Here is a 114,485-nt window from a genome sequence, read left to right on the forward strand (position 1 = left end):
GGACGTCGCCCTGTGCCCAGCCCAGGTCGACCGGCTCGGGCTCCACCGCCCACCCGCGGTAGCCGTCGGCGAGCGGTCGGACGCCGAGCACGTTCATCGACAGTGCGGGCACCGCGGTGCTCCAGGCGTGGGCCATGCCGACGTGTCCGCCCCAGGCCAGCGATGTGCCGGGCCGGGGCACGGCCGGCTTCCCGTCGGCACCGGCCTCCTCCCACGGCGTTCCGGGCCCCTTGCGGATCATGTGGTCCCATGCGGTGCGGATCAGCCCGAGCGCTCCGGCGCCGTCCTCGTGGCGGAACCGGCCCAGGCTCTCCTGGGCCATCACATACGGGGAGATGTACCGCGTCATATAGGGGTTGTCGGTGTGCCGGGTGGTGAGCGTGCCGTACGGACCGCTGAGGTGGGTGTTCAGGTACGCGATGGCGCGCCGGGCCCGCGGGCGGTCGAGTACCCCGAAGGCGAGGGCGGCGGCGTTGGCATCGGCGGTGTGGTCGCGGCGCGGGTCGTCGGTGTTGAGCGTCATGGCCCCGGCCGCCGGATCCCACAGCCTGGTGAGGAGCGCGGCCCGGACCCGGTCCGCCCGGCGGTCGAGCGCCGCCGCGGCGCCCCGGTCGCCCGCCACGGAGCGTTCGAGCCGGGCCAGTGAGCGCAGGGCCGCGTAGTAGGCGGCGTTGGTGGTGGCGTCGACGCCGGCGGCCCGGTCCGGGGTGTGCCAGTTCTGGGCGGGCAGCCCGTCGTAGTCGGCGGTCCGGAACAGCCCGCCGTCGGCGTCCGGGGCGTGTTCGCCGAAGAACCGCAGGGCGCGGCGGGCGACGGGCAGCAGCGGCCTCACAAAGGCCCTGTCCCCGGTGAAGCGCAGGTAGTCCGCCACGCTGACGACCCATAGGAGGGTGAAGCTGTCGAGCCTGACCTTCCCGGCCGCGCCCGGCGGTTCGAACCCCGCCGGTGACCCGTCCGGCGGGCCGGGGTCGCCGGGTTCGCATGGCACGTCGATCAGGCTGGTGGCCGGAAGTGTGCCGTCGGGCCGCTGCTGGCAGGCGAACAGGTTGATGGTGTCGCGCAGTACGCGGCGGTACGCGCCGCCCTGCTGGTACGCGGCCAGGGCCACGAGCTGGACGTCGCCCGCGTAGACGGTGCGGTCCCGCTTGGGGCCGTCCATGACGACCCACGGCCGCCCCACGGCGGTACGGCGTCCCCGGGCCGTCGACAGATCCAGGCCGTAGGCGCTCGCGTACCAGGCCCGGTTGAGCACCGGGTCGCTGGAGAGGAAGTGTCCGTCGTACGCGCCGGGGAAGACCGTCTGCCGCACCCGTACGAAGTCCAGAGCGAGCGAACCGGGTCCGTCCAGTGTGATCGCGACGTACCGCTGGGAGCCGCGTAGACCGGGGCTGCGCAGCACGGTGGATCCGCGCGGCGGGGCGTAGACGTCCGCCCGTCCGTCGGGATCGTCGTCGGTGCCCAGGGACCGGCCCCCGTAGAAGAAGCCGTCGGGGTCGGGATCGGCGTCCCCGTCCGGGCCGAGGTACTGGCGCGCCTCCGCGTACGACGCTCTGATCGGCGCGCCCGACGCCCGCCGGATCCCCAACTCGACGTATCCCCCGGCCAGTACGCCGAGGTCGATCACCAGCCGCGCGCCTCGCGGTGCGGTCGTGGTGAGGATCGCCGCCGCGCCGCCCTCCCGTAACGCCCCGTCGGCGCCGGTGACGGTGCCACCGTCTCCCTCGACGGCCACCGATGTGGGCCGCACGAACGTGCCGGGCACGCGCAGCACCTGCTGTCGCCAGGCCGGGTCCATCCCGACCGGCTCCCGGGACAGGGCCACCGCCCGGTCCTGCGGTCCGGCGGCGAGAGTCCCGGAGAGGGTGGCGGCGAGACAGGCGAGGACCATGGTCGAACGAGTCATTCGGTTCAATTTCATTGTTTATGCTGTACGCATACGCTGAGTGGTGGTCAACGTTTGGCGGGGTGATGGCGGATGCAATCCGGCCACAGCGAGGAAACGAGCGCCGTGCGCGGCCTGGAACTGCTCTGGGGCCTGGGCGAGCGCCCCAACCGAGGCCGGCGCCCCGCCTTCACCCTGGAGCAGATCGTGGGCACCGCCGTCGGGATCGCCGACGCACAAGGACTTGCCGCGGTGTCCATGCGCCGGATCGCCGAACGGCTCGGCTGCACCACGATGTCGCTCTACCGGTATGTGCCCGGCAAGGCCGAGCTGCTCGACCTCATGACGGACGCCGTGATGGGCGAAGTCCCGCCGGCCGATGCCGCGCCGGGCGACTGGCGGAGCCGGCTGGAGCTGTCCGCCCGCGCCGACTGGGGCCTCTACCACCGTCATCCCTGGATCCTGCGCCTTCCGGCCGGGCGTCCCGCCCTGGGCCCTCACGGCTTCGCCTGGTACGAGTCCGTCCTGAGGGTGCTCACCGCGACCGGTCTGCCCCCGGCGGCGCTGGTCAACGTGTTCGACACGGTCGACGCCTATGTGCGTGGCGCCGCCCGCGACGCCCTCGACGCGGCCGCCGTCGAGCGCCATTCCGGCCTGACCGACGAGCAGTGGTGGGCCGCCCGCGCCCACTTCTGGGACGCCGTCTTCGTCCCGGCGCGCTATCCGGTGGTGGCGAGCCTCCGCGCCGCGGGTGCCCTGCATCACCCCCGCGACCGTGGCTTCGAGTTCGGTCTCCGGCTCGTGCTGGACAGCATCGAGACGTTCGTCCGGAACCAGCCCAATGGCCGCGACAAAACATCAAGACGTTACGAAACTCCCTGTCCGCAGTGCGGCGCCCCCGTCTCCCGCCCCGCTTCCACCGGCCGCCCACGTACCTACTGCTCCGACGCCTGCCGCCAACGCGCCTACCGCGCCCGCCGGGCCCGCCCGGCGTAGGAAGCCCGGTGCCGAAAGTCCAGCCAGGAGTAGCGAAGCGAGACCGGATCATCTCGATCACCGAAAGCTCCGCGTTCGCTTCTCCGCGCCCGCGGCTACGCTCGTCCGCGTGATGCAGTCGTGGAAAGACCACGTCATCCGTCATCCACTGTGGGGCGCGGTGGAGTTGACGTTCGCATGGCACACCGTGCTGCTGCTCTTCGCCAAGGTCATCCTGCCTCCACTGGCGCCCTCCTGGTACCCGGACCTCGGCGCCACCCTGGTCAACGCCATCTGCGCCGCGGGGGTGTGGCTCGTGTTGTGGCGGTGGGGCCGGCTGCGCGCCTCCGGGGTGGCCACGCTCGGCCGCCCGCGCCGCTGGTGGCTCGCCGCGCCGCTGCTGCTGGTCGCCTGCTCGTACTCCGTGGCCGGCCTCGACGGCGGCGCGACCGTTGTCGTCAGCGGCCTGGTGTCGCTGCTGTGGGTCGGCATCAACGAGGAGATGTACAGCCGGGGACTCGTCCAGCAGGCCCTCGGCCCACTCGGTCCGGTGCGCGCGGCCGTCGGCGTCGCCGTCCTCTTCGGAGCGGGGCACATCCAGAACTTCCTGTTCTTCGGCGACCCGCTCGACGACACTCTGTGGCAGATGCTGTCCGCCGGATTCTTCGGCTTCACCTGCGCCGCACTGCGCTACGCGATCGGCTCGGTCTGGCCGATGGTGGTCGTCCACGGCCTCGACGACTTCTTCCAGATCCGCTCTCCTGGCGCGGCCCCGGACTGGTGGCAGGCGAGCGTATACGCCTTCCATCTGGTGTACGGCCTGTGGCTGCTGCGCCGGTACGGTGCGGGCGGGGCGTACGAGCGCGTATGAATCACCAGGTGAGTGGCCGCACACTCAGGGACGCCGTCGGTGGCGGGCGTACTCGCCGGCCAGGGCCCGGAAGGATTCCTTGGGCTCCCAGTGCCAAGGGGAATCCGGCTCGGCCGGACGGTCCCGGATCACTTTCACCAGGCTGTAGCTGGCCATGTCCAGATCGAGTCGCGGCTCACGGCGGTGTGGGGCGTCGGGCGTGACGAAGGTGTAGGCCATGGCCGCGTACAGATTCATCGACTCGAACACATCGAGCACATCGGTCAGATACGCCGCCTGTGTGTGCTCGCCGCGCACCAGCCCCTTCTTGACCCGTGGCGGCGTCTTGGCGTAGTCGACGACATCCCAGGCCATGCCACCCAGGCGGGGCGCGCCCTCGAAGGTGCAGCAGCCGAACTCGGTGATCGCGAGCGGCTTGCCGTGACGCTGGTAGGTACGCAGCTCCTTGACGTGCCCGGCGCGGTTCGGAAACCAGCCGTAGTAGTCGACGCACACCAGGTCGAACAGGTCCCAGTCCACGTCCTCGTCCTGCGCGGCCCCGTACGACAGCGGCCCGCGGAACACCGAGCGGCCGACGGCGGCGGCCCGCGCGGTGAACCGGCGCAGTCGCCGGGCGGTCTTCACCGGGTCGTAGTCGCCCTTGACCAGGTTCTCGATCCGCTCGGTCGCGGTGGCGCCGGGCACGATCCCGGGGACGAACAGCAGGAACTCACACCCCACGTTGAGATGCACCCGCACACCCTGCCGGCGCAGCCGTTCGGCGAACCGTCCGGTCTCCGCGAGGTGGTCCAGGATGTCCGCGGCGGGCACATCGCCGAGGGTCGGCTCCAGCCAGACACGCAGACCGCTCTCGGCCGCCTCGGCCGCGGTGCGGGTGAGCCGCTCGACGCCATCACCGGTGATCTTCACCGTGTCGGCGTGCAGTTGGCGGCGGATCGCCCGCAGGTCGGCGCGGGTACGAGCCGCGTTCCACGCCGTCGCCGGCGTCTCGCCTTCCCCCACTTCGTAGACGACCCCGCGATAGCGCACCCCGCCCGGCCGGGTGTTCCCCGCCCGCTTCCGATCGGCCGGGGCACGTGTGCTGTCGTGCCACTCCGTCGCGGCGGCGTACCCGGCGGGCAGTGCCGCGCCGACCGCGACGGCCCCCGCGAGCCGCAGCAACCGCGCCCTGCTGACCTGGACCGCACCCATCTCGTTCTCTCCTGTCTTCCGGATGGCAGCAGCCTGCGGGGGCCACCGGGGTCGGCGCCATTCGCCGATGGTCCACAAGGAGGTAGCGGGAGTTGGACCGATGGCCGAGGGATGTCCGGCCGGTTGGCCGATGTGCCGCCCCTCGCGGCCCGCATACCCTCACCGCATGACCAACGGCCTCGACCCCGCCCGCCCGGCCGGGCGCACTTGGCGCGACCGGGCGGTGGACGCTGTCCTCTTCTGCGCGGCCGTCTTCCTCGGCATGGTCGTGCTCGGCGTGGTGAAGGAGCAGGGCGATCTGCCGGGCTGGGCGGCGGAACTGGACCCGCTGCTGGGGCTCGTGGCCTGCTGCGCGCTGTGGTGGCGGCGCGGGTTCCCGCTCGCCGTGGCGCTGATCGGGCTGCCCGCGGTGGCGCTGGCGACCAGCGCTCTGCCCGCCGGTGCGGTGATCGTCACCAACCTCGCGCTCCGTCTGCGCTGGCGGCAGGCGCTGCTGATGCTCGGTGCGTACGTGGTCTGCATGGTGCCCTCCGGTCTGCTGCTGTCGGGAGCGGCCGACGACCTGTGGTTCGACGCCGCGTTCTCGCTGGCCTACCTCCTGGCCGCCTTCGCCTCGGGCAACGCCCTGCGTTCCCGGCGGCTGCTCGTCGAGCGGCTGCGCGTGGACGCCGAGCGGGCCCGGGCCGAACACGAGCGTCGGCTCGCCGACGCCCGCCGCGGTGAACGCCAGGCCATCGCCCGCGAGATGCACGACGTGTTGGCGCACCGCGTCTCCCTGCTCTCGGTGCACGCGGGTGCGCTGGCCTACCGCACCCGGCAGGCGGAGGCGGGCGCCGGTCCCGTGCTGAGCGGCGCCGAGGTCGCCGAGAGCGCCGAGGTGATCCGGGGGAACGCGCACCAGGCCGTGGAGGAGTTGCAGGAGGTGCTGCACCTGCTGCGGGCGGAGGCCGGGGGAGAGCCGGTGTCGCTGCTGCCACGGATCGCGGACATCGACGGCCTGGTCGCGGACGCCCGTGCCACGGGGCAGCCGGTGGACTTCCGCACCGAGCTGACCGCCGACGCGGTCCGCGAGCTGCGGGGGCAAATGCACCGGACCGTCTACCGCGTGGCGCAGGAGGGTCTGACCAACGCCCGCAAGCACGCGCCCGGCACACCCGTCACCGTACGGCTGGCCGGAGGTCCCGGCGGCGGCCTCACCGTGGAGGTCCGCAACGGGCTGCCCGCGGAGGTCCGCAACGGGCTGCCCGCCGCGCCACGTGCCGACGGGGCGGTCCCGGGCACCGGCGCCGGTCTGACCGGGCTCGCCGAACGGGTCCGTCTCGACGGCGGCACCCTCGACCACACCGCCACCGACGGCACCTTCACGCTGCGCGCCCGGCTACCGTGGCCCGCGAGGTGACGCCATGATCCGAGTGCTGCTGGCCGACGACGACCCCCTGGTGCGGACCGGGCTGAAGATGATGCTGCGCGGGGCGGACGGTATCGAGGTCGTGGGGGAGGCGGCGGATGGCGCCGAGGTGGCCGCCGCCGTCCGTGAACACGCGCCCGACGTGGTCCTCATGGACATCCGGATGCCGGTCATGGACGGCCTCGCGGCCACCCGCGAACTCACCCGGCGCGGTGCCCAGGCACCCCAGGTGATCGTGCTGACCACCTTCGACGAGCACGGCCTGGTGCTGGAGGCGATGCGCGCCGGTGCCGCCGGGTACCTCGTCAAACACGCCGTGCCCGAGGAAATCGTCGAGGCGGTACGGCGGGCCGCCCGCGGCGAGCCCGCGCTGTCGCCGTCCGCCGCGCGCGCCCTCATCCGGCACGCGGCGGGCGGACCGGACGACCGCGCCGAACACGCCCGGCAGCGGCTGGCGTCGCTCACCGAACGCGAGCGCGAGGTGGCCGAGGCGGTCGCCGAAGGCCTGTCCAACACCGACATCGGCACCCGCCTGCACCTTTCCCTCGGCACGGTCAAGGCCCACCTCTCCAGCGCCCTGGCCAAACTGGACCTGGACAACCGCGTCCAGCTCGCCCTCCTCACCCACGACGCCCATCCGCGACCCTGACCGTGAAGTTGGCTGTTTCTCTTCTGCCGCGGTCGCTCGCCGGTGAATCACAGCGGGAAACGTCAGTCGTGCTCAAGCCCCGCCGCTTGTATGGGAGTTGTGCCATCGAGATCAAATCACTGCTTTAATTGGGTAGCTGATCTTGAGCCCCGGCCCCTCGGAAAGGCAGCCTTGATGTCCCCGGTCCTCTACTCGTCCCGCTCCCGTTCCGAGGTCCCGTTCGAGGCTGCCGACGCCGGTGTTCTCCGCGTCATGTCCAACTCCCGCACCCCGGTGTTCTGCACCGTGCGCGCGAGTGGACGACGCCGGTACGGCTACTGGCAGCCGTACGACTCCGTCACCAAGAGGGGCGGCTGCTACGTCGCGCTGCCCACCCCCGTATGCGACAGGCTGTACTCCCAGGGGCGGATCACTCTGGGTGAGCCCCTGGTGGATCCGGCCAAGACCACATACCGCGTGTGGCCCGCTCATGGCCCGGTCGCACCGGTACGCATCCCGGCGGCGCCCCTGCCCGCGATGGCGGTGGCACAGGTGCTCGCCGCGTGATGTGTTCTCCGGTCTCCGAGTAGTCGGCGGGTGCTCCTGCTCAGGGACGCGGAGCGGTCTTCGGCCGGTCGGTTTCCGGGTCATGGGGGAAGGAGTGGTGCTCGTGTGCCACCACCCAGCGTCCCTCCTCCTTGCGCAGACCCAGCGTGAGGCGCAGCCGGACCTCAGGCCGATCGGCCAGCTCCTCCTCGGTGCCGCAGCGCAGTAGCGCGAAGGCGAAGGCGGCGTCCTCGCCCGCCGTGATCTCGAGCTCCTCGATCTCGAAGCAGGCGCCCTGTGCCTGCCAGGCGAAGAACGGCGGCCAGACCTCCTGATACGCGGCGAGGCCCCGCACGCCCTGGTACGGCGGCGGCACGTCGAACATCACGATGTCGTCGGTGTGGTCGGCCGTGACCTCGCTCAGGGCGCCTCGCCGCTGTCACGCCGGAGCGCCGGGGGAGCCATGGCTGTGCTCCTCCCCTCCGTCCTTGTACAGACCGGCGCCGGGCAGGGAACTCATCGCGGGTACCGCGACAGGTCGCATCAGACGTAGAAGCGGGACAGACTCCGCACCACCGCCGCGGGCTTCGTGCCGCCTTCCACCTCGATCGTGCCGTCGACGGTGATCTGGACGCCGCCGGGCACGTCCTCGACCGAGGTGAGCCGGGCCGCGAGCCGTATGCGGGATCCGGCCTTCACCGGTGCGGGGAAGCGCACCTTGTCCAGGCCGTAGTTCACCTTGGTGGTCACACCCCGTACGTCCAGCAGTTGGGTGACGAGCGGGATGAACAGGGACAGTGTGAGGTAGCCGTGCGCGATCGGCGCGCCGAAGGGGCCCTGGGCCGCTCGCTCCGGGTCGGTGTGGATCCACTGGTGGTCGTCGGTGGCATCGGCGAAGGTGTCGACGCGGTCCTGGGTGACCTCGATCCACTCGCTGGTGCCGAGGTCCGAGTCGGCGAGCTTCTTCAGTTCGTCCAGGCCGTTGACGGTGATGCTCATGAATCGGCTTCCTGTTCAGGGGTGGGGGTGCCGTAGCGGTCGCGCACCCGGGACTTGAGGAGCTTCCCGGAGGCGGTGCGCGGAAGTTCGTCCGCGACCACCACCGACTTGGGGATCTTGTACTTGGCGAGCCGCCCGGACAGTGATGCCAGCACCTGCTCCGGGTCGAGTCCGGTGCCCGCCGCCGGGACGACGACCGCCCGGGGCACCTCGCCCCATGTGTCGTCCGGGACACCGATCACCGCGCACTCGGCGATGCCCGGGTGGGCGAGCAGGAGGTCCTCGATCTCGGCGGGATAGACGTTCTCGCCGCCGGAGATGATCATGTCCTTGATCCGGTCGACGATGTACACATAACCGTCTTCGTCGACCCGGGCCGCGTCCCCGCTGCGGAACCAGCCGCCCGCGAACGCGGCCTCCGTCTCCTCGGGCAGACCCCAGTAGCCGGACATCACATGCGGTCCGCGCACCACCACTTCGCCGGTCTCGCCGGTGCCGACCGGGGTGAGGTCGGGCCGTACGACCCGTACGTCGCTGAAGAAGTGCGGTACGCCCGCCGAGCCCGCCTTGTCGGCGGCGTGCTCGGCGTCCAGGAAGAGGGTGCCGGGCGCGGCCTCGGTCATGCCGTAGCCCTGGAGGAAGGTGAGCCCGCGCTCCTGGTAGGTGGCGATGAGCGGTGTCGGCACGGGTGATCCGCCGCAGGTGAGGATGCGGAGCGAGGACAGATCGGCGTTCGCCCAGCGAGGATGCCGGGCCACCTGGCCGAACATCGTCGGCACTCCGAACATGAAGGTGATGCGATGCCGTTCGATCAGATCGAGGGTCGTTCCGGGGTCGAAGGCCTCCACCAGGACGCAGGTGCCGCCCTTGAGCAGCACCGGCAGGGTGATCATGTTCAGCCCGGCGGTGTGGAACAGCGGGGCGGACACCAGGGCGCGCTCGTCGGCGTACAGGTCGTGGTCGACCAGCACATTGACGGCGTTCCAGATGATGTTGGAGTGGGTGAGCATCGCGCCCTTGGGACGGCCGGTCGTCCCCGAGGTGTACATGATGAGGCAGGTGTCGTCGGGGGAGACCGGTTCGTCGATCGGCTCGGTCGGCGCCGCTGCCAGGGTCTGTTCGTACGCGTCGCCGATCTCGACGCGGATCCGTACATCGGTGCCGGCCGGCAGTCCGCCGACGAGTCCGGCGTGTGCGGCGCCGTGGATGAGGGCCTTGGCGCCGGAGTCGGCGAGCTGGTAGGCGATCTCGGGGCCGGTGAGCCGGGTGTTGAGGGGGACGAAGACGGCGCCGAGGAGGCCGGCGGCGAACAGGGTCTCCAGATAGGCGGGGTGGTTGGGGCCGAGATGGGCGATGCGGTCGCCACGCCTGATGCCCCGGGCGCGCAGGGCATGGGCGAGGCGGGTGGTGCGGGTGTGCAGGGTGCGGTAGTCGATCGACCGCTCGCCGTGGATCAGGGCCGTGCGGTGCGGGGTCTTACGGGCCCGGCGTGCGGGCCACGACCCCAGTCCCTCGTTGCGCATCCGACACCCCTTACGGTTTCGTCAGCCCGAGCAGCCGGGCCGCGTTCTCCTTGAGGATCTTCGGCTTGACCGCCTCCTTGATGGAGAGCTTGTCGAAGTCGGCCAGCCATCGGTCCGGGGTGAGCACCGGGAAGTCCGAACCGAACAGGACCTTGTCCTTCAGCAGCGTGTTGGCGTACTGCACAAGCTGCGGCGGGAAGTACTTCGGCGACCAGCCGGACAGGTCGATATGCACGCCGGGCTTGTGGGTCGCCACCGCCAGTGCCTCGTCCTGCCAGGGGAACGACGGATGCGCCAGGATGATCTTCAGATGCGGGAAGTCGGCGGCCACGTCGTCCACATGGAGCGGGTTGGAATACTTCAGCCGGATGCCGCCCCCGCCGGGCACACCGGCGCCGATGCCGGTCTGGCCGGTGTGGAAGAGAGCGATGGTGCCGGTCTCCTCGATCACCTCGTACAGGCCGTACGCCACCGAGCGGTCGTTGGGGAAGAAGCCCTGGATGCTGGGGTGGAACTTGAAGCCCTTCACGCCGTACTCCTCGACCAGCCGCCGGGCCCGCTTGACGCCCGCCTTCCCCCGGAAGGGGTCGATGGAGGCGAAGGGGATGAGGACGTCCGGGTTGGCGGCGGCGGCCTCGGCGACCTCCTCGTTCGGGACGGGCTCGGTGCCGGTGGCGGATTCGGCGTCCACCGTGAAGATGACGGCGGCCATCCGCCGCTCGCGGTAGTAGGCGGCCGTCTCCTCGAGGGTGGGCTTCCGTTTGCCCTCGACCTTGAAGTAGGCGGAGGAGGCGTCGTGCAGATCGTCGTCCAGGGAGGAGTGGCCCTTGGAGGACACCTCCGCATGGGTGTGGACGTCGATGGCGACCAGATTCCGGAGGTCCATCACGCCTCCGGGGTCTTCGGCGCGGGGATGCCCACCGTCTGCGGCTCGGCGCCGACCGATGTGGACCAGGCGTCGGCGAGGGCCTCGGAGGTCCAGCCGCCGTCGGCGTAGGCGGTCCGGATCTCCTGCGGATGCGACCAGAGCGCCACCTTGTCGCCGCCGATGCCGACGCACTGGCCGGTGATGCCGCGGGCGGCGTCGGAGGCCAGGAAGGGGACGAGGGCGGCGCAGTCCTCCGGGGTGCCGAACCCCTCGCCCTTGCGCAGGAAGTCCGGCAGCGGTTCGCCGTTCCTCAGGGCCTCGACATACGGGGCGAAGGCGGGAATGGTCTCGGTCATCGCGGTGGCGGCGACCGGCACGACCGCGTTGACGGTGATGTTGGCGCGGGACAGTTCCATGGACCAGGTGCGGGCCATGGCGGCGATCCCGGCCTTGGCGGCGGCGTAGTTGGTCTGGCCGAAGTTGCCGCGCTGCCCGGCCGGGGAGCCGACGAGGACGAGTGTGCCGCCTTCGCCCTGCTCGCGCATGCGCACGGCGGCGGCGCGGGCGCAGGTGAAGGTGGCTCGCAGATGGGTGGTGATGACCGCGTCGAAGTCCTCGTCGGTCATCTTCCAGAGCACCTTGTCGCGCAGGATGCCCGCGTTGGTGACCAGGACGTCGAGCCGGCCGAACTCCTCGACGGCACGGCTCACCAGCCGGTCGGCGGCCTCCGCGGAGCCGACCGGGACCACCTCGGCCACGGCGGTGCCACCTGCCTCGGCGATGGACGTGACGGCCTGTTCGGCCACGGCTTCGTCGATGTCGTTGACGACCACGGACGCGCCGTGGGCGGCGAGGGCGTGTGCGTAGGCGAGGCCGAGGCCCCGGCCGCTACCGGTGACGACGGCGGCCTTGCCGGTCAGATCGATGGTGGGCACGAGCGGGTCCCTTCGCATGGGTGCGCCTGTCCGGCGCGGGGTGCGGCGGCGAGATCGAAGCTAAGCGCAATAATTGGTGTCGTCAACAGTTGTTGTCCACCTCGGGTGCGTCATGCTGGACTCTGCACACGAGACCCACCCCTCCGGAGGGAGCCGAGACCGGCGCCCCGGGGCCGAGACCAGGGAGCCCGCCATCGCCCGCCGGCACACCGACACCCCGCCCCCCATCGACGCGGACGAACCGTGGATGCGGGGGCTGCACGCGGACACGGGCTATCTGCTGTACCGCCTCGGTCTGCGCTCCGGCCAGCTGTTCAACACCTTCCTCCAGGAGTCGGGGCTGCGGCTGCGGCACTACGCCGTGCTGCGCTACCTCGCCACCTGTGAGGGCGCTTTGCAGCGAGAACTGAGCGCCCGGCTCGGCTATGACCCGAGCGCGATCGTCGGCCTGGTGGACGACCTGGAGAAACTGGGCTTCGCCGAACGCCGCCCCGCCCCCGACGACCGCCGCAGCCGCATCGTCGTTCTCACCGAGGACGGGCGTGCGTTCCTCCGCGACACGGATCAGGCGGGCCGGCGGGTGACCGACGAACTGCTCACCCCGCTCGCCCCCGCCGAACGGGAGACGCTGCACACGCTCCTGGTGCGCGTCGCGGGGAACGGGCTCACCTGACGCCCCACTCGGGGGACGCCCGGCGACCACCGCCGGTCAACGCGACACCACCCGGCCCACGTTCCACCTCGGCACACGCCGCGACCGAGGTGGCGTCAGTCGGTGCGAGCGGGGATGCGGAGGTTCACTTCGTAGCCGCCGACGGCCGTGGGCCCGGACTCGAAGGTGCCGCCCAGGAGTTCGGCCCGTTCCCTGAGGCCGACCAGGCCCTGCTGGGAACCGGGAAGAGGCAGCGAGGGGCGGGTGGGTGGGGTGTTGGTGACGGTTATGCCGAAGGTGTCGCCGTCGTCGGCTCGCCAGAGCCGCACGGTCGCGGAGGCGCCCGGTGCGTGCTTTCGGACGTTGGTGAGGGCTTCCTGGACTGTGCGATAGGCGGTGCGCTGTGCGGTGGTATTGACCTCCGGTGGGAGTTCGCCGGTCAGTTCGGCCCGGATGCCGCTGGTCGTGACCAGCTTGTGCAGATCGGCGAGGGTGGGTTGAGGGGTGAGCTCGGTGGCCCGGCCCCCGGAGGCCCGCAGCAATGTGACCATGTGGCGCAATTCGTCGAGGGTGTCGACGCTGAGGGAACGGATGGTGCGGGCGCCCGCCTTGAACTCGGGGTCGGTGGCCGCTACTTGGAGGGCGCCGGCCTGTACGGCGATCAGGCTGACCTGATGGGAGACGACGTCGTGCATCTCGCGGGCGAGCTGGGCGCGTTCGCGGGCGAGGACGGCCTGGGAGTGCAGGAGGCGTTCGTGCTCGCGCGCTTCCTCGATCTCGACGAGTCGGCGGGCAAGGTCCCGGCGGGCCTGGACAAGCTGCCCCAGCAGGACGGGGGAGGCGGCGGTGGCGAGTGTGTAGAAGAAGTAGACCAGGGTCCATGCGCGGTCGTGTGCGGAGAGGTCGTCCAGCGGCCAGGGGACGGCGGAGGCGAGGGCGAACATGATGGCGCACACGATGAGCGGACGGCGGTCGCGGGAGCGCTCGGCCAGCGTGAACAGGGCGGCGAACGGGGCGAACACGATGTCCAGCATGAGGCTGGCGGGGAGGGTGAGCAGGAACACCGGGAGCGGGAAGCGCCGTCGCACGGCGAGCGCGGCGCAGGCGAGCGCGGCCAGGGCCTGTGCGACGCGGCTCGCGTCCTCCAGACTCAGCAGGACGTCCACGACGGCGACCGCGACGGCCACGGCGTCGACGACCGGATCGGGGATCCGCCCCCACCGTGCCCCGCGCGCGGTCATCGCCCGGACCCCGGGCGTCGCTGCCCTTCGCCGAGCAGTCCCGCCCGTTGCGCGAGCAGCGCCGCCTGCACTCTGCTGCCGACCCGCAGCTTGGTGAGGATCGCGCTGACGTAGTCCTTGACAGTGCTCGCGCTGAGGTGGATCCGCGTACCGATCTCGGTGTTGGACAACCCCTCCGCGATCAGCCTGAGCACCTCGCGCTCGCGCTCGGTGAGCCTGCTGAGGCGGGCGGCCTCCTCGTCGTCGACGGCCGTGGCGGCGGGGTGGCTCTGCCAGAAGGCGCGGGACGCCTTCGGTGACAGCACGACCCCGCCCGCCGCCAGAGTGCGGACGAGCTGGGCGAGTTGGTCGGGCTCGGTGTCCTTGAGCAGGAATCCGGCCGCGCCCGAACGCAGCGCGGTGAGGATGTACTCGTCGGTGTCGAAGGTCGTCAGCATCGCCACCACCGGCGGTTCCGGAAGGGCGCGCAGCTTCCGCAGCACGGTCAGCCCGTCCACGTCCGGCATCCGGATGTCGAGGAGCACGACGCCCGGGGCTGTCCGCAGTACGGTGTCGACTGCCTCCGCGCCGGCTGTGGTCGCGACGACCTCGATGTCGTCGGCCGCGCTCAGAATGAGTTTGAAACCGGAGCGCACCAGCGCCTCGTCGTCCACCACCATGACCCGGATCACGTGCGTCCCGTCTCGCCGTCCCTGCGTGTACGGCTCGGGCCGCACGTCGATGTCGATTGTCACCGTTGCGACCGTAGATCGGGACACCCGGACCGAGGAGGAACGGAGGGACATTCCCGCCAGTCGGGGGGAGGGCCCCAGCCGGATGGGGGGAGCCCGGGGCTCGTGGACGGGGTGGCGGCGACCACCGCCGTAGGGCCCCTGCCCGGCAGGGCCTTACCCGCCGGGTGGCGGGGCAGCGCCGGACTGTCGTCGGATACCCCGGGCCAGGGCTGATCTCCAGCCTGGAGAACATGACCCATAACGCACCCGATACGGCGCTCACGGCGCCGGTCAGCGCTCCGTCCGGGACCGCGGGGAACGCCCCGTCCAGGGCTCCCGGGACCGGACGTGTCCCGGTCGGTCGCCTGATCGGCGTGGACCTGGCCCGGGGCCTCGCTGTCTTCGGCATGTACGCGGCCCACATCGGCCCCGACCCGTCCCAGGGCGGTGTCACCGGGTACGTCATGGAACTGGCGCACGGCCGTGCCTCCGCGCTCTTCGCGTTGCTGGCCGGCTTCTCGGTCATGCTGATCACCGGCCGCCGTGCCCCGAAGACGGGCCGGGCGGGCCGTCAGGCGGTCGCCAAGGTGGTGATCCGCGCGCTCGTCCTGCTGGTGCTGGGCACCGCGCTCACCATGCGCGGCACACCGGTCGAGGTGATCCTCGCCTTCTACGGTCTGTACTTCCTGCTCGTCCTGCCGCTGTACCGGCTCAGCGCCGGCCTGCTGGCGATCATCGCCGCGGCCGGTGCCCTGGTGCTGCCGCAGGTGCTGTACGTCATCCAGCGCGCGCTGCCCGCGGGCGCCGCCGACGGCGTCTGGGCCTGGCCCGCGGACGCCGACGGCATCGTCTCGCTGCTGTTCACAGGCAGCTACCCGGCCCTGACCTGGATCCCCTTCGTCATCGCCGGGATGGCCGTGGCCCGCCTCGACCTGGCCGCCACCGTCGTCCGTACCCGCCTCGCGATCACCGGAGTCGGCCTCGCCGTGCTCGGTTACGGCGGCTCCTGGCTGGCCCTGCGCCTGGTCCCCGGCGCCCTGTCGAAGCTGAGCGCCGGCGGCTGGGGCGACGGGGGATCGGCCGCGTCCGCGTGGTGGTCCGACACCTGGGGTTACCCCGACGGCAGTACCCCGGCCGGGCTTCTGGTGGCGTCACCGCACAGTGAGTCGACCCTCTCGATCCTGGCCAACACCGGCGTGGCGATCGCGGTCCTGGCGGCCTGCCTCGTCGCGGTCGACGCCTTCCCGCGCTTCCACGGCTTCGCCCGCCCGGCCATCGCGGTCGGAACGATGTCCCTGACCGCGTATGTCTTCCACATCGTCGGCATCCACTTCCTCGGCATCGAGGAACTGCCCGGCTCCCCGCCGCACGTCCTTCTCGGATTCCTCGTCGCCGCTACCGTGTTCGCGACGCTCTGGTCCCGCTTTTTCCGGCGCGGGCCGCTGGAGTGGCTGCTCGGCAAGGCCACAAAGGTCGCGGAACGAGTGCGGTGAGCGGCCCGCACGACATTCCCTCGTGGGCGAGCCCGGGGCCTCGGCCTCCGAGGAGGACTGGCCCAGGCGGCCACGACGACCCCACCGCCGCGCATATGGCGGTCCGCCCCGCCCTGGCCGCGGTCTGCGAACTCAGAGCTGTTCGTCGGGGAGACCGGGCGCCGCGCTGACGACGGCGTGCACGACTCCGGCGACGAGCTGCCGGTTGAGGGGGGCGGCGTCGAAGCGGCTGTGCATGGGCCAGCCCTCGATCAGGGCGTCGAGGGCCCGCGCCACTCCGGGAGTGAAGTGCGGGGCGAGACTCTCCCGGCTGCGCGCCAGCCAGGAGCGGGTGGTCGCGGCCACCGCGGTGTTGTGGTTGGCGTAGGCGTACATCTCGAAGATGAGCGTCATGTCGCGGTCGGTGGCGTAGGCCGGCCCGCAGATCAGCTCGACCACGGCTGCCTCGGCCTCGGCCGGCGACCCGGCGCTGTGCACGGTGCGGCGGTAGAGCTGGGACATCGTGTCGGCGAGGCGGGCGAACGCCAGCGCCAGCAGATCGTCCATGCCGTCGAAGTAGTACGTCAGCGAGCCCAGAGGGACGCCGGCCCGTGAAGCGATCTTGCGATGGGTCGTCCTGTGAACGCCGCCTTCGGCGATGACGTGGAGGGCGGCATCGAGAATCCGGTCCCTGCGCCCGGGGTCGTTCGGGATCTCACGCCGTGTGCCGCTCACGCCCCCAATGTGTCACAAGGCGCCCCCATCAAGTGTGTACGATCGTACAGACTCATGTGTCCGGTCATCTACTGGAGGCATTCCCGTGACCGTCAGCCTCGGCCGACGTCGGACCGCCGTGTTCGCCCTGTTCTTCCTGCCCGGCCTGGCCATGGCGTCCTGGGTGACGCGCACCCCCGACGTGCGCGACCTGCTCGGAGCCTCCACCGGACGCATGGGCCTGATCCTGTTCGGACTCTCGGTCGGATCCATGGCCGGCATCCTGTGCTCGGGCCCGCTGGTGGTCCGCTGGGGCGCCCGGCCACTCATCGCGGCCGGAACGCTGGCGACCGCCGCGGGGGCCGGCGTCATCGGCCTGGGGGCGGCGGCGGGCGCGGACGCGGTCGTGGCCCTCGGGCTCGGACTCATCGGCCTCGGGATGGGCGGCGGCGAGGTGGCCCTCAACATCGAAGGGGCGGAGGTGGAACGGCTGCTCGGCCGTTCCACCCTCCCCGCGATGCACGGCTTCTACAGCTTTGGCACGGTGGTCGGCGCGGTCGGCGGCATGATTCTGACCGCCATCTCGTTCCCCGTCCTGTGGCATCTCGCCATCGTCACCGTCGTGGTACTGGCCGTACTGGTGCCGGTGATCCGATACGTTCCCGCCGGGGTGGGCCGACGAACCGGCAACGCCAACGGCACCCAGGCGCAGGCCTCCGCGCGCCCCGCGGTGTGGAGGGAGCCGAGACTGCTGCTCATCGGTGGCATCATCCTCGCCCTCGCCATGGCCGAGGGAACGGCGAACGACTGGCTGCCACTGGTCATGGTCGACGGCCATGGCTTCGACCCCGCGCTCGGATCGGCCGTGTACGCGGTCTTCGCGGCCTCGATGACCGTCGGCCGCTTCGTGGGCGGCCGGTTCGTCGACCGCTATGGACGCGCGGCCGCCCTGTGCGCCAGCGCGGTCATCGGCGCCGTCGGCATCGCACTCGTGATCCTTGTCGACAATCAGGCCGTCGCGGCGGCAGCCGCCGTCCTGTGGGGCATCGGCGCGTCCCTGGGCTTTCCCGTCGCGCTCTCCGCGGCCGGCGACTCCGGCGACAACTCCACCGCACGGGTCTCCCTCGCCGCCACCCTCGGCTACGTCGCCTTCCTCGTTGGACCGCCCTCGCTCGGCCATCTCGGCGAGCAGTTCGGACTCCGCAACGCACTGTCGCTGGTCCTGATACTCGTGGTGGCCGCGTCCTTCGTCACGCCTGCCGCCCGCACGGCCCACCCCGCACCCACCCCGTGAGCCGTACGGCGGCCCGTCCTCTTGGACGGACGTGGACTGCGGCAGCCCGCACCAGCGGTGAGCGCGCCCCCCGCCCGGCGCCGTGGAGCGTCTCAGGCCGCCGGTTGAGTGAAGCGGATGCGGTTGCCGAACGGGTCGCGCAGGCCGCAGTCGATTCCGTACGGGCGCTCAGTGGGTTCCTCGGTGAACTCCACGCCTTGCGCCAGCAGCGTCTCGTAGGTCTTGCGGCAGTCGGGGGTGGTCAGGATGAGCCAGCCGCCCATCACACCCTTGGTCACCAGGTCACGGACCTGCTCTGCCGTCTCCTCCGACATTGCCGGGGCGCCCGGCTTCTCCAGCAGGATCTGCCGCTCGGGGTGACCGGGCACGCTGACGGCGAGCCAGCGCATGAAGCCCAAGTTGACGTCCGCGGCGACCTCCAGGCCGAGCTTGCCGACGTAGAAGTCGAGGGCCTCGTCCTGGTCGAGGACGTAAATCTGCGAATGTGTGATGGCGTTGAACATGGGACTCACGCTACCGAGCGGGCCGGAGGAAAACTTATCCGAAACTGCTCAGTCGGCGGACGGGTGGCGCCGGGACGGTACGGATGCGGCCGACGGTCAGGAGCTCGGTCGCGTCCACGCCATCGTGAAACACGTCGGCACGCCCGTGGCCACCGCTTCCTTGCGGTAGGCGCGTGGTGACCGGCCGACGATGTCGCGGAACGTGCGGCTGAAGGTGCCCGGGCTGCCGAAGCCGACGTCGAAGCAGATGTCCGTCACGCCGCGGTCGGTCTCCCGCAGCAGGAACATCGCTCGCTCCACACGGCGGCGCTGCAGGTAGCGGTGCGGTGTTTCACCGAATGTGGCCCGGAAGGTACGCGTGAAGTGCGCCTCGGACACGTGCGCGATACGGGCCAGGGCCGGGACGTCCAGGGGGCGCGCGTAGTCGCGGTCCATCGCGTCCCGGGCCCGGAGCATGCGGCGGTTGGTCTCTTCTGCGGCGCGGCTCACGGTGTCATCACATCACGGTCCACCGACACCGACAGTTCGGTATCGCCGTCCTACGGGGGCTCTGCCAGGTAGTCTCAATGATTGATACCGAGTTTCACCTGTGGAGGCTGTATGACCTCGCCCGCCACCACCACATCCGCTCTCGGGCCGGGTTCCGGGGCCCTGGATCGCGGTCTGGCCATGCTCGATCACCTGGCCGTGGTCCGTACCTGCTCCACGCAGGATCTTGCCGCGGCGCTCGGGCTGAGCCGCAGTACCGCCTACCGGCTGGTCGACCGGCTGGTCGCGGGCGGCTGGCTCGCCGTGGAGCAGGGGAGCGGGCTGCTGCGGCTCGGTCCTTCGGCCACGCGGCTGGCCTCCGCGGCGGTGAGCTCGACGGATCTGACCGCCACGGCGATGCCGGTCATCTCCCGGCTGATGCGGGAGACCCGGGAGACGGCAAGCCTCGCGGTGCCGAACGGCGTGAACATGGTGTTCGTGCACCGTGAGCGCGGCCCGCGCCCGGTGGCGGTGACGAGCGAGCTGGGTGCGGGGCGGCCGCTGCACTGCACGTCGCTGGGGCGGGCCTATCTGGCGGCTCTCCCGCAGCAGGCGATGGAGGAGAAGCTGGGGGAGCTCGTGGCTTCGGACGACTCGCCGGTCGACGAGGACTCGCTCGGTCCGCTGAGGAAGATCCTTCAGGAGACGCGGGAGCGCGGCTGGTCGGAGGACCGGCGTGAGTTCGATGAGTCCAGTTGCTGCTGCGGGGCCGCTGTCCACGATCACACCGGTTTGCCCGTCGCGGCGATCAGCGTCGCCGGAGTGGCGGAGCGCATGGAACGGATCTTGAGTGACGTCGGTCCGCTGGTGGCCGAGGCGGCCGCCGAGATTTCAGCGGGCCTCGGCTACGTGCGGCGCTGAGCGGGGCGACGCTCTGCGCGACGTTCACGGAATTTCCTGGCCGGTGCGGTGGGGTCAGTCTTCGGTGACGTCGTATTCGGCGTCGGGATGGGGCCGCGCGACGGGTGGCTTGAGGTGGAAGCCGTTGGCGGCGTAGTCGTAGCCCTCCAAGGTCACCTCGGACCGCCCGTCGGGTGCCGACGCGTAGAAGGCGCGGATCTCGGTGATCAAGCCCGTCCCGGGGTCGAAGCGGTACCACTCGTCACCCCGGAGGTAACCGCCGGACCTGGTCTTCCAGTGGGTCCACTCGATGACGGCCTGGAGCGTCTCGGGCTCGGCGATGAGGCGTTCGACGGACCAGGCGGAGCCGATGGTGAGGGTGAGCCGGCGCCAGTTCTCGCCGATCGTGGTGTTGCCGATCCACGGTCCCGCCAGGCCGGGCGGGAAGTAGTGGACGGCGTCGGGGGTGAACTGGGCGGCCATCTTGGCCACATCGGCCTCATTGCAGCCGTCGAAGTAGGTGCGGATCGTGGTCTCCATCCGGGCGCGCTTCATGGCGTGGGGGAGATCGGCGAAGGAGCTCATACACGGGCCTCCGGGTTCTGTCGTTCCTGGTGGGCGGACTTCCACGCTTCGTATGCCCGCAGCGTCCCGGCGCTGGGCGGGTAGGTGCCCCACAGCGGCTCCCCGTCCCGCACCCGCTGGTGCAGCCATGCCTCCAGCCGCTCCTGTTCGACGGAGGGCTGGGCTATCTCGGCGGCGAGGGCCCGGGGCACGACGATGACCCCGTCGCGGTCGCCCACGAGGATGTCTCCGGGGTAGACCGCGACATCCGCGCAGGCGATGGGCGCGTTGAGGTCGGCCACGTGGAAGGCGGCCGGCCTGGTGGTGGCCGTGATGGCACGTGCGTAGGCCGGAAAGCCGAGTGCGGCGATCGCGGCGCCGTCCCGGAACGCCCCGTCGGTGACGAAGCCGGCCGCTCCGCGCTTCATGGCCCGGGTCAGGAGCATGTCGCCGGCCGACGCCGCCGATGTGTCGTTGCGGCTGTCGACGACGAGCACCTGGCGGGGCCCGACGCTCTCGACCGCCTCCCACTGAAGGACGTTTCCGGTCCGGTAGGGGTCGCCCATCGGGTCGATGTCCTCGCGGGAGGGGATGAAGCGCATGGTGAACGCCTCTCCCACGAACCCGCGGAAGCCATCGCCGACGGGGGAGAGCCCCACGAGGAACGGCTGCCGGATCCCGCGCTTGTACAGCTGGGTCGCGAGGGTGGCGGTGCTCACCCGGCCGAGTTGCTCGAAGACGGCGCCGTCCAGGGGCACCGAGGCGTCTGGGGACACCTGATCGTCCTTTCTGACCTCCGTGGCACATCCCCCCGTCTGACGGGAGTGGCCATGGCGTCGCGACTGGTGTGCCGGAACGCTAACACCGCACCTCGCTGAAATCCCAGTGGGAGAAACAGATTCTCAATGGCTGGGAAGTGGGAGGCGTGGGCTCCGTTGTTCCGAGTCCTTGACACCCCTCCAGGGCGACCCTACGTTGTGCTTCCTACTGGTCGGCACGTCATCCCATTCATTGGGACTGTCCTCTTCCTGAGGCATCGACCAGATCCTGTCAATGTCGACGGAAGAAACGGCCGCACCATGACATCCCATCCCGGAGGCGCCGATTCCGGCAGCGCCGCGCCACCATCCGCAAAAGCGACACCGCTCTCCGGAGCCGTCGCCAAGATAATGCGCCGAGTCACCCCGCTGTTCGCCGTCATGATGATGTGCAATCAGCTCAATCGTTCCAATATCGGCTATGCCGAATCACATCTCGAAGCCGACCTCGGAATAGGCGCCACGGCCTACGGCCTCGGCGCTGGGCTCTTCTTCATCGCCTACTTCCTCTTCGAAGTCCCGAGCAATGCGCTGATGAAGCGGTTCGGCCCCAAGATATGGCTGTCCAGGATCTGTGTGAGCTGGGGCGTCGTCTCGGCCTGCATGCTGTTCGCCCAGGGCCCCATCAGCTTCTACGTACTGCGGTTCCTCCTCGGCGTGGCCGAAGCCGGCTTCGTACCCGCCGTCCTGTACTACCTGGCGAGGTGGCTGCCCAACGATTACCGGGGCAGGGCCAACGCGCGGTACGCCGTCGGCGCGCTCGTCGCGTTCTCCGTCTCGGGCCCCCTGTCGGGCCCGCTGCTGCGGATGGACGGCACCTTCGGGCTCCGGGGCTGGCAGTGGATGTTCCTGGTCGAGGGCGTCATGTCGGTCGCCATCGGCGTCGTCGCCTTCTTCCGCCTCGACTCCCGGATCGAGGACGCGCGCTGGCTCACCGCCGACGAGAAGCGCGAGCTCACGGCGGCCATCGAGGCGGAGGACGCGGAGCATCCGAACCCGGACGGCGATGACCGCCGGTCCATGTGGGCCGTACTGCGCGACCCCAAGATCCTGCTGTTCGTCTTCGTCTACTTCTCGGTCCAGATGTCAATCTACGCCAACACCTTCTGGCTGCCGTCGATCGTCCGGGACATCAAGGGCACCAACGACATCACCGTGGGCCTGCTCTCCTCCGTGCCCTGGCTCTTCGCCATGGTCGCGATGTTCCTGCTCGCCCGGATCGGGGACCGTACCAACCGGCGCAAGCCACTGCTCATCGGGGCCCTCGTCGCCGCGGCCGCCGGGTCCTACCTCGCCGCCGTGACCTCCCCCTGGCTCGCCCTGGCGATGCTCACGGTCGCCGCCATGGGCTTCAAGAGCATCAGCCCGATCTTCTGGCCCATCGTCCAGCGCACGGTCCATCCGATGGTGATCGGCGTCGCCATCGCCATCATCAACTCGATAGCGAATCTGGGCGGTTTCGTCGCGCCTTACGGGTTCGGGATCGTCAAAGACCGGACGGGCAGTACGCAATGGGGACTCATCGGTCTGGCCGTCTTCTCTCTCATCGCCGCGCTGGCCTCCTGTCTCATCCGGGAAAACGATGACCGCGACTCGGGCCTGTCCCGGAAAAGGGAATCCGGAAAGGCCGCGCCCGGCCGGTATCCGGCGGCCGGCGAGATATCCGCCAAGACGATCTGAACCATTGGTCCGGGAGGGCCCCAGCCATGCGACTGAGCACCATCGTCCACAACGGCAGCCGCACACTCATCACGGCCGAAGGGCCCGGCGCCCCATGGCAGCTCGTCCCCGGCCACCTCCGTCTGGAGGACGCCATAGCCGGCGCACCCATCCCCGAAGGCGGCGAACCGGTCCCCGAGGGCGAGGCCGTACCCGCACTGCCCCACCGGCCGGGCACGATCTTCGGCATCGGCCTCAACTACCGCGACACCATCGCCGAGATGGGATGGCCGCGTCCCGATGTCCCGTATCTGTTCACCAAGCTCTCCTCCAGCGCCATCGGCACCGGTGAGCCCATCCTCCTCGACCCCGCGGTCACCCGCCGCGTCGACTGGGAGACCGAACTCGCCGTCGTCATCGGCTCCGAGGCCCGCGACATCCCCGAGGAGCGGGCGCTCGACGCCGTCTTCGGCTACACCGTCGCCAACGATGTGTCGGCCCGCGACCTCCAGGCCGACGACGGTCAGTGGGTACGCGGCAAGGGACTCGACACCTTCTGCCCGCTCGGGCCCGTCGTCGTCACGGCGGACGAGATCAAGGACCCGCAGCGGCTCGCGGTGCGGACGTGGGTCAACGGGGAGAAGGTGCAGGACGGCACTACCGCCGACATGCTTTTCGGCGTCCGCTCGCTCATCGCCTACCTCAGCCGCTTCTTCACGCTGCGCCCCGGAGACGTGATCCTCACCGGAACACCCTCGGGATGCGGCGACTTCATGGATCCGCCACGCGCACTGCGGCCCGGGGACGTCGTGGAGTCGGAGGTCGCGGGCATCGGCCGGCTCGTCAACCCGGTGCGCGCACGACGCCATCCGTAACCGCCGTTCACCACCCACCCTCACTCGCTCGCGTTTCGAGTATCAAGGAGCAAGCAATGAGCACTGCCCCCAGCGAAGCGGTCGCCTTCAAGCCCTGGGCGTCCGCGCCGGGCGAGGCCACCACCGACCGCGTCGAGTCGGTCCGCCTCTCCCTCGTCCACCTGCCGCTGCACGCGCCCATCAGCGACGCCAAGGTGCTGACCGGCCGCCAGAAGCCGCTCACCGAGATCGCCTTTCTCTTCGCCGAGATCAGGACCGAGGGCGGCCATGAGGGCCTGGGCTTCAGCTACTCCAAGCGCGCCGGTGGCCCCGCCATCTACGCCCACGCCAAGGAGATCGCCCCCGAGCTGATCGGCGAGGACCCGAACGACATCGGCCGGCTGTGGACCAAGCTGGTGTGGGCCGGAGCCTCCATGGGCCGCAGCGGCGTGGCCGTCCAGGGCATCGCGGCCCTCGACATCGCCCTGTGGGACCTCAAGGCGCGCCGGGCCGGACTGCCCCTGGCCAAGCTGCTGGGCGTCCACCGCGACGCGGTGGACGTCTACAACACCAGTGGCGGCTACCTGTCGATGCCGATCGAGCAGGTGCTGGAGAACATCGACCTTGCCCGGGCCCGCGGCGTCGGCGGCATCAAGCTCAAGGTCGGCTCACCGGACCCGGCCGTCGACCTCAGGCGGGTCGAGGCGGTCCGCGAACACCTCGGCGACGGTGTTCCGCTGATGGTCGACGCCAACCAGCAGTGGGACCGGATCACCGCCACCCGGGTCGGCCGGGTGCTGGAGAAGTTCGACCTCACCTGGATCGAGGAACCTCTCGACGCCTACGACGCCGAGGGGCACGCCGCGCTCGCGGCGACGCTCGACACCCCGGTCGCCACCGGTGAGATGCTCACCAGCGTCGGTGAGCACGCGGCGCTCATCGAGGCGGGCTCCTCCGACTTCGTACAGCCCGACGCGCCACGGGTGGGCGGTATCACCCCGTTCCTGCGGATCTCCGCGCTCGCGGACCACAAGGGCCGGGCCCTGGCACCGCACTTCGTGATGGAGATCCACCTCCATCTGTCCGCCGCCTATCCGCGCACGGCCTGGGTGGAGCACTTCGAGTGGCTGGAGCCGATGTTCAACGAGCGCCTCGAGCTGTGCGACGGCCGCATGGTCATCCCCAACCGGGGTGGCCTCGGTCTCTCCCTCAGCGAGCAGGCCGCCGCGTGGACCAGGGAGTCGGCGGTCTTCGGCAGCGGCCCCCGATGACCGCCGCCATCCGCCCAGGTTCTTCGGCGCCAGGTGTCCGGCGCTCACCCGGAGGGCCGCTGCCCGGATGTCGGGGCGAGGCCGGTGTCGAGCAGCGACTCCGTGCTGGTCTCCGGTGCCCACACCCAGCAGACCAGTCCGCCGACGAGGAGAATCACCACACACCCGATGAGGGCGGTGTTGATGCCGTGGCCGGCCTCGACGACGGGGAGCAGGAAGGTGCTGGCGGCTGATCCGAGCCGGCTGGCGGCCGTCGCGATGCCCACGCCCGAGGCTCGCAGATCGGTGGGGAACAGCTCCGGCGGGTAGACGAACTCCAGGTTCACCGCCGCGGACATGAGGAAGGCGAAGGCGGCGAACAGTCCGATGACGACGATGGCGGACGCGCCCGCGTCGGCGAGCAGGATGAGCACGGTGAGCAGTGCCGCGCCGATGAAGAAGGTTCCCACCAGGAACCGGCGGCGGCTGATGCGGTCGATCAGCACCAGGCCGACGACGGCCCCGATGAGCAGGAACACGTTGTAGAGGGCGCCGGCTCCCATCTTGCTGGTGACGCCGAGGGCCTCCATCACCTGGGAGGAGAAGGTGCCGAGCGCGAAGAAGGGGATGACCTGACAGACGTAGAAGAGCGCGCCCACGGCGGTCCGCCTGCGGTAGGCGGGCCCGAAGAGGGCTGTGAAGCCGCGGTGTCGGCTCAGCGGGGGAGCGGTGGGCGGAAGGACACCCGGGCCGAGGTGGCGGCGGACGACATCGGCGGCTTCGGTGTTCCGCTGATGCCTGGCGAGCCAGAGCGGGGATTCGGGCACTCCCAGGCGGAAGCCGAAGACGAGCAGGGCCGGGACCGCGCTGATGGCGAGCATGTACCGCCAGGCGTTGTCTCCGTGTCCGGTCAGAAGGAAACCGACGAGATACGAGAAGACGTAACCGGCGGCCCAGGCGACGGCCAGCAGGCTCATGAGGCGGCCGCGGAACTTGCGCGGTGAGTGCTCGGTGACGAGGGACTTGCTCACGACATAGTCGGCGCCGAGCACCAGTCCGAGGAGCAGCCGCAGGGTCAGCAGCTGTCCGGGTGTCTGCACGAAGAACTGCAGGAGCGACAGAACGGCGAAGAACAGCATGTCCCAGCCGAAGATCGATCTGCGGCCGATCCGGTCCGCTACCGGGCCCACGGCGATGGCACCGACGAACAGGCCGGTCAGGGTCGCCGCGCCCAGCGCACCGGTCCACAGCGGAGTGAGACCGAGGGTGTCGCCCGCCGAGGCGATGACGATGCCGATGATGCCGAGGATGAACCCGTCGCTGAACTGGCCACCCGTGCCGGCGACGGCGATCCTGATGTGGAAACGGGTGAGCGGGGCGTCGTCGTAGGCGATGGACGCGGGCTGGGTGGGGGAGACGGGCGTGGTCATCGTGCCGTTCCTCCGTCGCTTCCGCCCGCTCGCAGTTCAGCGGTGGCCGACTCATAGCCGCGGGTCGCCGACATCTCGACCCACCGGTCGAGCGCCCCGGCGAGGTTGCGCTCGCGGTGGGGGCCGTTCCAGGCCAGGCCCAGGACGCAGCGCTCGGTGAAGGTCGTGGCGGCCGCGGCCAGGTCGTCGAAGATGTTGCTCAGGGCGTCGAGGATCACCGGTTCCATGACGTTGAGTTCGAGTTCGCCGGCGGCGACGGCGCATTCAACGGTGTGGGCGCTTCCCCTGACGCGATAGCTGAGCTGCATCACATACTCCGGTATCACCGGATTGACCTTGGCCGGCATGATGGAGGATCCGGCCTGGACCGCCGGAATCGTCAACTCGCCGAACCCGCCCCGCGGCCCGGAGGACAGCAGCCGGACATCGGCGGCGATCTTCGCTGTGGTGATCGCCGCCCGCGCGCCCGCCGACGCGATGTGGGCGTAGGGATCGAAATGCGCGAGGCTGTCGTAGGGGTTCTCGGACGCGCTGATGGGAAGCCCTGTGAGCCGTGCCAGTTCCTCGGCGCAGCGTGCCGCGAAATGGGCGGGCGCGCCGATCCCGGTACCCACCGCGGTCGCTCCGATCGGAACGGTGGTCAGGGCATGGGTGGCCGCCTCGAGAATGCCGGCGGTGCGGCGGACGGCCGCCGCCTGTGCCCGGTGGGTGTCACCGGCGGTCAGGGTGACCGCGTCCTGGAGACAGGTACGGCCCAGGCGGCGGGTCGTGTCGAACTCGGCCGCCTTCGACTCCAAGGCGTCCGCGAGCCGGGTCAGAGCGGCCACGGGCGCGTCGACCTGGCTCAGCAGTGCGAGCGCCATGGCGGTCGGATAGGTGTCGTTGGTGGACTGGGACGCGTTCACATGGTCATTGGGATGGACCGTGGCTCCGGCCAGCTCACCGGCGCGTGCCGCGATCACCTCATTGACGTTCATGTTGGCGGTGGTGCCGCCGCCACCGTGCACCAGCGCGGTGGGGAATTGCCCGGCGTGCTCGCCGTCGAGGATCTCCTGGCACGCCTTGGCGATGGCGTCGCAGCGCTGTTCGTCCAGCACACCAAGAGCCTGGTTGGCGCGCGCCGCGGCCAGCTTCACCTGGGCGTACCCGCGCACCAGGGGCGGGAAGTCGCCGAACGTGCGGCCACGGGGCGGGAAGTTGTCCATGGCCAGCTCGGTCTGCGCTCCGTACAGGGGCGCCCACGTCGAATCCGGATGGATGCCGGTGCTCACAAGCTGCTCCGTTCTTCGGGGAGAGGGTTTCACCACCGCGTCTGCGGTGCGCGTCACCCTAGGCACCGATATGCGGGCTGAACAGGGATGATGCTCTCTCAGCAACAGCCTTGTGGCATCTTGGCTGGTGGGATAGAAAAGTGACGGCAGCGTGTTGCTGTGGCAACAACTAGAGGAAGGTGGCGAGCATGGACTCGGCAGCCGAACGCGTAGCCGCACTCCTGCTGGCCTTCGGGCGTCGCGGCACCACCGGGGACCACTCCGTCAGCGACCTCGCCAGAGCCGTCGGCCGTGAGCGCAGCCAGGTCTCCCGTATGCTCCAGGCCCTCAGCCGAGGCGGTCTCGTCGAGCAGGACAGCCACACCAAGCACTACCGGCTGAGCTGGAACATGCTGGTCCTGGCCGCCGGAGCCGGAGACAGCCCGCTGCTGCGGGCGGCCAGACCCGTGCTGCGCGCGCTCGTCGCACGCACCGGCGAAGTGGCGCTGCTGTCGGTGCAACGCGGCAACCGGTCACTGACCGTACTGCGCGAAGAGTCGAACCAGTCCCTCCGGGCCGGCGGATGGGTCGGCCGCAGCTCACCTCTGCACTGCACGGCCTCCGGCCGGGCCCTGCTCTTCGACACCGACGACGATCTCGTGGCGGAACTCGTCGCGGAGGACCTGACGACTCCCATGTCGGGACTGTCCGCTCCCCGGACCCTCGAGGAACTTCTCGAACGGCTGCGGATCGAACGCGACCGTGGCTACAGCATGGCGAGTGAAGAGGTCGAGATCGGCCTGACCTCGGTCGGAGTTCCGCTGCGGACACCGGCCGGTGGACTGGTCGGCGTGATCAACGTATCCGGCCCCACATCACGGATGATCAACCGGCTCGATGACGCGGCCCGGCGGCTCCGCGCCGCCGCGACCGCCATCGAGAACACCCTCGGGCGCATGCCGGACGAGAACGGCGGCCGGTCCTCCTGACCGGCCCGGCCCCGTTCCCCTCGGCGTGGCCTGTGCCGAGGTCTTCATGAGGCGCGGGCCACCGCCGCGTCGCTATGGTCTTCTGGGCGTACGCCGCCCTGACGCTCGTCGGTATCGACACCTTGCTCGAGGGTGGTGCCACCGGTCTCCTTGAGGAAACGGAAGACGATCACACCGGAGATGAGTGCGATCGAGGACGCGTAGATGGCGGGGGAGACCAGCAGACCGGTCAGGGAGACCAGCCACGCGGCGACGAAGGGCGCGGTACCGGCGAAGACCGTGTAGGCGAGGTTGTAGCTCATCGAATTACAGCTGTACCGGACCGAGGTGGGGAACAGCTCGGCCGAAAGGGCCGGTACGACACCCGAGACAGGCGCGATGCACAGGCCGAAGATGGTCTGCCCGAGCAGCACGCCGGCGAGGTGCCCGGTCTGCATCAGCAAGAAAGCCGGCACCCCGAGGACGACCAGGGCGACCAGCCCCGTCATGATGACCGGTCGACGGCCGAATCGGTCGGCCGCGCGACCGCCGAGGAGCACCGCGGCGCAGAAGATCACGATGGCCGTGCTGTTCATGAAGAGCGAGGCGTTCCGGCTGAAACCCAGCTCCGTCTCCGTATAGGTGACCATGTAGGAGTTCAGGATGTAGAAAGACGACGCGGTGACCGCGGCGGCGCAGAACACGAGGAGCATCTTGCGCCACTGGGTCCGGAGGCCGGTCAGCAGCGGGTTGCGGGGAGCGACTCCCGCCGCCTTCATCTCGGTGAAGACTTCAGGCTCGGCCAGACGCAACCGTACGTACAGACCGATCAGCCCCAGCGGCGCGCCCAGCAGGAACGGGATGCGCCAGCCCCATGCGGTGAAGGCGTCGTCGTCCAGCAGGACGGAGATCGTCAGGATGACGATGGCGCCCAGGACGGCCGGGATCGCGGAGGACACCGTGACCGCGCTGACGAATGTCGCCCGCTTGCCGCGCGGCGCCGATTCGGCCAGGTAAGAGGTCGCCCCGGCGAACTCGCCGCCGTTGGAAACGCTCTGCAGACATCGGCAGACCAGTAGCAGCACCGGGGACAGCAGCCCCACGCCGGCATAGGTAGGAAGCAGCCCGATCGCGGTCGTGGTCGCCGCCATCAGGAGTATCGCCGAGGTCAGCGCCTTTGTGCGCCCGAACTTGTCGCCGAGGTAGCCGAAGATGAATCCGCCCAGCGGGCGGAACAGGAACCCCAGGGCGAAGACCACGAAGGTGCTCAGCAGCGCGGCCTTGGGGTCGGCCTTGGGGAAGAACTGGCTTGCGATAGTCGGTGCCATCAGACCGTAGATGGCGAAGTCGTAATATTCCGTCAGCGTCCCGACGGTGGCTCCGAAGACCGTACGCCGGTTGGTGGAGCGGCCTGGCGGGGTTGAGGGGATTGCGGTCATTGCTCGTCCTTCTCGTCGCCGAAGCGGTGACTGTGTCCAGGGGTCACGACGACACCGGCGCACGGTCGCGCAGGGCGGCCCTGACCGTGGCGGTGGCGTTCCAGTCGATGGACAGGTCGCTCCCGTTGCCGATGATCACGACGCCGTACGCCTCGCGGGCGTGGCCGATGCTCTCCCACCGCCCGAGCACGTCCTTCAGGACGCGCTCGGGGTCGCGGTCCAGGGGGTCGCCGTAGCCACCACCGGAGCACTCCACACCCCGGACGGCTTGGCCGGTGTTGAGGGTGACGACCGCGTTGTTGGGCAGGAGGGTCTCGCTGCCGTCGGTGTCGATCATCCAGCCGGCGGCCAGGGCGCCGTCCTGCCCGCCGAGTACGCCCCTGGGCGGGACGATCTGCCCGTCGCAGGGATAGATGACCGAGACGCCGTCCTCCTTGGACTCGAAGGCCATGTCGACGGTGCACCCGCCGCGGTGACGTCCCGCGCCGCCGGAGTCGGCCATCATCCGGATGTGCCGATACTGGATCGGCATCTTGAGCTCGTCGATCTCGATGGAGTCCCGGTAGGTCAGGCCTGCCGTACTGGGCACGTTCCAGGTCAGCCAGCCGTCGGCGGTGGCACTGCCGGGCCCGCCGGCCGCGCCCATCAGCAGCTGGTTGACGAACCGCTCGCCGGTGCGTGAGTCGTATCCGGAGACCACCGCGTGCGGAACCCCCATGCCGACCGGGCCCTCAGCGATCCCGTAGCCCTCACCGAGCTGGGCGAAGGCCGCGCCGACGCAGTTGGTCAGCCGGTCCGCGACGTTGGTCGTGGCCACCGAGCAGCTGTGGGGGAACTCCGGGATGCCGACGGCGGCGCCCTTCTTGAGACGGACCTCGACGCGCCGGAACGCGCCGGAGTTCTTGGGCACCTGCCCGCACAGACCGTGGAAGATGCCGCTGTACACGGCGGCCAGCGTGGTGGCCTCGGTGAGGTTGAGCCCGCAGTCGACGTTCGGGGCGTTGTCGGTCAGGTCGACCAGGATCCGTCCGTCCTGCGGGTGGATGTCGATGTCGACCTGGAACTCCAGCCCGTCGGGCAGATAGGGCTGGAACGGGTCGTGTGCACCGGTGTTGTGCAGACGGGCCTCGGGCAGCTCCGCGATGGTCTTGCGCATGAGGTCTTCGGAGTAGTCGAACCAGCCGCGGATGAACCGCTTGACCTGGTCCTTGCCGTACTTCGCGCACAGCTCCCCGAGGCGCCGCTCGGCGATCCGCGCGGCCCCGAGCGAAGCGAGGAAGTCGCCGTGCCACTGCTGTGGGACGCGGATGCGGGCCATGCACATGCGCATGACGTCGTCGATGGTGGTGTAATTCCGCTGCACCTGGACCGCGGGGAAGATCAGTGCCCCTTCCTCGTACACGTCCTTCGCGCCGGCGAAGTAGGTGGTGGGCAGGGAGTTGCCGGTATCGGCCTGATGTGCCTTGGCCACGGCGGTGAACATGTGCTCACCGTCGATGAATACGGGCACGAGCACGGAGTGGTCCGCGGCGTGAGAGTTTCCCCCGTAGGGGTTGTTGTCCAGGTAGGCGTCGCCCTCGGCCAGGTCCGGGTGGGCGGCCAGGATCGCTTCCGCCTGCAGCTGTACGCCGAAGATGTGCACCGGCAGACCTTCCGCGGCGGCCAGCAGCTGGTTGTCGGCCGTGGCGATGGCACACGAGAAGTCGCGCCCGCTGTTGATCACCGCCGAGCGCGCCGAACGCAGCAGGGTGGTGGTCATCTCGCGCACGATGCCGTCCAGGCGGTTGGCCAGGATGGCGGTCAGGATCGGGTCGAACTCGTGGTTGTCCACGGCGAGTGTGCTGTCGTCGGCCACCATCACTCGTCTCCCTCCGGAGTCGTCACATGCAGGATGTAGTTGCCGGACCCGCTGACCTCGGTGGCCATGCCCGGATGGACCACCAATGTGGTGGTCGGCTCCTGGATGATCGCGGGGCCGGGCACGTACTGGCCCGGGCGCAGATCCTGGGGCAGGTACACGGGAGTGTCGGTGAGTCCGGAGGGGCCGAAATAGCAGGCCCGTGTCTTCGAAGGGGCCCCGCTGGTCCGGGCCACGGCCTGGACCTGCGGGTGGCTGGTGCGCAGGTCGGCGGTCAGCCGTGCCTTCCAGCTGATGAACTCCAGGTCCGCGGTGTCGTCCCAGAAGGCGAAGAGGCGTTCGTGCTCGTCGTTGAACGCCTTGCGGAGCTGAGCGATGTCTTCGCCGCCGCGGAACTCGCTCACGGGCACCGGGGTGACGATGTCCCACACCTGGGCCTCGTAGCGCGCCTCGGTGAAGTACTCGATCACATAGTCGTCCTCGGCGAGGCCGACCCGGCCCGCGAAGGCGGCGAGCCTGTCGCGCAGACGCGTCAGCGCCGTGTTGACGCCGACCGTGTCGAAGGCGGACCAGCGGGTGATCAGCGACGCCGACTCCTCCTTGACGATGTCGGCGAAGTGCATGCCCGCCGCGGACAGGGCCCCCGCGGTCTTGGGCAGGATCACCCGGCTGCTGCCCAGCTCGGCGGCGATCCGCATGATGTTGATACCGGCGGCTCCGCCGCCTGCCACGACCGTGCTCTCCTTGGGATCCAGGCCCTGGGAGATGGTCATGTCATAGACCGCCTTGACCATGTGGTCGGTCGCCAGGGTCAGGATCCCCCAGGCCGTCTCCTCGACGCTCCTGCCCAGCCTCTCGGCCACCCGGGCCACGGCCTCGCGGGCCGCGGCGGTGTCCAGGTCCATGCGCCCGCCCAGGAAGTAGTCCGGGTCGAAGAAGCCCAGGACGCACGCGGCGTCCGAGAGAGTGGCCTCGGTGCCGCCGCGCCCGTAGCAGGCGGGACCGGGTTCGGACCCGGCCGACTGGGGACCGACGCGCAGCAGTCCGCCGTCGTCGACCCAGGCGATCGACCCGCCTCCGGAGCCGATCGAGCGGATGTCGACCGAGGAGATGCCGAGCAGGTCTCCTTCCCACTCGCCACCGAGCCACGTCTCGCGGGTGTAGACCAGCCCGGAGTCGTGCGACAGCCCGACGTCGAACGTGGTGCCACCGGTGTCGCACACGATGGTGTCGCCGCCGAAGCCTTCGGCGTTGGAGAAGTTGACGGCCGCTACCGGGGCCATCGCGGGCCCGGACTTGGCGGCGTTGATCGGCGCGTTGATCATCTCCTCGACGGTCATCACGCCGCCGATGCTCGAGGAGACCAGCAGCTGACCGGTGTAGCCGAAGGCCCGCAGGTCCGATTCGAGTTCGCGGAAGTGGTTCTGCATCAGGGGCTTGAGCGAGGCGTCGATGGCGGTCGCCGAGGCCCGCCGGTACTCGCGGACGATCGGTGCGATCCGGTGCGAGAGCGTGTACGGGACGCCCGGGAGGATCTCCTCGACGAGTTCGCCGATGCGCAGCTCATGCGCGGGCTCGACGACCGACCACAGCAGGGACACGGCCACTGCCTCGTAGTTCTCCCGGCGCAGCCGGCGCAGGATGTCCCGCACGGCCTGTTCGTCCAGCGGCTTGGTGATCCGTGCCTCGGAGCTGATCCGCTCAGGGACCTCGAACGTCCTGCGCCGCGGTATGTAGGGGTCGGGGAACTCGGTGGTGTAGTCGAAGACGTCCCGCTTGCCGCCCTCCTTCAGCACCAGGATGTCGGGGAAGCCCTCGGTGGTGAGCAGGGCGGTCTTGGCCACCCGACGGGTCACGATCGCGTTGGTCGCCCGCGTGGTTCCGTAGATGAACAGGTCGGTGTGGGCCAGCAGGGCCTGCGCGGTCGTCCCGAGGCCGTCGGCGATGCCATCGAGGGCTTGGTGCATGCCGTCGAAGACATGCTGGTGGGTGGTGAGCGCCTTGCCGACATAGTGGTTGTTGTCCTCGTCGCGGACGACGACGTCGATGAAGGTGCCGCCGGTGTCGGCGGAGACAGAGAATCGCATGAGTGCCTCTCGGGTGGGCGACGGCGGTATGGGGCCCGCTGCCGCGGGATCTGGCGCGGCGGCGGCCCGGGACGCGGTCAGGAGGTCGTGGACACCGAGCGTCAGCCGGCCGGCGAGCTGGAAACCGCGGTCAGCGCCCGGTCGACGGCGGCCAGAGTCCTGTCCACGTCGTCGTCGGTGTGGGCCGCGGAGACGTACCACAGTCCGGTCTCGCGGGCGTGGACACCGTTGCGGACCATGTGCTCGGAGAAGTCGCGCAGCGGTGCGGTGCGGCCGACGAGCGTGTCCGCGTACGTGCGCAGCGGTGTGGGGGCGTCCCAGTGCAGACGGACCAGCGCACCGGCGCGCAGGGCCTGGAGCGGCGCCCCGTGGCGGGCGGCGAGCCGCTCGATGCCGTCCGCGAGCTGCCCGGTCAGACGGTCGAGACGTGGGTAGAGGGAGTCCTGACCGGCCTCGAGGACATCGAGGGTCGCGTTGGCCGCGACGACCGACAACGCGTTGCCGTTGTACGTTCCGGCGTGCCCGATGGTGTGCTCGGCCACGCGCATCACCTCGGCGCGTCCGGCCACCGCGCTGATCGGGAAGCCGGACCCGAGGGCCTTGGCGAGCACGGTGAGGTCCGGGGTCACACCGGTGCGCTGCTGGGCCCCGCCGGGCGCCAGGCGGAAGCCGGTCACGACCTCGTCGAAGACGAGCAGGCAGCCGTGCCGTTCGCACAGGCGGCGGGCGGTGGCCAGATACCCGTCGTCGGCCCACAGGTTGCCGCCGTTGACCGCTACGGGCTCCATGATGACCGCGGCGACGTCGGCACCATGACGTGCCAGCAGACCGGCCAGGGCCTCCGGGTCGTTCCAGGGGCATACCAGGATCTCGGGGCCGACCACATCGTGGTCCGCGGCGATCACCGGACGCGGTGCCGGGCCGGTTCCGGCGGGGCTGCCCGGCCCGTTGGCGGTCATGGGGTCGATCCACCCGTGGTAGTGGCCCTCGAACTTGACCGTCTTGCGCCGTCCGGTCGCGGCGCGGGCGATCCGCAACGCCGCCTGCACGGCCTCGCTCCCGGTCACGTTGAGCAGGACCCTCTCCGCGCTGGGCACCATCCGGACGATGCGCTCGGCCAGTTCGGCCTCCGCCTCGTGCTGACCGCCGTACAGGACCCCGACGGCGAGCTGCGTGCGTACGGCCTCGACCACCTCGGGCGGCTGGTGCCCGAGCAGCATCGGACCGTATCCGGCGACATAGTCCACGTACTCGTTGCCGTCGATGTCGGTGATCCGGCTGCCCCGCGCACCGGTGAAGGCCAGCGGGGTGGGGCGCAGCACGGCCCGGCGCGAGGAGTTCACCCCGCGCGGGATGACCTGGTGGGCGCGGTGCAGGTACCTTTCCGAGCCGCTGAAGGACTCCGCGTTCACAGGGCGGCTCCGGCGGTCACCTCGCGCAGCGTGGCGTCGTCGTCCCAGGCGGAGATCGGCGGGAAGGCGTCCGCGGCGGTCATCACGTCGATCACGGTGACGGCGGGGGAGCGCAGACCGTCATGGAGCGCACCGGCGAGATCGTCCGCGGAGTCGACCCGGAGACCTCGCGCCCCGCACGCGGTGGCGATGGCCGCGTGATCGATCCGGGTGATGTCGATGGCACTGGTGTGCTCGGCGAACTGGTGCAACTCGGAGTGCTTCTGGTAGCCGAGGATCGCGTTGTTCAGCACGATGACCGTGATGGGCAGGTTCATCCGCACGGCCGTCTCCAGCTCGGACCAGCAGTGTGCGAACCCGCCGTCACCGACCACGGCGACCACGGGGCTGTCCGGGCTCGCCGCCTTGGCGCCGATCGCCATGGGGACTCCCCAGCCGAGCCCGGCCAGGCCGCGAGGGGACAGGAACCGTTGACCGCCGCGCCGGGCGCGCAGGTAGTTGGACATCCAGATGGAGCTGTAGCTCGCGTCGGCGACGACGATCGTCTCCGGCGTCAGCAGGGCATCGAGCTCCCGCATGATCCTCTCGGGCCGGATCGGTGAGCCGTCAGCCGTCGCCCGGGGCTCGATACGCTCCTCGTGCCCGGCCCGGGCCCGCGCGATCCGACCGGTCACCTGGTCGCGGGCCGCCGCGCGGGTGTCGAGCGGGGTGGACTTCAGTTCGTCGACGATCGCGCGCAGGGTGAGCTTGGCGTCGCCGACCAGGCGGAAGGCTTCGTAGTTGCGGCCCACCTCGACCGGGTCCATGTCGATGTGGACGTACGTCGCCGTGGGCGGGAAGAGACGCCAGGCGTCCGTGGCGTTCTCGTTGGTCCGCGTACCCACGAACACGATCAGGTCCGCGTCCTCCACCAGGGGGCGGGCGTCGTGGGTGGCCGAGTAGCTCCCCATGGCGTAGCCGATCACACCGACGGACAGCGGGTCGGTCTCGTCCACCGATCCCTTGCCCATGGGCGTCGTCGCCACTGGCAGCGCCCCGAGGCGCTGGAGCTCGGCCAGCTCGGGCACGGCCCCGGAGACGTGGACGCCGCCCCCGGCGACCACCAGCGGCCGCTCGGCCGTGGCGAGCAGCTCGGCGACGTGTTTGATCTGCTCGGGGCCCGGGAGATACCGGTCCAGAGGGAAGTGGCCGTAGCCGGCGCGGCGTGACGACGCGACCGGGACGGGTTCGGCCAGGACGTCCTTGGGGACCAGCAGGACGACCGGTCCGGGGCGGCCGGACGTCGCTTCGGTGACCGCCGCGTCGACGTAGTCGTCGACCCTGGCGGGGTCGTCGATCCGGTGGATCGCCTTGGTGCACGCGTCGAAGAGTTTCTCATGGTCCAGCTCCTGGAAGGCGTTGCGGTTCCGGGCCGCCCGCGGGACTTCCTGGACGATCGCGATCACGGGCACCGACGCCTTGAGGGCCTCGGCCAGTGGCGGCACGAGCAGGGTCGCGGCCGGGCCGTTCTGAGCGGCCACGACGCCGACCTTGCCGGACACCCGTGCGTATCCGTCGGCCATCGCGCCGCCCGCGTTTTCGGTACGGTATACGATTTGCCGGATCGATTCTTCAGGTGCGGCCAGGAAGAACAGCGACGGCAGACTCTGCCCGAACACATCGCTGACACCGTGCCGCCGCAATGCCGCTGCCAGCCCTCGCGCGACCGTACTTCCCATCTGGGATCTCCTCCATCAACGCTGTTCGGCGATTGTTCATGGAGTGGATCACGCACATTCTCCGGAGGTCCAATAGATGGAATTGCTCTCGCGATAACCGTTGCTTATCGAGGCGATCGGCGGCGACTCCTTTCGATCTGTGTGGAAAAGAGTCAACGCGAAGTGGAAAGTATTGCCCGGTTGGCGCGGACCTCACGGCAGCCAGATGGCACGAAGGCTGTTCAGTGTGTCGTGGAAGCCGGGAAAGGTCTTCTTCACGCAGCCGGGATCGTCCAGGGTGATGCCAGGAGCGCGTAGGCCGGTGATGCTGAAGGCCATGGCGATGCGGTGGTCGCCGCGGCAGGCGAGGTGTGCCGGGCGGGGCCGCGAGGGGTGGATCTCGATCCAGTCCCGGCCGACCCGGACCGGGACCCCGAGGGCGCGCAGGTTCTCGGCACAGGCCTCGAGCCGGTCGCATTCCTTGATCCGGGTGTTGTAGACGTCCTCGATGCGGACCGGGCCGTCGGCGAACGGCGCGATGGCGGCCAGCGTGGGCATGGTGTCGGAGATATCGCGCATGTTCACGGTGACGCCGGCCAGCCGTCCGCCGTCGGCACCGGCGACGGTCACGTGGTCCTCGGCCAGCGTGACGTGTGCTCCCATCCGGGAGAGCACCTGGGCGAAGCGCAGGTCGCCCTGAAGGCTGCCCGAGCCGAGCCCGGGGACGGTGACACGGCGTCCGGTGAGCGCGGCCGCCGCCAGGAAGTAACTGGCGGTGGAGGCGTCCGGCTCGATCGTGTAGTCGGTGGCCAGGTAGGGCTGGGCGGGCACCGTGAAGGTGTCCCCGTCGCGGTGCACACGCACCCCGAAGCACTCCATCATCGTCATGGTGATGTCCACGTACGGTGCGGAGACCAGGTCGCTCACGGTGATGGTGAGCCCTTGCTCGGTGAGCGGGCCGACCAGCAGCAGCGCGGTGAGGAACTGGGAGGACAGTCCGGCGTCCAGGGTGATGTGCCCTCCCCTGATCCCGTCGGCGTGGACGGTCAACGGGTGGTGGCCCTCCCGCTCCCGGTGGACGAGGGAGACGCCGAGGTCGCGCAGTGCTCGGGTGAGCGGGCCGAGCGGGCGGCGGCGCATCTGGGCGGACGCGTCGAAGTGGAAGACGCCGTGGCCGGCGGCGGCCAGCACCGGAAGGAACCGCGCGGTGGTGGCGCCGTCGCGGCAGAAGACCGACGCCTCATCAACCGCCGGTCCCCGCACGCGGCCCTCGACCGCCCATCGGTCCGGCTCGCGCTCCAGCCGGTAGCCGAGCGCGGTGAGTCCCTCGGCGAACCCCGTCGAGTCATCCGAGACCAGGGGTCTGTGCAGCACTGTGGTGCCTTGTGCCGCGGCCGCCAGGAACAGCGCGCGGGCGGTGACGGACTTCGAGCCCGGGACGTCCTGGAACGGGAAGCGACCCTTGTTCAGGGGCGGGGAGGGTTCGTCGTTCATGCCTTTGTGCTGGTCCTTCGCGCGGTCGGGGTCTCGCCGGCCGGGGTTGGCCTCAGGAGGGGTTTGCCAGTTCGACTGGCGATGCGCGCAGGAGACTAGCATGGTCTGGAATATCAATCCCGCTACTCATGGCTACTCTAGATAGTTCATCCTCCGATATTCCGGGCGTGGTTCCTGCGCAACGTCGCCCGGATACGGTTCACTTCGCGGGCCGTCCGCCCGCCCGGCGGCGAGCAGCGTCGCCGCGCCGCTGCCGATTGTGCTCGGCGAACCACGCGCTCCATACCCTCAGGTCCCAGTGCATGACGCCGTTGATCACGCGCGGGGTCGGGTGGCCGTTCTCCTCGCGTTCCCGCCACATCCTGGACAGTGGATTCCGGGTGTAGCCGGTGTGTTCCATGAGGTCGTGGCGGTTGGCGAACTGGCGGCCGTCGATGGTCTCCATCAGCTCCGCTCCGTACCGTGGACTGCTCGGCCAGGTGCACACGTTAGGCAAGGGGGACGGGGGAGAGCATGGGTGCGAGCCCCATAAGGAAGGCGGCCCTTGTGGGGGGTGGGGGAGAAGTTGTCCCCGAAGGCGGGCGCGCGGGTTCCTACTCTCCCGTGGTGTGACGGCCCGCCCCGGCTTCGAGCCTGCGCCGGATTCGGTCGCGCGCCTCGGCGTCACCGGTATCGAGGGTCGTGTCACGTATCGGGTGGGGGCGGCCGGCGGCCATGACGAAGCCGGGCTTGTGGAGGCCGGCGATGTCCTGGGTGGGGTCTCCGTCCACGGCGATCAGGTCGGCGCTCAGACCGGGTGCCAGTCGGCCGGTGACGTCTTTCAGGCCGCAGGCCTCGGCGGCGACGTCGGTCGCGCTGGCGATCACCTGGCGGTGGTTCATCCCGGCGTCGAGGTAGACCTCCAGGCAGTCGGCGTAGCGTTCGAAGTGGACGAGCGGGATGCCGGCGTCGGTGCCGGCGACCACGATGGCGTTCAGGTCGATGAGCTTGCGGAGGTTGCCGATGACGGAGTCCCGCTCGTCCCAAGGACACATGTAGTGTTCGGCGGTGCAGGCGGTATTCATCGCGGGGCTGACGATGACGCCCCGTTCGATGATCATGGCTGCGATGCCGGGGTCGAATTGGGTGCCGGTCTGTGTGACCCAGCCGCAGTGTTCGATGCAGTCGACACCCGCGAGGACGGCCCGTTCGATGCCTTCGACGCCGAGTACGTGCGTGGTCACGGGCAGGCCGTGGGCGTGGGCCTCGGTGACGAGGGCGGTGAGTTCGTCGAGGGAGTAACGGGTCTGGGACGGGTGGCTGCCGGGTGTCATGAACCCGCCTGTGGTCATGACCTTGATCAGGTCCACCCCTTGTTCGGCGTGCTCACGTACCCGTGCCCGTATCTGGTCGACGCCGTCGGCGACGCCGCCCATGGACCAGGCATGGCCGCCTGCCACGGTGATCGGCGCGTTCGCGACCAGCATCCTGGGGGTGGCGTGGGGGAGTGTGGTGAGCCGATCGCGTATCTCGGTTCCCAGGGTGCCGGGTGCCCCGAGGTCGCGGGCGGTGGTGACGCCGGCGTCGAGCAGCCGCTGTGCGTTGCCCACCATCGTCCGGCGCAAGGCGTCCTGGTCCGAGGACATCCCCACGAGCAGACCGCTCGAGGTCGGATCCTGGCACAGGTGCACATGGCAGTCGATGAGTCCGGGCATCAAGGTGGTGTCCCCGAGGTCGGTGACCGTCTCGGCGGTGCTCGCCCAGGCCGGTGCGGAGCCGCCGGGCCCGGCGTAGGCGATCGTGTCGCCTTCGACGCACACCACCGCGTCGTGGATCAGCGGTGCGGAGGACTCGGTCAGAAGTCTGGCAGCCGTGAGGGTGGTACGGGTGGTCACGACTGCCTCCGGTAGTCCTTGATCGCCGCGCACAGGCGGTCGATGTCGTCGCTGGTGTTGTAGTAGTGGAAGGCGACGCGCAGGTTCGATCCGCGCGGTGCGGTGACGATCCGGTGCGTGGCCAGGAAGGCCGCCAAGGTGTCCGGGTCGGTGTCGGCCACCGCGACCTGCGGTCCAGGCCGGGCACCGGGGGCCGGCGGGCTCAGCGTCTCGCCCGCCTCGGTCAGCCGGGCACCGGCTTCGGCGACCAGGTTCTCGACGTGTTCCCACCGGGTGGTCGGGTCGACCTGGTTGAGTGTTTCGATTCCGGCCCGCGCCGCGTACACCGAGGGGACGGCGAGCGTTCCGGATTCGAAGCGGCGGGCCTCCTCGGGGAAATCGAGGCCGGTCGGATCGAAGTCGAACGGGTTGGGGCGTCCGAACCAGCCGGTCATCCGTGGCGGATGCTGGTCCGTGACACCGGACCGGGCGAAGAGCGCGGCGATCCCGGCAAGGCCCAGCATGTACTTCAGCGTGCCGAAGACGAGGTAGTCGCAGTCGATCTCGGCCACGTCGATCGGGACCACGCCGGCTGCCTGATAGGCATCGACCAGCACCCGCGCCCCCACCGCACGCGCGTGTTTGGCGATCTCGTTGACCGGCTGGAGGGATCCGTTCGTGTACAAGGCCAGCGGGACCGACACCAGCCGGGTACTGTCATCGATTTGGGCGCGGTATGCCTCCACCACACCCTGCGTGTGCATCGCCTCCTGACTGACCCACCGCACCTCGCCGGGCCCCGGACGCTGGGCGTGCAGCACCTGACCGACGCTGGGGAACTCCGCCGCCATCGAGACGATCACACCGCCTCCGGCGAAGTCCACCGCGTTGGCCACCTGGAAGGCGCCATGCGAGGCGGAAGGCACGAGCGCGATCTCGCTGGTGGATGCGTTGAGAAAGCCTGCCACCGCGGTGCGTAGCCGCTCCACCTCCACCATCCAGTCACCCCACGGCGCGCCCTGATCACGCAGCGCGTAGGCCATTTCGGCCAGTGCCGTGGTGACACCAGAGGAGATGGCGCCCTGACTGCACGAGGCCAGGTGAGTGGTGTCGACCATGCTGGGGAACTGCGCCCGAAACCGGTCGGAATCCATGAGTCGCCTCCGTGAGCAACGTTCTACAAGTTTCAGCCACAGTGAACACCCGTCAGTGTGACTGCGCAATACCGAAGAGATATCCGCGTCCGAAGGGTTGACGGTGCGGAGCGTGTCACTCACATTGATGCAAGTTCATCTCGGCTGAACACGTAGGCGGCGTTCGGTCAAGCCGAGTCAAGGCCATGTGCTGATCGGAGTAACATGTCTAGACCACCAACCCCCGTGGCCGGGCCCACCCCCCGGCGCTGCTGGCACTGGCTCCTGCTGGCGGTCCCGCCCGTCTGGTGCATCGGCGTGATTCCCCTGGTCAACCGCGTCGACTACGTCCTTGGCTCGATCCCGTTCCTGCTGGTGTGGATGACACTCGGCGTCCTGATCGGATCGGCCGCCCTTGCGGGCGTCTACCTCGTCGACCGCTCCCGCGGCGACGCGGACCGGGTCTAGGAGCGCGACATGGCACTCTTTCTTGCCTTCGTGATCGCGGTCGGCTCCATCGTGTGGGGAGCCGTGGCATCCACCCGCGGCAGGACGATGAACATGCAGGAGTGGTCCGTGGGCGGGCGGCGCTTCGGCACCCTGCTGTTCTGGTTCCTGCTCGTCGGGGAAACGTTCACCACGTCCGCGCTGCTCGGCGCGTCTCAGGGAGTCTTCAGCAACGGCGCGCCCGGCTTCTTCGTCCTCGGCACCGTGGTCCTCAATGCCACGGTCGGCTACTGGATGGTCCCCAAGATCTGGCGCGCGGGTAAGCGGCGTGGGCTGGTGACCATGGCGGACTACTTCACCGCGCGATTCGAGGCGCCGTGGTTCGGCGGCCTGATCGCCGTGTTCGGCATCGTGGTCCTGCTGCTCTACGGTCAGCTGCAGCTGACCGGACTGGGCCTCATCCTGGGCAGCCTGTTCGGTACCGGGGTGCCGACGGTTGCCTACGTCGTGGCCGGCGGTGTCCTGGTGGCCGCGTTCGTCCTGGTCGGAGGCATGCGCAGTGCCGCCTACACGGCGATCGTCAAGGACATTCTCCTGGTCGTGGTCCTGATCGTGATCGCCGTCGGCGCGGCGAAGGCGGCCGGCGTCCACGGTCTGCCGGGCATCTTCGACGGTGTCGAACACGCCCATCCCGCTGCGGCCACTCTCCCGGGAATCCTCGGAGGCGCCGCGACGAACACCTGGTGGTGGATGAGCTTCCTGCTGCTCACTCCGCTGGGCGCCTTCGCCCTGCCCCATGTGTTCCAGGTGTCCTACAGCGCCAAGGACGTGACGACGATCCGCCGAAACCAGGTGATCCAGCCGTTGTACTCGCTGTTCTACGTCCTGATCATCGTCATCGCGTTCGCCGCGCTGCTCGCGCTGCCGAACCTGGCCGACCACCAGGCCAACCAGTCTCTGCTCCTGTTCGTACAGGAGAAGTATCCGGACTGGGTCATCGGGATTCTCGGAGGCGTGGGCATCCTCGTGGCACTCGTGCCCACCGCGGTGCTCATGCTCGCGGCCAGCAGCCTGCTGAGCAGTAACGTGATCGGCGCGGTATCGCCACGGTGGTCGTCGTCGCTGCCGCTGACCCGGTTCGGTGTGATCGTGTTCACCGGCCTGTCGGTGCTCCTGGCCGCCACCAGCAACGACCAGTTGCTCACCGTCATGACCAGCGTATACAGCGCTGTCGGCCAGTTGGCACCCGCGTTGTTCCTGTCCATGATGTGGCGACGGGTCACCGCACAGGGACTGGCCGCCGGTGCCATCTGCGGCGGGTTGATCGTCGGCGTCCCCGACCTGGGCTCAACCGTGCTCCACCTCGTGCCCGCCGGCATGGTCGTCGGCCTGCCCGCTCTCATCATCAACCTCATCGTGACGGTCGCGGTCACCCTGGCTACCGCGCCTCCCTCGGACACCGCGATCGACGTCGGGATCGAAGAAGGGACGCCCACGGACCCGCGAGGAACCAAGGAAGTCGGCCTCGCCGGGTAACCCGAGGGGTTCCCGCCTCGGTCGCGTGTGCCGGGCGCTCCGCCCGAGGCACGCGACCGAGGGCCGTACTGGATAATGATGCCGTGGCCGTGACAAGGATCCGTGAATACCGCACCCTCCGGGGCATGACCGTCCGGGAACTCGCCGACCGCGCCGGGGTGTCCACCGGTCTGATCAGCCAGGTTGAGCGTGGTGTCACCGATCCCAGCCTGGAAACGATGCGACGGATCGCCGAGGCCCTCGACACCCCCTTGTTCAATCTGTTCCAGGACGGGGACCAGCAGACGGTAGCCGTCATCCGCCGCGACGACCGGTACCGGATCTCCTCGCCCCACCACGCCATCACCTACACCCGTGCCTCACCGGGCGGAGCAAGACTGGAAGTCCTCGAAGGATCACTCGAGCCCGGTGCCGTCTCCTCCGACGCCCCCCGATCACACCCCTCGGAGGAGTGCGTCGTCGTCCTGACCGGTCGGCTCACGGTTCAGGTGGGCGACCAGACCCACGTACTGAAGGCCGGAGACAGCTGCCACTTCGACTCCAACATTCCCCACCGCTTTCTCAACGAGAGCAGGAGCACCGTTCGCTTCATGCTCAGCATCACGCCACCCAGCTACTGACTCCCGCGTGGTCATGGTCACCGTCCCGCGGGCGTCAGCAGCCGGGCCACGGAGACCGGAGCGCCGTCGGTGTCCCGGGACTCCTCGGCGAGCAGGGACATCCGTACGGTGGGCCGGCCGCCCTCGGTGCTGACGACGACGAGGTCGGCGCGCAGCCCCGGGACGAGGGCTCCCCGGTCGGCGAGCCCCGCGGTGCGCGCGGCGCCCGAGGTGATGAGCGCCACCGCGGTGTGCAGCGGCACCACCCCGCGCTCCGCCAGGTGCAGGGCGGCGGCGAGCAGCGCGGAGGGCATGTAGTCGCTGGACAGGTTGTCCACCAGACCCTCGCCGATCAGATCCTCGGCGCCGACGTTGCCGCTGTGCGACCCGCCGCGCAGCACGTTGGGGGCACCGGCGACGACCGGCATCCCGGCGTCCTGGGCGGCGCGGGCCGCCTCGCGGGTGGTGGGGAACTCGGCGACGGCGGCGCCCGCGGCCCGTACCCCCGCGAGCTCTTCCGCGCTCTCCACATCGTGGGCGAGCAGCCGTATCCGCCCCGAGCGCGCCTCCTGGCCGAGGTGGGCGAGGGTACGGGTGCGCTGTGGGAGGCTGTCGGCGCGCTCGTCGATGCGGTGGCGAATGAACCGGTCGGCGTCCTCGGCGGACAGGTGTTCCTGCCGCTGGACGATCGCTCGGTACGCCTCCAGGTTCCGGTACTGGCCCTGGCCGGGGGTGTGGTCCTCGTACGAGACCAGTGGCGGCACTCCGGCGGTGTACGGCTGCCCGGCGAGGGCGTCCTTGAGGGCGTCCAGTGCGTCGGCGTCGCGGGCGTCGAGGCGGTGCAGCAGCCGGTGATCGACCAGGCCGACGCCGGACGCGGCCCGTTCCCGTACGGCGGCGGCGAGCGTCAGTGAGCGCTCGATGGTGCGGTCCTTGTCGGCGTTGGTCTGGTAGCTGACCGCGTGGTGCATCGTGGTGACGCCCGCCGCCCGGACTCGTCCCTCGAAGCTCAGGACGGCGAAGCCCGGCTCGAACTCCACGGTGGGACGGGGGCGTTGCTCCTTCTCCAGCGCGTCGCTGTGGGTGTCGATGAGGCCCGGCAGCAGCAGGGAGCCGCCGAGGTCGATGGCTCCGGCGGGGACCGCGCCCGGGATGACGGGGGCGACGTCGGTGATCCGGCCGTCCTCGACGACGAGGAGGGCGTCGTCGACGGTGCGGTCGGGAAGCACGGCGCGGGCGTGAGCGAACACGCAGCGGCTCATCGGGCCACCTCCAGCGGCAGGTTCGGGTCGTGCAGGATGTTCCCGGGGGCGCCGGTGGCCAGCACCCGGCCGCCGCCGAGTACCACCACGCGGGTGGCGAGGCGCTCGATGGCGTCGAGATCGTGGAAGACGGACAGGACGGCGGTGCCGGTCTCCTCCAAGCGGGCGATCAGGTCCAGGACCGCGGCACGGTTGGCCGGATCGAGGGCGGAGACGGGCTCGTCCAGCAGCAGCAACCGGGGCGGCGCGATGGTGCCGGCGGCGATGTTGACGCGTTGCTTCTGCCCGCCGGACAGGACGGTGGCGTGCATGTCCCACAGGCGCTCGGAGATGGCGACCTGCCGTAGCGCGGCGGCGGCGGCATCCCGGGCTTCGGCCCGGGCCATGCCGCGTGCGACGCCGGCCGAGCTGACGATGGAGAGGACCGAGCGGCGCGGCTGGGGGCGCAGGAACTGCGAGACGTACCCGATCTCCTGGCCGCGCAGGTCGGAGGCCTCGGCGTCGGGCAGCGCGGCCACGTCGAGGAGTTCGCCGCCCGCGGTGCGGAACCAGATGTGGCCGGAGCCGGTCAGGTAGGTGCGGTACACGCAGCGCAGCAGGGTGGACTTGCCGGCGCCCGAGGTGCCGGCCAGGGCGACGTGCTCGCCGGGCCGGACATCGAGGTCGACGCCGTGCAGGGCGTCGACGGTCCGGCCGTCGATGGTGTGCAGGGTGAAGTCCTTGCGCAGTCCGCGCACTGACAGGACGGTGTCGTCGGGGACGCCGGGGATATGCGCGGGGGTTCCGGGACGGACGGGGGTCTGTACGGGGGTCACTGTGGTCATCCTCGGGCCGCCGCGACGAGTTGCTGGCTGTAGGGGTGCTGGGGGTCTTCCAGGAGCTGGTCGGTGAGGCCGGACTCGACCACCCGGCCGTGCTTCATCACCAGCACCCTGCGGGTGAGCATGTCGATGACGCCGAAGTCGTGGGAGACGACGACAGCGGCGACCCCGGTCTCCTCCAGCAGCCCGCGCAGCAGGTCGAGCACGCCCGCGGCGACGGAGGCGTCGAGTCCGGTGGTCGGCTCGTCCAGGAGCAGCACCGGCGGGTCGTTGGCGAGGGCCTTGGCGATCTGCACCCGCTGGCGCATGCCGCCGGAGAAGGTGCGGACCATGTCGTCCATGCGGCTGAGCGGGACCTCGACGCGCTCCAGGAGTTCGGACGCGCGCTGCCGGATGCCGTCGTAAGAGCGCCAGCCGACGGCGGTGAGCGGGTCGGCGATGTTGCCGCCGGCGGTCACGTCGAGGTTCAGACCGGCGGCCGGGTCCTGGTAGACGGCGGCGATGTCCTTCAGGCGGAGTCGGCGCCGGGCCGACGGCAGAAGGTCGCACAGATTGACGGCACCGTCGGCGACGGAGCGCAGGGCGATGGCGCCGGCGGTGGCCGTCTCGTCGCCGGCGACGCAGCGCATGACGGTGGACTTGCCGGAGCCGGACTCGCCGATGATGCCGAGGGCTTCGCCGGGTGCCACATCGAAGGAGACGTCCCAGGCCGCCACGACCGCGCCGGTGGCGGGTGAGACGGCGGTGCCGTGCTCCGGTCCGGTGCCGGTCAGGGACGCGGGCGACGGGTCACCGTAGACGCGGCCGAGGCCGGTCACCTTCAGGGCCCAGGGGCGGGGTTGCGGGGTGCGCGTGCTCATGCGGTTTCTTCCTTTTCTCCTGTGGTGCGCCGCAGTGCCGCGCGGGCCAGTGCGACCGGCCGTCCGGCGACGTCGGTGGGGGCGTCGCCGGTACGGCGGCGGGTGCAGAAGTCGGTGTCGGAGCAAGACCAGGTGCCGGGGGCGCCGTTCTCGCCGGGTTCCTCGACGAGGTAGGTGTCGTCCGAGCCGCACAGCCGGCAGGCGGTGCCGGGGGTGTACTCGACCTCGAAGGGGCGGTCATCGAAGGTGAGGGGGACGACACGGGTGTGCGGGGGGACGGCGAACAGCCGCTTCTCGCGGCCGGCCGACAGGATGGTGATCGCGTCGGAGTCGTTCATCTTGGGCACGTCCCAGCGCGGGATGGGGCTGGGCGTCATCACGTACCGGCCTTCGACGAGTACCGGGTAGCCGGCGGCCGCCGTGATCAGTCCGTTGTGGACGATGTCCTCGTAGAGCTGGACCCACATCTTGGCGTAGTCCGCCTCGGCGTGCATACGGCGCTGCTCGTCCATCTCCTGCACGATGCGGAACAACGGCTCGGCGTTGGGCACCTGGAGCACCAGGATCTGCCCGTCGGTGAGCGGCTGTTCGGGGATACGGTGCCGGGACTGGATGATGTCGGCGGCGCGGGTGTCGGTCTCCTCGCTGGAACCGGTGTGCTCGGTGATCAGACGGCGCAGGTTGGAGGCGTTGACGCCGGCGTCCTCGCCCTGGTCGATGACCTTCAGCTGGTGCTCGTCGCAGACCAGCGAGAGGGTTGCCTGCAGGCCGCCGGACCCCCAGCCGCGGGCGACCGGCATCTCCCGGGAGCCGTAGGGGACCTGGTAGCCGGGGATGGCGATCCCGCTGAGCATGGCGCGGCGCAGTTCGCGCTTGGACAGCTCGTCGAAGATGCCGGGACGGGGATCGGGCCCGGCGAGGGCCCGGGCACGGGAGGCGCCGGTGCCGTTGCGGGTCGGGGACAAGGTGTTCATGCGGTCTCTCCCGGGGGGTTGGCGTCCTGGCCGGCGGCCTCGGCGCGGTCCAGCACCGAGCGGTACTCCACGTGGTGCGGCAGCTTCAGGTGCCGCACATAGCCGGTGGAGTCCAGGCCGTCGAGAGTGAGCAGGACGTCGTGGTGGAGCTCGGAGGTGGCGTCGTAGTGGGCCAGCGCCAGGTCGAGACCCGCCATGGCGATGGACTTGCGTTCGTTGTGGCCGAAGCAGATGCCGTAGCCGACGCCGAGATGGTGCTGGGCGGCGGCGCGGGGCACGTTGTAGAAGGACTCGACCTCGCTGACCCGCACCTCGGCGACCGTCACCGGCTTGCCGGTGTGCGGGTGAGCGATGCGCACCGGCAGCGCGCCGTGCCGCAGTTCGCCGGGGATCTCGTGGTCGGGGCGCCAGTCGCAGCCGTACCACCACAGGTGCACCAGCGAACCGGTGTCACCCCGCGCCATGGTCTGCAGCCACGCCGACCGCGGGGCACCGGGCCGTGCCGGGCGCCGGGTGATGTCGTAGGGCTCGGGGTCGTCGGGGCGCTCGGGGAGCGGGGCGACCAGGCCCATCTCGCGGAGGATGGCGAGGACGTTTCCCGGGATGCGCTCGACGGCGACGGGATCGGCCGAGTGCTCGTGCTGGTGGTCGTGCTCGTGCTGGTGGTCGTGATCGTGGTGGGGATGCCCGTCATCGGCGGGAGCCAGGGACTCGTCGGTGACGTGGGCCCGGCCCTCGTCCTCGGGGAGCAGGTCCAGCAGGCGACCGGCGTAGTCCACGGTGCGGCCGAGGATCTGGCCTCCGGGCGGGTTGCGAAAGGCGGAGCTGATCCGGCGCACCACCCGCAGTTCCGAGGTGGCCACCGGGGCGGACACCGCGAGGCGGGGCAGTGCGGCGCGGTGGGCGCGCAGCAGGTGCGCGGCCTCCGTCGGGTCGCCCTCCGCCTGACGCACGGCGCGGGCCGCAAGCTCCGGAGCCCACAGGCCGGCCTCGCCCATCGCCCGGTCCACGGCCAGGTTGAGGCGCTCGGTGAGCTGGTCCAGTTCCAGCCACGCCGGTTCTTCCGCATTGACGGCGGCCGCGGAGGCAGGCGCCGGGGCGGGGGTGATCACAGGCTCTCCTCGGGGTTGGGTGCCTGTAGGGCGCGGAGCCGGTCGACGATCGAGCGGAAGTCCACGTAGTGCGGGAGTTTGAGGTGTTCGAGGTAGCCGGCCAGCTCAGGTCCGTCCAAGGCGGTCAGCACTCGCTGCTCCAGGCGGTTGGTGGTCTTGTCGCGGTGCACCAGCAGATCCAGGCCCGCCATGGCGAGTGCCTTGGCCTCGTTGTCGCCTAGGCACAGTCCGTAGCCGATGTCGAAGCGGCTGCCGTCCGGATGGGGCCGGACGTCGGTTCGGACCGTGCGCGCCTCGCTCACCCGCACGCCCGCGATAGTCACCGGAGAGCCGGTGAAGGGGTGCTCGATGCGCAGCGGCAGGTGGCCGCGGCGCAGTTCGAGGGGTATCTCCGGCTGGGCGTTGCGCGGCGTTTGGGTGACCAGGTACCACAGGTGGGTCAGCGAGCCGGTCTCGGCGCGGGCCATCGCGGTCAGCCGGGCCGAGCGCGGTACGCCGGGGCGGGAGGGTGCCCGGGTGATGTCGAAGGGCTCGGGGTCGGTGGGGTCGCGGCGGTCGGCCAGCAGCCCGGCGGGCGGGCGGCCGACGGGCGGCACGCCCCGGTCCGGTGCGGTGGTGGCGGGCACCCCGGTGGTGGCGGGCCTGCGCGGTGGCGGCGCCGTGGTGCGGGCCGTGTCCTCGTCGGTGAGGTCGAGGATCCGGGGTGTGTAGTCGTCGGTGGCGCCGAGGACCTGGCCGCCCGGCGGATTGCGGTATGCCGGGGCGATTCGGCGCACCGGGCGCAGCGCGGCGGCGGGGACGGGCGAGCTATAGGCAAGCCGGGGCAGGGTGGAGCGGTGGGCCCGCAGCAGCTGCGCGGCCTCCAGCAGGTCGCCGCGTGACTGCCGGATCGCGCGCGCCGCGAGTTCCGGGGCCCACAGTCCCGCCTCGCCCATCACCCGGTCCACGGCCAGGCCCAGCCGTCCGGTGATCTGCTCCAGTTCCAGCCACCGGCTGGCTCCGCCCAACCGGTCCCGGCGGGCGAGGCGCTCGGCGGCGGCGATGGCCTCCTGGCCGCCGCGTACTCCGGAGTACCCCATCTCAGGCCTCCCCCGGGCGCCGTACCCGGGTGGTGCGGGGGAGCCCGGCCACGGAGCCGTCCGCGGCGACGAGGAAGACGTCGATGCCGCAGGGGAACGCCGCGTTGGCCGCCGCGAGCGCCGCCACCGTCTCCGCGGTGAGCCCGCGCACGGCCAGACGCCGCTCGGTGTCCTCCGGAACACCCGGTCCGGTCAGAGCCAGTGCCGTGTCGTCAGGGCCCTGGCCGCCGAGCGCCTCCACCTGGGCGAAGACCCGGGCACCGGTCTCCGGGTCGAGTGGCGTGCCCCGGTTCAGGGCGGCGATGTCCTCTGGGGTGAGCGGGCGCAGCGCGATCAGGGTACGGGCGCCGGACAGCTCCGCGCGCGGCGCGCCGGTCGCGGCGTACACCGCCTCCGCCCAGGCCGCGGAGTCCGGGTCGGGACCGGTGAGAACGTGCACCGGGACCTCGACGTCGATCAGTCCGCAGGCGGCGACGGCGGCGGCCGGCGCCGCGTCGGGGACGGTGAGTCGGCGGATGCGGCCGGGCCGGGCGAGGACGTCGAGCAGCGTGGTGAAGTCACGCTGGGATTGCTGGGACGTGCGGCGCAGGGCGCGGACGCGCTTGGCGTCGGGGGCGCCGGAGGGCGCGCGGTGGGCGGGGGCCAGGGCGGTGCCGGCCGCTCGGTCGATCACGTCAGCTCCTCGAAGACGACGGTGGTGGCGGTGACGTCGGCCCACTCCGCGGCGTCCTGGGAGGCGTGGCGTTCGGCCACGGCCGCGCACAGGGCGTCGATCTCCGCGGTGGCGGGGCCGCCGGCCGCGGCGAGGGCGTCCAGGAGTGCTCCGGAGAGGGTGGCGACCCGGTCGTCGCCGGGCCGCATGCACCAGCCGGGCACCCCGGCGACCTCGACGGAACACTCGGTGACCAGCACTTCACCGAGGTAGAAGCGGGTCTCCTCGACGGGCTCGCGCACCTGGAGGACCACCATGCCGGTCTCCGGGGACTTCAGGACGGTCGGTTCGGGAAGGGCGCCGTCGGCCAGGAGCCGTTCGGCGAGTGGGACGATCTCCTCGTGCGCGGCGGCCGCGAGCAGTTCACAGCGCCGTTCACGAGTCGGTGTCGAAGACACGCGTGTTCTCCTTACTTCCTTGCTGGGTTGCCGCGAACGCGAGGCTTCGCCTCGTGGTCGCGGCCGTAGAGGTGTGGCGTGACGCGGCGGGGCCGGCGGCCTCGGGCCCAGGCGGTCAGTCGAGGTCGTCGAGTTCGACCACGAGGCGCAGACCGTCGGGGCGGGACCATGCCTCGCTGCACATCAGGGGAGCTCCGGTGCGGGAGTCCCGGCTCATGCTCTCCAGCAGCCAGACCGGCCGGTTGCGCTCGGCATCCAGTTCCGCCGCCACCTCCGGCGGAGGCGGCACGCTGCTGATCCGGCACCAGGCGCGCACCGGCACAACACCGCACATCTGCCGCAGAATCACATCGAGAGACTCCACGGCGCGCACCGCCGAGCCGAGATCGGGCAGCAGGTCGACCGGGATCCACGCCTGGGTCCAGCCGCTGACCAGGCCGTTGAGGTAGGTCTGCGAGATGAGCAGGTGGGCGGGGCTGCCCTCGCCACGCTGCAGCCGGTCGGCGTGGTCCCCGCCGAGGCCGACGCGGCGCACATCCCGCACCACGCGGCGATGGACGCCGCCCGCCTCCTCGATGGTTCGGCTTCCTGACGGGGGCTGGCGCCGCGACAGCAGGTAGTCGATGGGCCGGTTGACGAACGTCCCGGCGCCGCGGACCCGCCGCACCAGCAGGCGGCCCTCCAGCTCCTGGAGGGCGGCGCGGGCCGCGGCACGGCTGACGCCGAAGCGTGCGGCGATCTCGTGCTCGCTGGAGACGCGGGTGCCGGCCGGCTGGTCGGCGATCTCGGCCGCGAGGACCTCGGCTATCTCTGCGTACCTGTTCTTCTTGGCCACGCCTTCGACTCTGAACCCGGTAGTTGTCCGTACAAGTGTCCGCACCTCATCGGCCCCCGGCGCGCAAGTGAACGAAAGGAACACTTGTTGCGCCTTTTCAGCCGCGGCCGGGCGGCGCCCAGTGGGCGGCGCGGCCCGGGCGCGGGGGACGGGACGGGGAACGACGACGGCCCGCTCTGTCCGGGACAGAGCGGGCCGTCCGAGTCGGCACGCGCCTCCACCGGCCTCCACACGTGGCGTCAGGCGTACACCTTCCGTACCCACACCGCGATCCCCTCCACCAGCAGTACGACAGCGAGGATCATCAGCACCACGGTGGTCACCACGCCGAATTCCAGGACCCGGGCGGCGTTGAGCAGGTCATAGCCGAGGCCGCCCGCGCCCACGATGCCGAGCAGTGTGGCCGAGCGGATGTTGACATCGAGCTGATACAGCACATGGCCGAGCACGGCGGGCCAGGCGCGCGGCAGGATCGCGCCGAAGAAGACCTGGTGCCGCCGGGCGCCGGTGGCCAGCAGGGCACGGACGGGTCCCGGCTCCACCTCCTCCAGGGAGTCGGCCACCAGCTTGCCGAGCAGCCCGATGGACCCGACGCCGAGTGCCAGTGCCCCGGCCACCGGACCGAGGCCGGTGACCACGACGAGGACGATGGCCAGGATGAGTTCCGGAATGCCCCGCACACACAGGATCACCGTCCTGAAGAACCGTGCCACCCGCGGCGACCCCACCACGTTCCCCGCCGCCAGCACGCCCAGCAGTACGGCGGGCACCAGGCCGATCAGCGTGCCGGCCAGCGAGATCTGCAATGTGACCCACAGATCGTCCAGGAGGGTGCCGCCGGCTCCGGCGGTGCCGGGCGGCAGGAAGTCACCGAGGGTGGGCAGGAAGGAGCCGGCGGCGCGGGACAGGGCTTGCCAGGAGACACCGGACCGCACGGCGGAGGCCACGACGAGTGCCAGTGCCAGGATCAGCCAGACCGTACGGCGCACTCGTGGCCCGTTCCACGGTGGGCTGGTCCGCGGGCGGACGCCGGACGTGCCGTCGCCGCTCGAGACGGCGGTGCGGGACGGGGGGTGTCCGGGCGCGGGGGACACAGCCACCCGTGGGACCTTCACCGTGGTGTTCCGCGCCGCGGAGCCGCGCCACCGCGGGCGGCGGGACCGGGTGGTCACCTCCGGCAGCAGGGTGCGCCGGACGGCGCCGGAGACCGACTCGAACGCGAAACACGTCAGCAGCACCACGAGGGCGAGCGCCATGGCCCGCTGGTAGTCGAGCCGGTTGACGGCGGTGGCGAGGCTGTAGCCGATACCGCCGACGCCGACGAAACCGAGCACCACCGAAACGCGCAGGTTGATGTCGAGACGGTGCAGGGCGGTGGCCACCAGGGAGGGCAGCACCTGAGGGAGGACGGCACCGGTGATCTGCTGGAGCCGGCCGGCACCCGCCGCCCTGAGCGCGGTGCGCGGACCCTCGTCGATCTGCTCGACGGCGTCCGCGGTGAGCTTTCCGACCATGCCGACGGAGTGCATACCGAGGGCCACGACGCCGGTCATGCCGCCCAGGCCGAACACCCGGAAGGCGGCGATGGCGAAGACGACATCGGGCACGGCGCGGCACAACACGATGGCCGCGCGCGCCGCCACCCGGCAGGGCACGTTGAGCGTGGTGTTGCGGGCGGCGAGGAGAGCCACCGGCACGCTCAGCACGACCGAGAGGGCCGTGCCCGCGATGACGACGGCCAGGGTCTGCCAGAGCAGGCCGAGCAGTTCCGGCGCGGGTGGGAAGTCCAGCGGCAGCATCCGGCTGGAGAAATCGACCGCGTTGCCCGCGCTGTCGATGAGGGTGGCGATGTTCAGACGCAGAACGGCGAAGGCCCAGATGCCACCGGCCAGGCAGATCAGCAGGGCGAGTCCGGCCGCCACTCCCGGGACACTCGGGCGCGCCAGGGTCCGCCGCGCGGTGGTCGCGCCGGGCTCGGCGGTGGGGGTGAGCGGGGGGCGCTGGTCAATGGTGGACACGCCTCACCCCGTTCCCGTGGGTGGCGCGACCGTCGCGGGGAGAACTGCCGGATCCGCGCCGACTTCGGTGTACAGCCGCATCACTTCGGCGCGGTCGATGTCGCGGGTGGCGAGGTCCATCACCACCCGGCCCTGGCGCAGGCCGATGATCCGGTCGGCCCAGGAGAGGGCCACATCCACCTGGTGCAGGCTGCACAGGACGGTGAGGCGGCCCTGGTCGGCGACGTCCCTGAGCAGCCGCATGATCTGGGCGGAGGACTCGGGGTCGAGCGAGGCCACGGGCTCGTCCGCGAGCAGCAGCTCGGGACGCTGCATCAGGGATCTGGCCACGGCGACGCGCTGCTGCTGGCCACCGGAGAGGGTGTCGGCCCGCTGGAAGGCGTGTCCGGCGAGGCCGACCCGCTCCAGCCCGTCCAGGGCGCGCTCGCGGATGGCGCGCGGGTAGGTGAACAGGCCGAGCCGGGGGCCGCGCAGCGAACCGAGCGCCCCGGTGCACACGTTCTCCAGGACCGTGAGCCGGCCCACCAGGTGGAACTGCTGGAAGACGAACCCGATACGGCGGCGCAGCTCCCGCAGTCCGGCGTCCCCGGTGCCGGCCAGGTCGGTGCCGAGCACGGTGCCGGTGCCGGAGGTGGGCCGCTGCAACCCGTTGAGCTGGGCCAGGAGGGTGGACTTCCCGGAGCCGGACAGCCCCAGGAGCGCGACCACCTCACCGCCGGTGACATCGAAGGAGACCTGGTCGAGTGCGGTCCGGACGTCGGGGCCGCCGCCGAACCGCTTGGTGAGGCCGGTGAGCCGGATCACCGGCCGGGCCTGGTCCGCCCCGGCCGGGGTCTCGGCCAGGGTGTCGAGGGCCGTCACGAGCCGGCCTCGCACTGCGGGTCGCCGGTGGTGGCGCACACATCGCGCACGGTCTTGTAGTCGGAGTCCTTGACCGGGACGTAACCCCAGTAGCCGTAGATGAAGCAGCCGTCGCCCTTGCAGTACCCCTTGGACTTCAGATAGTCGGCGTTGGCCTTCTTGGTGAAGACGTCGGTGAGCTGGCGGCGCAATTTGCCGCTGAGGTCGGTGGAGACCCCGACCGGGGAGCTGGGGATGAGCGGCGACTTCCACACCACCTTCAGGTCGCCCTTCTTCAGCTTGCCCTTCTGGATCAGCAGCTGGTCGACCATCGTGTTGTCCGCGAAGCCCGCGTCGCAGTCCCCGTGGGCCACCGAGAGCGCGGACGCGTCGTGGCCGCCCGCCATCACCTTGGTGTACGAGCCGTCCTTCAGCCCGGCCTTCTTCAGCCCCGCGCGCGGGTACAGATAGCCGGACGTGGAGTTCTCGTCGACGAAGCACACCTTATGGCCCTTGAAGTCGGACAGACCGCTGATGTCCTTGTTCCCGCCGCGGGTGATGCCGTACGACCAGTAGCCGGGGGTGCCGCCCTTGGTGAGGAGCTGGCGGGCGATCGGCTCCACCCCCACACCGCTCTTCTTGGCGACCACGTACGACAGCGGGCCGTAGACCGCGATCTGGGCCTTGTGCGCGCGCTGGGCCTCGATCACGGCGGCGTAGTTCGTCGCTTTCTGCAGCACGACCTTCTTGCCGGTCTCGTCCTCGATCAGCTTGACGAGCGGCTTGTAGTGCTGGGCCGTCGAGCCCGCGTCCTCGGACGGAATGATCGCCATCGTCAGGGTGTCGGGGTTCGCTCTGCTGGAGGAGGTGTCACCGGCGGCGCTGCTGCCGCAGGCGGTCAGCACCAGCGGCAGCAGGGTGGCGGCGGCGAGCGCGGAAGGGCGCAGGGGGCGTGACATAAGGATGGTCCTTACGGGTTCTGGGCGGAGGGACACCGCCGGTGGTGCCGCAAGCCTCAGTACGGTGGGTGAGTCCCCCTACGCCGCCAAGTGAAGGTCCGCTGAACAGCCTCGGATGTGATGTGTGAGTTGGTTGCACAAGCGGGGTGCCGACGGAAGGGCCCCGGTTCCTCGGCTGTTCCCGCCGGCTGCGACTACGGTCGGGCCCGTGTAATGTTCCCGGCGTGGACCTGCGGCGACTGGAGTACTTCCTGGTGCTCGCGCGTGTGCTCCATTTCGGTCGGGCGGCCGAGGAACTGTACATTTCGCAGCCGGGTCTCTCGCAGCAGATCAAGGTTCTGGAGCAGGAACTCGGCACACCGCTGATCCACCGGGGTACCAAGTCGATCACCCTCACCGCGGCCGGTGAAGTGTTGCGCGAGCATGGCGAGCGGGTGCTCGCCGAGGCCAGGTTGTGTGTCGAACGGGTCCGGGCGGCGGCGGAGCGGCCCACCGGAGTACTGCGGGTGGCCTACACCCGCTCCGGCGCCGATCTGAACATGCACGAACTCGTGGAACGGTTCCGCGTGCGCTACCCGGAGGTTCGGCTGTCCCTGTCCACCGCGTGGACGAGCCGGAACCTGGAGCTCCTGGAAGCGGACCAGGTGGACGTGGCGTTCGTGCGGGCGGCGGTGCGCCACCGGCCGGTGGAGTCGCTGGTCGTCGCCACGGAGGAGTTGGTGGTGGCGATGGCTGAGGACCACCCGCTGGCGGCCCGGGAACGCGTCTCGCCGGACGATGTGATCGAGTTGCCGCTGGTTCACTGGCCCAGGGCCCAGGGGCCGGGGTACCACGACGAGATCCGACGGCAGATCTGGGGCGACCGGCCCCAGCGGGTGGTCCTGGAACAGCCCGACGCCGAGCACATGCTGCGTGAGGTCGCAGGCGGTGGCTGCATCGCCGTTCTGGACGAGCACCGGGCGCGGAAGCTCTGCCCGCCCGGGGTGCGCGTGCGACGGTTCGTCGAGCCCGTCCCGACCACCACGCTGGTGGTCGCGTGGCGGCCGCGGGCGGGGCACGCGTCGGTGGACCGGTTCATCGAGCTGTGCCGGGAGTACCTGGGACCCGTCGGTCGGTGACAGACGCGGTGAGGACGGTACCCGGCCCGGGGTGCGGCCGTGTGGCCGGTCGCGGGCCTGGGGGATGCCGCCGCGGCGATGACGGAAGCGGCAGCCCGTAGTTCTGGCCGGTGCCCCGGCCCGGGCGTCAGGTCCCGGGCCGGGGCACGTATGTGGCGCCCGGGTCAGACGTTGATCGTCGTCGCCAGGCGACGGTCCGTGATCGAGCGGCCCACCTCGATCTCGTACGAACCGTTCACAAGAGACCACGTGCTGGTCTTCTCGTCCCATATCTCGAAGGCGCGCCGCGGGAGACCGATGGTGACCTCGGCGCTCTCGCCGGGCCCGGCCCCGACACCGGCGAAGCCCGCCAGCCAGCGGGCGGGTCGCTCGGCGTCCGGCTCGCTGGGGGAGAGGTAGACCTGGACGACCTCGCGGCCCGCGCGCTCACCGGAGTTGCGGAGGCGGACGGTCACCGTGGTGCCGTCGGACTCGACGGACTCGTAGGTCCAGTCGGTGTAGCCGAGCCCGTGTCCGAAGGCGTAGACCGGGGTGCGGCCCTCCTTCTCCCAGGCGCGGTATCCGATGAACACGCCTTCGGAGTAGGAGAGTTCACCGTCCTCCGGGACCACTTGGGTGACCGGGGCATCGTCGAGGGAGCCCCAGGTGGTGGGGAGTCGGCCGCCGGGTTCATGGGCGCCCGTGAGCACGTCGGCGAGGGCCGCGCCGGCCTCCTGGCCGGGGAACCAGCTCAGCAGCACGGCGGCGACCTCCTCCCGCCACGGAAGCTCCACCGGGGAGCCGGAGTTGACGATCACGACGGTGCGGGGATTGGCGGCGGCGACGGCGCGGACCAGGTCGTCCTGGCGGCCGGGGAGACGCAGATCGGTGCGGTCGAAGCCCTCCGACTCGACCCGTTCGGTGGTGGCGACGACGACCACGGCGGTGTCGGCGGCGCGGGCGGCCTCGACCGCCTCGGCGATCAGTTCATCGGGGTCGCGCCGCGGCCCTTGGTGGGCGAGGGCGAAGGTGATGTCCTTCATGAGGGCCTCGTCCTCGGACACCGTGACGTGGTGGATGAGGGAGACCTCGACGGGTTCGCCGGCGGTGAGTTCGGCCTCGGCGCGGGGCACCGGGGCGTTGAAGAGCCCCGAGAAGGGGTCGTCGTTGTCGAGGCGCTGGACGTCGTCGTAGTACGTCGTGCCGTCGACGCCGAGCCGATACGCGCCGATGCCCTTGATCCCAAAGGTGTGCGGACCGGTCTCGCGCGGGGTGAAGGTGCCGGTGAGCTCGATGGTGTGGAGGCGCTGGATGGTGACGCCCTCGGGGAGGTCCACACCGGACCAGTGGATCTGCCCGTCGGGGACGCGGCAGGTGCCGATGACCGTGCCTTCGATGTCCCGGCACACGGCGCTGAGCTCGAAGTCCCGGCGGGCTATGGCGAGTTCGGTACTGGGGTCGGCGCCGACGGCGTAGCTGAGGGCGCCCTCGGGGAGAGCGGCGGTCAGGCCGTCGAGCGGGGAGACGATCCGGGAGGGGAAGACGATGGCGGAGCCGCCGCCGAGGATGCGGGCGTCGCGCGCGGCGGCGCCGATCAGCGCCACCGTTCCGGGCCTCAGCGGCAGGGCTTCGCGCTCGTTGCGGAGCAGGACGAAGGAGCGGCGGGCGATCTCGCGTGCCAGTTCCTCACCGTCGATGAGGTCCGGCAGGTCGGTGACGACGGGGTTCGCGCCCTCCAGGATGCCGACGCGGGCGGCCAGCCGCAGCACATTGCGTACGGCGTCGTCGACCGTGGTCTCCTCGACCCGGCCGTCCCGCACCGCCTGGGCGAGGGCGTCGCCGTAGACCGTCGTCGGGCCGGGCATGGCCACGTCGAGGCCGCCCTCGATGGCGCCCTTCGTCGACCGGGCGGCCGTCCAGTCCGAGACGTTGAAGCCGTCGAAGCCCCACTCCGCGCGCAGGATCTCGTTCACCAGGTGGCGGTGCTCGGTCATGGTCGTGCCGTTGACCGCGTTGTAGGCGGTCATGATGCCCCAGGGGCGGGCGTTCCCGACGATGATCTCGAAGGGAGCCAGGTACAGCTCGCGCAGGGCGCGCTCGGAGATCAGGTTGTCCACGGTGAAGCGGTCGGTCTCGGCGTCGTTGGCGACGAAGTGCTTGACCGTGGTGCCCACGCCGCCGGACTGGACGCCGTTCACATAGCCGGCGCCGATGGCGCCGGTCAGGTACGGGTCCTCGCTGTATGCCTCGAAGTGACGGCCGCCGAGCGGGGAGCGGTGCAGATTGACGGTGGGGGCGAGCAGGACGTGTACGCCCTTGCGGCGGGCCTCCTGGGCGAGCAGGACGCCGGCGCGGTGGGCCAGTTCCCGGTCCCAGGTCGCGGCGAGCGCGGTCGGGGACGGCAGGGCGATCGACGGGTCGTCGGCGGTCCAGCGCACACCGCGCACCCCGATCGGGCCGTCGGACATGACCAGGGACTTCAGACCGATCTCGGGGAGCGCCGGCAGGGACCACCTGTCCTGCCCGGCCAGGAGCCGGGCCTTCGCGCTCAGATCGAGCCTGGCGAGGGCCGTTTCGACGACCGCCTCGCGGGCCCGCTCCGCCTGTGCCACGAGGGCACCTCCTCGTTGAAAGCCATTCATCAAGTAACCATTCGCAGTAAAGAGGTGAATTCCTCTGTGTTTCACGTGTTTCATAACGAGCCGATATCTCAGCCCTTGACCGCGCCGGAGAGCATGCCGCGGATGAACTGCCGCTGACAGAACACATACAGGCCCACGACCGGGACGGAGATCAGCACCGCCGCCGCCGCGAGCAGGTTGACGTGCACCAGATAGCGGCCGGAGAAGGCGCCCAGGCCCAGCGTCATCGGCTGGTGAGCCGGATCGGAGACCAGGATCAGGGAGAGGAAGTAGTCGTTCCAGGTCCACATGAAGTTGAGCAGGACGAAGGTGACGATCGCGGGCCGGGAGATCGGCAGATAGATCCGCCACAGCGCGCTCCAGGTGCCGGCGCCGTCCACCTGAGCCGACTCGCCGATGCTGGAAGGCACCGTGCGGAAGGCCGCGCGCATCCAGAACGCGCCGAAGCTCACTCCCGTGCCCACATGCGCGAGGATGATGCCCTGGTAGGTGTCGGTCAGTCCCTGCGACTGGAAGTCGTAGTACATCGGGACGACGATCGCCTCGAGGGGGATCATGATCCCGAAGAGCATCAGCGGAAAGAGCAGCTTTTCCCCCACCACGCCCAGCACTCCGAAGGCGTAGCCGCTGAGGATCGCCAGCGCGGTCGAGATGGCCACCGCCGTACCGGTGATGATCAGGCTGGACTTCAGATATTGCGTGAGGCCGGCCTGCTGCCAGGCCTCGGTGAAGTTGGACCACTGCATATGACCGAGGTCCAGTGACCCGGTGATCTCGGGGCTCACCGCGATGCCCAGGGTCCAGATCACCGGGAAGAGTACCGCGGCGGCGAGCAGGGTCAGAAAGGCGTAGTTGAAAACCTTTTCCCGCGTGGAGATCATCAGTCGTCACTTTCGGAGAGCTTGACCACGGCCAGCGACACGATCAGCGCGACCACCGCCAGCACCACGCCGATGGCGCAGGCCGCGCCGACGTCCGGATTGCTGAAGGCCCGCTTGTAGAGCACCACGGTGGGGGTGATGGTGGAGGTTCCCGGGCCACCCTTGGTGGTGAGCCAGACGATGTCGAAGACCCTGATCGCGCCGAGCAGGGTGAGCGTCAGCGCCACGGCGAGCTGTCCGCGCAGGCCCGGCAGGGTCACCGTGAAGAACTCGCGTAGCGGGCCCGCCCCGTCCATGCGCGCGGCGTCGTAGAGCTCGTTCGGGATGTTCTGCGCTCCGGCGGCGAACAGCACCATGCACAGGCCGAACGCCCCCCAGGTTCCGGCCAGGCCGAGGGCGGGCAGCGCCCAGGTGAAGTCGCCCAGCCAGCCACGGGTCAGCCCGCCCAGGCCGAAGGCGGTGAGCACGCTGTTGAGGGGCCCGTCCGGGGCGTAGATCTGCTTCCACACCACCGCGACGACGGCCGGGGTGAGCACCTGGGGAAGGAAGATGATCCAGCGGTAGACCCCGGCACCGCGGGTGTCCTTGCGTGCGGTCAGTGCCGCGCTCGTCATCCCCAGGACGACCGGCAGGAAGGAGAAGAAGACGATGAAGAACAGAGTGTGGCCGACCGCCTGGCGCAGCGTCGGATCGGTGAAGAAGTCGGTGTAGTTCTCCACTCCCGCCCAGGTGGCCGCCGTGATTCCGTCCCAGTGGTAGAAGGACAGATTCACCCCCTGCCCCGCCGGCAGCAGCACCACGCATGCGTAGATCAGCAGTGCGGGGGCGAGGTATGCCAGCCCCAGCCAGCGGCGGCGCCGGCGCGAGGACCGCCGAGGGTGGTTCGCGCGCCGCGGGGGATGGACGGATTCGCCGCCCGCGGTAGCGGTGGCGGGCGCGGCCACGGTGGCGGCCTCGGAGGCGCGGCTTTCGTTGAGTGTGGCCATGGCCTACCTCGCCAGGCTCTTCACGAATGCGGTGGCGTCCTTGTCGGCGGCGTCGACCACCGCTTTCGGCGTGGACTTCCCGGCCAGCGTGTTCTGCATGGCGCGGTTGATGGTGTCCAGCATCGTCGGTGTGGTCCAGTCCAGATAGGGCACGGATGTGCCCTCCGCCGAGATCTGCCCGGCGATGGCCACATCGTCACTGAACAGCGGATTCCCCGCGGGGGCCTTCACATCCGGGTGCAACAGCGGCATCGTCTCGTGCCGGACGGCGAGCTTGGCCGCCTGCTCACTGGCGGCGAAGTCGAGGAAGGCCGCGGCGGCGTCGGCGTGCTTGGACTTCGAGGCGATGGAGAAGTTGGTCGCGGAGGAGGCCGTGGCCACCGGCTTGCCGCCGTCCGCACGGGGCAGGACGAACGAACCGAACCCCTTGGACTGTCCCGGCTTGAACGGCAGCGAGCCCGAGTAGTTGAAATGGAACAGCCCTTTGCCGTTGACGAAGGACTGGGCGGCGTTGTCCGAGTTGGTCCCGGCGTAGTCCTTGACCAGGTAGCCCTTGTCGGCCCACTGCTTGAAGGTGGACACCGCCTGCGGGAAGCCGGTCTGGGTGATCTTCACCTTGCCGTGCGAGTAGATGAAGTCGGAGATCTTGCTCTGTGCGCCGAAGGCGTTCATCAGCGAGAAGAGCGGCACGGTGATCTTGACCTGGTCCGAGGTGCCCATTGTGATGGGCGTGATGCCGTCCGCCTTGGCCTTGGCGAGAGCGGCCTGGAACTCGGCGTAGCTGTGCGGGACCTTGGCACCGATCTTCTTGAGCAGGGCCCGGTTGTAGTAGACCTCGATCAGCGAGGCGCGGGCGACCGGGATGCCGAACATCGAGCCGGTGCCCATCTGCTTGCCGTCGAGGCTGAACTCGTGCTCCTCCAGGATGGACCGCGGGAAGGACCGCTTCCATCCGTAAGCCTTGGCGTAGTTGTCCATATTGAGCACCAGCCCGCCGCGGACGAGGGTTCCCAGCGACTGCCAGCCGTTGTTGGCCGGGACGATGTCCGGGGGGTTGGCGGACTTCAGCTTGAGCGGCAGGGCGGCCATCACCTGGTCCCAGGGCAGCGAGTTCCGCTCGATGGTGATGTTGGGGTACTTCTTCTCGAATGCCGTGACGACGTCCTTCATCCAGGCGTTGTCAGGATCGCCGGTGAAGTAGTCCAGTATGTGCAACGTGACCTTGCCCATCGCGGCTGGATCGGTGGCGACCGCGCCTGGTTTCGCGGAGTTGTCCGCACTGTTGCCGTTGGTGCCCGGCATGCAGCCGGCGAGCAGGCCGGCCGCCGCCAAAGGCGTCAGCGCTCCGGCGATCCGTCGAGTTCTGCGGTGCGAGACCACGGTGTCTCCTGTCCTCGATGGGGTGTCCCGAAAGTCCGGATGCTCGCGAGCCTAGGCGCAGCAGACCACTTAGTCCAGATGTAGGAAGCTGGTTTGTTTACTCCACTCGGCAGACCAGTCTTGGTAACGTAATGGGCATGACGAGCGTGGAGGACACCAAGGCCGGGGCCGCCGTTGCGCAGACCTACCGCCGACTCAGCGAGGCGTTGCGCCGCGGGGTCTATGCGGCGGGAAGCCGGTTGCCGGGGGAGCGGGACCTCGCCGCGGACCTCGGAGTCAGCCGCTCCACCCTGCGCCTGGCGCTGGGCCGGCTGGCCGAGGAGAACAAGCTGGAACGCTCCTCGCAGCGCGGCTGGTTCGTCCGCCGCAACGTCGTCGGCGAACCGCCGAGCACCCTGCAGAGCTTCTCCGAGATGGCGCGCGCCCGCGGGCTGCGCCCGGAGTCCGAGGTGCTGCGCCGCCGCGCCCGCCCGGCCACCTTCGAAGAGGCCGAGCAACTGTCCGTCGCTCCCGCCTCCCGGGTCCTCGAACTGCGCAGGCTGCGCCGTATGGACGGAGTGCCGGTGTGCGTGGACTCCAGCGTGGTGGTCCTGGGCCTCGCGCCCCAGCTGGCCGAGATCGACCTCACCGACCGTTCCCTGTACGAGACCCTGGAGCAGGACTGCGGGCTGCGTATCGCCCGCAGCTCCTACACGGTCCACGCGGCGGCGGCCGACCAGACCACCGCCGAACTGCTGGAGCTCGAGCCGGGCGACCCGGTGCTGATCGGTGAGGAGCTGACCTACACCGACGACGGCTCGCTGGTACTGACCGGCCGGATGGTCTACCGCAGCGATGCCTACCGCTTCCAGGCCGACCTGTTCCGCCCGGTGCGCCCCTGACGTCGCCTCGGCGGCGGACGCCGGGGCGACGCGCCTCAAGTGGCCAGGAACTCCCGGGGCGGCAGACTCCCCGTCACCTTCTCCAGCACGGCGTCGGCCACCATCGGGTCCGCCAACGCCACCCCGCCCTCGGCGAGGGCGTCCAGCAGCGCACCGGCCACCGGTGGCAGGGAGCCGCGGTGCAGCACCGCTCCGGGGACGTGCGCGGGCAGCTCCGCGAACAGCGCATCGGCGACCGGAGAGCCCTCCGCCATCAGGACCGAGCCCGACAGCACGACACTCACCGGCCCGCCCGCCCGCGCCAGCCCGGTGCGCCGCGCGGCCACCCCGGCGTACTGGGCCAGATGGCGTCCTTGGGCCCGGACGATCTCCACCGCCGCCGGATCACCCGCCGCGGCCACCGCCGCGACCACGCGGGCGCAGCTGTTCCGCTCCCGACCGGAGGCATGGCCCTGACGGCGAGTGAGCCAGTGGTTGAGCGCCGCCACGGTGGGCTTGCCGTAGTGCGCGAGCAGGGCCTCGGTCAGGGCGGTCGGCCGGCCGAGCCCCAACTCGGCGAGGAACACCGCCCGGAACGCCTCGTTCGCCAGGCCTGTGGCGCCCATGGGGTACTGGCCCCACCAGCCCATGTCCCACAGCTCACCGCCGGGTCCGCGAGCGGCGATCGCCCCCGACGTCCCGCCGGTCACCGAGACGCCGACGCCGCGGGCATCGCCGCACCGGATGGCGGCATAACCGTCGTTGAGGATGCTGCGCCTGGTCAGGACGCCGGGACAATGTCGCGTCAGAGCCGCGTCCCAGTAGCCCTGGTCCTCGGGCCAGTCGACCCCGGCCAGCCGGAAGGCCACACTCCGGACGGCCCGGAACTCCGCCCCGGCCTGGGCCAGGGCCGCCCGTACCGCCGCCAGCACCTCGGACACCGCGATCTCGGGGGTCGGCGCCCCGTAGATGTCCCCGCAACCCGAACGCCCGGCGCCCACCACCTCGCCGGAGGCGGTGGACACCAGGGCCGCGGTCTTGCTGTTGCCCGCGTCCACGCCCAGGTAGAGCGCGGACGCGGGACATGCCGTCTGCTCCCGCGTCACGGCAGCAGACGCTCCGGCAGCCAGGCCCGCTGCGCCGTGGCCAGCTCGGCGTACAGCGCCTCGGCCACCGGCAGCGAGGGCACCAGCGGATTGGCCGTCAGGGCTCGGACGGCGTCCGCGGCGGTGCCCTCCCAGGCCGCCTTGGCGGTGAGGATCTGGTACTCGGCCAGTTGCTGGACGATGCCACGCACCGAGTGCGGCAGCGGCTTCTGCTGCTCGGGGTGGAAGCCTCCGCCGTCCACCGTGCCCCACAGCTCGACGACGGTCGACTCCTCGAACCCGGGCAGCCAGCCGCCGGTGTTGGTGATGTTGAAGGGGAGACGCGCCGGGGCGTCGTTGTAGAACGCGCTGATCGCCTCGATGGCCAGCTCCAGCTCGTGGATCCCGCCGCGTGAGCGGTCCTTCTCGAGCTGCGGGGCGTCGGAGGCGGCCTGCTCCCGGTAGTGCTCCCAGTAGTCGGGCAGCGAGTCCAGGATGACCTCGGAGCGGGTCTTGGCGGCCAGCTGCCGCTCGCGCAGGATCTCGTCCTTGAAGTAGTAGTAGTTGAAGTAGTCCGAGGGAATGGACTCCATCGCCACCGCCAGGTGCAGCGCACGCATGCCGTTGCGGTCCTCGGTGGGCTTGTCCTTCAGCGCTTCGTAGCGCTCGCGCAGGATCGGGAAGGCGTCCTGGCCGTCGTAGGTCGCCTCGTTGGACCAGCAGTTGTGGTTGACGCCGACGAGATTGGCCTTGAGCTTTTCCGGGTCGAGACCGGCGGCCTTGGCGACGACCGGCGGGAAGACGATCGGGCCCTCGCAGAAGGAGACGATCGGGATGTCGGTGTAGTCGGAGACCGCCTGGGAGACGATGTTGACCGGGTTGGTGTAGTTGAAGATCCGGGCGCGGGGGGCGACGTCGGCGAGGTTGGCGCAGACCTCCTTGATGATGTTGATCGAGCGCAGTGCCATCATCGTGCCGCCCGGCCCCTGCGTCTCCTGGCCGATGACCCCGTACTTGAGCGGGATCCGCTCGTCCAGCGCACGGGCCTCGAAGCCGCCGGGACGGTAGCTGGTGAGCACGGCGTCGACGTCGCGCAGGCCCTCGCGCTGGTCGGTCGCGGTGCTGATGGTGATGTCGAGGCCCGCGTTGCGGGCCATCTTCTCGGTGATCGTCCGGACTATATCGAGCCGGTCCTGATCGAGGTCGATCAGGACGAACTCGGAGCCGTCGAACTCCTTGCCGTGGTGCATGAAGGAGGCCATGGTCCCCGCTCCACGCGAGGAGCCACCGCCGAGGTAGGCAATCTTGACGCGAGCCATCGATCCTCCAGGATCTCTTGGTGATTCAGCTTGGGATTCCGGTGTGAGCTGCGGCTTCAGAGCGAGGTGAGTGCCGCTGAGGCGGCCACCGCCGCCTGGTCGAGGTAGAGCCGCGGGTGCGCGCAGTCGGCGAAGACGGTGGCCGGCCAGTCGGCCTCGTACCCCTCCGCCTGGGCGAGCCGCGCCGCCGCCTTGCCCTTGTCGCTGCCGTGGGCCACCATGACCACCCGCTTGGACTGCGTACGGATGGTGGCGATGCCGACCGTGACCCCGTAGCGGGGAACGTCGTCCAGGCCCCGGAACGTCGGGAAGGTCGCCAGATTGTCGGTCCTGGTCTGTTCGCCCAGCGGGACCACCCTGGTCCGCGAGTCCGCCGGGCTGCCCACCGGGTTGAAGGCGATGTGCCCATCGCCCGCCCCGGAGGCCAGCAGGAACAGATCGATCCCGCCGAGCTCCGCGATCCGTCGCTCATAGGCTTCGGGATCGGCCGGATCCGGCCCCCACAGCCGCTCCGGCGCGATCCCCCGCCCCGGGCCCGCCGCGGCGTTCATCGGCCCGACGATCTCCTCCCGCCCGAAGCGAAGGCAGCTGTGCGGCAGTCCGGAGTCGATCGCGCGGTACTCCCAGCCGGGCGAACCCAGCGGTGTGGCCTCGACGTACTCGTCCATCATCACGATGACGACGTGTCCCAGGTCCAGCCGCCGCGCGGCCACCTCGTCCGCCAGCGCCCGGTAGGTGCTGGCGGCACTGCGCCCGCCCGGACACCCGAGCACATACGACCGTCCCGCTCGCGCGGCATTCTCGATTTCCACGGCGATCTCCGCGGCCAGCTTGCGCCCCAGGGCCTCTGGGTCCGGGAAGACGATCGGCGACACCCGCACAGGAGGAACTCCCTCTCGGTCAACTCTTTCGCAGACCAGTTACGCCACTGACCATACTGTGGTCTGACTGGTATAGGCAATGCTCAAAAGGTGACGTCCTATGGGGTGGGGGTGGCGGGAGCGCGGGGCGGTCCACGTTTGGCGCGTCCCGACCCCGGAGGCGTGCGGCGGTCGTCAAGGAGACGTCTGGATAATCCATCCCAATGAAAGATGGGCCACTGGATAGTTCATGCACCAGCCATCCGGGCTTGGTTGGTGCGCAACCTCCACCTCCGAGCCTGGCACCGACGGCGCAGGTCGGCCGCGGCGCGGACGGCCCTGGGCTGGACGGCCACGCGGTGCGGTGACCGCGTCGGCCACACGATCACAAGGAGTCACCCCGTCATGACGACGCTTACAGCCTCCGACCACAACCCCGACGACCTGCGCCGCCGTGAGGGCCCGGTCTTCATGAGCGGCAACCTTCCGCCCGACGTCCCGGAGGTGTTCGACGCACGGTACGGAGCCGCTCTCGACGCCGTGCTCACCCGGCGGTCGCCGTCGCGCCTGATCGGCGCCCACCAGTACCGCGGGTCCGACCGCGATCGGGCCGCCGGTGCCGCGTTCACCGCGCGGCGCCTGGGGACGACACCGGCCCCGGAGCGGGTCGTCGTCGCCAACGGCACCCAGAGCATCCTCACCCAGCTGCTCTCGGGGCTGGTTCCCCGCGGCGGGGTGCTCGCCGTCGAGGAATTGACCTACCCGACGATCCGCACGTTCGTCTCGATGCTCGGCATCGACCTCGCTCCCTTGGCGATGGACGGCGAGGGGATCGATCCGGACGCGTTCGAGCACATCTGCCGGACCCGACGGCCCGCCGCTCTCTACACCATGCCGACGCTACAGAACCCCACCACCGGCACCATGGGCGACGACCGTCGCCGCGCGATCGCCGACGTATGCCGCCGGCACGGTGTGTCCGTGATCGAGGACGACATCTACAGCCTCCTTCCCGCGGCCGCGCCCCCGCCGCTGTCGGTGTACCTGCCGGAGCTGTCCTGGTACGTGCTCGGCACCGCCAAGAGCATCGCGCCCGGGCTGAAGGTCGCCTACGTCGTCACTCCGGACGCGGAGTCCGCCAAGGCGCGGTTCTGGCCCGGCGTCCGCAGCACCTACTGGATGGTCGCGCCGATCAACGCGGCCGTGGCGACCGGCCTCGTCGAGGACGACGGGGCCACCGCGATCATCGACGCGGTCCGGGCCGAGACACACGCCCGCCACGAGCTGGTGACAGCCGCGCTGGACGGGATCGGCCACCGTACAACCCCCGAATCCCTGCACGTCTGGCTGCCCGTGCCCCCGGGCCGCACGGCTGCCGACTTCGCGGCCGCGGCGCTCGCCGCGGGCGCGTCCATCGGCACCAGCGCCACCTTCTACGTCGGCGACGACACCGCCCCTGAGACGGTCCGGTTCGGTGTCGGTGCACCGCCCGACCGCGGCGCCCTGCAACGCGGCCTCACCGCAATCCGTCACGCCTATCACCATTGATCACCAAGGAGACCGGAAGGTGCCCAAGATCCTCACCGATGCGCAGGTCCAGGGATACCGGACCGACGGCTATGTATGTCCCATCCGCGCATTCGACGCCGAGGTCGCGGTCGGCTACCGCGGCCGGATGGACCGGCTCGAGGTCGACAATCCCGGCCTGTGGACGCGCGCCAAGGTCAAGCCCCACCTCCTGATGACATGGCTCAACGAGCTCATGCGCGAGCCGCGGATCCTCGATGCCGTCGAGGACGTGCTCGGCCCCGACATCCTGGCCTGGGCGACCGGCCATTTCGATAAGAAGCCGCACGATCCGGGCTTCCTTGCCTGGCACCAGGACGCCACCTACTGGGGGCTGTCCGAGCCCAGCGTCGTCACCGCCTGGGTGGCACTGACCCCGAGCACCCGGCGCAACGGCTGTATGCGTGTCGTCCCCCAAAGCCATACCGAGGGCCAGCTGCGGCACACCGACACCTTCGCCGCCGGCAACATGGCCAGTCGCGGCCAGGAGATCCAGGTCGACGTCGACGAAGCGGCCGCCGTCGACCTCGAACTGCAGCCGGGCGAGTTTTCGCTGCATCACACGATGCTGGTGCACGGCTCCCTGCCGAACACATCGGATGTACGGCGTTGCGGGATCACCATCCGATACGTCGCCGCCCACGTCCGGCAGACCACCGGCTTCCGGGACAGCGCCACGTTGGTCCGCGGCACCGACCGCCACGGACACTTCCGCCCGGAACCGCGGCCGACGACGGACTTCGACCCGGCCGCGTCCGCCTTCTACGACGAGATCGTCGGCGAGGCCGAGCGGCGCAAGGCGGCCATCGCCGCGCAGGCCGACTCGGTGAGGGATGAGCGATGACCACCGCGCGCACTCGGATCTTCACCGACATCGACCTGGACGCCGAGGGGGAGTCCCGTGGCTATCTGCGGTTGCCGCTCGCAGTTCACCGCACATCCGACGGCGACGCCGGCTACGGCTACACGGGGATCCCGATCGTGTCGCTGCGCAACGGCGACGGTCCCACCGTGTTGCTCATGGCCGGCAACCACGGCAACGAGTACGAGGGCCAAGTGGTGGTGATGCGGCTGCTGCGGCGGCTGCGGGCCGCCGACCTCACCGGCCGGCTCATCGTCCTGCCGGCCGCCAACGCACCCGCTGTGGAGGCGGACCGGCGGACCTCCCCGCTCGACGGCGGCAACCTCAACCGCGACTTCCCGGGCCGGCCCGACGGCCAGCCCACGGAGATGATCGCCCACTTCATCGAGAGCCACATCCTGCCCCGCGTGCAGTACGCCTTCGACCTGCACTCAGGCGGCAAGTCGATCGAGTACCTCCCCGTAGCCGTGGCCGCCCGGTCGGACGACCCGGACCGGTTCGCCCGCTCCCTGGACATGCTCAAGGCGTTCGGCATGCCCACCTCGATGATCATCGACCACTCCACGGGCGGTGACGCCGCGCTGATCGGCGCCTGTCGGCGCACGGGGGTGTTCCACCTGTCCACGGAGCTGGGCGGTGGCGCGTCCGTCGGCCGCGAGGAGGTCCGGCTCGCCGAGCAAGGCGTGCTGCGGCTGCTGTACCACGTCGGTCTGTTGCGCACGCCGCTCACCACCGAACCGCCGGCCACGACGACGATGCTGTATCGGACACCGGCACACGAGTACATCTACGCCGGCTCCACCGAACGGGGGCTGTTCGAACCGCTGGTGTCGCTGGGGGATTCGGTCCACCGCGGCCAGGCCGTCGGGCTGATCCGCTCCACGTCCGCGCCGTGGAGGGAGCCGGACCCGGTGATGTCCCCCTGCGATGGTGTCGTCCTCGCACGGCGCATCCCCGCGCGAACGGGCCTGGGCGACTGCGTGTTCGTACTGGGCCGACCCTGGGAAGGCGGGGCGTGACATGCGGCTGAAGACACCGGATGGGAACACCCGCCGGACCACGTCCACGACACACCCGGCGGTCGCCGGGGAAACCGCGGCGCCGACACCGTCGGCGGTGCGGGTGTCCGCGGCCACGAAGCGGTTCGACCGCTCCGAGACCGCCGCCCTCGACGACGTCCACCTCACCGTTCCCGCCGGATCCATCACGGTGCTGCTCGGCCCGAGCGGCTGCGGCAAGACCACCCTGCTGCGCTGCATCACCGGTCTCGAGACGCTCACCTCCGGCCGGATCGAGATCGGCGGCACCGACGTCACCGACGTCGCCGCCGAGGACCGCGGGGTGGCGATGGTCTTCCAGAACTACGCCCTGTATCCGAACAAGACCGTCCTCGGCAATATCGAGTTCCCGCTGCGGATGCGGCGGGTGGACCGGGTGGCTCGCCGCGAGCGCGCCCTGCGGGCAGCCGAACTGATGCGCCTGGGCGAGCTGCTCGACCGCAAGCCTAGCGAGCTGTCCGGTGGGCAGCGGCAGCGGGTCGGCATCGGTCGTGCCCTGGTCCGCGACCCTGCGGTGCTGGTCATGGACGAGCCCTTCTCGAACCTCGACGCGGCCCTGCGGGACACCATGCGCACCGAACTCGTCACGCTGCAGCGACGCCTGGGCATGACGGTCGTGTTCGTCACGCACGACCAGGTCGAGGCCCTCGCTCTGGCGGACCAGTTGGTCGTCATGCGCGCGGGGCGCATCGAGCAGGCGGGACCGCCCGAGGAGGTCTACCGCACCCCGGCGACAACCTTCGTGGCCACCTTCCTCGACGGGATGAACATCTTCGCCGCCGAAGGCCCGTTCGAATCCTGCTCGATGCCCGGGGCGGCCACCGTCGGCTGTCGGCCGGACCACCTGAGGGTCGGCACGGGCGACGCGGCCGATATCGATCTGCGCGGCCAGGTCCTGATGACCGAGCTGCGTGGACGCGACCGGCTCGTCCACCTCGACATCGGCGGCCAGCGCGCCCGGATGCGGGTACCGGCGGACAACCGGCCGAGCGGGGAGATCGCGCTGCACGTTCGGCGCTCCGATCTGCACTACTTCACAGCCGACGGGATGCGCCGGTCATGACACCACTGCTCGACGCCTCGGCCCGGCCGCGAATGCGGACGCCGCGGCGGTATGTGCCGACGCTGCTGGTGACGCCGGCCGCTACCTTCCTCATGGTCTTCTTCATCGTGCCACTGAGCATGGTGGCGGTACTGACCCTGTTTGACTACCAGCCGCTCACCCGTTCGGTCAGCTTTGTCGGGCTGCGGAACTGGCACCGCATCCTGACCTCCCCCGAGTTGCAGCAGGCCACCGTCAACACCCTGTTGTACGCCGTGATGACGGTGCCATTGATCGTCGGCGTCAGCCTGCTCGCGGCGCTCGGTATCCACGCCCTGCCGCGCTGGGGGGCGCTGTGGCGCACGGTGTACTTTTTGCCGACCATCGCGACGATGGCGGCGATGTCGGTGGTGTGGCGCTGGCTGTTCTACCCCGGCACGGGCCCGGTCGACGCCACGATCGGACGACTGACCGGTGCCACCGACTGGCTGCACTCCACCACGCTCGCGCTGCCGGCCATCGCCGTGATCGGCAGCTGGGCGGGTATCGGCTCGTCGATGGTGATGTTCCTCGCCGGCCTGACCAGCGTGCCGCAGCACCTGCACGAGGCCGGCCGGCTGGACGGTGCCGGTCCCTGGCACAGGTTCTGGCACATCACCTGGCCGGCGCTCGGGCCGTCGACCATGTTCGCCCTGATCATCGCCACCCGCGACGCGCTCCGTGTCTTCGACCAGGTGCACGTGATGACCGACGGCGGACCGCTGGGATCGACCGAGACCCTGGCGGACCTGCAATGGCGGTACGGCGTCAGCTACCTGGACATCGGCAGCGGCTCGATCGTCAACACCGTCCTCCTCGGCCTCGTCCTCGTCACCGTTGCCGCGCAGTACCTCGCGGGCGGACGCCGACTTGAGCGAGCGGGTGCGCGATGAACAAGACCAATCGGCGGGTCCTCGGTGTTCACGTGGCGGTCGCGGCCGGTGGCGTGGTCATGCTCGGACCCTTTGTACTGATGCTGGCGGGCGCGTTCCTCGCGGGCAACCCACTCGGCGGGGAGCTGAGCTCGCGATTCACCCTGGACCATTTTCGGGACGCCTGGGCCGCGCTGGACTGGCCGCGGGTGTACGGCGCCAGCTTGCTGGTGACCGGGGCGATCTTCATCGCCCAGGTTGTGACGTCGCTGCCGATCGCGTACGCGTTGGCGCGCTGGGAGTTCCGCGGCCGGAGGCCGACGTTCAAGGTGGTACTGGTCTGTCTGGTCATTCCCCCACAGGTGACCGCGATCCCGATCTACTTCCTGATGTCGGGCCTCGGCTTGCTCGACAGCTACTCAGCGTTGATCCTGCCGAGCGTCGGCAGCGGGTTCTGCATCTATCTGTTCCGCCAGTTCATCCTCGCCATCCCGGTGAGCATGTTCGACGCCGCCCGGCTGGACGGGGTCGGGCCGGTGGCGATGCTGTGGCGGGTGGTGTTCCCGCAGGTCCGTCCGGCACTGGTAGCCGCCGGTGTGTTCAGCGTCGTCTCGCACTGGAACGACCTGTACTGGCCGTCGGTCATGCTGACCACCGACCACATCGCGACCGTCCCGTACGCGGTGGCCGGGGTCTCCGGCCCGGACAGCACAGTGCCGCTGAGCGTGCAGCTGGCGATCGCCGCGTTGGCGGCGCTGCCCCTGCTCGTCTGCTTCGTCCTGGTCCAGCGGCACCTCGTCCGCGGACTCGTCCTCACCGCCGACGGCGAATAGCCGTGCGGCGCCTTCCCTCCCCACACAAGGACAGCACAGCCATGACCAGCATCGTCTCCCGACGGAAACTACTGCTGGCCGCGGGCGCCGCCGCGGTCACGGCCGCCTGCGGCCGCGAGACGTCCGGCACCCTGAGGTTCCTCGTCCCGAGCGGCACCCGCGCGCAGGCCGTCGAAGCCACTCTCGGCAAGGACTTCGCCCGGCGCACCGGCGTCCACCCCGAGATCCAACTCAGCGGCGGAGGCGGCAACTGGCAGGACGTCGACGGCCGGCTCGCCACCGCGTTCGCCGCCGGCACTCCGCCGACGATGGCGATGGTGGGCGCCAACGCCGTCCTCACCTATGCCGCGGCGGGACTGCTGCAACCTCTGGAACCGCTGATGGCCAAGGGCGACTTCCGGCCTGACGACTACATCAAGCCGTTCCGGCGGGTGAACCAGTACCACGGGCGTACCGCCGCCGCCCTCTACAGCCTCGGCGTGATGGTGTTCTCGTACAACGCGGATGCCTTCCGCAAGGCGGGGCTCGACCCCGATCGGCCGCCGACCACCTGGAGCGAGATGCGGTCCGCCGCCGCAGCCGTCGTCGGCAAGCGGGCCGCGCTCTACGGGGCACTGCATTCCTACAACGCGGATTCCAACTGGACGTTCGAGAACTTCATAGGCTGGGCGGGCGGATCCATGATGGACACGCGGCGACGGCGCATCACCTTCGCCGACCGGCCGGGCGTCGACGTGCTGACCTACTGGCGCGGCCTGATCGCCGACAAGCTCAGCACACCGACCACCACCCTGGAGATGGACGACGCCTTCCTCCGCGGAGACGCCGCCATGGTCTTCGGCCCGTCGACCAAACCGGTGCGCTACGCCGAGGAGGCGTCGTTCGACTGCCGGACGGCCGTGGTCCCCATCCCCGATGGTGGCACCCGGCGGCTGCCGCCGGGCGGGGGATCACTGGTGATCTTCACCAAAGACAAGAGGGAACAGCGGGCGGCCTGGAAGATCATCCAGGCACTCACCAGCGCCGTCGGGCAAACCGAGTTGTGCACGAGCACCGGCGAGATACCCGTCAACGTGCGGGCCACCGGCGCGCGGTACCTCGGCCCTGTCATCGACAAGCAGCGCTACCGCCGGCCGGCGCTCGACTCCGTCCCGGATCTCGCGCAGCGCTTCCAGTTCCCCGGCCTGCGGGCCGTACAGATCAACGACCTGCTGCGGGAGAACATCTACGCCGCTCTCACGGGCGCGAAGGCGCCTCGGCAGGCGCTCAGCGACGCGGCGAGCCGGGCCGAAGCCCTCCTCGCCTGAACCGGTTCCCACGCACCTGGCCACGGAGGCCTGAAATGCCCGACCGACACGATATCGACTGGACGGCAGTGCCGTACCGGGGACTCACCGACGGGTCGCGGCCCGAACCGGTGGACCTGGCGGCGGTCATGACGGACCTGCCTGACGGGCTACGGGACCGGCTCGCCGAGCGGGTGGACCGGCTCGGCTACATCAATGGGTTCCTCGCGGTGGGCCTGCACCATCCCGATGCGGTCCTGGCACTGCTGGACATGACAGAGCAGCTGAAAGCCGCGCTGGATCCCGCGCATGTGCTGGTCGTGGCCCTCGCCACGCACCATGCTCTCGGCAACGAGTACGAGTGTGTCCAGTACCTGGACGTGGCTCGCGCATCCGGCATGAGCGAGGCATGGATCGACGCGGCTCAGGGGCGTGCCACCAGTGGCCTCACCCTCTCCGAGGAGGCCGTGCGGAGGCTGACGCTCGCCGTGGTCTTCGCGGCGCCTCCGGCGCCGGCCCTGGCAGCGGCCGGAGAGCACTTCGACGACCGTGGTCTGGTCGCGATCATTCACTTGGCCGCGCGGTACGTCGCGACCTCCCGGATCAGCCACGCGCTGAGTCTGCGACCCATGAGCGGGCCCCTCCGGACCGGCGTCGACCCGAAGGAGAGGGAAGCCGAATGACCTAGGACAGCGGGTCCCGGCCATCGACTTGGCTCACGGCGGCTCCGCGGCTCTGCGGCTCCGCGGCTCTGCGGCTCCGCGGTACCGCGCCGCGCCACGAACACGAACTCCCTGCCCGGCCGGTCGGGTGCGTCGCGTACGTTCTCGACGGCGAAGCCGTGTTCGTGCAAGTCCCGCTCGATCTCCGGACGTTCGCGGAAGCGAAGGGTCGATTCCGAGGTCAGTACGTCCCCGTCCGCGGCGAACACATGCGTACCCCGGAAGCTCACCAGCGGCAGGCTCACGTCCGTCAGCTCGACCCAGGTCTCGACGTGGCCGACGCCCGGGATGTCCGTCATGCGGTACGTGGTCTCGCGCGTCCACTCCGCCCACTCCTCCCACACGCGCTGCGCCGGATCGCGCGTCTCGAAGACAAGCCGCCCGCCGGGCCGCAGCGCCTCGTACGCGCCGCGCAGCGTCGTACGCCACGCCTGCGGATCGGCGATCGCCTGGACGACGTTGCCGGTCATCGTCACCAGGTCGATCTGCATGGGCGGCAGGTCCCCCGCGTCACCGTCGAGCCAGCGCACCCGCTCCGCGCCCGGCTTGCCACGCGCGACGTCGACGGACGCCCGCGCGGGATCGATCCCGGTGGCTGTCATCCCGCGCTCGGCGAGCAGCAGCGCGAACACGCCCGTACCGCACCCAATGTCCAGCACCGACCGCGCCCCGAACTCCTTCGCCATCGCGAGATACGCGTCGAGATCGCTGCGGTCCGGATCGAGTGGGTCGTAGATAGCGGCGAGGCGCGGATGCCCGAAAGCTGCGTCAACCATGGAGGCGAACGTATGTGGCTCCGAGCCCGCGCGGCCACCGCTTTTTCGGGTTACGGCGGCCCGGGCCCGGGCGGCCCGGAGCATCCGCTCGAAGGTGCCGTCCAGGGCCCACCGGCGGAAGCGGGTGCGCGGCGTGTGCCAGGAGCCGTACCGCTCCGGCACGTCCCACTTGAAGACACGCCCTAGCGCACGCTGTCCCAGAGTCGGCGTTCCTCCCTTCGCGGGTCGTCCCGCGAGACGGAATCCTCGGCGAAGACCCTCGTCGTACGGGTGGCCGTGTCGTACGCGGGCCAGCCGGGATCGCCGGTCTTCGCGAAGGAGACCCACGCTCCGTGCATCGAGTCCGCGAGGTCCTGGGGCGGGCGGTCGCCGAGGATCGGGCTGTAGGACGGGTCCTGGAGACGGTCGAAGACGAAGGCCAGTTCCAGCGTATGGCATGCGCCGAGGCGGGCGCGGAAACGCGGGGAGCGCCAGGCGAACTCGTACAGGTACGAGCCCGGGACGGACTCGGCCAGGCGGATGGCGGGGATCCGGTAGAACCAGTCCGTTGCCACCGCGGCCAGGAGCTCACCCGGGGCGGCGCCGGGGCGGGCGGCGCGGTAGCGGGGGAGTGCCTGGTCCGGGTTCAGGCCGTAGGCGGCCGTTCCGGCACGCAGCGCCGGTTCGGAGACGGTTTCCAGGCGCTCGGTGGGGACCAGGAAGAAGCGGTATTCCTCGCTATTGCTGCCGATCAGGAGGTCGACGCCGCAGTCGGGGCCGGGAAGGGGGAGACCGGCCGCCACCGGTTCGAACGGCATGATGTTGAGCACCGCCTCGCCCCACAGCGCCGCGTCAGGGCGCGCGCCCATCTCGGCGCGGAGTTCTGCCTGCGCGGGGAGGAGGTCGCTGAGGGGGACCGCGGCGAAGGCGTCCGGAGCCGGTTCGCTGCCGAGCTTCGCGGCAAGACGGGAGGCGATCCGGGCCGCCGAGGCGGGGCGCAGGAAGTGGTGGCACGCGCCGCTCTGCAGGATCGCCCGGCGGAACAGGCCGCGTGCCCTGCCGGTGGACAGGAGGACGCCGATGCTCATCGCCCCCGCCGATTCGCCGAAGACGGTCACCTGACCGGGATCGCCTCCGAAGGCGGCGATGTGGGCGCGGATCCAGCTCAGGGCCGCCATCTGGTCCAGCAGGCCGCGGTTGTCGGGGAGGCCGGGCAGATGCAGGAAGCCGTCCGCGCCCAGGCGGTAGTTGAGGGTCACGCACACGACCCCGTCGCGGGCGAAGGCGCTGCCGTCGTACGCCGACGCCGAACCCGCGCCGTTCGAGAAGGCCCCTCCGTGCAGCCACACCATCACCGGCAGACCCGCCCCCGGCTCCGGCGCGGGCGTCCAGATGTTGAGGTTCAGGCAGTCTTCACCGGGGATGACGTCGTCCGGCACGAGAACGTCGAAGGGCGGTGCGTAGGGCGCGTGCGGCGCGGTCGGGCCATAGGCCGTGGCATCGCGCACTCCGGTCCATGGCTCGGGCGGCGCCGGTGCGCGGAAGCGGCGGGAGCCGAAGGGCGGGGCAGCGTAGGGGACGCCCAGGAAGGACGCCACACCGTCCCGCGAGACGCTGCCGCGGACGGCGCCCAGGGCGGTGACGCACACCGTCATGCCGACAGGACCTCCAGCAGCGCCGCGCCGAACTCCTCGGGGCGCTCCAGATGCACCGCGTGCCCGGCGTCGGACACGGCCACCTCCCGTACCGTGCCGCCTCCGGCCGCGTAACGGTTCAGCACGTGGCGGGTCTGCGTCACCATCGGCTGGGCGGGTGTCCCGTCCCAGCCCGGCACCGCGCCGATCGCGCCCAGGTGCGCCAGGTCGAACAGCGAGGTGTCCGAGACGATGACGTCGTCCTCGCCGCGGATCCACAGGATCGGCGGCTTGGGGGCGATCAGATGCAGCCCATCGAGGCGGAAGTGGAGCGGGGACAGGCAGTTGAGGACTCCCCGGGTGCCGGGGGCGACGCCCGGCCAGGCGGGGGAAGTCACGCTGTCGCCCGGGTAGTGGTCGTCGCCGGTCCGCGTGGTGAGCATGGCCTCGACGTACGCGTCCTCGCGCCCGGAACGCCATGGCGGCTTGAGGTAGTAGTTCGCCAGGACGGCGCGGGGTGAGAGCGGGGAGTCTTCCCCGCGGTCACCGTTGGCGAGCCGCGCGACCAGCTCCGGGTTGGCCGTGCCGCCGCCCGAGCCCGCCCCGTCCGGGGAGTTGAGGATGCCGTCCACCCCGTGCGTGCCGCCGAAGCCGTACGGGGAGACCGGGTTGACCAGGGTCAGGGAGCGCACCGCGGCCGGGTGGTCGCAGAGGTACTGCAGACCCACGCCCCCGCCCATGGACCAGCCCACCAGATGCGCCCGGTCGATCCCGAGGGCCGCCAGCAGCGCCGCGAGGTCGTCGACGTGGTCGCGCAGGCCGCGCCTGGCGTCGATGGGCAGTGGGTCGGTGCCGCCGAAGCCGCGAAGGTCCGGTGCGATGGGGCGGTAGTGGTCCGGCAGCAGGGGCAGGGTGGTGTGCCAGAAGGCGGCGGAAGAGACGTTGCCGTGGACGAAGACCACCGGTTCCCCCTCGTCCCGGACCTCGGCGAGCTGGACGGTGAGTCGCTCGGTGGGCACGCGTCGGGTGCGGATGCCGTTCGTACTCGTGGTCATGTGCGGTCCTTCACGGGAGCCCGCTGGGCGAGCCAGGCGGCGACCTGGGCGGCGGCGGAGGTGTTCCAGCCCAGTTCGAGGTGGTTGGCGCCGGTGATGGTGGCCGTGCCGCCGACCGTGGGGATGCCGGTGGTGTCGAGTGCGCTGGCGATGAAGACGACACCGTCGCTGGGGGCGCGGTTCTCGTTGAAGATGCCGAGGACGTCCGGGGATCCGCCGGCCAGCAGATAGGTGGTGACGGCGGCGGGTACTCCGGCGTTGTGCAGCGGCTCGATCAGCGAGCCGGCGTCGATGGCCGCCTGGATACCGCTGCCCGCCGTGTACAGGCCCTGGCCGCCGTAGTACGTGGTGTACCAGTCCTGAGCGGCGCCGTCGACTCCGTAGACCCCGTCCCAGCGGGCCAGCATCTGGCGCTGGCCGGGGTAGTCGTCGTACCCGCCGGAGGGGGTCATCGAGAACTCGGGGTGCGCCGTGTACGTTCCGTAGCAGGTCATATGAGAGTGCGGGGAGGGCGCGTTGACCTTGCCCCCGCATTCGGGCCAGACGGAGAAGTCGTGCGCCCAGCCGTGGGCGTACGGATAGTCGTAGCCGCCGTTGGGGCCGCCGAGGGTGATGAGCTTGCGCACGTCACCGGCGTAGGCCCGTCCCCAGCTCGGCTTCACGGACGACACATAGGCGCGGGCCGACATCTCGCCCTTGCTCCAGCCGACGAGGTCGACCTTGCCGACACCCAGTTTTGCCTTGATGACGGCGATCGCGTCGCCGACGATCTGCGCCTGCATCAGGTTGTCGCCCTGCTTGTGCGCGAAGCCCACGGCGAAGACCCGGTGGCCGCGTGCGGACAGGTACTGCATCAGTCCGGTGGACGGGCAGGAGACGGCGCCGCAGCCGTAGCCGCCCGCTTCGCCCGGGTTGGCCCAGGCGCGGTCCGCGGTGTCGTTCGCACCGTGGACGAGGAGGACGGGCGTGGCGTGGGCGCCGGTGTCCCAGCCGGGGGCCGAGTAGAGCAGGAAGCGGCCGGAGTACGGGCGGGAGACGCCGCCGAAGTACGTAACCCGCTGTCCGTCCTGGTCGCCGCGGCCATCCGGTGGGTAGCCCTCGGTGCGGAATCCGGCGGTGGCGTCGAGATAACGCTCCACGCGCTCCCATCCGCCCGTCACCACACCGGCGCCGTAGCTCGCCTCCTGGGTGAGATACGAGGGCGGCTCGGCGGCGGACGCGGTGCCGGAGGCGGCCGGCAGCCCGGCCACCACCACCATCAGGAGGGCGCATAACAGCCGCCGGCCACCTGCCCGGATTCGTCGGCACCGCATGTTTCGGACCCCCTTGTCGAAGGTTTTCGCCACACTGCTCCGCTCGGCGCACACCTTAGGGAAGAGCTACCGGAAATAGCATGTGCGCGCGCTCTACAAGGAAGGCGGTCCGTGTGGGGACAGCGGATGCCGTTCGGCTTGGGCGGTCCTTCCAGGGGCGACAGCTCACTGCTGCTTTGATCAGGCACCACGACGGCGCCCTTCGGATCCGGCCTCGTGCTCCGCTGGACATGTGTCCTGTCGCTGTCGCGCATGGGCCCCGAGCCACACGGCGAGGATCACATGGGTGGCCATGCGTCCCAGGGCGGTGATCCGCGCGCGGTGTCGGAGGGGGCTTGAACCAAAACCCCAACCGATCGTGCTGCGGGCCGGCCTGGGCTGCGGTGGCCCGGGGTGTGTTGGTGGCGTGGTGATCAGAAACTCGCCTGGATACCGCAGACGAAACGCGATCGCCCTCCGCGCGGTGGATCCGGGGTCAGAGGCCCAGGCGCCTCTGAGGCACAGATCAGAGCCTGCCCGTTCGTGCGTCGCGGTACGGCGTCATCCCGTCCGTCGACCTCCGTCACCTTCGGGTCCAGCGCGTGTAGACCGGATATCCGCGCGGCCCTCTGCCGGCGCCCATGGGTTCCCCCAGAGCCAAGGCGAAACGCGAAGCCCGTCGCGCCAAGATCGAAGAGCTGCGCCGCGCCGAGTTGGCCTGTTGAGGGGCCAGCCCGTGAAAGCCGCACCATGCGAACGCCGCTCCTGCTACGCCCGGCATCCCAGTCCGGTGGCTCGGCCCAAAGTTGTAGTAACAGGTTGTTCATCTGATGGTTCAGGTGTGTTGGCTGACGCGGCTGCACAACTATTTGTAATGTCAGGGCCGTGACTACCACGACTGTTGTGCCCCCGGATGAGAGACCGAGGCGTCTGCGGTTGCGCGAGGCCGGGGTGACCGCGGCGTTGCTGGGACCGGCCTTTGTTTTCCTGATCGCGTTCGTCGTGCTGCCCGTCCTGACCGTGGGTGCCCTGGCGCTGCTGAACTTTGATCCGCTCAGCCAGGAGACGAGCTTCGCCGGCCTCGAGAACTGGCACCGCGTCCTGGCCAGCCAGGAGTTGTGGCAGGCGACCGGGAACACGCTCCTCTACACCGCTCTGACCGTGCCCTTCGAGGTCGGGGGCGGCTTGCTGATCGCGCTCGCCATCCGGGCCGCCGGCCGTGGCGCGGGGCTGTGGCGGACCGCCTACTTCGCACCGACGGCGGCCACACTGGCCGCGATGTCGGTGGTCTGGCGGTGGCTGTTCTACCCGCATGTGGGTGTTTTCGACGAAACACTCGGTCGGCTCGTCGGGCAGGACGGCTGGCTGGGGTCGACGACGCTGGCGCTGCCCGCGGTTGCGATCGTCGGCAGTTGGGCGGGGATCGGGTCGTGCGTGGTGATGTTCCTTGCCGGACTGTCGAACGTGCCCGCCCACCTCGAGGACGCCGCCCGGATGGACCGGGCCGGTGCCTGGCACCGGTTCTGGTCGGTGATCTGGCCCGCGATCGGGCCGGCGACGACGTTCGCGCTGGTGATCACGACACGTGACTCGCTGCGCGTGTACGACCAGGTCCGGGTGATGACCGACGGCGGGCCGCAGCAGAGCACCAGCACCCTGTCGTTCACCGCCTGGCAGCGCGGGGTGAGCTATCTCGACATCGGCGGCGGCTCGGTGGTCAACACGGTGTTGCTGGTGCTGGTCCTGATCACGGTTGCTGTGCAGCTGCGCCTGGGTGGGCGCCGCTGGGAGGAGGACGGACGCAGATGAGTACGACAGCGGTGACCGAAGTCCGCCCACGGCTCGCCCGCCGCTGGGCAGGCGATAAGCGCGGCATATGGGTTCGCTGGAGTTTGCGTGCCGGACTCGCCGCGGGTGCGGTGTTCATGCTGACCCCGTTCCTGCTCATGGCACTGGCCGCGGTCACCCCGGACCGTCGGCTCAAGCCTGGGTCGGTGAGCCTGTCGGGCTTCACGCTGGCCAACTTCCGCCAGGCCTGGCATGACGTCGACTGGCCCGGGCTGTATCTGCATACGGTCGTGGTCGTCGTCGTGGTGTTCGCCGCGCAGGTACTGACCTCACTGCCGGCCGGGTACGCGCTGGCCCGGCTGCGGTTCCGCAACCGCAAGCTGTCGTTCTGGACGGTCATGCTCTGCCTGGCGATACCGCCGCAAGTGACCGGCATTCCGGTGTTCTACGCGCTGTCCAAAGTGAACCTGCTGGACAGCTACACCGCGCTGGTACTGCCGAGCGTGGGCAGCGCCTTCGGCATCTTCCTGTTCCGCCAGTTCGTGCTCTCCCTGCCGCAGAGCGTCTTCGACGCGGCCCGGCTGGATCGGGTCGGCCCCATCGCGATGGTGTGGCGCATCGTGCTGCCCAACGTCAGGCCCGCGCTGGCGGCCTTCGCCGTGTTCACCGTGGTGGGGCACTGGAACGATCTCTACTGGCCCTCAATGCTGTTGCGCTCGGATCAGGTGGCCACGGTGCCCTACGGCATCGCGCGCTACGCCGCACCGGAGAGCCTCAGCACGTACGGCACCCAGATGGCCGCGGCGACGCTGGCCACGCTGCCGCTCCTGATCTTCTTCCTCCTCGTCCAGCGCCAGTTGGTGCGCGGCATCGCCCTCACCAACGGCGGCGAATGAGCCCCTTCGCCCACCCACCCCACTCGAAACGGAATCCCGATGAACGTCACGATCACCCGGCGGCGCGCCCTGATGGGGGCGCTCGCCGTCGCCGCCGCGGGCACGGCCACCGCCTGCGGCAGCGGTAGCGGTGCCGGCAACACCGACGCCAAGACGATCAACCTCCTCACCTCTTCCGATCCCAAGATCGTGAACAATGTCAAGCGCACTCTTGGGGCGGAGTTCACCCGCCGGACCGGCATCACAGTGAAGATCGAGCAGGCCGGGCCCGCCTGGACCGAGGTCGACACCCGCCTGCAGGCGGATCTCACCGCGGGCCACCGGCCGGACGTCGCGCTCGTGGGTATCAACTCGGTGCGTACCTATGCCGATAGCAAGCTCGCGCAGCCACTGAACGAACTCATGGCACAGGCGAGGTTCGACGCCTCGCAGTACTCGCCCTCCTTGCTCAACGTCGGCAGGTTCGGCGGCCGGACGATGGGCCTGCCTTATTCCGTCAGCACACTCGTGCTGTACCTCAACGTGGACGTGCTGCGCAAAGCCGGCCTCGACCCGGACCGGGCACCGGCCACGTTCAGCGAGCTGAGGGCATACGCGGCCAAGATCGTCAGGGGCAAGGCCGCCCGGTACGGAGTCGCCTGGGCCTACAGCACCGATTCGAACTGGGCGCTGCAGGCCATGCTCGATTCCGCGGGCGGGTCGATGATGGACCCGGCCGAGAAGCACGTGACGGTCAACCGGCGGCCCATGGTGAGCCTGCTGCAGTACTGGCGTGATCTTGTCCAGGAGCGCACCAGCACCGTCATCGCGTCGGCCGATCTGACGGCGGCCTTCCTCCGTGGTGACGTCGGCATGATGTTGCAGAGTTCATCGCAGAGCACCGCCGTCGCCGCCGGCGCGTCGTTCCCGATCCGTATAGACGTCCTACCTGTACCCGACGGCGGCCGCCGCCGCACGCCGCCCGGCGGTGGATCCGCGGTGATCTTCGCCAGAGACGAGAAGGTGCAGGGCTCGGCGTGGAAGGTGGTCCAGGAGCTGATCGGGCCTGCCGGACAGACGCAACTGGTGAAGACGTCCGGCTACACGTCGGTCAACCAGCGGGCTCTCACCGAACCGCGCTATCTGGGAAACCTGTTGCGCAAGGAGCCGCTGCGCTCCGCAGGTGTCGCCGAGATCAAGACGCTGGTGCCCTGGTACCAGTTTCCCGGCGCACACGCGGTCGAAGCGCAGAAGCAGCTTCAAGACGCGGTCGTCGCCGCGATGAGCGGTACGAAGCCGGTCCGGAAGGCACTGGATGACGCGGCCCAGTCCATCTCCGGTCTCCTCACGCGGTGAAGCGGGTGCCCACGACCATGGCCACAGTGCGCGGCGAGCAGGCCGAGCAAGTGTCCTCCAGCCGGTCGGTCGGCGTCGAGGCAATGACGAAGGTCTATCCCGGTGGCAGGCGCGCGCTGGATGGTGTGGAGTTGGCGGTCGAGCCGGGGACGTTCGTCGTCCTGCTCGGTCCCTCGGGGTGCGGCAAGACGACCCTGCTGCGCTGTATCGCCGGCCTGGAGCGGATTTCCGCGGGCCGAGTGGTGATCGGCGGCGAGGACGTGACCCACCGGGAGCCGGGTGACCGGGGTGTCGCGATGGTCTTCCAGAACTACGCCCTCTACCCGACCAAAACCGTTCTGGAGAACATCGAATACCCCTTGCGCATGGTCAAGGTCCCACGCCAGGCCCGCCACCGGCAGGCCCGCGAAATGGCAGAGCTGCTCCGTCTTGGGCCAGTGATGGGATCGCGGCCCGCGCAGCTGTCGGGCGGGCAGAGGCAGCGCGTCGGTATCGGACGGGCCCTGGTACGCGAACCGAACGTGCTCCTGATGGACGAGCCACTGTCCAATATCGACGCCGAATTGCGCGGTGAGCTCCGAGCGGAAATCCGGCGCCTGCAGCGCCGCAGCAGCACAACCACCTTCTACGTCACGCACGACCAGGCCGAAGCCCTCGCACTCGCGGACCGGCTCGTGGTCATGCGCGACGGGCGGATCGAGCAGGACGGCCCGCCCGAGCAGGTCTACCAGGAACCGGCCACCCGGTTCGTCGCCTCCTTCCTAGGCGGCATGAACATGCTCGACCTGACAAGGTCACAAGCCGTCCTGCCCGCACAACTGCGCGCCACACTCGCCGAGGACCGGCTCGGCTGGCTCGGAGTCAGGCCAGAAGACCTCCGGGTGGTGGCCCGCCCCGAGGACGCCACCGGTGCCGAACTCGTGCTGCACGGCACTGTCGAGGGGAACGAACTGCTGGGCCGCGAACGGCTCGTGCACTTCCGCACCCGGGGTGACCAGCGCGCCCGGGTCCGGATCCACGCCGACCAGACGGTGCCGGCACAGATCACGGTCGTCGCGAACAGCGCGGACATCCACCTCTTCGACACCGCGGGCCGGCGGCTGTCCGGGACACTTCCGCTGTCGAGCGGATCACGATAGGAGAAATATCGATGTTGAACGGGGCCGTGCCGAACTATCTCGCGCTGGCGGACTTGCTCGAGACCTCGATCGCCACGATGAAGGGCGGTGACCGGCTGCCGAGCGAGAACGAGCTTGCAACGCTGCACGGAGTGAGCCGGGTGACCACCCGCGCGGCTCTCCAGGAGTTGGAGCGCAGGCACCTGGTGCGGCGCAGCAAGGGCTCCGGCACGTTCGTGGCCCTGCGACTGGTGTTCACCATCAGGCCCGACCTGCCACCGAGCTGGAGCCAGACGGTTCGCCGCGCGGGCGGCGAGCCGTCGGTGAAGTCGGTGGACGCCGTCCTCGCACAACCCGATCCCGAGACCCGCGAGCGGCTCGAACTGGGCCCCAGCGACAAGGTCGTTCGGCTGCACCGCATCGGCCTGGTCAACGGCCTGGTCGCCAACACCACGCTGACCAGCCTTCCGGCCGATCTCGCACCGGGCTTCCGCGACCTCCTCGCCACCGGTGGGTCGCTCCACACCATCCTGACCAGCCTCGGCTACCACCCCCAGCGCGAGTGGACGCGCGTCGACATGCAGATCCCGGGCGAGGAAATCGCGACCGACCTCGAACTGGAGGGCCGGCCCCGCGTCTGGGGCCTGACCAGCTTGGTCGTAGACGGGCAAGACGGTCGGCCCCTCGAGTTCGGCCGCGGCTGGCACAGGCCGGACGTATTCGACATGCGCATGGAGTACCAGAACAAGCGCCGCACTCATCGTGCGGGCGCACCAGAGACAAGGAGCTGACATGGAACCCCCTCGTCCGACGGCAGGCCGCAGCGCCCCGCCCGCGCTCGACACGCACGCGAGCCACGACGGGCTGCGGGAGGCCGCCGAACGCATCGGCCTGACCGCGGCCGAGCTGGAGGCACCCACGGTGCAGCAGGCGGTGCTCGAAGAGCTGACGCAGGCGGTGCCCGCACTGGCCGACCTCATCCGACAAGCCGGCGAGCAGCTTGACGTCCACGGCGCGGTCCGCTTCACCGGACTGCCCGTGGCCTCCGATGTCGCGTTGATCGGCCTGCTCACCGCGTTCGGGCAGCCGACGAGCAGGGGGAACGGCGCTCCCGCTGAGTGCCTCGTCTACGAGGTCGCCCCCGACGATGCCGCCACCGGTCCGACGAACCTGTCCAAAGGGCGCGCCGCCCAGAAGCCGCACACTGACTCGCCCGTCCAGCACCGGCCCCACGAGTTCCTGGCACTGGCGTGCGTGACCGGCGACCCCGCCGGCGGTGGACTGTCCACTGTGGTGCGAGCCGACGACGTGGCAGCCGCGCTCGATGAACATGACGGGGGCGCGACGACGGCACTGCTGCGAGAGGAGACCTTTCTGTTCCTGGACACACCGCTGGGCCTGGACGAACCGCCGGTGATCGCGCCCGTCCTGCGGCGGACCTCGGAGGGACAATGGCGGGTGCGGTTCCGGCACGACGCGCTCGTCGCGGGCTTCCAGCGGCATCCCGACGTCGCCAGCGACGCACATCGCGAGGCTGTGGACGCGTTCACCACCATGGCCACCGACCCGGCATTGACCGCGATCTTCCAGTTGGTCCCCGGTGACATGGTGCTTCTCGACAACACCCGTGTGATGCACGGTCGCACCGAGATCACCGGCACCGCGGAGCGACGACTGAAGCGGATAAAGCTGTTCGGCCAGGGGACTGCCGCGTGACAGCGGCGGTAGGTCAACCATGTCCGGGGAGTCGAGCGTTCTGGTGGCCCGCCCCGGTTCTGGGGCCTGACCAGCCTCGATAGGCACGTCCACCGTCCAGTCGAGTATGGCCGCGGCTGGAACGGTCCGGACGTGTTCGACATACGCATGGAGTACCAGAACATGCGCCGCACTCATCGTGCGGGCGCACCAGAAACAAGGAGCTGACATGGAAACCACCCGTTCTGCGGCAGACCGCAGCGTTCCACCCGCGCTCGACGCGGCTGAAGCGAATGAGGCTGTTCGGCAAGGGATGAGCGGAGTGACGGCGACGGGTGAACCCACACACCTCGCCGGTGCGCTCGAGCTCGCCGCGCGGTTCGATCTGCCTCCCGTGCGGCCCGAGAACAGGGTCCCGACGTCCTGCCTGCCCGGGGTCGGCCGACTGCTGGCGACGCTCGCCGCGAGCACGAGCGTACGACCGGAGGCTGTTGTCCTGGAACTCGGTACTGGAGCGGGCGTCGGCACGGCCTGGCTCGCGCACGGCCTGGCTCCGGGCGCGCGGCTGATCACGGTCGAGGCCGAAGCCGAGCGGGCCGCCGCGGTCGGCGCGCTGTTCGCCGGGGAGCCCCGGGTGAGCGTGGTCCACAGCGACTGGCACACGGTCGAACCCCCGCGTGGCGGTGCGTGCCTGCTGTTCGCCGACGCCGGGCTGCGCCGCGAGATCCACCCACCGGCTTGGGACGAGATCGTCGACCTGCTCGACATCGGTGGGCTGCTTGTCTTTGACGACCTCACCCCGCCCGGCGGTCCGACACTGCTGGACAACGAAGAGGACAAGCGGCGGTTCGTCTTCGGGCATCCACGGCTACGGGGCGTCGAAGTAGCCGTGTCCGGCGAGTCGAGCGTCCTGGTGGCCGCGCGCCATGCATGAGTTCGGCGCCTCGGACCTGCCGAGCGCTCCGTTCGAGCCCTGGCCGGCCGCGCAGCTGCACGTCGAGTGGGGCAGCCAAGCCGCCCAGCTCGCGGCCGACCGCGGTGACGCGGTCGTGGTCGTCGACACGCTCACCTTCTCCACCACGGTGACGATGGCGGTCAGCCGGGGCGCGGCCGTGCTGGCTCTGTCCCGCGTCGAAGTGGCGCGGCTGGGCGGCCCGGCCGGGGTTGCGCAGACCTACCAGGTGGTGCCGCCGGCGCTCACCCAGGGCGGAACAGACGGGCATCTCACGCTGTCTCCCAGCAGTGTCGGCAACGTAGCCCGTGGCGACCGGGTCGCGCTGACCTCGATCAACGGCGCCGACATCGTCCGCAGCGCCCGGCACGCCGCGGTGCTGCTTGCCGGATGCCTGCGAAACCGATCAGCAGTCGCCCGCTGGTGTGCCAAGGCCTTGACCGACGGTGCGATCCCCCGGGTGACGGTCATCGCGGCCGCCTCACGCTGGTCGTCGATGCTCACTGTCCCCGAGGGGATGCGCCCGAGCATCGAGGACTGGCTCGGTGCCGGAGCGATCGCGGCCGCGGCGGAGGCACTCGGCGTAAACCTGTCGACCGAGGCGAAGGCCGCCGCGTCGACCTACGCCATTGCGGAGCGCGACGGTCTGCACCGGTGGCTGCGCGGTTCGACCACTGGCCGCGAGATGATCCAGAAGAATTTCGCGCCCGATATCGACGAAGCGGCTCGGCTCGACCCTGACGACACCGTGCCACGACTCGACGGCCGGGGATTCTTCGTCTCCTCCGACCACCGGTGACCAGCTTTACCCTCGCCCGTCGATGACCGTCGAGCGCGCCAGGGACTAGGAGGCCCACGACCTCAGCGCCGACGGCCTGCCAGCCGGGTGTACGCGCCTCTCACCGAGGCCGCCCGCCGCCCAAGGTTTGGGCGGCGGGCGAGCGGCTGCCCGTACCTGGCGACGAGGACCGCGGCCGTGCACCATCACCCCACCGGGTCCTGGTCAGGGTTCTGCGCGAGCAGCTTCGCCATTGCCCTCGCGGAAGGGGCCGCGCCGCCATGACCGTCGGCCGCTTCGGGGGCGGCTTCTTTCTGAAGCGGTTCGGCAAGGCCGGTGTCGTGCGAGCGGGCGCGGTCCCGGCGGCCCTCGGCATCGCTCTGGTGGTCTTCTCGGACAGTGCTGTAGTCGCCGGAGCCGCGGTCTTCTTCTGGGGACTGGGCGCATCGCTCGGCCTTCCAGCCGCCTTGTCAGCGGCCGGCGGTGTCTCATCAACGGCGGATCTGCTGATCAAGGGAGAGACAACTCGTCGCGATGCTGGTTGACCGGGCCCGGAGCGATGGTCTGCAACTGACCGGCGAGGGTGGGCCGTTGCAGATGCTGACCAAGCGAGTGCTGGAGTCGGCCTGGAGGGCGAGATCACCGATCACCTCGGCTACGGGAAGCATGATCCGGCCGGGAAGAACAACGGCAACGTGACCGTGGACGGCACCCGCGACATCCTCGGTATCTGGGCCGGCGGACCGTGGGCTGGAAGGCCCCACTCAACACCTTCCAGATCGCCTTCGAGGGCTGCCTGACCCCGAGCGACAACTGGCCACTCAAGGAAGAAGAGGGCCCCGGCATCTGCGATGAACACACTCGCGGGGCCTGCGGAGAGAGGGGCTTCAGGCCACGATGACACTGCCTCCGGCCCGGCTCAGGGCGGTGCGCAGTTCGGCCGGGCACGGCTTGTCGGCGATGAGGGTGTCGAAGCCGTTCAGTTCGCACACGCGATGTGCTGCCATGCGGCCGAACTTGCTCGAATCGGCCAGCACATAGCGGTGGGAGGCGTTGTCGAGCATCGCGCGCTTGGTGGCGACCTCGTCGAGGTGGAAGTCGGTCAGGCCGTATGTGGCGATGCCGCCGGAGCCCAGGAAGACGGCGTCGGCCCGTAGATTGCCGAAGAATTCGACGGCCTGTGCGTTTGAGCAGGCCAGGTCGCCGGGGCGGAGCCGACCGCCGCTGACCAGGACCTCCACTCGAGGGCGCGTGCTCACTTCCGTGGCGACGAGCAGGGAGGGGGTGGCGACGACGCCGACGTGATCGGCGGGCAGGGCGCGGGCCACTTCCAGAGCCGTGGTGCCGACGTCGATGACGATGGTCTGGTTCGGCTCGATGAGCGCCGCGGCGGCTCGCCCGATCGCTTCCTTCTCCGCGGCCAGCGTGCCGCTGCGCTCGTTGAAGGATGCCTCCTCCCCAACCGGCGCCTGGCGGCTGGTGGCACCGCCGTGCACCCGGGAGAGCTCGCCGCGGCGTTCGAGCAGCGCCAGATCCCTGCGGATCGTTTCGTGGGAGACGCCGAGCAAGGTGGTGAGGTGATCGGTGGTGACGAAGTTGAGCCGGGCGATCTCGGCGACGACTTTGCGATGGCGCTCGGCAGCGAGCACGGCTCACCCCTTGATGGTGACTGCTTCTGTGGACCCGTGACTGAATCCTACCGTTGTCCGGGCCCCCTCCCGGTCGGGTCACGGCTCTCATATGGGCCCCCGCGGTGCGTGTGATGGGTGGGGATCGCCCGGCCGTCCTGGGGTTTGCGGACAGGCGAACCCTTGACGCGATGCGTGCCCTAAGCCACACTTCCAGAAATCGACGGTCAGATTCCCACGGAATCGGTCACTCTCGGGCGTGGCCAAGCCCTACCACGCATGCTCGTGGCATGGCTTCGGTCCTGTCCGGGTGTGGCGGTCGCGCTCGTCCGCCCCGGACGAATGGGTCCGTGGCGTCGATCACGTTCGGTTTCCTTCACGTCCGACAGCCCCCACCCTCAACAGCAGGGGCGCCCCTCCGAGCAGGGATTCGAGTCATGGCACACGCAGATGAAGGTCTTCACGGAGTGAGACCAGACGCCCCGACGAGCGGCGAGGGTCCCCAGCGCATGTCCCGGGAGCTGGGCTGGTATGCCTCGTTCTCCGTGGCCTTCGGGTTCGTGTCGATCGCGACGGGCATCTTCACCACCTATGGGTCGGTACTCGCGAGCTCCGGTCCCCGTGGCATCTGGGCCTGGCCCATTACGGTGATCGGCCAGCTGTCCGTCGCCCTGGTCTTCGGCGCCCTCGCGGCCCGGATTCCGATCAGCGGCTACTCCTACCAGTGGGTGTCCAGGATCGTGGGCCCGGTGTGGGGCTGGATCATGGGCTGGATCTCGTTCGCCTTCCTGGGCGTGGTCCTCGTGGCCGTGGACTACACGATCGCTTCCACCGTCCTTCCTGAGCTCTTCCGCTACGTCGGAACCACACAGAACGCCTGGGCGATCACGGCCTGTGTGGTGCTGCTCCAGGCCGTTCTGGTCGCCGCCTCCACCCGGACCACGCACCGGGTCAACAACGTGGCGGTGACGATCCAGCTGATCGGCATGGTCGCCCTGACCACGCTGCTGTTCGCCGTGGGCGCCTTCACCGGCAAGCTCGATTTCGGGCACCTCTTCGACAGCGGACCGGTCCCCGAAAGCGGCTACTACGGGCTGGGTGACGCCACCCATGCCGGCCCGTTCGCCCTGGCATTCCTGCTCGGCGCGTTCACCATCGTCGGTTTCGAGTCGGCGGCCAATCTGGCCGAGGAGACTCGGAACCCGGCCCGGGTCATCCCCAAGGCGATGGCGCAGGCGGTGCTGTCGCTGGGCGTGCTCGGCTTCCTGTTCCTGGTCGCGATCACCGCCGCGGCCGGTCGGGTCAACGGCGTGGACGCGTCAGCGACACCGGTCGCCACGGTGATCACCGCCGTGCTGGGGTCGGTCGTCGGAAAGATCCTGCTGGTCCTCGTCGTGGTCTCGATCTTCTCCTGCGGACTGGTGATCACCCTGAGCGGCACCCGGCTGGTGTACGCGATGTCCCGGGACGAACGTTTCCCCGGCTGGCAGCTGCTGAAGCGCATCGACCGGCGTACGGCGACCCCGCTGAACGCCTCGGTGTTCATGATGCTGATCGCCCAGATCATCCTCGCGGTTTTCTCCCGCTCCACGGACGCGCTCTTCCAGCTGTTCTCCGCGGGCACACTGCTGCCGGCCATCATCTACGCGGGAACCGTCGCGATGTACGCGATCAAGCGCCGGTCCCTGCCTCCCACCAAGGGCTTCTCACTCGGCCGCTGGGAGATTCCGGTCCTCGTCGTCGCCGCCGTCTGGCTGGTGTACGAGCTGTTGATCTTCCGCGACGCCTCGTTCCGCGCCCCGTGGACTTATGTCCTGGTGCTGTTCGCGATCGGTGCCGTCTATTTCGCCGCGTTGCTGGCGCACAGGCGCCGGAGCGGGCTGACCATGCCGGACTTGGCGGACGTCGATCGCGTGCTGGACACCACCGGCACAGCAACCCGGAAGCCGAGTGACGTCGCCCCCGGAGGTGGTGCACGATGACCGCGATCCTCGCCATCGATCAGGGGACCTCCGGCACGAAGGCCATCGTCGTCGACGACGAGGACGGCACCGTCGCGATCGCCGAGGAGACCATCTGTCCCGCCTATCTGGCGGGGGGAGGCGTCGAGCAGGATCCGCACGAGCTGCTCGACTCCGTCCTCGAGGCCGGCCGCAGAGCCGTCAGCGCGGCCGGCCGGCCGATCGACTGCGTGGCCCTGGCCAATCAGGGCGAGACCGTACTGGCGTGGGATCCCCGAACCGGGGCGCCCCTTTCGCAGGCCATCGTGTGGCAGGACCGCCGCGCGGAGAGCGTGTGCCGGGAACTGACCGCTCATGCCGCGCGGATCGCCCGGCGCACCGGGCTGGTCCTCGACCCGTACTTCTCCGCTCCGAAGATGACCTGGCTGCGCCGCAACGTCACCCGTGAGGGCGTGGTGACGACCACGGACACCTGGCTGGTGCACCAGCTCACCGGCGAATTCGTCACCGACGCCGCCACCGCGAGCCGGTCGCTGATCCTCGACCTGGACAGCGTGACCTGGGACGGTGAACTCGCCGGTCTCTTCGGTCTCGGGGAGGAACGGCTGCCGCGCGTGGTCGCCGGCGACGAGATTGTCGGCACGACCCGGGCCTTCGGCGGGGACATCCCGGTGGCCGGCCTGATCGTCGACCAGCAGGCGGCGCTACTGGCCGAGAACTGCCTGGAGCCGGGCACGGCCAAGTGCACCTACGGCACCGGGGCCTTCCTGCTGGCCAACACCGGCCGGAACGCGGTGCGATCCGCTGCCGGCCTGACCACGTCAGTGGCCTGGCGGTCCGCCGGACAGACGCCATACTGCGTGGACGGTCAGGTCTACACCGTCGCTTCCGCGGTGCGATGGCTGCAGGACCTCGGCCTGATCCGGTCAGCCACCGATCTCGACGCCGTGGCCGGCGCGGATGCCGGGGGAGTGCTGTGTGTGCCGGCCTTCGCCGGTCTCGCCGCCCCCTGGTGGGCGCCGCGGGCGGCCGCGTCGTTCACCGGGCTGACGCTCGCCACCCGTCGCGAGCACCTCGTCCTGGCCGTCCTGCAAGGCGTCGCCGCCCAGGTCGCCGAGTTGTGCTCCCTGGTCGCGGCCGATCTGGGCCGACCGCTGACGCGGCTGCGCGCCGACGGCGGACTGACCCAGTCCGCCACCCTGATGCAGGCCCAGGCCGATATCGGCCAGATCCCGGTCGACATCTACCCCCACGCTCATGCCACCCCCCTCGGCGCGGCCGCCCTCGCCCGCTGCGCCCTCGACCCCACGCTCAGCCTCGAGGAGGCGGTCGGCGACTGGCAGTCGGCCACCGTCTACGAACCCCGCTGGTCCCCGGACCGGGCCGAGGAGTTCCGCACCACATGGGCGCAGGCCGCCGCGGCCTGCGCCGACAAGGGAGAACACACATGACCGCCACACCCCACCGCCCCGCGGGCGGCGTCTTCGACGTCGTCGTCATCGGCGGCGGTATCGTCGGCGCGGCCATCGCACGCGAGCTGTCCGGGTGCGACGTCTCCGTCGCCTTGCTCGAAGCCCGCGAGGATGTGGGCGACGGGACGAGCAAAGCCAACACCGCCATCCTCCACACCGGCTTCGACGCCAAGCCCGGCACGCTCGAATCCCGGCTGGTCGCCCGCGGTTACCACCTGCTCAGCGCCTACGCCAAGGCCACGGGCATCCCCGTCGAGCACACCGGCGCCGTACTGGTGGCCTGGAACGGGGAAGAGCTCCGGGCGCTGCCAGGATTGAAGGAAAAGGCCGAGGCCAACGGCTACGAACACTGCCGGATCGTCGACGCCGACGAGGTCTACCGCGTCCTTCCCGACCTCGGAGACGGCGCACTCGGCGGACTGACCGTGCCGGACGAGTCCATCATCTGCACCTGGACCACCAATCTCGCCCTGGCCACCGACGCACAGCAGCGGGGCACCGCGATCCTGCTCCAGCACGCCGTCACCGGCATTGACGAGGGCCCCGAGATCACCACGCTGCACACGTCCTCGGGGGACGTGCGCGCCCGCTGGGTCGTCAACGCCGCCGGCCTGGGCGCCGACCATATCGACCGGCTCTTCGGCCACGACCGATTCACCGTCACCCCGCGCCGCGGTGAGCTGTTCGTCTTCGACAAACTCGCCCGCCCCATGGTCGACAAGATCGTGCTGCCGGTCCCCACCTCTCGAGGCAAGGGCGTCCTGATTTCCCCGACCATCTACGGCAACGTCATGCTCGGCCCCACCGCCGAGGACCTCACCGACCGCACGGACACGGCGACATCCGAGGACGGCTTCGACTTCCTCCTCCGCAAGGGCGAAGGGCTCATGCCCCGGCTGCTGGCAGAGGAAATCACCGCGAGCTACGCCGGTCTGCGCGCGGCCATCGACCACCCCGACTACCTCATCGAGGCCACCCCTCAGCAGCGTTATCTCCTCGTCGGCGGCATCCGTTCCACCGGATTGACCGCCGGCATCGCCATCGCCGAACACGTCCGCGCCCTTCTGGAGGAAGCGGGCCTGACCCTGCGTTCCCGTGGTGACCTGCCCGAGCCGCCCCGGATGCCCAACATCGGCGAAGCCGCCCAGCGCCCTTACCAGGACGCCGACCTCATCGCCCGCGACCCTGCCTACGGCACCATCGTCTGCTTTTGCGAACGCGTCACCGAGGGTGAGATCCGCGACGCCTGCCACGCCCCCCTACCCGCCCGCGGCCTCGAAGGACTGCGTCGCCGCACCCGCGCCATGAACGGCCGCTGTCAGGGCTTTTTCTGCGGAGCGGCCGTAACGGCCCTGAGGGAAGAGCACCACACCCACGACGGCCGCGGCAGCCGACAGCACAAGGACAACCGATGACCCAGCAGCCGTCCCTGATCACCCCCGACGTCCTGATCATCGGCGCCGGACCGGCGGGCCTGACCGCGGCCGCGGAACTCGCCTCCCGGCACGGCGGCCGAATCCTCGCCGTCGACCGTGAACCCGCCGCCGGCGGCATTCCCCGCCACAGCGACCACACCGGCTACGGTCTGCGCGACCTGCACCGTGTCATGTCCGGACCCGCGTACGCACGCCACCTCGTGCGGCAGGCCACCGCGGCCGGGGCCGAGATCCGTACCCACACCATGGTCACCGGATGGTCCGACGACCACACGGTCGATGTCACCGGCCCCGAAGGCCGCTATCGGATCCGCCCCCAGGCCATCGTGCTGGCCACCGGTGCCCGTGAACGACCCAGGACCGCGCGCCGTGTCCCCGGCGACCGCCCGCACGGTGTCTACACCACGGGGCAGCTCCAGAACCTCGTCCACCTCCACCACCGCCCCGTCGGCAAGCGGGCCGTCATCGTCGGCGGAGAACTGGTCAGCTGGTCGGCGGCCATCACCCTGCGCGAAGCGGGCTGCACCCCCGCCCTCATGGTCAGCCGGTATCCGAAGGCCGAATCCTACGGCGTCTTCAACGTCGCGGGACGCTCCGTGCTGCGCGTCCCCGTCGCCACCCGCAGCCGCATCACGCGGATCATCGGCAAGGGCCGCTGTCAGGCCGTCGAGATCGAGCACCTGGACACCGGCCTACGCCGGACCGTCGCCTGTGACACCGTCGTCTTCACCGGTGACTGGATCCCCGACCACGAACTGGCCCGCACCGCCGGCATCGCCCTCGACCCCGGCACCCTCGGTCCCCTCACCGACACGGCCCTCCGCACCAGTCGGCCCGGTGTGTACGCGGCCGGGAACATGCTGCACCCCGTCGACACCGCCGACGTTGCCGCCCTCGACGGCCGGCACGTCGCCTACCAGGTCGGCACCTACCTCCGGGGCATGCGCGAACACGCCGAGGGGGTACGTCTGCTCGCCGACGCACCCTTCCGCTGGGTGGCCCCGCAGATCCTGCGCCCCCAGGACCCGGCGCCTCCGCGCGGCCGACTCCTGCTGTGGAGCGATCAGTTCGTCCGCTTCCCGAAGGTCGCGGTCCGTCAAGACGAGCGAGTCATCGCCCGCCGCTCCCTGCCCTGGCCGGCCGCGCCGGGACGTGTCTTCCGCGTCCCCTCGAGCGTGCTCGAGGGAGTCTCTCCCAGCGGAGGCCCCGTGCACATCGGACTGGAGCGGGTCTGAAAGCGCGGGCTCCTGCTAGCCGAAGCCCTGCGGGGGGTTGATCCGGCGGGTGAGCGGCGGGCTGTCCGGCATCGCCGCACAGCCCGCCCCTCGGTCAGCCCGCGAGCGCGGTCAGCAAGGGCAGGTATCCGTATTGGTGCCCGGACTTGTTGGGGTGGTAGGACTCGTTGATCTTGTCCCACTCCAGACTTGTCACCCAGGTCTCGGCGTGCGAGCAGATGGTGTGTGGGTCGAAGGCAGCACGTGGGTCGAGGAAGGTGAACCCGGCCTTCGTGGCCTGGTCCACCAGTACCGAGTCGAGGGTGTCGGCAAGCGAGTTGAGCGCCGTACGTTCGGTGTCGCTCAGCCCGAAGATGCCGCAGGTGCCGCCGATCGTGTACAGCCGCGGATAGCCCACCACCACGACCTTGGCGTTCGGCGCATTCGCCCGCACCGACGCGTAGGTGCTCGCCAGGGCGCTCGGCAGATTGCCGGTCGCGGTGGCCTTCGCGGCCTCCACCCCGGCGACGCAGTCCTTGTCGTCGATGGTGAGGATGCAGTGCGTCATGGTGTCGACGACGCCGACGTCGTTGCCGCCCACCTGCACCGTCACCAGCGTGGTGTCCGCAGTGAGTTGCGGCACCTGTCGGCTTTGCAGCTCCGCCGTGGTGGCCCCGGAGCACGACGCCTCCACGAAGGCGTACGAGGGGTGCTGTTGTGCCCACAGCCGGGGGTAGGCCAACGGGCCGCGGCGGCACGCGTCGTTGGGGTTGTCGTATACGCGTGTGCCGGGCGCGACGGCGTATGAGTCGCCGAGGGCCACATATGTACCGGCGGCCGTCGGCTCGACGTGGGCGGCGTACGCACCGGGTGCCGCCGTGACCGCCAGGCAGGCGGTGGCCAGCGTGAGGAAGAGAGAGGCGAGGCGTCTGCGACGTCTTGAAGAGCGCATGCTTCACTCCTGGAGTGTGGGTGCCGTCTCAGTGGAGGAACTGTCAGCCCTGAAGTTCCGTGATCAGGGCGAGTGCCTTGCCCTTGCTCGCGTCGTACCGGCGCGGATATGCCGATCGCTGCACGCTCTGGGCCAGTTCACCCGCGGTGAAGTACAGGTTGTCGACGCCGTTCGCAATCGTCTGGTCCAGGAACGCGTTGGTGGCGTGCACCGGGTCCATGCACTCGGCGGACCGTAGCCGAGGGGCGAAGGACACGACCTGCTGGCCATTTATCGGTGGCTCTGGCTGTCCTTCGAGCGCGAGCTTGGCAGTTGACCCGGGAAATGTATATGGGGCCCAGCGGCATACCGGGAATCCCAGCAGTGTTGTCCGGGGCCATATGGGGGAGACGTGAGTGCTTCTAGCATTGGCGTGCTGGCAATCAGGACGCTCCCCGCTCCCGGTGCGATAGATCAGCTGCCCGTCTCGTGACGACCAGGGGAAACCGAAGGCGCGGCCTCACTGACGTACGACTGCACGGCGCGGGCTGTGGCGGTGTCGGCCAGAAGTCCCATGCGGTGCACGAGGGGGTTCGAGGCTGTGGCGTGCCTCGGCCAGTGCCTGGTAGGCGTGGCGCCCAATGTCCCCAGTGCCCGGTGCAACCCCCGGACGAGCACCGAGCCGGCGTCCGGCTTGACCACGAGGGCCACCGTTAGCAGCAGCCAGTGGCCGCGGTGGGGGTGCAACGGCTCAGCCGCCGTCGTGGCGAGCCCGGCGCGGAGGGCAACGCGTGGCCCGTGGTCCAGTGCGTGTGCAGGGGCCATACTGTGCGAAACGGGCTGTGTGGACGCGGCACAAGCAGACGCCTGCCGTCTGTGACAGTTCGCCCGTGGCGGCGCTGCCCGCACATCGGCTGCACACGCGGATCCAGCGCGAGAGGCCGTTCATCGCCCACACCGCGCGCTTCCTCATCGAGGCCCGCAAGCCCGCCTGACACCGGCCGACCGCGACGCCTCGAGCTGCGCCACCCAGCTCATTCCACCAGCAGGCGATCTTCGTTATCACGTCGGCGCGGCAGGCCACGGCGCACTTCCACGCGGGGTTGGCTGCGCCCGCCTGCCCGGGGCGGCAACCGGCGGCGAGCGCCCGGCGTAGCTTGCAGTCCTGGTAGACGGCTGGTCGGCGGCGAGCTGGGACCCGGCGGCAGGCCGCGAGGGTCTTGCGAGCGGGGCGGGTTTGGGGCGTGCGGGAGGCAGGCCGGCGCTCGAAGCGTCGGCGAGCGAGGCGATGGCGGGGATGAGGGGCGAGTCCATGAGGGGTGGTTTCCCCTTCAGCGTCCGCTGATGATGTCGGCGGCTCGTGCGATGACGGAGGTGTGCCTCAGCCCGGAGTTCTCGTGCCGGTCGGCGGCGCGGTAGGCGACGTAGAGGCTGCGCACACCGAGCCAGCGCAGCGGCTCCGGTTCCCAGCCGCGCACCGTGCGGTCAACCCAGGGCAGCCGGGTGAGGTCGGTGTGTTGGCGCAGGATGAGGTCGCGGAGGGTGCGTCCGGCGAGGTTGGCGGTGGTCACGCCGTGCCCGACGTAGCCGCCCGCCCAGCCCAGTCCGGTGCGCTCGTTCAGGTGGACGGTGGCGCACCAGTCGCGCGGCACGCCCAGTACTCCGGACCAGGTGTGGTCGATGGCGACGCCTTCGGTGGCCGGGAAGTGCTGTCTGAGGATGGTTTGCAGCTGGAGTTGGGTGGCGGTCTTGGTCTCGCCGCGTTGGTCGACGTGGGAGCCGAACATGTACGGGATGCCGCGTCCGCCGATGGCGATGCGGCCGCCGGTGGTGCGCTGGATGTAGCAGTAGGAGTGGGCCTCGTCGCCGATCAGTTCGGCGCCGCGCCAGCCGATTTCCTCCCACCCGGAGGCGGGCAGCGGCTCGGTGACGATCATGCTGCTGTTCATGGGCAGCCAGACCCGGCGGTGGCCGCGCAGCCCGGCGGTGAACCCCTCCAGGCATCGGATGACGTATGTCGCCTTGACGGTGCCGTGGACGGTGACCGCCCGGCGCGGGTGGATCTCGGTGACCTCGGTGCCCTCGTAGACGGCGACGCCCATCCGTTCGACCACGTCGGCCAGGCCCCGCACCAGCTTGGCGGGCTGGATGCGGGCGCAGTGCGGGCTCCACTGGGCGCCGCGGGCGCCGGCGACGCGGACCCGCTCGGCGAGCTGGTCGCGGTCGAGTTCGATCAGATCGTCCTCACCCCACCCCTCCGCGCGCAGTGACGGTAGCCGTTCGCGCAGCCGTCGCTCCTGGGCGGCGTTGGTGGCGACGTGCAGCAGACCGTCCTTCTGGATGTCGGCCTCGATTCCTTCCTCGGCGGCGACCTGGATGACCTCGTCGACGGAGGAGAACATCTCGCGTTGCATGGCGATGGCCGCCTCCTGGCCGTGCGCCTTTGCGTAGCGGCGCATCTGGCCGGGCGGCTCGGCGCTGAGCCAGCCGCCGTTGCGTCCGGAGGCGCCGAAGCCGGCGAACTCCTTCTCCAGGATGGCGATGCGCAGGTCGGGCTGGGCCTGCTTGAGGTAGTAGGCGGTCCACAGGGCGGTGTAGCCGCCGCCGACGAGGGCGACGTCGACGTCCACATCGCCGGGCAGGGCGGGGCGGTGGGTGGGGACGCCGACCTCGCGGAACCAGAAGGAGACGTCGCCGTTGACGAAGGTGGGGCTGGTGGCGAGGGAGGTGGAACTCATCGTCCGCTCTCTTCCGCGCTGGCGGCGACCGGGATCCGGTCGCCGGAAGTGGGTGGGGGCGTGGTGTCGGATGTGTCGTCGAGCAGGACGCCCCGTTCGACGTTCCAGACCACGGTGACCTCGTCGCCGCGGCGCACCCCGGACAGCCGGTCGGCCTGTTCACGGGCCAGCAGCACGGTGCCGTCGGGCAGCGCGAGTTCGAGCTTGCGCCCGGAACCCAGGTAGATCTCCTGGGTTACCCGGGCGGGCAGCGCGTTGGCACCGGGGTCGATCGGTGCCGTGGTGGGCTGCACCCTCATGTGCTCGGGGCGGACCACGATGGCGGCCGCGCCGCCCGCGGCCGTCCGGCCCGCGACGCGCAGGGTGTGGTCGCCGATCCGCAGGCAGGAGCCGTCGCCGTCCGGCTCGACGCGTCCCCGCACGGTGGAGGACTCGCCGAGGAACTCGGCCACGAAGAGGCTGCGGGGCTTTTCGTAGAGTTCGCTCGCGGTGCCAACCTGTTGGATGGCCCCGTCGTCGAAGACGGCGATGCGATCCGAGAGGGCCAGCGCCTCTTCCTGGTCGTGGGTGACGAAGACGAAGGTGGAGCCGACCTCCTGGTGTACCCGCTTGATCTCCAACTGGAGGGATTCGCGCAGCTTCTTGTCGAGTGCTCCCAGCGGTTCGTCCATCAGCAGCACGCTCGGCTCGTATACCACGGCCCGAGCCAGGGCGACCCGTTGCTGCTGGCCGCCGGAGAGTTCGCTCGGCCTGCGGTGGCCGTAGCCGCCGAGCCGCACCGTCCCCAGAGCCGCTTCGACCATCTCGGTGCGGCGGGCCTTGGGTACCTTGCGCTGCTTGAGAGGGAAGGCGACGTTTTCCGCCACGGTCATGTGCGGGAAGAGCGCGTAGTGCTGGAAGACCATGCCGATGTCGCGCCGGTGCGGCGGCAGGTCCTGCATCTGCTTGCCGCCGATGGTCAACGTGCCGGACGTGGCGGCGGTGAACCCCGCGACGATGTTGAGGGTGGTGGTCTTGCCGGAGCCGCTGGGGCCCAGCAGGGTCATGAACTCGCCTGGTTCGATGACCAGGGAGATATCGTCGACGGCGACGGAGTCCGCGTACTCCTTGCGCACCTGCGCCAGTTCGATGCGGGCTCCGCGCGCCTTGATGAGGCTGGTCTCAGCGGACACGGTTCCTCCTGGCGGTGGCGAGGGTGGCGGCCAGCACGAGCACCGTGGTGAAGACGATGATCAAGGTGGCGGCCGCGGCGATGGTGGGGTCGGTGTCCCGGGTCACGCTGCCGAACATCTTGACCGGCAGGGTCTGCAGATAGGGGCTCTGGATGAACAGCGAGACCACGACCTCGTCGAAGCTGGTGACGAAGGCGAACAGGGCACCGGAGACGACGCCGGGGGCGATCAGCGGCAGGGTCACCTGGCGGATGGCGCCCCACCGGTTGGCACCGCAGATCAGTGCGGCATCCTCCAGCCGCCGGTCGAAGCCGCGCAGGCTCGCCGTCACCGGGATGATCACGAACGGCAGGGCCAGCACGGTGTGGGCGGTGACGAAGCCGAGCCCGGTGCCCAGCAGGTTGTACTGGAGGAAGAGCGCGTACACGCCGATGGCGACCACCACGGTCGGCACGATCATGGGTGCCAGCAGCAGTCCGTACGATGCCTTCACCCAGCGCGAGCCGGACCGTGTGAGGGCGATCGCGGCGGCGGTGCCCAGGGCGGTGGCCACCACGGCGACCAGGACGCCGACCTGGAGCGAGGCGAGCAGCGCGTCGGTCCACTGGGGGTCGGTGAAGAAGTTGGTGTACCAGCGGGCGGACCAGCCGCTCGGTGGGAACACCAGGGAGGCCTTGTCGGTGAAGCTGAGTGGGATCACCACCAGCGTCGGCGCGATGAGCCAGCAGCCCACCAGGGCGCTGAACGCCCACAGCGCGAGCCGCGCGGGTCCGGGCCTCATCGGGCACCTCCCCGGGTACGGGTGAATCGCAGGACGATGCCGACCAGTCCCAGCAGGACCAGCGTCACCGCCAGCAACACCACGCCCATCGCTCCGCCTCGGCCCCACGCCAACAGCCCGTTGACCTGGGTGAAGATCTGCTGTGAGATCAGCGCCTGGTCGGGCGAGCCCAGCAGCGCCGGGGTGATGTAGAAGCCGAGCGAGGTGATGAACACCGTCAGCGCGCCGGCGCCGACCCCGGGCAGCGACAACGGCACGAAGACCCGCAGGAACGCGGTGGCCGGGCGTGCGCCCATGCCCTGCGCGGCGTCGAGGAGCCGACGGTCGATGCCGCTCATCACGGCGTACAGCGGCAGCACCATGAAGGGCATCAGTACCTGGGACATGCCGATCACCACCCCGGTGGTGGTGCGGATCAGCTGCAGCGGGCCCAGGCCAACGGTGCCGAGGAGTTGGTTGACCACGCCGTTGTCCTGGAGCAGCACCACCCAGGCGAAGGTGCGCACCATCAGGCTGGTCCAGAACGGCAGGAGCACCAGCAGGGTGAGCCAGATCCGCGCGCGGGCGCCGACCACGGTCATCAGGTAGGCGTACGGGTAGGAGAACACCAGCGTCACCAGAGTGACGACAGCGCCGACGGCCAGTGTGCGGATCAGCGTGGCGAGGGCGACGTCACTGGTGAAGAACCAGGAGTAGTTGCCCGCGCCGGGCGTCGGCTCGGTGATACTGCGCCAGGCCATCAGGCCCAGCGGCACCAGGAAGAGTACGGCCAGCAGGGCCACCGCGGGCAGCAGGAGCCAGCCCCACCGGCCGCCGACGCCCTTGCGGGGTCGGCCGCCGGTGGCCGGGGAGGTGATGTCCATCAGAGCTGTCATGGATCACCGCGCCAGCCAGTCGGACCACTTCTGGATGATCTGCTCCTGGTTCTTCGCCCACCAGACGTTGTCGACCTTGAGCGCTTGCGCCTGACGGCCGGGGGCGGTGGTCAGGTACTGCGCGGCGAGCTTGTCGATCTTGGGTTCGGCGTCGGAGTTGATCGGAGAGTAGGAGGTCAGCTCGGTGAGCTTGGTCTGCTGCGCGGCGCCCAGGTAGTAGTTGATCAGCGCCATGGACGCCTTCGGGTTTATGGCGCCGACAGGGACGGCGAGGGAGTCGGAGACCGGTAGGAACTGGTTCCACTGCGGTGCGAAGTGGGCGCCGTTCTTGACCGCGGCGTAGGCGCGGCCGGACCACACCATGGCCATGGAGACCTCGCCGGACTCCAGCAACTGCTGCGAGCGGGCACCGGTGTCCCAGAAGACCAGCGACGAGCGGACGCTCGTGAGCTTCTTGAGGGCCCGGTCGACGTTCAGTGGGTACAGCCGGTCGGGAGCGACTCCGTCGGAGAGCAGCGCCGCCTCCAGCGCACCCGGGGACGCGTCCGACGGGATGCCGGGTATGGCACGCTTGCCAGGGTATTTGGCGGTGTTGAAGAAGTCCGCCCAGTTCTTGGGCGGGTTGCCGCCGAACTTCTTCTTGTCGTACATCAGGACCACGCCGTAGCTCATGGCCGGCACCGAACACTTGCCTCCCATGCCCTTGGGCAGCTTCGAGGTGTCGACGATGGTGGTGTCGAGCGGCATCAGCAGCTTGCCGCACTCGCGCTTGGCCCAGAGCGTATCGGTGTCCACCACGTCCCAAGTGACGTTCTTGGCGTCGACCTGGGTCTTGATCTTGGTGTAGTCGGTGGGACCGTCGGAAAGCACCTTCGCCCCCGACTCGGCGGCGAACGGTTTGACGGCGGCGGCCTCCTGGCCGTCCTGGAAGATGCCGCCGTAGGAGGCGAAGGTGAGAGTGACGCCGTCGAGCGCGTCCTTCTTGACCTTGCCCGCCTCCGCCGGTCCGGAACCGAGGTCCACGTCGGCGTCGGCAGGGCTGGTGCCGATGCAGCCGGTGAGGGTCAGCAGCAGTGCACCGGCGGCAGCGGTACATCCTATGATTTTGTGTGATAAAGGAGGATCGTCGAGGGGAGGGGCGAGGTACGGCTATGAGGAATGGGCGGACGCGGCGGGACGCGGCCGCAAGGGGTCAGGCCGGGGTCGGTGGGCTGATGATCCAGAGGATTTCGGCAGCTGTGTCGTGGATGTTGGCCACGCGGTGCGGCACCGAGGTTCGGTACTCGATGCTGTCGCCGGCTTCCAGGTCATGGGCGCGGCCGTCGAGTTCGAGCCGCACGGCGCCGCTGATGACGAGGAGAATCTCCTGGGAGTCTCCGTGGGTATAGGCGTCGTCACCCGTGGAAGCCCCTGGGTCGAACTCGCCCGCGTAGACCTCCACATGCCTGAACGGGGGATGTGAAATCAGTGTTTTGCGACTTCCGGGAGCGGCGTGCAACATGGGCCGGTCGGCCCTCCGTGTCACTCGCGGGCCCGGGGCGCTGTCCTGGTCGAACAGATGGGCCACGGTGATGCCGAGCGCCCCGGCGATCCGCCGCAACGTTCCGATGGAGGCGTTCGCCTGCCCGCGTTCCAGCTGACTGAGGAACCCGGGGCTGACGGGGGCCGCCTCCGCCAGGGCGCGTAGCGACATGCGCCGCACCATCCGGTACTCCCGGATGCGAGCGCCCAGGGCCGTGTCGGTGGTGAAGTCACCGGCGGGGCCTTGCGTTGGGCGATCGGCCATCAGCGAACACCTGATTCATCTTGAGCGAACAGTTTGTTCGATGGGATGGCATGGACCGTACGCCGGGGTGACCTGTCCCACAAGGCCATCGGTCCGCCGTCACCGAAACGTGACCCGCTCGCGGCACGCGCTCGCCACGCCCGCACCGCGCGAGCCTGTGGGTGCCGGAAACGGGGGGCAGCTCTGCTTGGCACGTCAGACTGCGCTCGATTGCGCCACCGGGACAGTTGATTCGATCGATGAATGCGGGCATTGCGCTCGAATCTATTGCGTGTTTTCCTGTTTCCGCAGAAGGAAGAGGTGATCCATGGACGACACCGATCGGGCCATCCTGCGGGAGTTGCAGGCCGACGGTCGTATCCCCTATGCCGAGCTCGGGCCGAAGGTGGGATTGTCGGCTTCGGCTGCGAGGCTGCGGCTGCAGCGGTTGATCGACACCGGGACGGTCCAAGTCGTCGGCGTGACCGACCCGATGGCCATGGGCCAGCAGGCGATGGCGCTCCTGGGTCTCTGTATCGAGGGCGATCCCCGGGCGGTGGCCGATGAACTCTCCAGGCACGACGAAGTCGTGTACGCGGTGCTGACTTCTGGCCGCTTCGACCTGTTCGCCGAGATCGTGTGCGGTCGCCCTCGTGATCTTCTGGATTTCATCAACGATGTCGTACGGCCCGTGGAGGGCGTCGCGTCCGTGGAGAACTTCCCCTACTTCGCCATTCACACTCACCGGTTCATGTGGGGAGTCGACTAGAAGCATCCGCGCGCTCGCGCCAAGCCCGCCCACGCCACGCTCCGCTCACCAAGCCGAGGAACCCGGCATGCCGCATGACGAGTACCGCACCATCGACTTCTTCGCCCAGGGCGCGCTTCCCGCGCCGCGGGTGTCACCTGCTCAGGCAGAGCGCATCGCCTCCCAACATCTCGGAATCACCGCCCGTGCGGAGGCACTGGGAAGCCAGCAGGACGCCAACTTCCTGCTGCGCTCCGACGTCGGGACACCCCTGGCGGTCCTGAAGATCGCCAACCAGGCCTTCAGCCCGACGGAGATCGAAGCCCAGGACACTGCCGCCGGCCTGATCGCCGCGGCTCACCCGGAACTGCGCATCGCCACCGTCCTGCGCCGCCCCGACGGCTCCCCCCGGCGCGCGAGGGTGGTCAGCGAAGGCGAGCCGGTCATCGCGCGACTGCTGGAGCACCTTCCCGGCGGCCCGCTCTCCGGACCGCGGCACCTGTCCCCGAGCACGGTGGCGGCCATGGGCACGATCGCGGGGAAGGTCAGCGTCGCCCTGCGCGACTTCCGGCACCCGGGCCTGGACCGTGTACTCCAGTGGGACCCGCGGTACGCCGACCGCGTCGTCGCCGAACTCACAGAGCACATCCCCGAGCCCGACCGCCGCACCGCCATCCACACCGCGACCACCGACGCCTGGACGCGGGTGCAGAAGGTCGCCGTTCTGCTGCCCTGTCAGGCCGTACACCTCGACCTCACCGACGACAACCTGATCCGTTCTCCCGCCAGCCGCCTCCCGATGCCCGACGGAGTCATCGACTTCGGTGACCTGACCCGGAGTTGGGCGGTCGGCGAACTGGCGGTGTCGCTCTCCTCGATGCTTCACCACGACGGCGTCGAACCGCACCACGTGCTGCCCGCCATCCGGGCCTTCCACGCCGTCCGGCCGCTCTCCCCGGCGGAGGTCGAGGCGCTGTGGCCGCTGGTGGTCCTGCGCGCCGCCGGCCTGGTCGCCAGCGGCCGCCACCAGGCCGCCGTCGACGAGGGGAACGCTTACGCCGAGGCCGCGCTCGACCGCGAGTGGCGAATATTCGAGCAGGCCACCCACCTGCCACTTCCCGTGATGACCCACCTCATCAAGGACGCGATCGACCGGCCCGACGCGCCCGCTCGCGCCGACGCGCCGGCGCACCCGTTGCTGCGGGGCCTTACCGCCGATGACATCTCCCTTCTCGACCTGTCCACCGGCGCCGACACCCTGGACCACGGAGTCTGGCTCGAAGCGGACACCGAGAACCGGCTGGCGGCCTCCGCGCTCGCCGACGGCGCGGCCGCGGTCGTCACGCGGTACGCGCAGGCGCGACTCACCCAGGCCCCTGCCCTGTCCGCCGCATCTCCCGCGACCGTGGCCACCGGCATCGACCTGTGGCTCGGCCGGGCCACCGTGCTGCGGGCTCCCGGCACCGGCGAGGTCCTCGCCGCGGCGCCCAATCAGCTGACGGTCACCTACGGCCCGCTGGTGCTGACGGTCTCCTTCCCCCACACGGTCCACCCCGTGATCTCCGCCGGGGCGACGCTCCGCGCGGGCGAGGACCTGGCCCACCTCCCTGCCGGGACATGGGTACGTCTTGGGCTGCGCGGCGCCGACGGCCCGACCGTCCCCGCGCGGGTGCGCCCCGAGTACGCCGCCGGATGGCTCGCGCTCACCGCGGACCCTTCCCCGCTCATCGGTCTCCCGGCCGCTGGCCCTGAGGAGCACGCGGACCTGCTCGACCGGCGGGACGCCGTGTTCGCGACCGTGCAGGAGCACTACTACGCCGACCCGCCCCGAATCGAGCGTGGTTGGCGGCACCATCTGGCCTCCGCCGAGGGCCGCTCCTACCTCGACATCGTCAACAATGTCACCCCGCTGGGCCACGCTCATCCACGCGTGGAGCGGGCGGTCTCGCGGCAACTGCGACGGCTCAACACCAACTCGCGCTTCCACTACGCCTCGGTGGTGGAGTTCACCGAACGCCTCGCCGCCCTCCTGCCCGACCCCCTGGACACGGTGTTCCTGGTCAACTCCGGCTCCGAGGCGGTCGATCTGGGCATCCGGCTGGCCATCGGCACCTCCGGGCAGCCCGATGTCGTCGCGCTGCGCGAGGCATATCACGGCTGGACCTACGCCTCCGACGCGGTCTCCACCTCGCTCCAGGACAACCCCAACGCCCTGGCCACCCGCCCAAGCTGGGCCCACACCGTGGATTCGCCCAACTCCTACCGAGGCCGGCACCGCGGGGCGGACGCGGTGCGCTACGGACCCGAGGCGGCCGCGATGATCGACGACCTCGCCGCTTCCGGTCGACCGCCAGGAGCCTTTCTCAGCGAGACCTTCTACGGCAACGCCGGGGGCGTGGCCCTGCCCGAGGGCTACCTCGCCGAGGTGTACGCCGCGGTCCGCCGCCACGGCGGCCTGGCCGTCGCCGATGAGGTCCAGGTCGGCTACGGCCGACTGGGCCATTGGTTCTGGGGCTTCGAGCAGCAACAGGTCGTCCCCGACGTTGTCTGTGTGGCCAAGGCCATGGGCAACGGCCACCCCCTCGGCGCCGTCATCACGTCCAAGGAGGTTGCCGACCGCTACCGTGACCAGGGCTACTTCTTCTCATCCACCGGTGGCAGTCCGGTCTCCAGCGTTGTGGGTCTCACCGTCCTGGACACCCTGCGCGACGAGGACCTCCAGGGCAACGCGGTACGCGTGGGCGGCCGTCTCAAGAGCCGGCTCCAGGCACTGGCCGGCCACCACGACATCATCGGCGCCGTCCACGGCTCGGGCCTCTACCTCGGCCTCGAACTCGTCCGGGACCACGCCACGTTGGAACCCGCCACGGAAGAGACCGCCGAACTCTGCGACCGCATGCTCGACCTCGGCGTGATCGTGCAGCCCACCGGAGACCACCTCAACATCCTCAAAATCAAGCCGCCGTTGTGCATCGACGCCGCCGCGGCCGACTTCTTCACCGACACGCTGGAGCGGGCCCTCACCCAACTCGGCCACCGCCGCTGACCGCTGGAGGCGTTGTCCGGACGACTCCGCCGGCATGGTCCTACTCAGCGATACCCGTGGGCCCGCGGCACATCCCCCAGGCTCTGCGCTCAAGCCAGCGCTTTCCGGTCCACCGGCAGGGCCTGGCGCTGGCCGTCGCCGAGCCGTGAGTACACCTTGGCGAGCCGGACTTGGCGGGCCGCGATGTCGTCCTGGAAGTTGTTGGAGTTGACCGCGCCGAGCCGGATTCCCCGCTCCTCGGCACGCTAGCTGTGCGCACGCTGGGGCTCAGGACTGATCGTGCTTACGGAGGGAGGTGCGGCGTTCAAGCAAGGTGCGATCCCGCTGCAAGTATTTCTGAACCGAAGTCGCTAGGTTGACGGAAATCTTCTCCTGGGCGGCGATGGTTGGATGGGTGCCGTCCGTTGTCTCTGTCGCGATATCAATCCAGCCGGACGTATCGATGTATATCACCTTCGCATCCCCGATGGAATTTCTTGCGCTCACTATTTCGGATATCTCATTCCTGTGAGATCCGTTGAATGGGGTCATTGCGAAGACCGTCGCGTCTGGGTAGTACGCTCTCATGTTTTCGAGGAAGGTGGTATACGCAGGCTTGAAATTCTGCGCCTTTTCGCCGGTTGCAGGGTCGTTTGTGCCGAGATTAATAACAAGATAGTCGGGTGTGTACTGCGAGGTGTCCCATTCCGGAACGCTCGATTCGCCCGAGACGTACTCCGACAGCTTGGTGTAGCGGCTCACCATCCCGGTCGTGTCCGGCCCGCCGGACCCCGCCGCCACCGCTATCCCTCCAAATGCAACGGTATTATGGGAAAGGTTCAGCAGTTCAGGTGCCTTGAAGCTGAACGAATTCCCGAGCGAATTGACCAATCCTGGCCCGATGTACCCCACCGAAATGGAATCCCCCACAAACTCCATGGTTGGCCTTTTGGTGAAGGGTATCGTGCTTGCGCCATGGTCGATCTGGCAGTACTTCATTCTCGGGAAGGATTGCTGGTACTCCGAATAGATCCGCATCGAGTGTTTCCCGCCTTTGAGGCCCGATGCAATGGTCAACGTATCTTTCGCGTTGATATTTCGCTGGAATGCCCCTCCGTCTACGCTGTAGAGAAGCCTGCAAGTATCCTCAAGCGCCACAGAAAGGGAGGTTCCCGTAAAGCTGAGTTCGAGGCCGCTTTCGTAGTATCCGTAGACGTATCCGTTCGGTTTTTCCTTCCATCGGCCCAGGTAATGGATATTCTTATCGCTCATCGGAACCAAACCCTTGGCGTATGACACGGAACCATCCGCGTGAAAGGTCGGTTGCGTGTCAGACGTTGCTGCTGGGCGGATGCCGACGCTAGGACGCCCCGCTGAGACCGCAGGGCCGGGTGTACCCAGAACAATCCCGCCCGCGGCGATTGGTGCTGCTTTAAGCAGCGCCCTCCGGCTGATCCCGCCGGTGCCTCTCTCTCCGAGCTCGTCATCTCGTTCAGGCATACTGCCGTCTCCTTTGATGTGTTTTCGGCGTCCGGGGGGGTCGGTCGACTGGGTGTTCCGGAACTAACTGGTTCGAGGTACTTCTGCGATGGCGTCCAGGCGTAGCGGCCTGCCCGCGTCCCTGATTTCGAACAGTGTCGGGCAGATCCAGCCGCCTTCATCGAATTCGTTCCAGGCGTAGATGAGGACCGTGCTGGCCGACGCATTGTCCGGATGACTATGGTTCCAGGTCACGGCGCCTTGCAGGTGTGTTGCGATTTCCTTGGGTGTTGCCTGTTGTGTCCACTCATCCTTGAACCCCGTATAGTTGGGCTCCCAGGAAAGTGGATAGTCGTACCGTGTGCGCTTGTCCCAACCTGTTGAAACGGTCGGGACGACGCTTCCTGCCGCAGTTGCGTACTGATCCCACAGGCCGGCTTCGGCGTCAGCGAGTTCAGAATACGGGCGGCCATTTTGCTTGCCAGTCGCGTAGCGGCTGACCGCGTCGGCGCCCACGGCGGCCTTGAGGTCGGCCGCGCCCTGTGCGGTCCACGCCATGACCACAATGTACGGATCAGGTAGCCCAGCCTGTGCACAAGCGGCCCTCATCGTGGCCACCTGACCCGCCGTGGCCGTACTGAAGAAGTACACGAGTGGCCGTCCGCCAAGTACGCGCTGGTAATTAGACTCGCTGAACTGTGCCACGAGGTGTGGAAGATTCGTGGCATAGCTGCCGGTGAAGTTGCCGTCCAATATGGCGCACCAGTTGACATCCCCCCTTCTCTTGCTGGAAAGGTACAACTCCCTGGCTCGGGCCAGCGGTTGCTGCGGGTAATAGAGGAAAGCCCAGTAGTCGATTCCGGCATCCTTGGCGTATTGGATCTCCCGGTCCATGACGCCCTGGAGCGTGGCATCGCTATTGACGGACTCGGTCACCCGTGTACTGACATCGTCGATGTAGAGCTCGCAGGGCGAGCCCTCGCTGGTGCCAAAGACGAGAGTGTCGAGCACTGTCGCGGATTCGCGGAACGCCGCATTGCGCACCTTCCGTATCCCGTCCACGAAGATATCGACAAACGGTGCAGCAGCTTCGGGGGGCGTAGGATCGATGACGATCTTGATCGAGTACCACCTATCGCTCTCGATGGCTTGGACAACGTTCCAAGAGCCGTCAGACGCACGGTAGACAAGTTCCTTGGCGCCGGCGTCGCCCCGGGTTGCCAGATCGACGGCGACAGACGAGCCGCCGCTCAGGCTTGCGCTGGCCCCTTGGCCGGCAGCTGCCTCCTTCCACTGCCACTGCACAGTGACAGCACGTTTCTGCGCGGAGAATGTGCGGGCCATTGTCACCGCCGTGGACCCGGACGAGCTCCGCAGGCGAACGGACTTGCCTGTTCTTCCGGACACCTCAACGACGGACGCGTCGGTACCCGTTGGGGCCTTTACGCTCCAACCGGCGGGAGCGGTACCGGTCGTTTCGCCGTCGAAGCTCTGGTCGATCAACACTGGCCGCGGAACCGTGATGTCGGCATAGAAGGGAAGCCGGAAGTGGTACTTGTCCGGCGACAGCGTGCGGTTTACACCGCTTCCGTAGTGAGAATCTCCGCCCACCCAGGCGTCCCATCGAATCGCCCCGACCAGGGTCCTGGTGGCTTGGGGTCCTCGCCCGGCGGCTACGGCCGCAGTCGGCACCGCGAGACCGAGGACGGCACCACCCGACACCGCGGTCGCCACCTTGAGGATGCCCCGGCGACTCGGCTTGCCGGCAGGAGCGGAATCTGAATTATTCGCTGTCATCGTAAATCCCCCTAGAGAGATTGATGCCGGGATCATGTTGGGTAGTTGTCGGACATCTTGCCGACTGTCGAGTTTTCATCGACGACCACGACTGGATCAACGCTTACTTCCTGCCGACAGTTGCCTGGCCGCGACCGGACTCGCTCCGGTGACATCACACAGACAAGGTCAGTAACTGGTGGTCTGCGCCTTCCCGTCGGTTCGGTGCATGGGCAACATGAACGTTGTGGGCTCGGCCTCAGGCCAGGAGACGACTATCCGGTCTCCTTGGCCGGCGATATCTTCCACCGCCACCGCGGGAGCAGGGCCGTGGTCGGCCTGGCGGGACAGTCCGACCACAGCGACGACGATGTCACCGGCAGATACCGTCCGTGTCGCGAGCCACGGCACGCCGGTGTACTCACCGAGGGGGCTGGTTCCCTGATCGACGGCGACGCCGGCTTCGTCCAGTCCACGTACTCCTTGGATGAAGGAACGCAGATCGTCGCGGGCTGTTTCGGCGAACACGGGCTTCTCGTACGTGTCCGAGTCCGACCGGAGCGGGCTGGAGGAGGCGATGGGCCAACCCCCGATGCGAAGTCGCACGGCGGATGTCGGGTTGTCGACTCGCGCCAGTCGCACCTCCACACCGTCACGAACAACGGAAGCGACGGTGAGGACCGGGCCAGGGGTGACAGTACCGGCGGGGCCCGTTCCGGGGTTCGGGCCGGTCTCGTCGGCTGCGTCTATCCAGTGCACAGGCCCCTGCGAGGCGGCGACGAGCACACCGTCCGCCAGTTCCTGTGCGAGCAACGTACGGAACCCGCTTCGATGACTGGCCCTGCCGGTGGCGTCGAGCAGTACCACTGTGTTGTCGACCGGATTGGTGACGGACGGGCCTGTGAGTGAGGGCGAGGTCGCCGTGGAGTAGCCGAGCCGGGTGTAGAGCGGGGAGTCGGCGGTGGCTTCTCCGGGGCGTGAAATGTCCGTGCCATGGTTGAGCACGGTGACGAAGCCGTCCGACTGGCGGGCGGACACCAACCAGCCGGGTGCCTCGACCACACGGGCGATGTCGCCCGACTCGATGGGCAGTGGTTGCTCGACATCGGTCCACACCGCGTGGTCGGACGGAAGGAGCAGGCCGAGCATGCCTTTCGCCGCCCAGTACGGAGAGCCCGGCCCCGAATAGGACTGGCGTATCCGGGGCCAGGGACCGTGCCATCCGAGGCTGAGCAGGCCGTCCGGTTCGAGTGCCCCGTGCTTCGCGAAATGCGAGACGATTCCGCTGGCCGCGCGCCGGAGCAGTCCGGGCGGTTGCCGGCCCGAGCCGGTGATCGCGGACACCCACAGTGGGGCGGCCGCGGCGAAGCGATAGGTGAGGCTGCGACCTTGAAACAGGGGTGCGCCATTGGCGCCGATGAGGCGCAGTACGTCATCGGTGTAACGACTCAGATCCGCAGCCCACTGGTCACGGAGAGGTGGCGGGCACAGCGTTCCGGTGACGTCGAACAGGCGCGTCCACAACATCGGGTACAGGTGCAGTGCCCAGCCGTTGTAGTGGTCGAACAGCCGGCCGTGCCCGTCGGCCAGCCAGCCGTTCGCCGCCCGTAGCGATGCGTGAAGCGCGAGGCTCTCCTCGATCTCCGTGGCGGACCAAGGGCCCCCGACCTCGCGGAGGAATGATTCCACGATGATGCGGAACCATGTCCAGTTGTTCTGCGGATACCACTGTCCGAGCACGGCGGACAGCCAGTCGACGGTCTGCTCGCGAACGCGTGCGTCCAGGTGGTCCCACAACCAGGGTCGAGTCGCCTGAAGACTCAGTGCGATGGAAGCGGCTTCCACCTTCGCCTGGTGCAACCCGTCGTCGGGACGTGGCCAGGCTTCCGGCGACGCCGGATTCGTGCCCGCGGCCAGGCCCTTGGCGTATCTCTCAAGGTAGTTCCGCGGATCGTCACCGCCGCGGCCGGCCACGAGGAAGCCTGCGATCAGAAACGTGCGGGCGAACCCCTCCAAGCCGTCGGAGATCGGCCCGCTGCCGCCGACCGGACCGGGAAGGTCTATCCGGGCGCCGCCGGGGGAGCGGTAGGGCTCGACGGCGGTCAGCATCCGGTCCGCGAGCCGCTCCCAGTGTTCCCGTGTCCATCCGGTGTGCGGGGAGCGGGTGAAGTCGAGTGGGCTCGTCATGCTTGTACCGCCAGGCTCTCTCGGGTGACGGGGTGCAACGGGGGAAGTCCCGCCGCGTACCGCTCGAGTTCGGTGAGTGCCGCATGCGCCATGGTGTGTGTCTCTGTCCCCTGGGATCCTGCTATGTGCGGGGTCAGCAAGACGTTGGGAAGGTCGTAGAGGGGAGAGCCTGCGGGAAGCGGCTCGGGATCGGTGACATCGAGGATGGCGTCCAGCCGTCCCGACGCACAGGCGTGTTCGAGTGCCGTGGTGTCCACCAGTGCCCCGCGGGCCGTGTTGACCAAAGTGGCACCCGGCCGAAGCCTCGCCAGTTCTGCCGCGCCGATCATGTGCCGGGTCTCGGGCAGCAACGGCGCGTGCAGTGACAGGACATCGGCGCGCGGCAACGCCTCAGCCATGTCGAGCAGTTCGGCACCTGCCGCGTGCACCTCCGCGGGGTCCGCGAACGGATCCACCACGAGAGTCGGTCCCTCGTGCAGCGTCCGCAGGAGGGCTGCCACGCGGCGTCCGATCCTCGAGAAGCCCACGATCACGACGGTGCGGTCGCGCCCGCTCAACTCGCCCCGGCGATCCCGGTAGGTCACGTCCTCCCGGTACTTGCGAGCGTC

General features: G+C 69.8%; 100 protein-coding genes and 4 pseudogenes (2 of these 104 running past the window's edge). 42 read left to right on the plus strand and 62 right to left on the minus strand.

The window, feature by feature from the left end:
• On the minus strand, positions 1 to 1,903 hold the 5' portion of the coding sequence (locus JK364_RS37800; protein ID WP_201855927.1) for an alpha-L-rhamnosidase C-terminal domain-containing protein. 266 nt of this gene lie to the left of the window's left edge; 1,903 of the gene's 2,169 nt are visible here — the first part of the coding sequence; it begins with the start codon at positions 1,901 to 1,903; the stop codon falls past the left edge of the window.
• Between the two features lie 72 nt (positions 1,904 to 1,975).
• Between JK364_RS37800 and JK364_RS37805 the strand changes: the two genes are divergently transcribed.
• Both JK364_RS37805 and JK364_RS37810 read left to right on the plus strand, forming a co-directional pair.
• Entirely contained in the window at positions 1,976 to 2,878 is a 903-nt protein-coding gene (locus JK364_RS37805; RefSeq protein WP_201855928.1) for a TetR/AcrR family transcriptional regulator, read from the plus strand.
• Positions 2,879 to 2,990: 112 nt separating this feature from the next.
• Complete coding sequence (locus tag JK364_RS37810) at positions 2,991 to 3,728, plus strand: CPBP family intramembrane glutamic endopeptidase (protein ID WP_201856043.1); 738 nt, start codon at positions 2,991 to 2,993, stop codon at positions 3,726 to 3,728.
• Positions 3,729 to 3,752: 24 nt separating this feature from the next.
• Here JK364_RS37810 and JK364_RS37815 read toward each other — a convergent pair whose 3' ends face one another.
• Positions 3,753 to 4,919 (minus strand): glycoside hydrolase family 113 protein, encoded by a 1,167-nt coding sequence (locus tag JK364_RS37815; RefSeq protein ID WP_201855929.1) that lies wholly within the window; start codon positions 4,917 to 4,919, stop codon positions 3,753 to 3,755.
• Between the two features lie 166 nt (positions 4,920 to 5,085).
• On the opposite strand from JK364_RS37815, the gene JK364_RS37820 reads away from it, so the two are divergent.
• From JK364_RS37820 to JK364_RS37830, 3 genes are all read left to right on the plus strand, one after another.
• Positions 5,086 to 6,318: a sensor histidine kinase gene (locus JK364_RS37820; protein WP_201855930.1), complete on the plus strand. Its 1,233-nt coding sequence runs from the start codon at positions 5,086 to 5,088 to the stop codon at positions 6,316 to 6,318.
• Positions 6,319 to 6,322: 4 nt separating this feature from the next.
• Complete coding sequence (locus JK364_RS37825) at positions 6,323 to 6,976, plus strand: response regulator transcription factor (protein WP_201855931.1); 654 nt, start codon at positions 6,323 to 6,325, stop codon at positions 6,974 to 6,976.
• Between the two features lie 174 nt (positions 6,977 to 7,150).
• A complete protein-coding gene (locus JK364_RS37830) occupies positions 7,151 to 7,522 on the plus strand; it encodes a hypothetical protein (protein WP_201855932.1) in 372 nt (123 codons plus the stop codon).
• Between the two features lie 40 nt (positions 7,523 to 7,562).
• On the opposite strand, the pseudogene JK364_RS37835 reads toward JK364_RS37830, so the two are convergent.
• The 5 genes and pseudogenes from JK364_RS37835 to JK364_RS37855 form a co-directional block, all read right to left on the minus strand.
• Positions 7,563 to 7,934 (minus strand): annotated as a pseudogene (locus JK364_RS37835) (nuclear transport factor 2 family protein); the annotation flags it as partial.
• 110 nt (positions 7,935 to 8,044) lie between these two features.
• Positions 8,045 to 8,500, minus strand: a complete 456-nt coding sequence (locus JK364_RS37840; protein ID WP_201855933.1) for a MaoC family dehydratase — start codon at positions 8,498 to 8,500, stop codon at positions 8,045 to 8,047.
• Positions 8,497 to 10,023, minus strand: coding sequence for an o-succinylbenzoate--CoA ligase (gene menE / locus JK364_RS37845; RefSeq protein WP_201855934.1), 1,527 nt, complete (start codon positions 10,021 to 10,023; stop codon positions 8,497 to 8,499). Before menE ends, JK364_RS37840 begins: the two co-directional genes overlap by 4 nt.
• Before the next feature lie 10 nt (positions 10,024 to 10,033).
• Entirely contained in the window at positions 10,034 to 10,909 is an 876-nt protein-coding gene (locus tag JK364_RS37850) for an amidohydrolase family protein (RefSeq protein WP_201855935.1), read from the minus strand.
• Entirely contained in the window at positions 10,909 to 11,826 is a 918-nt protein-coding gene (locus tag JK364_RS37855; RefSeq protein ID WP_307841493.1) for an SDR family NAD(P)-dependent oxidoreductase, read from the minus strand. The genes JK364_RS37850 and JK364_RS37855 overlap by 1 nt, the downstream gene beginning before the upstream one ends.
• Positions 11,827 to 12,073: 247 nt before the next feature.
• Here JK364_RS37855 and JK364_RS37860 point away from each other — a divergent pair, with 247 nt between their 5' ends.
• On the plus strand, positions 12,074 to 12,499 hold the full coding sequence (locus tag JK364_RS37860; RefSeq protein ID WP_201856046.1) for a MarR family winged helix-turn-helix transcriptional regulator: 426 nt from the start codon (positions 12,074 to 12,076) through the stop codon (positions 12,497 to 12,499).
• Positions 12,500 to 12,594: 95 nt separating this feature from the next.
• Here JK364_RS37860 and JK364_RS37865 read toward each other — a convergent pair whose 3' ends face one another.
• Both JK364_RS37865 and JK364_RS37870 read right to left on the minus strand, forming a co-directional pair.
• The gene (locus tag JK364_RS37865; RefSeq protein ID WP_201855936.1) at positions 12,595 to 13,719 is read right to left on the minus strand and encodes a sensor histidine kinase; all 1,125 of its coding nucleotides are present in this window, start codon (positions 13,717 to 13,719) and stop codon (positions 12,595 to 12,597) included.
• On the minus strand, positions 13,716 to 14,378 hold the full coding sequence (locus JK364_RS37870; RefSeq protein WP_201856047.1) for a response regulator: 663 nt from the start codon (positions 14,376 to 14,378) through the stop codon (positions 13,716 to 13,718). Before JK364_RS37870 ends, JK364_RS37865 begins: the two co-directional genes overlap by 4 nt.
• A 305-nt stretch (positions 14,379 to 14,683) precedes the next feature.
• Here JK364_RS37870 and JK364_RS37875 point away from each other — a divergent pair, with 305 nt between their 5' ends.
• A complete protein-coding gene (locus JK364_RS37875) occupies positions 14,684 to 15,925 on the plus strand; it encodes a DUF418 domain-containing protein (RefSeq protein ID WP_201855937.1) in 1,242 nt (413 codons plus the stop codon).
• A gap of 132 nt (positions 15,926 to 16,057) precedes the next feature.
• Here the strand turns inward: JK364_RS37875 and JK364_RS37880 are convergent, their stop codons facing one another.
• A complete protein-coding gene (locus tag JK364_RS37880) occupies positions 16,058 to 16,639 on the minus strand; it encodes a TetR/AcrR family transcriptional regulator (RefSeq protein ID WP_201855938.1) in 582 nt (193 codons plus the stop codon).
• A gap of 151 nt (positions 16,640 to 16,790) precedes the next feature.
• Between JK364_RS37880 and JK364_RS37885 the strand changes: the two genes are divergently transcribed.
• Positions 16,791 to 17,912, plus strand: a complete 1,122-nt coding sequence (locus tag JK364_RS37885) for an MFS transporter (protein ID WP_230993131.1) — start codon at positions 16,791 to 16,793, stop codon at positions 17,910 to 17,912.
• 92 nt (positions 17,913 to 18,004) lie between these two features.
• Here JK364_RS37885 and JK364_RS37890 read toward each other — a convergent pair whose 3' ends face one another.
• Both JK364_RS37890 and JK364_RS37895 read right to left on the minus strand, forming a co-directional pair.
• Positions 18,005 to 18,415: a VOC family protein gene (locus JK364_RS37890; protein ID WP_201855940.1), complete on the minus strand. Its 411-nt coding sequence runs from the start codon at positions 18,413 to 18,415 to the stop codon at positions 18,005 to 18,007.
• Between the two features lie 96 nt (positions 18,416 to 18,511).
• Positions 18,512 to 18,904: a helix-turn-helix domain-containing protein gene (locus tag JK364_RS37895; RefSeq protein ID WP_201855941.1), complete on the minus strand. Its 393-nt coding sequence runs from the start codon at positions 18,902 to 18,904 to the stop codon at positions 18,512 to 18,514.
• Between the two features lie 111 nt (positions 18,905 to 19,015).
• Here JK364_RS37895 and JK364_RS37900 point away from each other — a divergent pair, with 111 nt between their 5' ends.
• Positions 19,016 to 19,804, plus strand: a complete 789-nt coding sequence (locus JK364_RS37900; RefSeq protein ID WP_201855942.1) for an IclR family transcriptional regulator — start codon at positions 19,016 to 19,018, stop codon at positions 19,802 to 19,804.
• A 54-nt stretch (positions 19,805 to 19,858) separates the two neighbouring features.
• Here JK364_RS37900 and JK364_RS37905 read toward each other — a convergent pair whose 3' ends face one another.
• Together JK364_RS37905 and JK364_RS37910 are read right to left on the minus strand one after the other, a co-directional pair.
• Positions 19,859 to 20,368 carry a nuclear transport factor 2 family protein gene (locus tag JK364_RS37905; RefSeq protein WP_201855943.1) on the minus strand — a complete coding sequence of 170 codons (510 nt, stop codon included), beginning with the start codon at positions 20,366 to 20,368 and terminating at the stop codon, positions 19,859 to 19,861.
• Positions 20,365 to 21,123 carry a ribonuclease activity regulator RraA gene (locus JK364_RS37910; RefSeq protein WP_307841494.1) on the minus strand — a complete coding sequence of 253 codons (759 nt, stop codon included), beginning with the start codon at positions 21,121 to 21,123 and terminating at the stop codon, positions 20,365 to 20,367. The genes JK364_RS37905 and JK364_RS37910 overlap by 4 nt, the downstream gene beginning before the upstream one ends.
• 393 nt (positions 21,124 to 21,516) lie before the next feature.
• Between JK364_RS37910 and JK364_RS37915 the strand changes: the two genes are divergently transcribed.
• The 3 genes from JK364_RS37915 to JK364_RS37925 are packed head-to-tail and all read left to right on the plus strand — an operon-like array spanning position 21,517 to position 24,949.
• Positions 21,517 to 22,845 carry an MFS transporter gene (locus tag JK364_RS37915; RefSeq protein ID WP_230993109.1) on the plus strand — a complete coding sequence of 443 codons (1,329 nt, stop codon included), beginning with the start codon at positions 21,517 to 21,519 and terminating at the stop codon, positions 22,843 to 22,845.
• Between the two features lie 26 nt (positions 22,846 to 22,871).
• Positions 22,872 to 23,699: a fumarylacetoacetate hydrolase family protein gene (locus JK364_RS37920; protein ID WP_201855945.1), complete on the plus strand. Its 828-nt coding sequence runs from the start codon at positions 22,872 to 22,874 to the stop codon at positions 23,697 to 23,699.
• 56 nt (positions 23,700 to 23,755) lie between these two features.
• Entirely contained in the window at positions 23,756 to 24,949 is a 1,194-nt protein-coding gene (locus tag JK364_RS37925; RefSeq protein WP_201855946.1) for an L-talarate/galactarate dehydratase, read from the plus strand.
• A gap of 44 nt (positions 24,950 to 24,993) precedes the next feature.
• Here JK364_RS37925 and JK364_RS37930 read toward each other — a convergent pair whose 3' ends face one another.
• A complete protein-coding gene (locus JK364_RS37930) occupies positions 24,994 to 26,358 on the minus strand; it encodes an MFS transporter (protein ID WP_201855947.1) in 1,365 nt (454 codons plus the stop codon).
• Positions 26,355 to 27,629, minus strand: coding sequence for a lyase family protein (locus JK364_RS37935; protein ID WP_307841495.1), 1,275 nt, complete (start codon positions 27,627 to 27,629; stop codon positions 26,355 to 26,357). Before JK364_RS37935 ends, JK364_RS37930 begins: the two co-directional genes overlap by 4 nt.
• A 188-nt stretch (positions 27,630 to 27,817) precedes the next feature.
• Here JK364_RS37935 and JK364_RS37940 point away from each other — a divergent pair, with 188 nt between their 5' ends.
• Positions 27,818 to 28,597, plus strand: a complete 780-nt coding sequence (locus tag JK364_RS37940; RefSeq protein ID WP_201855948.1) for an IclR family transcriptional regulator — start codon at positions 27,818 to 27,820, stop codon at positions 28,595 to 28,597.
• A 44-nt stretch (positions 28,598 to 28,641) separates the two neighbouring features.
• Here the strand turns inward: JK364_RS37940 and JK364_RS37945 are convergent, their stop codons facing one another.
• From JK364_RS37945 to JK364_RS37985, 9 genes are all read right to left on the minus strand, one after another.
• Positions 28,642 to 30,015, minus strand: coding sequence for an MFS transporter (locus tag JK364_RS37945; protein ID WP_201855949.1), 1,374 nt, complete (start codon positions 30,013 to 30,015; stop codon positions 28,642 to 28,644).
• Between the two features lie 43 nt (positions 30,016 to 30,058).
• Complete coding sequence (locus tag JK364_RS37950; RefSeq protein WP_201855950.1) at positions 30,059 to 31,873, minus strand: hydantoinase B/oxoprolinase family protein; 1,815 nt, start codon at positions 31,871 to 31,873, stop codon at positions 30,059 to 30,061.
• Positions 31,873 to 33,960, minus strand: a complete 2,088-nt coding sequence (locus tag JK364_RS37955; protein ID WP_201855951.1) for a hydantoinase/oxoprolinase family protein — start codon at positions 33,958 to 33,960, stop codon at positions 31,873 to 31,875. Before JK364_RS37955 ends, JK364_RS37950 begins: the two co-directional genes overlap by 1 nt.
• A 101-nt stretch (positions 33,961 to 34,061) precedes the next feature.
• Positions 34,062 to 35,372, minus strand: coding sequence for an aspartate aminotransferase family protein (locus tag JK364_RS37960; RefSeq protein WP_201855952.1), 1,311 nt, complete (start codon positions 35,370 to 35,372; stop codon positions 34,062 to 34,064).
• Positions 35,369 to 37,090, minus strand: coding sequence for an acetolactate synthase catalytic subunit (locus JK364_RS37965; RefSeq protein ID WP_201855953.1), 1,722 nt, complete (start codon positions 37,088 to 37,090; stop codon positions 35,369 to 35,371). The genes JK364_RS37960 and JK364_RS37965 overlap by 4 nt, the downstream gene beginning before the upstream one ends.
• A 192-nt stretch (positions 37,091 to 37,282) precedes the next feature.
• A complete protein-coding gene (gene aroA / locus JK364_RS37970) occupies positions 37,283 to 38,563 on the minus strand; it encodes a 3-phosphoshikimate 1-carboxyvinyltransferase (protein ID WP_201855954.1) in 1,281 nt (426 codons plus the stop codon).
• Between the two features lie 199 nt (positions 38,564 to 38,762).
• Entirely contained in the window at positions 38,763 to 39,008 is a 246-nt protein-coding gene (locus JK364_RS37975) for a hypothetical protein (RefSeq protein WP_201855955.1), read from the minus strand.
• Between the two features lie 148 nt (positions 39,009 to 39,156).
• Entirely contained in the window at positions 39,157 to 40,437 is a 1,281-nt protein-coding gene (locus tag JK364_RS37980) for a metal-dependent hydrolase family protein (RefSeq protein ID WP_201855956.1), read from the minus strand.
• Positions 40,434 to 41,570: an aminotransferase class V-fold PLP-dependent enzyme gene (locus tag JK364_RS37985; protein WP_230993110.1), complete on the minus strand. Its 1,137-nt coding sequence runs from the start codon at positions 41,568 to 41,570 to the stop codon at positions 40,434 to 40,436. The genes JK364_RS37980 and JK364_RS37985 overlap by 4 nt, the downstream gene beginning before the upstream one ends.
• A gap of 204 nt (positions 41,571 to 41,774) precedes the next feature.
• Between JK364_RS37985 and JK364_RS37990 the strand changes: the two genes are divergently transcribed.
• The 3 genes from JK364_RS37990 (at position 41,775) to JK364_RS38000 (ending at position 44,152) form a co-directional block, all read left to right on the plus strand.
• A complete protein-coding gene (locus tag JK364_RS37990; RefSeq protein WP_201855957.1) occupies positions 41,775 to 42,017 on the plus strand; it encodes a DUF3311 domain-containing protein in 243 nt (80 codons plus the stop codon).
• A 9-nt stretch (positions 42,018 to 42,026) separates the two neighbouring features.
• Complete coding sequence (locus JK364_RS37995) at positions 42,027 to 43,532, plus strand: sodium:solute symporter family protein (RefSeq protein WP_201855958.1); 1,506 nt, start codon at positions 42,027 to 42,029, stop codon at positions 43,530 to 43,532.
• Positions 43,533 to 43,615: 83 nt separating this feature from the next.
• Positions 43,616 to 44,152 (plus strand): helix-turn-helix domain-containing protein, encoded by a 537-nt coding sequence (locus JK364_RS38000; protein ID WP_201855959.1) that lies wholly within the window; start codon positions 43,616 to 43,618, stop codon positions 44,150 to 44,152.
• 17 nt (positions 44,153 to 44,169) lie between these two features.
• Here JK364_RS38000 and JK364_RS38005 read toward each other — a convergent pair whose 3' ends face one another.
• The 12 genes from JK364_RS38005 to JK364_RS38060 form a co-directional block, all read right to left on the minus strand.
• Positions 44,170 to 45,393, minus strand: a complete 1,224-nt coding sequence (locus JK364_RS38005; protein ID WP_201855960.1) for an alpha-D-ribose 1-methylphosphonate 5-triphosphate diphosphatase — start codon at positions 45,391 to 45,393, stop codon at positions 44,170 to 44,172.
• Positions 45,390 to 46,208: an ATP-binding cassette domain-containing protein gene (locus JK364_RS38010; RefSeq protein WP_201855961.1), complete on the minus strand. Its 819-nt coding sequence runs from the start codon at positions 46,206 to 46,208 to the stop codon at positions 45,390 to 45,392. Before JK364_RS38010 ends, JK364_RS38005 begins: the two co-directional genes overlap by 4 nt.
• A 5-nt stretch (positions 46,209 to 46,213) precedes the next feature.
• Positions 46,214 to 47,074, minus strand: coding sequence for an ATP-binding cassette domain-containing protein (locus tag JK364_RS38015; protein ID WP_201855962.1), 861 nt, complete (start codon positions 47,072 to 47,074; stop codon positions 46,214 to 46,216).
• On the minus strand, positions 47,071 to 48,048 hold the full coding sequence (locus tag JK364_RS38020) for an alpha-D-ribose 1-methylphosphonate 5-phosphate C-P-lyase PhnJ (protein ID WP_201855963.1): 978 nt from the start codon (positions 48,046 to 48,048) through the stop codon (positions 47,071 to 47,073). The genes JK364_RS38015 and JK364_RS38020 overlap by 4 nt, the downstream gene beginning before the upstream one ends.
• Positions 48,045 to 49,160, minus strand: coding sequence for a carbon-phosphorus lyase complex subunit PhnI (locus tag JK364_RS38025; RefSeq protein ID WP_201855964.1), 1,116 nt, complete (start codon positions 49,158 to 49,160; stop codon positions 48,045 to 48,047). The genes JK364_RS38020 and JK364_RS38025 overlap by 4 nt, the downstream gene beginning before the upstream one ends.
• Positions 49,157 to 50,239: a carbon-phosphorus lyase complex subunit PhnI gene (locus JK364_RS38030; protein WP_201855965.1), complete on the minus strand. Its 1,083-nt coding sequence runs from the start codon at positions 50,237 to 50,239 to the stop codon at positions 49,157 to 49,159. The genes JK364_RS38025 and JK364_RS38030 overlap by 4 nt, the downstream gene beginning before the upstream one ends.
• Position 50,240: 1 nt before the next feature.
• Complete coding sequence (gene phnH / locus JK364_RS38035; protein ID WP_201855966.1) at positions 50,241 to 50,912, minus strand: phosphonate C-P lyase system protein PhnH; 672 nt, start codon at positions 50,910 to 50,912, stop codon at positions 50,241 to 50,243.
• Complete coding sequence (gene phnG, locus JK364_RS38040) at positions 50,909 to 51,349, minus strand: phosphonate C-P lyase system protein PhnG (protein WP_201855967.1); 441 nt, start codon at positions 51,347 to 51,349, stop codon at positions 50,909 to 50,911. Before phnG ends, phnH begins: the two co-directional genes overlap by 4 nt.
• A gap of 115 nt (positions 51,350 to 51,464) precedes the next feature.
• On the minus strand, positions 51,465 to 52,184 hold the full coding sequence (locus tag JK364_RS38045; protein ID WP_201855968.1) for a GntR family transcriptional regulator: 720 nt from the start codon (positions 52,182 to 52,184) through the stop codon (positions 51,465 to 51,467).
• A gap of 239 nt (positions 52,185 to 52,423) precedes the next feature.
• Entirely contained in the window at positions 52,424 to 54,202 is a 1,779-nt protein-coding gene (phnE, locus tag JK364_RS38050; protein ID WP_307841496.1) for a phosphonate ABC transporter, permease protein PhnE, read from the minus strand.
• Positions 54,203 to 54,205: 3 nt separating this feature from the next.
• Positions 54,206 to 55,063 (minus strand): phosphonate ABC transporter ATP-binding protein, encoded by an 858-nt coding sequence (phnC, locus tag JK364_RS38055; protein ID WP_307841497.1) that lies wholly within the window; start codon positions 55,061 to 55,063, stop codon positions 54,206 to 54,208.
• Entirely contained in the window at positions 55,060 to 56,001 is a 942-nt protein-coding gene (locus JK364_RS38060) for a phosphate/phosphite/phosphonate ABC transporter substrate-binding protein (protein WP_201855969.1), read from the minus strand. Before JK364_RS38060 ends, phnC begins: the two co-directional genes overlap by 4 nt.
• Positions 56,002 to 56,225: 224 nt before the next feature.
• Between JK364_RS38060 and JK364_RS38065 the strand changes: the two genes are divergently transcribed.
• A complete protein-coding gene (locus tag JK364_RS38065) occupies positions 56,226 to 57,119 on the plus strand; it encodes a LysR family transcriptional regulator (protein WP_201855970.1) in 894 nt (297 codons plus the stop codon).
• 164 nt (positions 57,120 to 57,283) lie between these two features.
• Here JK364_RS38065 and JK364_RS38070 read toward each other — a convergent pair whose 3' ends face one another.
• The 4 genes from JK364_RS38070 to JK364_RS38085 all read right to left on the minus strand — a co-directional run bounded on the left by JK364_RS38070 (position 57,284) and on the right by JK364_RS38085 (position 62,987).
• Entirely contained in the window at positions 57,284 to 59,710 is a 2,427-nt protein-coding gene (locus JK364_RS38070; protein ID WP_307841498.1) for a beta-glucosidase, read from the minus strand.
• A gap of 98 nt (positions 59,711 to 59,808) precedes the next feature.
• Positions 59,809 to 60,621: a carbohydrate ABC transporter permease gene (locus JK364_RS38075; RefSeq protein ID WP_201855972.1), complete on the minus strand. Its 813-nt coding sequence runs from the start codon at positions 60,619 to 60,621 to the stop codon at positions 59,809 to 59,811.
• Positions 60,621 to 61,607 carry a carbohydrate ABC transporter permease gene (locus JK364_RS38080; protein WP_201855973.1) on the minus strand — a complete coding sequence of 329 codons (987 nt, stop codon included), beginning with the start codon at positions 61,605 to 61,607 and terminating at the stop codon, positions 60,621 to 60,623. The genes JK364_RS38075 and JK364_RS38080 overlap by 1 nt, the downstream gene beginning before the upstream one ends.
• 3 nt (positions 61,608 to 61,610) lie before the next feature.
• Entirely contained in the window at positions 61,611 to 62,987 is a 1,377-nt protein-coding gene (locus JK364_RS38085; RefSeq protein ID WP_201855974.1) for an ABC transporter substrate-binding protein, read from the minus strand.
• Positions 62,988 to 63,124: 137 nt separating this feature from the next.
• On the opposite strand from JK364_RS38085, the gene JK364_RS38090 reads away from it, so the two are divergent.
• Positions 63,125 to 63,868 (plus strand): GntR family transcriptional regulator, encoded by a 744-nt coding sequence (locus tag JK364_RS38090; protein WP_201855975.1) that lies wholly within the window; start codon positions 63,125 to 63,127, stop codon positions 63,866 to 63,868.
• Positions 63,869 to 63,903: 35 nt separating this feature from the next.
• Here JK364_RS38090 and JK364_RS38095 read toward each other — a convergent pair whose 3' ends face one another.
• The 3 genes from JK364_RS38095 to JK364_RS38105 are packed head-to-tail and all read right to left on the minus strand — an operon-like array spanning position 63,904 to position 67,132.
• The gene (locus tag JK364_RS38095) at positions 63,904 to 64,953 is read right to left on the minus strand and encodes a BadF/BadG/BcrA/BcrD ATPase family protein (protein WP_201855976.1); all 1,050 of its coding nucleotides are present in this window, start codon (positions 64,951 to 64,953) and stop codon (positions 63,904 to 63,906) included.
• Complete coding sequence (locus JK364_RS38100) at positions 64,950 to 66,251, minus strand: family 4 glycosyl hydrolase (RefSeq protein ID WP_201855977.1); 1,302 nt, start codon at positions 66,249 to 66,251, stop codon at positions 64,950 to 64,952. Before JK364_RS38100 ends, JK364_RS38095 begins: the two co-directional genes overlap by 4 nt.
• Positions 66,252 to 66,307: 56 nt before the next feature.
• Positions 66,308 to 67,132, minus strand: coding sequence for a 6-phosphogluconolactonase (locus JK364_RS38105; RefSeq protein WP_201855978.1), 825 nt, complete (start codon positions 67,130 to 67,132; stop codon positions 66,308 to 66,310).
• Positions 67,133 to 67,516: 384 nt separating this feature from the next.
• Here JK364_RS38105 and JK364_RS38110 point away from each other — a divergent pair, with 384 nt between their 5' ends.
• From JK364_RS38110 to JK364_RS38145, 8 genes are read left to right on the plus strand one after another with little or no spacing between them, the layout of a single operon-like run.
• A complete protein-coding gene (locus JK364_RS38110) occupies positions 67,517 to 68,659 on the plus strand; it encodes an aminotransferase-like domain-containing protein (protein ID WP_201855979.1) in 1,143 nt (380 codons plus the stop codon).
• Between the two features lie 19 nt (positions 68,660 to 68,678).
• Positions 68,679 to 69,521: a phytanoyl-CoA dioxygenase family protein gene (locus JK364_RS38115; RefSeq protein ID WP_201855980.1), complete on the plus strand. Its 843-nt coding sequence runs from the start codon at positions 68,679 to 68,681 to the stop codon at positions 69,519 to 69,521.
• A complete protein-coding gene (locus JK364_RS38120; protein WP_201855981.1) occupies positions 69,518 to 70,558 on the plus strand; it encodes a succinylglutamate desuccinylase/aspartoacylase family protein in 1,041 nt (346 codons plus the stop codon). The genes JK364_RS38115 and JK364_RS38120 overlap by 4 nt, the downstream gene beginning before the upstream one ends.
• Position 70,559: 1 nt before the next feature.
• Positions 70,560 to 71,660: an ABC transporter ATP-binding protein gene (locus JK364_RS38125; protein WP_201855982.1), complete on the plus strand. Its 1,101-nt coding sequence runs from the start codon at positions 70,560 to 70,562 to the stop codon at positions 71,658 to 71,660.
• Between the two features lie 53 nt (positions 71,661 to 71,713).
• A complete protein-coding gene (locus JK364_RS38130) occupies positions 71,714 to 72,571 on the plus strand; it encodes a carbohydrate ABC transporter permease (RefSeq protein ID WP_201855983.1) in 858 nt (285 codons plus the stop codon).
• Positions 72,568 to 73,383 (plus strand): carbohydrate ABC transporter permease, encoded by an 816-nt coding sequence (locus JK364_RS38135; RefSeq protein ID WP_201855984.1) that lies wholly within the window; start codon positions 72,568 to 72,570, stop codon positions 73,381 to 73,383. The genes JK364_RS38130 and JK364_RS38135 overlap by 4 nt, the downstream gene beginning before the upstream one ends.
• A 41-nt stretch (positions 73,384 to 73,424) precedes the next feature.
• Positions 73,425 to 74,690, plus strand: a complete 1,266-nt coding sequence (locus JK364_RS38140; RefSeq protein ID WP_201855985.1) for an ABC transporter substrate-binding protein — start codon at positions 73,425 to 73,427, stop codon at positions 74,688 to 74,690.
• Positions 74,691 to 74,725: 35 nt separating this feature from the next.
• Positions 74,726 to 75,352 (plus strand): carboxymuconolactone decarboxylase family protein, encoded by a 627-nt coding sequence (locus tag JK364_RS38145; protein WP_201855986.1) that lies wholly within the window; start codon positions 74,726 to 74,728, stop codon positions 75,350 to 75,352.
• Between the two features lie 86 nt (positions 75,353 to 75,438).
• Here the strand turns inward: JK364_RS38145 and JK364_RS38150 are convergent.
• From JK364_RS38150 to JK364_RS38165, 4 genes and pseudogenes are all read right to left on the minus strand, one after another.
• A pseudogene (locus tag JK364_RS38150) lies at positions 75,439 to 76,167 on the minus strand (class I SAM-dependent methyltransferase); the annotation flags it as partial.
• 182 nt (positions 76,168 to 76,349) lie between these two features.
• Positions 76,350 to 77,801 carry a carboxylesterase/lipase family protein gene (locus JK364_RS38155; protein WP_201855987.1) on the minus strand — a complete coding sequence of 484 codons (1,452 nt, stop codon included), beginning with the start codon at positions 77,799 to 77,801 and terminating at the stop codon, positions 76,350 to 76,352.
• Entirely contained in the window at positions 77,798 to 78,835 is a 1,038-nt protein-coding gene (locus JK364_RS38160; protein WP_201855988.1) for an alpha/beta fold hydrolase, read from the minus strand. The genes JK364_RS38155 and JK364_RS38160 overlap by 4 nt, the downstream gene beginning before the upstream one ends.
• Positions 78,832 to 80,148: an esterase/lipase family protein gene (locus tag JK364_RS38165; protein ID WP_230993113.1), complete on the minus strand. Its 1,317-nt coding sequence runs from the start codon at positions 80,146 to 80,148 to the stop codon at positions 78,832 to 78,834. Before JK364_RS38165 ends, JK364_RS38160 begins: the two co-directional genes overlap by 4 nt.
• A gap of 864 nt (positions 80,149 to 81,012) precedes the next feature.
• On the opposite strand from JK364_RS38165, the gene JK364_RS38170 reads away from it, so the two are divergent.
• The 10 genes and pseudogenes from JK364_RS38170 to JK364_RS55865 form a co-directional block, all read left to right on the plus strand.
• A complete protein-coding gene (locus JK364_RS38170) occupies positions 81,013 to 81,936 on the plus strand; it encodes a carbohydrate ABC transporter permease (RefSeq protein ID WP_201855989.1) in 924 nt (307 codons plus the stop codon).
• Entirely contained in the window at positions 81,933 to 82,811 is an 879-nt protein-coding gene (locus JK364_RS38175) for a carbohydrate ABC transporter permease (protein WP_201855990.1), read from the plus strand. The genes JK364_RS38170 and JK364_RS38175 overlap by 4 nt, the downstream gene beginning before the upstream one ends.
• A 39-nt stretch (positions 82,812 to 82,850) precedes the next feature.
• Positions 82,851 to 84,146 (plus strand): ABC transporter substrate-binding protein, encoded by a 1,296-nt coding sequence (locus JK364_RS38180; protein WP_201855991.1) that lies wholly within the window; start codon positions 82,851 to 82,853, stop codon positions 84,144 to 84,146.
• A 17-nt stretch (positions 84,147 to 84,163) separates the two neighbouring features.
• Positions 84,164 to 85,285, plus strand: coding sequence for an ABC transporter ATP-binding protein (locus JK364_RS38185; RefSeq protein WP_201855992.1), 1,122 nt, complete (start codon positions 84,164 to 84,166; stop codon positions 85,283 to 85,285).
• 11 nt (positions 85,286 to 85,296) lie between these two features.
• The gene (locus JK364_RS38190; RefSeq protein ID WP_201855993.1) at positions 85,297 to 86,055 is read left to right on the plus strand and encodes a GntR family transcriptional regulator; all 759 of its coding nucleotides are present in this window, start codon (positions 85,297 to 85,299) and stop codon (positions 86,053 to 86,055) included.
• 1 nt (position 86,056) lies between these two features.
• Positions 86,057 to 86,980 (plus strand): TauD/TfdA family dioxygenase, encoded by a 924-nt coding sequence (locus tag JK364_RS38195; RefSeq protein WP_201855994.1) that lies wholly within the window; start codon positions 86,057 to 86,059, stop codon positions 86,978 to 86,980.
• A 301-nt stretch (positions 86,981 to 87,281) separates the two neighbouring features.
• Positions 87,282 to 87,893 carry an O-methyltransferase gene (locus tag JK364_RS38200; RefSeq protein ID WP_201855995.1) on the plus strand — a complete coding sequence of 204 codons (612 nt, stop codon included), beginning with the start codon at positions 87,282 to 87,284 and terminating at the stop codon, positions 87,891 to 87,893.
• Entirely contained in the window at positions 87,886 to 88,710 is an 825-nt protein-coding gene (locus JK364_RS38205; protein WP_201855996.1) for a 2-phosphosulfolactate phosphatase, read from the plus strand. The genes JK364_RS38200 and JK364_RS38205 overlap by 8 nt, the downstream gene beginning before the upstream one ends.
• Before the next feature lie 254 nt (positions 88,711 to 88,964).
• Positions 88,965 to 89,171, plus strand: a pseudogene (locus JK364_RS38210) (MFS transporter); the annotation flags it as partial.
• 52 nt (positions 89,172 to 89,223) lie between these two features.
• Positions 89,224 to 89,405: pseudogene (locus JK364_RS55865) on the plus strand (IS256 family transposase); the annotation flags it as partial.
• Between the two features lie 171 nt (positions 89,406 to 89,576).
• Here JK364_RS55865 and JK364_RS38215 read toward each other — a convergent pair.
• Positions 89,577 to 90,338: a DeoR/GlpR family DNA-binding transcription regulator gene (locus JK364_RS38215; RefSeq protein WP_201855997.1), complete on the minus strand. Its 762-nt coding sequence runs from the start codon at positions 90,336 to 90,338 to the stop codon at positions 89,577 to 89,579.
• Positions 90,339 to 90,784: 446 nt separating this feature from the next.
• Here JK364_RS38215 and JK364_RS38220 point away from each other — a divergent pair, with 446 nt between their 5' ends.
• Genes JK364_RS38220 through JK364_RS38235 form a run of 4 tightly spaced genes read left to right on the plus strand, consistent with a single transcriptional unit; the run spans position 90,785 to position 96,421 of the window.
• A complete protein-coding gene (locus JK364_RS38220) occupies positions 90,785 to 92,299 on the plus strand; it encodes an APC family permease (RefSeq protein ID WP_307841499.1) in 1,515 nt (504 codons plus the stop codon).
• Positions 92,296 to 93,729, plus strand: a complete 1,434-nt coding sequence (locus JK364_RS38225; protein WP_201855999.1) for an FGGY family carbohydrate kinase — start codon at positions 92,296 to 92,298, stop codon at positions 93,727 to 93,729. The genes JK364_RS38220 and JK364_RS38225 overlap by 4 nt, the downstream gene beginning before the upstream one ends.
• Complete coding sequence (locus tag JK364_RS38230; RefSeq protein ID WP_201856000.1) at positions 93,726 to 95,165, plus strand: NAD(P)/FAD-dependent oxidoreductase; 1,440 nt, start codon at positions 93,726 to 93,728, stop codon at positions 95,163 to 95,165. The genes JK364_RS38225 and JK364_RS38230 overlap by 4 nt, the downstream gene beginning before the upstream one ends.
• Positions 95,162 to 96,421 (plus strand): NAD(P)/FAD-dependent oxidoreductase, encoded by a 1,260-nt coding sequence (locus JK364_RS38235; RefSeq protein ID WP_201856001.1) that lies wholly within the window; start codon positions 95,162 to 95,164, stop codon positions 96,419 to 96,421. The genes JK364_RS38230 and JK364_RS38235 overlap by 4 nt, the downstream gene beginning before the upstream one ends.
• Positions 96,422 to 96,515: 94 nt before the next feature.
• On the opposite strand, the gene JK364_RS38240 is transcribed toward JK364_RS38235, so the two are convergent.
• The 9 genes from JK364_RS38240 to JK364_RS38285 form a co-directional block, all read right to left on the minus strand.
• Positions 96,516 to 97,352, minus strand: coding sequence for an SGNH/GDSL hydrolase family protein (locus JK364_RS38240; protein ID WP_201856002.1), 837 nt, complete (start codon positions 97,350 to 97,352; stop codon positions 96,516 to 96,518).
• Positions 97,353 to 97,395: 43 nt separating this feature from the next.
• Positions 97,396 to 97,608 carry a hypothetical protein gene (locus tag JK364_RS38245; protein WP_201856058.1) on the minus strand — a complete coding sequence of 71 codons (213 nt, stop codon included), beginning with the start codon at positions 97,606 to 97,608 and terminating at the stop codon, positions 97,396 to 97,398.
• 197 nt (positions 97,609 to 97,805) lie between these two features.
• Positions 97,806 to 98,156: an FUSC family protein gene (locus tag JK364_RS38250; RefSeq protein WP_201856003.1), complete on the minus strand. Its 351-nt coding sequence runs from the start codon at positions 98,154 to 98,156 to the stop codon at positions 97,806 to 97,808.
• A 506-nt stretch (positions 98,157 to 98,662) separates the two neighbouring features.
• Positions 98,663 to 100,069, minus strand: a complete 1,407-nt coding sequence (locus tag JK364_RS38260; protein WP_201856004.1) for an NAD(P)/FAD-dependent oxidoreductase — start codon at positions 100,067 to 100,069, stop codon at positions 98,663 to 98,665.
• Positions 100,066 to 101,241, minus strand: coding sequence for an ABC transporter ATP-binding protein (locus tag JK364_RS38265; RefSeq protein WP_201856005.1), 1,176 nt, complete (start codon positions 101,239 to 101,241; stop codon positions 100,066 to 100,068). The genes JK364_RS38260 and JK364_RS38265 overlap by 4 nt, the downstream gene beginning before the upstream one ends.
• On the minus strand, positions 101,231 to 102,022 hold the full coding sequence (locus tag JK364_RS38270; RefSeq protein WP_201856006.1) for an ABC transporter permease: 792 nt from the start codon (positions 102,020 to 102,022) through the stop codon (positions 101,231 to 101,233). The genes JK364_RS38265 and JK364_RS38270 overlap by 11 nt, the downstream gene beginning before the upstream one ends.
• Positions 102,019 to 102,897, minus strand: coding sequence for an ABC transporter permease (locus JK364_RS38275; protein ID WP_201856007.1), 879 nt, complete (start codon positions 102,895 to 102,897; stop codon positions 102,019 to 102,021). The genes JK364_RS38270 and JK364_RS38275 overlap by 4 nt, the downstream gene beginning before the upstream one ends.
• Before the next feature lie 3 nt (positions 102,898 to 102,900).
• On the minus strand, positions 102,901 to 103,920 hold the full coding sequence (locus JK364_RS38280) for an ABC transporter substrate-binding protein (protein ID WP_201856008.1): 1,020 nt from the start codon (positions 103,918 to 103,920) through the stop codon (positions 102,901 to 102,903).
• Between the two features lie 169 nt (positions 103,921 to 104,089).
• On the minus strand, positions 104,090 to 104,683 hold the full coding sequence (locus JK364_RS38285) for a helix-turn-helix domain-containing protein (protein WP_201856009.1): 594 nt from the start codon (positions 104,681 to 104,683) through the stop codon (positions 104,090 to 104,092).
• Between the two features lie 307 nt (positions 104,684 to 104,990).
• Between JK364_RS38285 and JK364_RS38290 the strand changes: the two genes are divergently transcribed.
• Entirely contained in the window at positions 104,991 to 105,431 is a 441-nt protein-coding gene (locus JK364_RS38290; protein ID WP_201856010.1) for an Lrp/AsnC family transcriptional regulator, read from the plus strand.
• Between the two features lie 67 nt (positions 105,432 to 105,498).
• Positions 105,499 to 108,456 carry an aminotransferase gene (locus JK364_RS38295; protein WP_201856011.1) on the plus strand — a complete coding sequence of 986 codons (2,958 nt, stop codon included), beginning with the start codon at positions 105,499 to 105,501 and terminating at the stop codon, positions 108,454 to 108,456.
• Positions 108,457 to 108,723: 267 nt separating this feature from the next.
• On the opposite strand, the gene JK364_RS38300 is transcribed toward JK364_RS38295, so the two are convergent.
• The 4 genes from JK364_RS38300 to JK364_RS38315 form a co-directional block, all read right to left on the minus strand.
• On the minus strand, positions 108,724 to 109,935 hold the full coding sequence (locus tag JK364_RS38300) for an SGNH/GDSL hydrolase family protein (RefSeq protein ID WP_201856012.1): 1,212 nt from the start codon (positions 109,933 to 109,935) through the stop codon (positions 108,724 to 108,726).
• 63 nt (positions 109,936 to 109,998) lie between these two features.
• Positions 109,999 to 111,711: a glycoside hydrolase family 71/99 protein gene (locus JK364_RS38305; protein WP_201856013.1), complete on the minus strand. Its 1,713-nt coding sequence runs from the start codon at positions 111,709 to 111,711 to the stop codon at positions 109,999 to 110,001.
• 168 nt (positions 111,712 to 111,879) lie between these two features.
• Positions 111,880 to 113,877, minus strand: a complete 1,998-nt coding sequence (locus JK364_RS38310) for a DUF2264 domain-containing protein (RefSeq protein WP_201856014.1) — start codon at positions 113,875 to 113,877, stop codon at positions 111,880 to 111,882.
• Positions 113,874 to 114,485 carry the 3' portion of a hydroxyacid dehydrogenase gene (locus JK364_RS38315; RefSeq protein ID WP_230993115.1) on the minus strand. It continues 372 nt past the right edge of the window, so the window shows 612 of its 984 coding nt (coding positions 373-984); the start codon falls outside the window, past its right edge — the gene reads right to left on this strand; it ends in the stop codon at positions 113,874 to 113,876. Before JK364_RS38315 ends, JK364_RS38310 begins: the two co-directional genes overlap by 4 nt.

It is taken from the genome of Streptomyces endocoffeicus, from assembly GCF_016741935.1.
Taxonomy (GTDB): domain Bacteria; phylum Actinomycetota; class Actinomycetes; order Streptomycetales; family Streptomycetaceae; genus Streptomyces; species Streptomyces endocoffeicus.

Bases quoted from the DNA above. Each gene is read 5' to 3' on its own strand.
- JK364_RS38165 (WP_230993113.1), bottom strand. From the start codon at position 80,148: ATGCGGTGCCGACGAATCCGGGCAGGTGGCCGGCGGCTGTTATGCGCC.
- JK364_RS37865 (WP_201855936.1), bottom strand. From the start codon at position 13,719: ATGACCGCGCGCGGGGCACGGTGGGGGCGGATCCCCGATCCGGTCGTC.
- JK364_RS38030 (WP_201855965.1), bottom strand. From the start codon at position 50,239: ATGGGGTACTCCGGAGTACGCGGCGGCCAGGAGGCCATCGCCGCCGCC.
- JK364_RS37930 (WP_201855947.1), bottom strand. From the start codon at position 26,358: ATGACCACGCCCGTCTCCCCCACCCAGCCCGCGTCCATCGCCTACGAC.
- JK364_RS37990 (WP_201855957.1), top strand. From the start codon at position 41,775: ATGTCTAGACCACCAACCCCCGTGGCCGGGCCCACCCCCCGGCGCTGC.
- JK364_RS38075 (WP_201855972.1), bottom strand. From the start codon at position 60,621: ATGATCTCCACGCGGGAAAAGGTTTTCAACTACGCCTTTCTGACCCTG.
- JK364_RS38120 (WP_201855981.1), top strand. From the start codon at position 69,518: ATGACCACCGCGCGCACTCGGATCTTCACCGACATCGACCTGGACGCC.
- JK364_RS38230 (WP_201856000.1), top strand. From the start codon at position 93,726: ATGACCGCCACACCCCACCGCCCCGCGGGCGGCGTCTTCGACGTCGTC.
- JK364_RS37870 (WP_201856047.1), bottom strand. From the start codon at position 14,378: ATGGTGGTGGACGACGAGGCGCTGGTGCGCTCCGGTTTCAAACTCATT.
- aroA (WP_201855954.1), bottom strand. From the start codon at position 38,563: ATGAACGACGAACCCTCCCCGCCCCTGAACAAGGGTCGCTTCCCGTTC.
- JK364_RS38195 (WP_201855994.1), top strand. From the start codon at position 86,057: ATGGAACCCCCTCGTCCGACGGCAGGCCGCAGCGCCCCGCCCGCGCTC.
- JK364_RS38015 (WP_201855962.1), bottom strand. From the start codon at position 47,074: ATGAGCACGCGCACCCCGCAACCCCGCCCCTGGGCCCTGAAGGTGACC.
- JK364_RS37885 (WP_230993131.1), top strand. From the start codon at position 16,791: ATGGCGTCCTGGGTGACGCGCACCCCCGACGTGCGCGACCTGCTCGGA.
- JK364_RS38240 (WP_201856002.1), bottom strand. From the start codon at position 97,352: ATGCGCTCTTCAAGACGTCGCAGACGCCTCGCCTCTCTCTTCCTCACG.
- JK364_RS37890 (WP_201855940.1), bottom strand. From the start codon at position 18,415: ATGTTCAACGCCATCACACATTCGCAGATTTACGTCCTCGACCAGGAC.
- JK364_RS38060 (WP_201855969.1), bottom strand. From the start codon at position 56,001: ATGTCACGCCCCCTGCGCCCTTCCGCGCTCGCCGCCGCCACCCTGCTG.
- JK364_RS37965 (WP_201855953.1), bottom strand. From the start codon at position 37,090: ATGGGAAGTACGGTCGCGCGAGGGCTGGCAGCGGCATTGCGGCGGCAC.
- JK364_RS37850 (WP_201855935.1), bottom strand. From the start codon at position 10,909: ATGGACCTCCGGAATCTGGTCGCCATCGACGTCCACACCCATGCGGAG.
- JK364_RS38275 (WP_201856007.1), bottom strand. From the start codon at position 102,897: ATGACAGCTCTGATGGACATCACCTCCCCGGCCACCGGCGGCCGACCC.
- JK364_RS38250 (WP_201856003.1), bottom strand. From the start codon at position 98,156: ATGGCCCCTGCACACGCACTGGACCACGGGCCACGCGTTGCCCTCCGC.
- JK364_RS37985 (WP_230993110.1), bottom strand. From the start codon at position 41,570: ATGGATTCCGACCGGTTTCGGGCGCAGTTCCCCAGCATGGTCGACACC.
- JK364_RS38020 (WP_201855963.1), bottom strand. From the start codon at position 48,048: ATGAACACCTTGTCCCCGACCCGCAACGGCACCGGCGCCTCCCGTGCC.
- JK364_RS37905 (WP_201855943.1), bottom strand. From the start codon at position 20,368: ATGAGCTCCTTCGCCGATCTCCCCCACGCCATGAAGCGCGCCCGGATG.
- JK364_RS38125 (WP_201855982.1), top strand. From the start codon at position 70,560: ATGCGGCTGAAGACACCGGATGGGAACACCCGCCGGACCACGTCCACG.
- JK364_RS37940 (WP_201855948.1), top strand. From the start codon at position 27,818: ATGGACTCGGCAGCCGAACGCGTAGCCGCACTCCTGCTGGCCTTCGGG.
- JK364_RS38205 (WP_201855996.1), top strand. From the start codon at position 87,886: ATGCATGAGTTCGGCGCCTCGGACCTGCCGAGCGCTCCGTTCGAGCCC.
- JK364_RS38180 (WP_201855991.1), top strand. From the start codon at position 82,851: ATGAACGTCACGATCACCCGGCGGCGCGCCCTGATGGGGGCGCTCGCC.
- menE (WP_201855934.1), bottom strand. From the start codon at position 10,023: ATGCGCAACGAGGGACTGGGGTCGTGGCCCGCACGCCGGGCCCGTAAG.
- JK364_RS38175 (WP_201855990.1), top strand. From the start codon at position 81,933: ATGAGTACGACAGCGGTGACCGAAGTCCGCCCACGGCTCGCCCGCCGC.
- JK364_RS38290 (WP_201856010.1), top strand. From the start codon at position 104,991: ATGGACGACACCGATCGGGCCATCCTGCGGGAGTTGCAGGCCGACGGT.
- JK364_RS38135 (WP_201855984.1), top strand. From the start codon at position 72,568: ATGAACAAGACCAATCGGCGGGTCCTCGGTGTTCACGTGGCGGTCGCG.
- JK364_RS37830 (WP_201855932.1), top strand. From the start codon at position 7,151: ATGTCCCCGGTCCTCTACTCGTCCCGCTCCCGTTCCGAGGTCCCGTTC.
- JK364_RS38100 (WP_201855977.1), bottom strand. From the start codon at position 66,251: ATGGCTCGCGTCAAGATTGCCTACCTCGGCGGTGGCTCCTCGCGTGGA.
- JK364_RS37925 (WP_201855946.1), top strand. From the start codon at position 23,756: ATGAGCACTGCCCCCAGCGAAGCGGTCGCCTTCAAGCCCTGGGCGTCC.
- JK364_RS38185 (WP_201855992.1), top strand. From the start codon at position 84,164: ATGGCCACAGTGCGCGGCGAGCAGGCCGAGCAAGTGTCCTCCAGCCGG.
- JK364_RS37875 (WP_201855937.1), top strand. From the start codon at position 14,684: ATGACCCATAACGCACCCGATACGGCGCTCACGGCGCCGGTCAGCGCT.
- JK364_RS37900 (WP_201855942.1), top strand. From the start codon at position 19,016: ATGACCTCGCCCGCCACCACCACATCCGCTCTCGGGCCGGGTTCCGGG.
- JK364_RS37805 (WP_201855928.1), top strand. From the start codon at position 1,976: ATGCAATCCGGCCACAGCGAGGAAACGAGCGCCGTGCGCGGCCTGGAA.
- JK364_RS38260 (WP_201856004.1), bottom strand. From the start codon at position 100,069: ATGAGTTCCACCTCCCTCGCCACCAGCCCCACCTTCGTCAACGGCGAC.
- JK364_RS37810 (WP_201856043.1), top strand. From the start codon at position 2,991: ATGCAGTCGTGGAAAGACCACGTCATCCGTCATCCACTGTGGGGCGCG.
- JK364_RS38190 (WP_201855993.1), top strand. From the start codon at position 85,297: ATGTTGAACGGGGCCGTGCCGAACTATCTCGCGCTGGCGGACTTGCTC.
- JK364_RS37815 (WP_201855929.1), bottom strand. From the start codon at position 4,919: ATGGGTGCGGTCCAGGTCAGCAGGGCGCGGTTGCTGCGGCTCGCGGGG.
- JK364_RS38005 (WP_201855960.1), bottom strand. From the start codon at position 45,393: ATGAGCCGCTGCGTGTTCGCTCACGCCCGCGCCGTGCTTCCCGACCGC.
- JK364_RS37950 (WP_201855950.1), bottom strand. From the start codon at position 31,873: ATGGTGGCCGACGACAGCACACTCGCCGTGGACAACCACGAGTTCGAC.
- JK364_RS37955 (WP_201855951.1), bottom strand. From the start codon at position 33,960: ATGCGATTCTCTGTCTCCGCCGACACCGGCGGCACCTTCATCGACGTC.
- JK364_RS38090 (WP_201855975.1), top strand. From the start codon at position 63,125: ATGACGAGCGTGGAGGACACCAAGGCCGGGGCCGCCGTTGCGCAGACC.
- JK364_RS38295 (WP_201856011.1), top strand. From the start codon at position 105,499: ATGCCGCATGACGAGTACCGCACCATCGACTTCTTCGCCCAGGGCGCG.
- JK364_RS38225 (WP_201855999.1), top strand. From the start codon at position 92,296: ATGACCGCGATCCTCGCCATCGATCAGGGGACCTCCGGCACGAAGGCC.
- JK364_RS38285 (WP_201856009.1), bottom strand. From the start codon at position 104,683: ATGGCCGATCGCCCAACGCAAGGCCCCGCCGGTGACTTCACCACCGAC.
- JK364_RS37975 (WP_201855955.1), bottom strand. From the start codon at position 39,008: ATGGAGACCATCGACGGCCGCCAGTTCGCCAACCGCCACGACCTCATG.
- JK364_RS38270 (WP_201856006.1), bottom strand. From the start codon at position 102,022: ATGAGGCCCGGACCCGCGCGGCTCGCGCTGTGGGCGTTCAGCGCCCTG.
- JK364_RS37915 (WP_230993109.1), top strand. From the start codon at position 21,517: ATGCGCCGAGTCACCCCGCTGTTCGCCGTCATGATGATGTGCAATCAG.
- JK364_RS38110 (WP_201855979.1), top strand. From the start codon at position 67,517: ATGACGACGCTTACAGCCTCCGACCACAACCCCGACGACCTGCGCCGC.
- JK364_RS37825 (WP_201855931.1), top strand. From the start codon at position 6,323: ATGATCCGAGTGCTGCTGGCCGACGACGACCCCCTGGTGCGGACCGGG.
- JK364_RS38155 (WP_201855987.1), bottom strand. From the start codon at position 77,801: ATGACGGTGTGCGTCACCGCCCTGGGCGCCGTCCGCGGCAGCGTCTCG.
- JK364_RS37820 (WP_201855930.1), top strand. From the start codon at position 5,086: ATGACCAACGGCCTCGACCCCGCCCGCCCGGCCGGGCGCACTTGGCGC.
- JK364_RS38305 (WP_201856013.1), bottom strand. From the start codon at position 111,711: ATGACAGCGAATAATTCAGATTCCGCTCCTGCCGGCAAGCCGAGTCGC.
- JK364_RS38300 (WP_201856012.1), bottom strand. From the start codon at position 109,935: ATGCCTGAACGAGATGACGAGCTCGGAGAGAGAGGCACCGGCGGGATC.
- JK364_RS38145 (WP_201855986.1), top strand. From the start codon at position 74,726: ATGCCCGACCGACACGATATCGACTGGACGGCAGTGCCGTACCGGGGA.
- JK364_RS37920 (WP_201855945.1), top strand. From the start codon at position 22,872: ATGCGACTGAGCACCATCGTCCACAACGGCAGCCGCACACTCATCACG.
- JK364_RS38080 (WP_201855973.1), bottom strand. From the start codon at position 61,607: ATGGCCACACTCAACGAAAGCCGCGCCTCCGAGGCCGCCACCGTGGCC.
- JK364_RS37840 (WP_201855933.1), bottom strand. From the start codon at position 8,500: ATGAGCATCACCGTCAACGGCCTGGACGAACTGAAGAAGCTCGCCGAC.
- JK364_RS38140 (WP_201855985.1), top strand. From the start codon at position 73,425: ATGACCAGCATCGTCTCCCGACGGAAACTACTGCTGGCCGCGGGCGCC.
- JK364_RS38310 (WP_201856014.1), bottom strand. From the start codon at position 113,877: ATGACGAGCCCACTCGACTTCACCCGCTCCCCGCACACCGGATGGACA.
- JK364_RS37995 (WP_201855958.1), top strand. From the start codon at position 42,027: ATGGCACTCTTTCTTGCCTTCGTGATCGCGGTCGGCTCCATCGTGTGG.
- JK364_RS38235 (WP_201856001.1), top strand. From the start codon at position 95,162: ATGACCCAGCAGCCGTCCCTGATCACCCCCGACGTCCTGATCATCGGC.
- JK364_RS37945 (WP_201855949.1), bottom strand. From the start codon at position 30,015: ATGACCGCAATCCCCTCAACCCCGCCAGGCCGCTCCACCAACCGGCGT.
- JK364_RS37860 (WP_201856046.1), top strand. From the start codon at position 12,074: ATGCGGGGGCTGCACGCGGACACGGGCTATCTGCTGTACCGCCTCGGT.
- JK364_RS38160 (WP_201855988.1), bottom strand. From the start codon at position 78,835: ATGACCACGAGTACGAACGGCATCCGCACCCGACGCGTGCCCACCGAG.